The sequence below is a fragment of the Thauera chlorobenzoica genome, from assembly GCF_001922305.1.
GTDB classification, from domain to species: domain Bacteria; phylum Pseudomonadota; class Gammaproteobacteria; order Burkholderiales; family Rhodocyclaceae; genus Thauera; species Thauera chlorobenzoica.
Genome location: NZ_CP018839.1, coordinates 396,827 through 505,665 on the forward strand (window position 1 = coordinate 396,827; position 108,839 = coordinate 505,665).

Below are 108,839 nucleotides of genomic sequence, written 5' to 3' on the forward strand. Positions count from 1 at the left end.
CGCCTCGCCGTTGCCGTCGACGACCCGCCCGAGCAGCGCCTCGCCGACCGGAAAGCGGCGCGCATCGTGCGCGGCGCTGCCGTCTTCGAGCGGAAACACGCGGGAGCCGGGCATCAGGCCGACGGTGTCGGCGAGCGGCATCAGGAACAGGCGCTCGCCGGCAAAGCCCACCACTTCGGCGGCGGCGGCGCGCGGTTTGCCGTCGGCGCCGGGGGGCAGCTCGATGCGGCAGGCGTTGCCCAGGGCGATGCGCAGGCCGACGACTTCGATCACTAGCCCGGTGGCGCGCACCACGCGGCCGCTGCGGCGCACCTGCGGGCAGCGTTCGACGCGGGCGCGCACGCGGCGCAGGGTGTCGCGCCAGTGCGCGCCGTGGGCGGCGGCGGGCGAGGGCGGCGGCGTGGCGAGCGATTCAGTCATGGTCGTCGGGCTTGCTGTCGCTGTCGCCGCTGGCGGCGCGGCGGCGGCGCAGCTGCGCTTTCACCGCCTTCCAGCGCGTTTCCCAGGTGGCGTCGAGTTCGCCGCCGGGGCTGGCGAGGCGGCAGTCGCCGCGCTGCAGGGCGTCGTCGGGCTGCAGCGTCCACCCGGCGGCCTGCAGTTCGCTGCCGAGGTGGCGTTCGACCAGGCGGCAGTCCTGCGGATTGAGCCACAGGCGCGGCTGTCCCGCGGGCGCGGGCTCGCTGTGGAGCAGCAGGCGGACGATTTCGAGCACCTGCTGGGGACGGGTGCGCAGGGCGTCGAAGGCGAGCTGGCGGCCGGTGACGAGGGCGAGTTCGGCGAGCTCGTCGGCGACCAGGTGGTCGAGTTCGCCGAGCGCTTCGCCGAACGCGGTGGCGAGGGCGCGCAAGGGCTCGAGCTCCTCCCGGCAGCGCCGGTCGAATTCGGCCTCGGCCTCGGCGCGGGCCTGGGCACGGCCTTCAGCGAGGCCTTGCTCGAGCCCCCGGGCGCGGCCTTCGGCCAGGCCTTGTTCCAGCCCCGCTGCGCGCCCGGCCTCGAAGCCGGCGCGGCGCTCGGCTTCGGCGGCATCGCGCCGTACGCGCTCGCGCCGTGCCGCGAGCAAGGGGTCGTGGGCGGCGGCGGGGGGGCGGGCCGAAGCCGGCCCGTGCGGCGCGACGAACTCGTCGAGCTGCCAGCGGTGCCAGGCCGCCGAGCCGCTGCCGCGCTTGTCAGACATAGGCGTCGTCCCCGCCGCCGAGCACGATCTCGCCGCTCTCGGCGAGGCGGCGCACCACCTGCAGGATCGTCTTCTGCTCGGCCTCGACCTGCGACAGCCGCACCGGGCCGCGGGCGTCGATGTCCTCGCGCAGGAGGTCGGCGGCGCGCTGCGACATGTTGCGCATGAACTTGTCGAGCAGCTCGGTGGGCGAGCCCTTGAGCGCGACCGACAGCGCGTTCGGGTCGATGTCCTTGAGGATCAGCTGGATCGCGCGGTCGTCGAGTTCGAGCAGGTTCTCGAACAGGAACATCTCGTCGATGATCTTCTGCGCCAGGCCTTCGTTGTAGGCGCGCACGGTCTCGATCACCGATTCCTCGGTGGCCGAGCTCATCAGGTTCAGGATCTCGGCCGCGGTGCGCACCCCGCCCATCTTGCTGCGCTTGATGTTCTGGCCGTCGAGCAGGCCGGAGAGCACCTCGGTGAGCTCCTGCAGCGCGCTCGGCTGCACCCCGCTGAAGGTCGCCACGCGCAGCATCACGTCGTTGCGCTGCTTCTCCGGGAAGTGCTTCAGCACCTGCGCCGCCTGGCGGCGTTCGAGGTGGATCAGCACGGTGGCGATCACCTGCGGGTGCTCCTCGCGGATCAGGTCGGCGACCACCGAAGCTTCCATCAGGTTCAGCGCATCGATGCCCGAGGACGATTCGGACTGCTCGAAGATGTCCTCGATCAGGCTGGTGGCGCGCTCGCTGCCGAGCGCCTTCACCAGCACCGAGCGGATGCGGTCGCTGGAGTTCAGGTTGAGCGCGGTGAATTCCTCGGTCTCGGCGTGGAAGCTGGCCAGCACGGCGCGCATTTCTTCGTGCGAGACCTGCTCGAGCGCGGCCATTTCCTTGGTTACGCGCTGGATCTCGGTGGCGGACAGGAACTTGAAGACTTCGGCGGCGACGTCCTCGTCGAGCGCCAGCAGCAGGATCGCGCTGCGGCGCAGGCCGGGGATCGACAGGCTGGGCGACGGGTTACTCACTTGAATTCATCCAGTTGCGCACGATCATCGCGATCAGGCGGGGATCGTCCTGGGCCATTTCCTGCAGGCTGCTGAGGTGGGCCTCGTAGGCCGAAGTCCGGCGCTTGCGCTTGGACGGCTCGTAGACCACGTCCTCCTCTTCTTCCGCTTTCGCCGCTTCCGCGGCGGCCTCGCTTTCAGCGCCCGCTGCCGCGGCTACCTGCACCGGCGGGACGGGCGGGGCCATGCGCCGCAGCAGCGGGCGCAGGATCAGCAGGTAGAGCAGCAGGGCGGCGAGCGCCGCGAGGCCGTAGCGGACCAGCGGCAGGATCAGGCTGTCGAAGGACGGCGACTGCCACCAGGTGAGGGCGATGGTTTCATCCTCGGCGCGCATGAACGGGCTGTTGACCACTTCGACCTGGTCGCCGCGCGCCGCCGAAAAGCCGATCGCCTGGCGCACCAGGCGGTCGACCTGGGCCAGTTCCTCGGCGCTCAGCGCGACGCTGCGCAGGGCGCCGTTGTCGTCCGTCTCGCCGCGGTGATTGACCACCACCGCCGCCGAGATCCGGCGCAGCTGGCCGCGCGGGTACTGGACGTGGGCGACGGCGCGGTCGACTTCGAAATTGACTACCTCGTCGCGCCGCAGCCGTTCGGGGTCGCGGGCGAGCCCGGCTTCGGCGGCGGCCTCGGCCGGGGCGTCGATCGGCGACGGCGGGGTGGCGGGCGGAATGTTGCTGAGCGCGCCCGGCACCCCGCCGGTGAGGTCTTCGCGGGCGCCGTAATCGAGGGTGGACTGGCGGCTGCGCACCGCGGCATCGTTCGGCGCCTGGTTCGGGCCGTAGCGTTCGGAGGTTTCTTCGCGCCGCGAGAAATCGATCTCGGCGACGACCTGGGCGCGCACGTTGGCGGCACCGAACAGCGGCGCGAGGATGTTCTCGATGCGATGCTGGAAGGAGCGCTCGATCTCGGCGACGAAATCGAGCTGGGTGTTGTCCACGTCGCGCGCGCCCGCGGCCGGCGTGCTCAGCAGGCGGCCGTCGTCGCCGACCACGGTGACGTTCTCGGTCGCCAGCTCGGGCACGCTGCTCGACACCAGGTGCACGATCGCGCGCACCTGGCCGTCGCTGAGGCTGCGTCCGGCGTGCAGGCCGACCACCACCGAGGCTTTCGCCGGCTCGCGCTCGCGCACGAACACCGAGTTGCGCGCCAGCGCCAGGTGCACGCGGGCGCTGGCCACCGGGCTCATCGCCGCGATCGAGCGCGACAGCTCGCCTTCGAGGCCGCGCTGGAAACTGATCTGCTCGGCGAACTGGCTGGCGCCGAAGCGCTGCTGGTCCATCACCTCGAGGCCGACGTTGCCGCCGCGCGGCAGCCCCTGTTCGGCCAGCTGCAGGCGCAGCACGTGGACTTCGGCGGCCGGCACCAGCAGGGCCTGGCCGCCTTCGCTGAAGCGGTAGGGCACGCCGCGCTGGTCGAGCGCGGCGATGATGCGCCCGCCGTCGGCTTCGCCGAGGTTGCTGAACAGCACCCGGTATTCGGGGCGCCCGGCCCACATCAGCAATACCGCGACCACCGCCACCACCGCGGCAGCGGCGATGGCGAAGGTCAGCATGGGGTGGGCGCGCAGCGAGCCGAGCGCCTGTGCCACGCCTGCGCTGCGGGCGCTTGCGGCCGGGTCACTCATGAGCAGACCCGGACATGGTCGTGCGCTGGAGGCGGGGCGGGTTGATCGGATACCTTGTTTGCATGTTCGGGTGCCGGTCGCGGCGGGCGCAGGGCGGAATTCGGATGACCGCCCATTATCATCGCCGCTGCCCGGACGGAAGAGCGGAACAGCCCGGTTTTTCGGTGCCAATTGCGCTCATCGCCGGCGCCGCCGCGTTGCTAGACTCGCCCCATGTCCTCCCCGATCCAGTCTTCCCTGCAGACCCTGCAAACGCTCGCCGCCCAGGCCGCGGGCGGAACCAAAGCCGCCTCGGTGCACACCAGCGTCGGCGCGGGCGGCTTTGCCGACGAACTGGCGGCCTCGATCGATCGCATCAACCGCCTGCAGCAGCAGGCCGGGGCGAAAGGGCTCGCTTTCCAGTCCGGCGCCCCCGGGGTCGAGCTCGACGACCTGATGGTCGACATGCAAAAAGCCAGCCTCGCATTCCAGATGGGGGTGCAGGTGCGCAACCGCCTGGTCTCGGCCTACCGCGACATCATGAACATGCAGGTGTAGGCGGCAGCGCGCCTGCGGTCGATCCGCCGACGCATCCGGAAACGGGCGTCGGCGTTTTTCATCGGCCCGGGGGCCGGTGGGGGCTCAGGCGCTGGAGCGCAGGATCAGGCCCTGGCCCTGGTCGAGGCGACGGGCGATGGCGAGGACTTCTTCGGCGGGAATCTGGCGCAGCAGTTCGCCCGATTCGCGGTCGACGACGCGGGTGATCCAGCGCCCGGAGTCCTCGTCGAGGCTGAACTCCAGGCCGTAGCCGCGCATCACCTCGTTGATCCGCTTCAGCGGTTCGACCAGCTCGCCGCGGCTGGGTGCGGCGGCGCCGTCTTCGGACAGCACGCTGGTGGCCGGCGGCAGGCGCGACATCACCTGTTCCAGGCGCTGGCGCGGGGTGAGGTCGTAAAGGGCGGGCCCCGCGGGGGCGGCGCCGGCATCGATCAGCGGTGAAGTCATGGTCGTGGGTCCTGGCGGCGGATCATCGAATCACGGCGGTGGCGGGCCGGGCGGCCGGGCTCAGGCCGCGGCCCCGGAAAGCAGCAGCTTCTGCCCCGAGGGGTAGGTTTCGGTGCCCGCAGCGCCGGACCGGTGGGCGGTGATCTCGTCGGAAACCTTGAAGCGGTCGATCTCGTCGCTCATGTCGGCGACCTGATCGTCGAGCGACTGGCTGGCGGCGGCGGTCTCTTCGACCAGCGCGGCGTTCTGCTGGATCATCTGTTCGAGCTGCGACACCGCCTGGTTGATCTGGCCGATGCCGGCGGACTGTTCGTCGGCGGCGGTCGAGATTTCCGCGATCTGGGTCGCCATCTGCTTGACCCGGAGGGCGATCGCTTCGAGCGTCTCGCCGGTGGTGGCGACCAGCTTCTGCCCTTCGCCGATGCTGGCGACGTTGTCGGCGACGAGGTTGCGGATCTGCTCGGCTTCGTTGGCGCTGCGGCTGGAGAGCTTGCGCACTTCCGCGGCGACCACCGCGAAGCCGCGGCCGTGCTCGCCGGCGCGGGCGGCCTCGACCGAGGCGTTGAGCGCGAGCAGGTTGGTCTGGAAGGCGATGCTGTCGATCGCGGTGACGATCGAGGTCACGCGCTGGTTGGCCTCGTGGATGCGCTGCATCGCGGCGCGCGCCGCGGTCGATACCCGGGTGGCCTCGTCGGCCTGGGCGGCGACCTCGGACGACACCGTCTGCGCGCTGCGCGCATGGTCGGCGGTGTTGCGCACGGTGGCGGTGATCTGTTCCAGGCTGGAGGCGATCTCGACCAGGGCGGTGGATTGCTGCTCGGTGCGGTTGGCGAGGTCGTCGTTGCCCTGGGCGATCTCGCGGCTGGCGATGCCCACCGACTGGGCGGTGCGGCGGATGCTGGAGACGAGCTGCTCGGTGCTGGCGAGCGAGTCGTTGAAGCTGCGGTTGAGGCGCGAGAATTCGTCGCTGCCGGGCACGTCGAGGCGGCGGGTGAGGTTGTTCTGGTCGCTGCCGAGCACGCGCAGGGTGCGCGCGAGCGGACTCAGGATGCTGCGCGCGATCAGGATCGTGGCGATGCTGGCGAGCACGGCCGAGAGGAGGACCACCGCCAGGTAGCTGATCAGCGCCGCGCGCGCTTCGGCATATAGTCCGCCGGCGCGGGCGATGAGGGCGTTGGTCATTTCGTCCTCGATTTCCTTGACCAGGCCGATCTGGCGCGACTTGAGGTCGAACCACTCGAAGGGGTCGATCTTCTTCACGTCGCCGTGGAGGGTGACGGCGTCGCGGATCTCGCTGATCCGGCGCTGCAGCTCGCCGCTGGAATAGGCTTCGGCCAGCCGGTCGCGCACCGCGGGTTCGCCGACCAGCTCGACCATCTTGTAGTAGGTGCGCTCGTCGGCCGAGAGCGCCGCCAGGCGTTCGAAGACTTCGGCGTGGATGGTGTCGGCGTTGAGCGCGGCGGTGATCACCGCGCGTTCGATACCGGCGGTTTCCTTCAGGCGGAGCAGGACGTTATAGACCGCCGGCGTGCGCACGCCGGCGTCGCTGCTGCCGAAGCCGGTGGCGGCGTCGATCAGTTCGATCAGCTGGCTGATGAGTTCGGTATAGCGGCGGACGACGTCGTACGAGTTGATCTTGCGCTCGTTGATCTCGTTGCGCATCCCCACCGTTTCGGCGAAATGGGGCAGCAGCGCGCGTGCCTGCTCGAGCAGTGCGCTACCGATGAGGTTGGGGTCGGCCTGATTGACGAACACGGTGAACTGTTCGCGCTGCTTGTCCACCAGCACGCGCTGGGCGTCGAGCTTGGGGCGGATGCGGCCGTCCTGGGTGACGACGTGCCCCGAGGAGTAGCCGCGCTCGCGCTGCAGTTCGTGGAGCAGGGCGGTGGCCTGCTGGGCGAGCGCGGTGGTGGCCTGCGGGCCGGTGGCCGCGCGCATCGCGTCCATCCGCTCGAGGATGCCGGCGAGGCCGAAATACGCCGTCGCCAGCAAGGGCAGCACGAGGGCGAGGACAAACTTGTACACGAGGGGGAGGCGGTGCAGCAGCGTGTTCATGGCGATCGGGGTCTCCGTGGCAAAACGCGCCGCGTGCGGCCTGGGCCGGACGAGGCTGTTCGTGATCTATCGGAAACCGGGCGCCGAACTTTAGGGCGAAGGCGTCAAAAAACTGCAATGTCTGCAGGGGCTTCGGCCCGCGCGTCTCTGCCCTGTTCCTCAGGCGGGCGCGGTAGGGGCGACCCGCCGGGTCGCCCCTACGTCCCGGCGTGAAATAGGGGCTGGCCCTTTTCCGCTTGCGGGAGCTCAAGCCTGCATCCGCTGGCGCTGGCTGCGCTATTATCTATCCACATGGTCACCTGGAGCGATGTCATGCGTACCGTTGCGGTTGTCGAGGCCAAGAGCCAGTTTTCTGCGCTGTTGGCGGCAGTGGAGAGTGGCGAGGAGGTGGCGATCACCCGGCGTGGGCGAGTCGTCGCTCGTCTGGTGCCGGATACGCCGCGTTCGGCGGCGGATGTATTTCGGCCCTGCTGGCAGGATGGCGGGCTCGATCTGGCGGCGCCGGCCGATGCGCTGGCCGAGCCGGTCGCCGGGTGGGATTGAGTCCGCATGATCCACCTGCTCGATACCAACATCTTCATCGCCGCGCTGAAGGCCCACCCAACGGTTCGCGCGCGGCTCGAGTCCTTGCCGGCCTCCGCTGTCGCTCTTTCGCCCATCGTGCTGGGCGAACTCCAGACCGGTGTGGAGAAGAGCGAACAGGTCGAGCGTAACCGTGCACGGCTGGAGCAGGTGGTTGCGGGGCTTGCGGTGCCGGGGGTGGATGCCGCGACGAGCGCCCACTATGCACGGATCCGTGCCGCGCTCGAGCGGCAAGGTACGCCGATCGGTGGCAATGATCTCTGGATTGCGGCACAGGCACTTGCACTGGGTGCAGTGCTGGTCACCGATAACGTGAAGGAGTTCAGCCGCGTTCCGGGCCTGGTGGTGGAGAACTGGCTGGCTCAGTGAGGGGATGAGCTAGCACACGCCCACGCTTCACTACCGAGAGGAGACGCTTCAGCCGAGTTTGAGTATGGCCACGACGATGCCGACTGTTTGTCTGGCGACTGCCAATCTACCAAGCTCCGAACCGTCAACCACTCCTTCCCCCAATCGCGCGAAGAACTTTTTTGCGGCCTGTTCCTCGGGCGGGCGCGGTGGGGGCGACCCGGCGGGTCGCCCCCACGACACAGGTGAAACAGGGGTCCGATCCCTTTCCCCCTTCTCGGGCTTCGGTGATTCTGTTCGTGGCCCCTATGCAGCCTCCCACGGGTTGATAACGGTCACGCCGGCGGCCTGGAAGGGGCTTGTGTCGCGTGTGGCAACGATAAACCCGTTGGCCACGGCGACCGCCGCAATGCAGGCGTCGGCAGTCTCGATCCCGCTGCCCGAGTTGCGCACGGTCGCGAGCAATTCGGCATAGGCGTTCGTGCAAGCCAGGTCGAACGGCAGCACACGCCCGACGAACATGGGCAGCACGCGCTTCTCCAGGTACTCATGCAGGCTGTTCCGGCGCTTTCCCGCCGGCAGCAACGCCGCGCCGGCGCGCAGCTCGGCCACGGTCAGTGCGGACAGGTAAAGTGTTTCCAGCGGTTGCGCGTCGATCCATTCGATGACGCGGGCCTCGGGTACTGGTCGCAGCGGCTCCGAAACGACGTTGGTGTGTAACCGGTAACTGAGCGGCGTCCTTCTCGCGGCGTAGCGATCGTTGAATAATTCTCGCCATGTTCAACGACGACGGGATTGGCAGTGATGGCATCGACGGTGAGGAGCAAATGGCGGCGACGCGGCCACGAGGAATGGCGGGCGGTGTTCGATCGCTTTGCGGCAAGCGGTCTGAGCATCCGGCAGTTCTGCGACAGCGAGGGCTTGAGCAAGTCGAGTTTCGAGCGCTGGCGCGGCCTGCTGGCCGGTGAGGCGTCGAGCGTCGCCGATCGCGGCGATGCGTGCGCTCGTGCGGGCTTTGTCGATGCGGGCCTGGTCGACGTTGGCGGCGGTGCAGGCCGGCTCGAGCTCAAGCTCGATCTGGGTGGCGGTGTCGTGCTGCATCTGGTGCGCGGCTGATGTTCTTCCCCGAAGGGGCGGTGCGGGTGCATGTCTATGGCCGCCCGGTTGACATGCGCAAGTCCTTCGATGGGCTGTACGCGCTCACCCGCCACGCACTTGGGTGCGATCCGCTGTCGGGCGAGCTGTTCGTGTTCATCAACCGGCGCGGCACGCAGATGAAGGTGCTGTACTGGGATCGCAGCGGCTTTTGCGTGTGGGCCAAGCGCCTCGAGCAGGGACGGTTCGTGTCCGACTGGTCGCGGGTGCTCACTCGCCAGATGGACTGGACCGGGCTGAAGCTGTTGCTCGAAGGCATCGAGCCGGCGCGCTTCAAGCGCCGTTTCAAGCTCCCGGAAGTGGCCGCCAAGCCCGCATGAATGCTGGGTTTTACGGTAAAATTCCGGCCATGACGACGCCCGTTTCGCTGACCGTTCCGACGCCCGCCGAGGCCGCCCGCTGGGCGCCCGAGCAAATCGTCGCACTGGCCCAGGCGAACGCGGCCGCCGCCCGCCAACTCGATGCCCTGCAGCTCGAGTTCCAGGCGATGAAGCATCAGATCGAGTGGTTCCGGCGCCAGCTCTTCGGGGCGAAGAGCGAGAAGCGCATCGTCGATGCGAGCCCGCATCAGATGAACCTGGGCGAGTTGCCGGTGCCCGAATCCTCGCCGCCGCCCCCTGCCAAGGACATCGCCGCCCACACCCGCCGGGCCCGCACCACCGATTACGCGGCGGGCGACGCATCGGCGCTGTTCTTCGACGAAGCCCGCGTGCCGGTCGAGACCATCGCCGTGGCGAACCCGGAAATCGACGGGCTCACCGCCGACCAGTTCGAGGTGATCGGCGAGAAGGTCAGTCACCGCCTGGCACAGCGCCCGGGCAGCTACGTGATCCTCAAGTATGTGCGTCCGGTGATCAAGCGCCTCGACACCCAGGCGATTTCCTGCCCGGCGGCACCCGAGGGGGTGATTCGCGGCAGCCGCGCCGATGTGAGCTTCGTCGCCGGGCTCATCACCGACAAGTTCTGCTACCACCAGCCGCTGTACCGCCAGCACCAGCGGCTCGGGGACAACGGCATCAAGGTTTCGCGCCCGTGGCTCACGCAGCTCACTCACGGGGCGCTGTCGCTGCTCGAACCCATCTTTACGGCCCAACTCGACTCGATCCGCGCGAGCCGCATCAAGGCGATGGACGAGACCCCGATCAAGGCCGGCCGGGCCGGCCCGGGCAAGATGAAGGGCGGCTACTTCTGGCCGGTCTATGGCGAGCGTGACGAAATCTGCTTCGCCTATCACGAGGGGCGCAGTGGCAAGCACATTGCGCAGACCCTGGGCACCGACCCGCCGCCCGAGGGGGCGGTGCTGCTTACCGATGGCTATGCGGCCTACGAACGCTACGCGGAAAAATGCGGGCTCACGCACGCGCAATGCTGGGCGCACTCGAGGAGGAAGTTCTTCGATGCGCAGGCGCTCGAGCCCGAGCGTGCGGGCCAGGCGCTGGAGATGATCGGAAAACTGTACGCGGTGGAGAAGCACATCCGCGAGGCCAGGCTCGTCGGTGAGGCACGCCGCGCGCATCGGCTCGCGCAGGCCAAGCCCGTGCTCCAGCAGTTCTTCGCCTGGGTCGACGCCCAGTTCGAATCCCAGGGCCTGTTGCCCAGCTCACCGCTCACCACCGCCATGGCGTACGTGCGCGAGCGCCGGGCCGCCCTCGAGGTGTACCTCTCCGATCCCGAGGTGCCGATCGACACCAACCATCTGGAGCGGGCGCTACGCGTGGTGCCGATGGGCCGTCGCAACTGGCTCTTCTGCTGGACCGAGGTCGGGGCAAAGTACGTGGGCATCGCGCAGAGTCTGATCGCCACCTGCCGCCTGCACGACATCGACCCCTATACGTACCTGGTCGATGTGCTCCAGCGCATCGGCCAGCATCCGGCCGCCAACGTGGCGCAGCTCACCCCAAGGCTGTGGAAGCAACACTTCGCGGCCAATCCGCTGCGATCCGATCTCTTCGAAATCTCGAAGTAGGCAAGGACGCCGGGCAGTTACCGCTTACGTTGGTGTCGAGCAGGATCATTCGAAACTTGCCGCCCGGGCCGGGGTTTGGTCTCGCACGCTCTCGAAGATGGCGAACTCTTCTTCGGTCAGCTTCAGCTTGCGGCCGATCTCGGCCAGCATCGAACCGAGCTTGACCCGGCCTTGCGGCTTCACAGCGGATTCCAGAATGTCGCGCATCTCCGCTTCGATGCTGCGGCCGTGTTGGGCGGCCCGCACACGGATGGCGCGATGCACTTCATCGGGCACATTTCGGACGGTAACGGATCGCATCTTTCAAAATCTCTTCATGATGTAGGTGATTGCAATCTAGTGGATTGAAATCAATGACGCAATCGCCAGCATCCGCGCCCCTTTCCACCGTGCACCTAAACCGACCCGGGCGCGGTAGGGGCGACCCGGCGGGTCGCCCCTACGTCCCTGAAACAGGGGTCTGACCCCTTTCTCTCCTTACTCGTCGAAGCCTGCGTCGCGCAGTTTGCGCGTGAAGTCGAAGGTGTCGAAGGTGACGGTGCTCATGGAGCGAAGGTAGGCGGGGGTCAGGGGCGGGTCAAGCAGCCCTGCGCTCCAGCGGCTGGATCGCGGGTGCGGGCTGCTGCTCGGCCTGCCACAGGTCGAACTGCGTCTGCATCCCCAGCCATAGTTCGGGCGACGTGCCCAGCCATGCAGCCAGGCGTAGCGCCATGCTGGCGGTGACGCCGGCGCGTGCGTTCAGCACCTTGGAAAGCATCACGCGGGAGATTTGCAGCGCCTTGGCGGCCTGCGTCACGGTCATGTCCTCGGGCAGCCATTCCCGCAGCACTTCGCCGGGGTGGGGCGGGTTGTGCATCCTGCTCATCGTGCGCTCCTGGTGATCATCCTGGTAATCGACCAAAACGGCGTTTTCGCCCTCGAAGGTGAAGGTCATCCGCCAGTTGCCGTTCACCCAAACCGACCCGGGCGCGGTAGGGGCGACCCGCCGGGTCGCCCCTGCGTTCCCGCGCACGCCGCGCAAGATTTTGCGCCCCCCGCCCTCGTAGAGAAATAGGGGTCTGACCCCTTTTTTCCGTCATGCCAGCGCAAGGCGGTGGGCGACCCGGCGGGTCGCCCCTACGTCCGGGCGAATTGCCCCCAAGACCCAGGTGAAACAGGGGGCAGCCTCCTTTTCTGCTTCAGATCAATGCTGCTGCAGCCAGTCGCTGAATTCCGCTACCGTGAGGATCGGGATGTGAAACTGTGATCTCACCGCCTGAATGTCGCCATCGCCGCTGACCAAGGCATCGGCGCAGGCAGCGGCGGCGAGCGCCAGGAAGGCGATGTCGTCCGCATCATGCACGCAGGGCAGGCCTTGCGGTGCGGCGTCCACCTTCACGGTTTCGACGTAGGGGAGGAATTCGGCCAGAAGGCATTCCTGTTCTTCGCGGCGGAGCTTGAACTTCGGGTAGCTCAGCACCCGCAGCAGTTCGCTGACGGTGTCGCGGCTGGCCAGGGCGACGAAGCGCTTGGCCTGCCACGCCTCTCTCAACCAGGTGAAGCGGCCCCGCGAGAAGATCAGTGCGGAGACCAGGCAGTTGGTGTCGAGAACAACGCGCGGAACGCTCATGCGCGCTTTCTGGCCCAGGCGATGGCGTCACCCACATCGTCCTGGGTGATGCCCAGTTCTTCCAGCTTTGCCCGTACCGCATCGGCTTGCTGCAGACGCACCGGCGTCAGCACGATCTTGCCGTCCTCAACTGCGACGTCATAGTAGTCGGCCTCGCCAACGGTCTGGACGATGGCCTTGGGCAGGGTGATCTGGTTCTTGCTCGTGCGCTTGGCCAGCATGGCGATCTCGGAAAGTAATGAAGTAAGGAATTCAATTCTAGTCCGATTCTTGCAAATGGACGCCGATTTCAACTCAACTCACGCCATGGCAACTGCTGTGCCTGGCGTCGAGAAGGGCTCCCGGATCGACGGTCATGGCTGTAGGGGCGACCCGGCGGGTCGCCCTGACGAACCACCGGCTCGCCCCCACGACCCAGGTGAATAGGGGGGCAGAGGTGTGCATGCTCTGATTGTGGTGGAATCCCGTAGATCAACAGGCTGCAGGAAGTAGGGATCTGGCCTCTTTTTCCCTTCCGCGGGCGTCACGCCTATGGCTGCAGCGATATCAGCCTTTAGCCAGCTTCAGCGCTTTTTTGAAGCGCTTGAGGTCGGCCACGGCAAAGAGCTGACTGCGGCCAACCGTTACGCTGGGCTGAAGCTTTCCGCTTGCAACATGGCGACGGAAGGTCGACATCGAGACCTCCAGGTACTCGACCGCCTCCTCGGCGGTGAACTCGTCGCCAGAAAGATGGCCGAACAACTCCTCGTGGCTCAGATCTTCGCCACGGAAGGCATGGGTCGACAGGAGAACGAAGAACCTCTGCCGCTCGGCCGCAGGCATGCGTTTGAGGTCATGGAAGAGTTCTTCAGCTGTTGCTGTGAATGCCATCGTTCTATCCCTCCGCGCGCAAGTACCGCTTGAGCTCGTCGTAGAAATTCTCATGCGATCCTACTTGGTAAAAATCGATAATGAGAAGCGCAAGCGGTTGATCTCCAGCCTCTGCGCCGGGAGGGCGGTAGGCAACCAGGTATTCCTGCCGGTTGAACTTGAATTTGTAGATCCACACCCCGGCCAGATCCTCAACCTTGAGTTCGCCGATTTCGGGGGCCTCACAAATCGCCTCGACGGCGTCCTCAATCGCAAGCTGCAACGGCTTGTGCGCCTTCTTCACGAAGCGACTGAAAGGAGGTTTGTAGTTGGGCTTCATCGTTTGACTGATTTTGTGCCAAAACTGGCATTTTTTCAACTCAACTCACGCCATGGAAACTGCTGCGCCTGGCGTCGAGAAGGGCTCCCGGATCGACGGCCATGGCTGTAGGGGCGACCCGGCGAATTGCCCCTACGTCCCAGGTGAAATAGGGGGCCGTCCCCTTTCCCCCTTCTCGGGCTTCGGTGATTCTGTTCGTGGCCCCTATGCAGCCTCCCATGGGTTGATAACGGTCACGCCGGCGGTCTGGAAGGGGCTTGTGTCGCGCGGGCTAAACGGCGAACGTGCTTCATGGTCGCCCTTGGCACAGGGGGGAGCGCGGCCCGAATGGTCGGCAACTAAAGACGCTAGCACACGCCACGCTTCACTACCGAGAGGCGGTGTTTCAGCCCAGCTTGAGGATGGCCGCGACGATGCCGACGCCGGCGGCGATCAGGCCGCCGAGCTTGATGGTCAGGCGCAACTCCTGGGCCTGCATGTCCTTGCCGAGTACGTCCATGCGAAAGTCGAAGTGCTCGCGCGTGACCAGCTTTTCTTGCGACTCGGCGAGCACGCGCACGACGGTCTCCGCCTGCTTCTCGTCGAAGCCTGCGTCGCGCAGTTTGCGCGTGAATTCGAGGGTGTCGAAGGTGACGGTGCTCATGGGGCGAAGATAGGCTGGGATCGGGGGCGGGTCAAGCTGCCACCTCCTTGGGAGGAATAGGGGCCTGACCCCTTTTCCCTCCCGGAATGGGTAGCCGTCAGGTATGTAGCACTGACAGGGCGCCGGGATTGGCCTCGACGATCCTCAACAGAGCGCGGGCTGGCCCTGCCGGGCGAACCCGGTGCTGTTCCCTGTTCTGCAGGGTCTTGGGCTTGACCCCGATCAGGTAGGCGAAACGGGTCTGGCTCAGGCCGGTACGTTCCCGGATGGCCTTGACGTCGGGTTCCGGAAACTCGTGCACCTTCACTCCCGCGACCGTTTCGCCACGCATGTGGCGCCCTATGTCGCGAACGCTCTCCAGCAGCGCGTCGAATTGCTTATCGTCCATGGCTCACCTCCGCGTCGATTACATCGGCCAGCCGCCGTAGCTGGTCCTTGGTCAGGTCGGCCGCCACATTTTTGGCATAGGCGAGAGAAACAGGGGGCTTCGCCGCGGGGCGTCCAGACCATGACCACCATCCGGCCATCCAGCTTGCCGACGGTGATGTGGCGCGGCTCGCTGTAATCCTCGCGGGTGTCCTCGGCGGTGAAGTACCTTTCCGCCATCGCTGGCAAACAAGCAGCGTGCGGGCTTGGTCGCCCGGAAACGTCGGCGCACAGCCGCGCCTCTCTTCGCGGCTTTTTTGTGCGTGCTCGGTGTTGCTGTTATGGGCGGGCCGGGCGGGAGGGCGCAAGCCCTGCCGGTGCCGACTACCGGTCGACCAACCCGCTCGGCTCCGCCCACCCTCTTGGTCGGGGGCTGGCGGAAGTTCAAACCGCTAGTTGGCGTATCACCGCATGGCTGACACCGCCCTCACGACCCAGGTGAATAGGGGGGCGACCCCTTTCCCACTTCCCTTATTTGGTGTCGGGCGGGGCCTTCGATCTGCGGCCCAGGAATGCGACCCCCAGGGTGCCGATCGTGACAGTTGCGATCGTGCCGCCCAGCCAAGGCTGGCCGTTGAGCCCGGCATAAATGCCGCCGGCGATGCCGAGCGAGGCCACGACAATGGCCGAAAGCTGCCCGATCACGCGCTCGACAAAAATGAATCGGTTGACGATCACGTCCTGCCGCCTGCGGTGCTCGGCTTCGGTTCTGGTTTGCTCGATGACGAAATCAACCAGATCGGGGCGAAAGTGGTGAAGGCGCTCCAACTGTTCAACAGGCAGCAGCAGAGCATCAGACTCATGCGATTGCACCGTCAGTTGGTCACCGTTGCGATTTGTAGCCTTCGCCTGAACTGCCTTTGTTGCCATATGCTGCGGTGCTCGCCTTGATGTCGATGCTTATGCGTCGAACGTCGCCGCGCAAGCGCATTCTGTCGTCCTTGAAGCCTTTCCCCTTGCGGGGCCGAACGTAACGGCGGCCTGTAAAGAGGTAGCTTTCGATGACGCTGGCGAAGCCATCAATCCAGTTCATCAGGTGGTTCATGTTTACCTCCAGTCATGCAAAAGCCGCACTGGTGGCGGCTTTGAATCTGACGACACAACTGTAGCATCGTTCGGCGGCGAATGTCTTGTGCCGGCTTCCGTCCCGCACCCACTGCGGTACGAGCTTGCATCCACAGCCATGCCAGCGCAAGGCGGCAGGGGCGACCCGGCGGGTCGCCCCTACGACTCAGGGGTGAAACAGGGGTCTTGAAACAGGGGTCCGACCCCTTTCCTGCTTCTTCCGAACTTCCGGTTGATGAGGCCGACGGCTTACGCCGGGGAGTGCGTCTTGAGCCAGTCCTTCAGGGCGGCGTTCATGCGCGTCTGCCAGCCCTTGCCGGTGGCCCTGAAGGCTTCCACGACCTCGGCATCGTACCGGACCGTCAGGGCCAGCTTAGGGCTGCCAGCTTTCGGGCGGCCCCGGCGGACCCGCTTGTCGCCGACATACTCGTCTGCCTGCTCGAAGAACTCGTCGGTCAACTCCGGCGCATCGTCCGGGTCAATCCAGTCGGTGTGCGTAGCGCGCTTGTTCGCGTTCATTGGCTTTCCTCATGCTGATGATGCGGCGGGCTTCGCCGCGGGGCGTCCAGACCATGACCACCATCCGGCCATCCAGCTTGCCGACGGTGATGTGGCGCGGCTCGCTGTAATCCTCGCGGGTGTCCTCGGCGGTGAAGTGCCTGCCTGCGAACACCTCGCCGGCTCGGGCGAAATCCATGCCCCGCTCGGTCAGGGTTTTGTCGCGCTTGTCAGAGTCGAACTCGATTTCCATACGAATTATTGTAGTTACAACAAAAAAGAGGATCAAGTGATTTTTGTAACTACACCCTTGGCGCACAGCCGCGCCTCTCTTCGCGGCTTTTTTGTGCGTGCTCGGTGTTGCTCTTATGGGCGGGCCGGGCGGGAGGGCGCAAGCCCTGCCGGCGCCAACTACCGGTCGACCAACCCGCTTGGCTCCGCCCACCCTCTTGGTCGGGGGCTGGCGGAAGTTCAAACCGCTAGTTGGCGTATCACCGCATGGCTGACACCGCCCTCACGACCCAGGTGAATAAGGGGCGACCCCTTTCCCCCGCGGTAGGGGCGACCCGGCGGCTCGCCCTGCGTCCCCGCGCCCGCCGCGCAAGATTTTTCGCCCCCTGCCCTAAAGCTTTCCCGCCGCCGCCCGATACACCTAGCAACGGTGGTTACCGCCGTTGCGGCAGGGCGGGCAGATGCGGCGCAGCCGCGGCACGGCACCAGCCAACTTTGGACTTACCAACACAGGGGATTCATCATGTCCGTCATCAATACCAACATCACCTCGCTGATCGGCCAGGCCAACCTGAACAAGTCGCAGGGCGCACTGTCCACTTCGATGCAGCGCCTGTCTTCCGGCCTGCGCATCAACAGCGCCAAGGACGACGCCGCCGGCCAGGCCATCGCCAACCGGATGAGCAGCCAGATCAAGGGCCTCGCCCAGGCCCAGCGCAACGCCAACGACGGCATCTCGGTCGCCCAGACTGCCGAAGGCGCGCTCAACCAGATCAACGACAACCTGCAGCGCATCCGCGAGTTGAGCGTGCAGGCCCGAAACAGCACCAACTCTGCCGAAGACAAAGTCTCGATCCAGGCCGAAATCAAGCAGCGCCTGACCGAAATCGACCGCATCTCCGAACAGACCGACTTCAACGGCACCAAGGTACTGAGCAAAGACCAGAGCCTGAACATCCAGGTCGGTGCCAACGACGGCGAAGTCATCTCCATCGGCCTGAAGGAAATCACTTCCAAGACTTTGGGTCTGGACGACTTCAACGTTTCCGGTCCGCAAGGCAGCCTCAGCGTGGCTACCACCACCAACGCATTCAAGTCGGCTTACGGTGACACCACCAAGATCGTCGACTCTAAGGTGGCTGAGGCAGCCGCTGGCGACTTGGCTACCAATCTGGGTATTGCGACCACCAGTATTGTGCTCACCACCACCGATGCCTATGTTGACTCCGATGGCAACATGTTTGCCAAAGTAACCATCAACACTACTACTGCCTCGGAAATCAGCACGTTGGCCGCTAAAGGCATCACCGTCGAGTCCGGCGTTACCGCGACCTTCTACATTGCCCTGGACCCGCAGGAAGCCGACACCACTACTGCTGCCACCACCGCAGCCTTTACCATCGATACTGCCAACCTCAGCCCGGCCGACCTGGTAAGCGGCGCCACCGCCGATCCGCTGGCTCTGCTGGACGAGGCCCTGAGCGAAGTCGATACCCTGCGCTCCGACCTCGGTGCCATTCAGAACCGCTTCGATTCGGCGATCAACAACCTGAAGACGAACGAGACCAACCTGTCCGCAGCCCGCTCCCGCATCGAAGATGCCGACTATGCGGTGGAAGTGGCCAACATGACGCGGGCGCAGATCCTGCAGCAAGCGGGTACTTCGGTTCTGGCCCAGGCCAACCAGGTTCCGCAAGGCGTGCTCTCCCTGCTCGGCTAACAACCCGCCGCCGCATGACAGCCCCGGATTGGCCTCGGCCGATCCGGCACCAGAAAAGGGCGCTTCGGCGCCCTTTTCTCATTGACGTCGCCTTCAGATATGGTGAATAAACTCGCTTCAGCGCCGGGTTATCGGCGTATTGAGTCGACCGCCATTAGCCGACAATCCAAACATCCCGCAACTCACTCCAGGCTTTCCTATCATGAGCCGCCCCTCCAAAACAGTCGGCCGTCCCCAGGCGCAACGTCCCCCCCGAACCAAGGCCCAAACTCAGCAGGTGATAAACCGCGCGCCCAAGCGGGCCAGTGACTGGAAAGCGCTGGGGAACCGCCTGCTTCAGGAAAAACAGTACGCTGAAGCCCAGCACGCGCTCGAGCAGGCTCGCACTTTGGATCCACGCGACGCCGAAGCCCTGATATTGCTGGGCATGGTGGAGATCAAGCTCGGCGATATTCGGACTGCACAAGACCTGGCCAACAAATCGCTGGAAATCGACCCAAACAATCCCGACGGACTGTGCCTGTTAGGTCGCATCCTTTATGATTGCGGACTTTACGATCAGGCACTTGGGCATATCGAGCAGGCCTTGGCTCTCGTACCCGGCCGCGAAGATGCTTTGGAAAGGAAGGCCCTGATCCTCAGCAAGACGCACCGCTATGAGGAGGCGATTGCCCTGTTCGACGGACTGATCCGCCGCCGCCCAGATTACTTCGCCTTCTGGAACAACGCGGCAAACCTGCTCAAGGATATCGGCCAGCTGGACAAGGCAGAAGTCTACTATCTGAAGGCCATTGAGCTTTCCGGCAGTTCGCCGCTGGCCTACTCCAACCGATTGACCAGCCTGCATTACAATCCCACTGTTAACCGGGAAAGAATTTTCGGCGTATGCAAAGAGTGGGAAACGCGTTACGCGCCAAAAGACATCCCTCCCCGCCCGCAGCCCGAGGAGCGCTCACCACAACGGCGACTGCGCATCGGCATGATCTCCGATGGCTTCAGCAATCACCCTGTCGGTCGCATGATCACCCTTATGCTGGAGTCGCTGCCGCGCGATGAGTTCGAGTTGTTTGCTTATAGCACCAGCAACTTCGAAGACTCCTTGACCCGCCGCATCAAGCAATCTGTCGCTCATTGGACTGGCATTTCCCACTTGACCGATGAGCAGTTCGCCGAGCGCGTCCGCAGTGAAAAAATCGATATCCTCATCGATCTGGCCGGACACAACTCCGGCAACCGCATGCGCACCATGGCCCTGCAGCCTGCCCCGCTGCTGGTCAAATGGGTCGGTGGTCTGATCAACACGACCGGCTTAAGCGCCATCGACTACCTGTTGAGCGACAGCATCGAGTCACCGCCGGGAGAGGACGAGTTCTATACCGAAAAGCTCATCCGCCTTCCGGACGACTACATCTGCTTCACCCCCCCGGAATATGTGCCGGAAATTGGTAGGCTGCCGGCTCTGAACAACGGCTACATTACTCTCGGCTGCTTCAACAATCCGACCAAGGTCAACGAAGTCGTGCTGGGCGAATGGGCCAAGATCATGCACGCGCTTCCTGGCTCACGCCTGCTGCTCAAGGGCATGCAATACAACAGCGAAGACCTGTGCAGAAAAGTGCGCACAATCATGGCGGCACAGGGTATCGAGCCCGAGCGCCTGATGATCGAGGGCCCATCACCGCACCGGGAACTGCTACAAACCTACAACCGCGTCGACATTGCGCTTGATCCCTGGCCTTACTCCGGTGGCCTGACCACCTGCGAAGCCTTCCTGATGGGCGTCCCAGTGGTCTCCCTGCCTGGCCCGACCTTCGCCGGCCGCCACTCTGCCACCCATCTGGTCAACGCCGGCATGCCCGAACTGGTGGTCGACAGCTGGGATGAGTACCGTGAGCGAGTGCTTGAACTGGCCAGCGACCTCGGCAGTTTGAGCACCATCCGTCACCACCTACGCGAGGTCTTGCTGCAATCGCCCGTCTGCGACGGCCCCCGCTTCGCCAAAAACTTCACCATCGCCATGCGCGCAATCTGGCAGCGCTACTGCGAAGGCAAGCAACCAGCGGCCCTGACGCTGAACCATGAAGGCCAGGCCTGGTTCGAGGGCGACAGCGAGCCGATGCAGCTGCAACATCCCCTTCCAGTGGGGGGGGAAGAGCGGGGCGACTTCAATTTCACGTTCGAAGGCAAGATCATCACCCTGGATAACGGTGCGCTGCTGGTCGGCACCACAGGGTTCGGCAGCCTGCAGCGGCTGGGCGCCTTTGCCGCCATTGCCTTCGATCCCACCAGCAAGGTCACCAATGTCGCCCAACTGCAAGCTGCCGGCGAATTACACCACTATCCCCATGTAAGCCTGGGCAATGGCGGCGAAGGCACCCTGTACGCCTGCCTCGATCCGGCGATGAGCGGCACGCTGGAGCCGCTGCCTGCTGATCAGCAACTGCCGGGTAATCAAGAAGCCACACAGGTCATCGCCAAACTGCCGATCACCACCCTGCGCCTCGACGATATCGAAGGGTTGGACAACATCGACTGGCTGCTGCTCGACAACATGAACGACAGCTTGATGATTCTGGAAAACGGCGCAAAGGCACTGGCGGAAACGCTGCTGGTGCAGGTTCGAGTCAACTTTTCTCCGACCCATAAGAAGCAGCCCGAGCTGACACAGATCAGCCACTGGCTGGCGCGGCATGGGTTCAGTTTTTATCGGCTGAACAACCTGCAGCACTACAGCCATCTCCCCAATCGCGCTGACCTGCAGAAACAGCAGGCTACGCAGCTTACCCATGCGGATGGACTTTTCATTCCTAACGTCAAACGCATGGAGGCGCTGAGTAATAACCAGCGCCTGAAACTGGCCTTCCTGCTGAATACCGTCTACGGGATAAAGGATTTGACCAGCGCCTTGCTGGCCCAAGTCAGCCAGACGCTGGCCGACGCCTATCTGACCTCCGAGCACATCCTGCCAAGGATGCCGGAAAAGGCTGATGACTCGCCACTCCAGACGTCAGCTCCTTCCCCGGAGAATAATCTGGGCATCTCTCTGCCAGAGGCGCCATGTATGTCCACTGCAGAGCGGGTCCTGTTCGCCAAGGCTCTCAAGTCGGCCAAGAACTACTTCGAATTCGGATCGGGCGGCTCCACCGTGTGGGCAATAAATGCAGGACTCGTCGTGCACGGCGTGGAAAGCGATGAGAAGTGGGCCAGCGCACTCAATACGCGCCTTGGAGAACGCTGCAGGATCGAGGCGGTGAACATTGGCCCGACCGGTGAATGGGGCTACCCGCTAGCCAAGCATTACAGCACGAAGTTCCCAAGATATAGCAATGCGATACATCTTCACAATTTATCATTCGACCTAATTCTTGTGGATGGCCGATTCCGCGTTGCTTGCACTCTCTCGGCGATACAAAATATCGTCAAGAGGAACAATGCCGATGAAGCCAGAATTCTGATACACGATTTCTGGAATCGCCCCCAGTACCACTGCGTATTGAGCTTCCTAGAAGTCATCGAGCGTGCTGAAACGGCCGGACTTTTCAAGGTTAAAAAGAGAATAAATCATGCCAGTCTGGAGAAACTGCTGGCTGAGTATGTGAAGAATCCGGACTGAACAGAAGGGCCGCCTCCATGCGAGGTAGCCCTCGGGTCACTCGGCGATTTTTTGGAATACCTTGTCCTTGACGACTTCTACATAGCGAGAATCTCGTCTTACCAGTTCATCGACAATCATTTTGACCTGAAGAGAGTCTATCTGCTCATCCGTGTACTGCTCGCCTATCTCTGGAACGAATCGAGGGTCTAGCGAAGAGCCTCGCAGCGCCCAGTAGTAATCATCAAAATCCATATACCCGCCTACTTTTAGCAATCGGTCGCACAAGAAGAAATTCAGTGCATCGACTGCGACGGTATGCGCTCCGTCCAGGAAACAATAATCAAAGAACGGGATGCCATCCTGCTCAGAGATCAGTTTGATCAGAGACCAATTATAGGAATCATTGTATTTCTGGGTATTCCCATAGGAGAAAACCCGATTCGGCAAGCCTTCCGCCAGAATTCTCTGGTTTACAGCCTGGATATTTTCTTCGAAATCAAATAGATGTAGTGTGGCGTTAGGGAATTTCTTTGCAACATTTATAGCAGTCCCGCCCTTGTAGATACCAAATTCGGCATACTGCAGATGCTGCGCAGGAAGATAAACAGATTCCATGAAATCGTAAGTTCCTTTTGTTCCCTCCGGTGCAACACGCAAAGATCCAGGATACCAATTTTTATTCATACAACCTCCAAAAGTTAATCAACGTCCAATGGAACAGTAAACAATATCTCTTTTCTTGACCCGTTTGGGCTCGAACAGATTCCGCCCGTCGAAGATCACCGGCTGCTTGAGTTGCTGCTTGATGAAGTCGAAATCCGGCGCCTTGAAGGCCTGCCACTCGGTGACGATCACCAGGGCGTCGGCGCCTTTCAGTGCGGCTTCTTTGGTACCGCACAGGCTCAGCTCGTCGCGGTTGCCGTACAGACGCTGGGCCTCGTGCATGGCTTCGGGGTCGTAGGCCTGCACCCGGGCGCCTGCCGCCCAGAGCGCCTCCATCAGCGCGCGGCTGGGCGCTTCGCGCATGTCGTCGGTGTTGGGCTTGAAGCTCAGCCCCCAGAGGGCGAACGTGCGGCCCTGCAGGTCGCCCTCGAAATGCCGCTCGATCTTGCGGAACAGAACGGTCTTCTGCTCGTCGTTGCGGCTTTTCACCGCTTTCAGCAGATGGGCGTCGAAGTCGATGTTTTCGGCGGTGCGGATCAGCGCCTGCACGTCCTTGGGGAAGCAGGAGCCGCCGTAGCCGGCGCCGGCATAGATGAAGTGGTAGCCGATGCGCGGGTCCGAGCCGATGCCCTGGCGGACCATCTCGATATCGGCGCCAAGGCGTTCGGCCAGGTTGGCGATCTCGTTCATGAAGCTGATCTTGGTCGCGAGCATGCAGTTGGCGGCGTACTTGGTCAGCTCGGCGCTGCGCACGTCCATGACGATGATTTTTTCGTGGTTGCGGTTGAAGGGTGCGTAGAGCTCGCGCATCACTTCTTCGCTGTCGGCGCTCGCGGTGCCGATGACGATGCGGTCGGGACGCATGCAGTCGGCGACGGCCGAGCCTTCCTTGAGGAATTCGGGGTTGGACACGACGTCGATGCCCAGATCGCGGCGGCCACGTTCGGTAAGGACGCCGAGGATGCGCTCGCGCACCCTGTCGGCGGTGCCGACCGGGACGGTGGATTTGTCGACGACGATTTTTGCTTCGTCCATGTGACGGGCGACGCTTTCGGCCACGGCAAGGACGTACTGCAGGTCGGCGGAGCCGTCTTCGTCGGGTGGCGTGCCGACGGCGATGAACTGCAGAGACGCATGGCGCACGCCTTCGACGGCATCGGTGCTGAAGTGCAGGCGCCCGGCGGCGTGGTTGTCACGCACCAGGGCTTCGAGGCCGGGTTCGTAGATGGGGAGGATGCCCTGGCGCAGGCGCTCGATCTTGCCGGCGTCGACATCGACACAGACAACGTCGTGCCCGACCTCCGCGAGCACCGCAGCCTGGACCAGGCCGACGTAGCCGGTGCCGAAAACGGTGACCTTCATTGGGGATTCCTGACACGATGATTCAAGATCGTCATCGTGCCGGGAAGGCATCGCACCTATAGCGTGGAATAACCGCTGTTTTATTGACCAGTCTCTGGTGAAGGCCGGCATCTGGGCGCCGCATGGTATTCGACGCCTCGCCTTGTGCGGATTGTGGGTCGAAGTTCAGCGTCCGCGCCCAGCGCGCGTGCACCGGATTCGACGCCGTGCTCAGCCGCATTGCCGGGTCGATCACGCCGTTCCACAGGCTTATGCCGCTGCAAAAGAAACTCAACCTTCACGGCCTCGAACGGAAAGACGATCCGGCCGTCCGCCGTGCGCTCGAGCACACCCGCGTTCAGCCGCGCCGTGAAGTCGCCGTGAACCGCCTTCACGTCGCGGCCGACGCGGCGGGCCGCCTCTCGAATGGATACCGGACCGGCCTCGCATAATACCTTCAGCAGTTCCTAGCGTTTTTCGGTGAGCACCTTCCAAAGCAGCTCCGGCGTGGTGAAGGTGTAGGGGCTTTCAATCCGACCAGCATGCCGACGATCGCCTTTCCCAGCCTCGTTGTCGTAACGGAGAACGCATTCGCCACGAACTATGTAGTCTGGCCGAGGTGTTCGCCGAACCGCCGGGTCGCCCCGCCGGGTCGCCCCCACCGGCCAGCCATTGAAGGGGATCGGGATCGGGGTCAAACGCCGCCTTGCTGCTGGCGGGGTCGCCAACGCGGCGGTGCTGCACGCAGTGCGCCAGGCAGGTTGCGTCTCTCCGGGCTGCCGCTGTTATTCCAAAAACATAGCCGAATGGGATAGCATGGCCTGCCCCACGACCCCGGCCAGCCCCTCATGCCTGCGCGCGACCACGATTCTGGCTACAAGCTGCTGTTTTCCGACCCGCTGATGGTGCGCGACCTGGTGCGCGGCTTCGTCGATGATCCGTGGCTGCAGCGGCTCGACTTTTCCACGCTGGAGCCGGTCAAGGGCCACTACGTCAGCGAGGACATGCGCCAGCGCGCCGACGACGTGGTGTGGCGGGTGAAGAGCGGCGAGGGCTGGGTGTATCTGTACCTGCTGATCGAGTTCCAGCACGCCATTGACCGCTTCATGGCGCTGCGCATGCTGGTGTATGTGGGGCTGCTGTACCAGGACCTGATCCGCCAGAAGCAGCTCGCCCCGGGCGGACAGCTGCCGCCGGTGCTGCCGATCGTGCTCTACAACGGCGAGCGGCGCTGGCGCGCACCGACCACGCTGGCGGCGCTGCTGCCGCCGCTGCCGGCATTTCTGAAACCGTTGCAGCCGCAGATGCGCTACGTGCTGATCGACGAGGGCGCCTACCCGGACGAAACCCTGCGCGGCCTGCCGCAAAACCTCGCCGCCGCGATCTTCCAGGCCGAACGCCTGCAGACGCCCGCGGCGATCCAGGACTTCGTCGCCCGCCTGGAGGCCGAAACCCGCGCCCCGGCCTTCGCCCGCGTGCGCCGCATCGTCGCCATCTGGCTGCGTGCGGTCCTCAGGCATAATCGCACCTACGCCATCGATCTGCCCGAACTGGACGATCTGCAGGAGCTGAACACCATGCTGTCGCAACGCATCGAAAAATGGGCCAAGGACTACCTCGCCGCGGGTGAGCAGAAGGGGCGGATGGAAGGACGGGTGGAAGGGCTGCAGCAAGGCGTCCTCCGCGGAGAGACCCGCGTGCTGGCGCGCCTGCTGACCCGCCGTTTCGGCGAGCTGCCCGGCTGGGTGGAAGCGCGTCTCAACGCAGCAACCGAGGCGCAGCTCGAAGCCTGGTCCGACGCCGTGCTCGACGCCCGCAGCCTGGACGAGGTGTTCGCCGAACCGCAGGGTCGCCCCGCCGGGTCGCCCCCACCGGCCAGCCATTGAAGGGGATCGGAATCGGGGTCAAACGCCGCCTTGCTGAGAAGGCGGCGCTTTGTCGCGACTGTGGGGCTGGGGAGTTCTCGAAAACCGTTTTCGCTTGAACCTACGCAGAACGGCGAGTTTCGAGAAGGTCAGGCCGCTTGAAATACCCGCATTTCGACGTGCAAACCGGCCGCGGCAGCCATGTTCACCAAGGCATCGAGGCCGAACAGGTTGATCTTCCCGCGCATCAGGTCGGAGACGCGCGGCTGCGTGACACCGAACAGCTTGGCCGCCTGCGACTGGCTCATTTCGGTGCGGGTGATGTGATCCTTGAGCGCCATCATCAGTTCGGACCGCAGCTTCATGTTCTCCGCCTCGGCCGGCGTGTCCTCGATGGCGTCCCAAACGCTGGAGTATCGTTGCTCGCTCATTGCCCTGGCTCCTTCACCAAGTCGCGGTAACGCTTCGCGGCGAGATCCACGTCGGCCTTGCTGGTCTTCTCCGTCTTCTTCTGGAAGCAGTGAAGCACATACACGGCGTCGGTGAACTTCGCCACATAGATGATCCGGAACGCGCCGCTCGCGTCCCGAATCCGAATCTCCCGAACGCCCTGGCCTACGGTGCTCATCGGCTTCCAGTCGTCGGGCTCGCGACCCCTCTGCACCTGGTCGATCTGGTGGCCGGCCTCGCGTCGCACGGCCAGTGGAAAGGCGCGCAGGTCATCGAGGGAGCTTTCCAGGAACTTGACGGGCTTGGGATCAGGCATGCTGCGACTATACAAAATTTTGTATGTTCTGACAAGCGGGCAGGCCAGGCAACCGGCTTAGCGTACGATTTTTCCGTTTTCTGAGGCCTGCCGCAAAACCTCGCCGCCGCGATCTTCCAGGCCGAACGCCTGCAGACGCCCGCGGCCTGGACGAGGTGTTCGCCGACCCGCCGGGTCGCCTCCACCGGCCAGCCATTGAAGGGGATCGGGGCTGGCCTCGTTTTACTCGCGGGCTCGCGCGCAGCGATTTTTTACCGCGGCCCAAGGGGTAGATGACATCAGCGGGTAGTCGCCCTTCTTCGCAACGATCTGTTCCCAGTAGTTCAGACCATCTTGATGACCAGGCGCTTGCCGCAGGCATGTGCGTACTTGCGCAGCGTGGCGAACGAGGGCGAATGGTGTTCGCTGCGGATCGAGGCTTCCAGGCGCGACACAGCACTCTTGGTCGTTCCCATGCGGGCTGCGACTTCCTCTTGGGTCAGGCCCGCCTGCTTGCGGGCCTGCAGCAGTTCGTTGAGTGCAGCGTACTCTTCTTCCAGGCCGTCCCACGCGGCCTTGAATCCTGGCCGTTGCATGGCACGGGCAAGTTCCGCCTTGGTGTCCAGGCGAACCGGCTTGAATTGCTCACTATGCATGTTTGACCTCCTTCAGTCGCTTGCGGGCTGTCTTCAGTTCCCGATCGGGCGTTTCCTGCGTCTTCTTGATAAAGCTGTGCAGGATCACAATCTCGCGTCCGACCATCGTGCAGTAGAACGCACGGCCAATTCCTTCCGCGCCCTTGCAACGTAACTCGAAGAGTCCGTCGCCCATGGCACGTGAGTGCGGCAGGCGTAGGTCGGCACCGTGCTCTTCCATCAGTAAGAGCAGGCGAAGGTAGTCGGCGTAGATGCCAACCGGCCACTCGGTGATCTCGCGTTGCACGCGCTCGTTGAAGTAACTGACAGTCCAGTTCACGTCCTGGATGTTAGCGAATTTGCTAACTTTTGCAACTGGGTAGCCTCGGCAAGGGTGATGCCCGGCCGCTAACAGGATGTTGATTTAATAGGTTTTCCAGCATCCATGCGGGTTGTGAGGCTGATATAATTACATCTGCATTAAGAAACTGATTATTCTCATGCGCGGCATCGACCATAAACAGAACGCCCTGTTCAGCTACGTCAATATCGAAGACCGCATTGACCGGGATCATCCGTTGCGCCGGATCAAAACGCTGGCCGATATGGTTCTGCGCACGATGTCGCCGCAATTCGATGCGTTGTATGCCGATGGTGGCCGCCCGTCGATTGCACCGGAACGCTTGTTGCGGGCGTCGCTGTTGCAATGTCTGTTTTCGATTCGCTCGGAGCGTGCGCTGGTCGAGCATATCGATTTCAACATGATGTTCCGGTGGTTCGTCGGCATGACGCTGGACGAGCCGGTCTGGGATCACTCGACGTTCAGCGCCAATCGCGAGCGGCTCCTCAAGGAGAGCGTGATGCGCGAGTTCTTCGGTGGCGTGGTGGCGATCGCCGAATGGGCCGAGCTGGTGTCGGACGAGCATTTCAGTGTCGACGGCTCGCTGTTGCGGGCGTGGGCCTCGCACAAGAGCATGATGGCCCGGGACGGCTCCGACGAGCCGCCCGGACCGGATCAGGGACGCAACCCCGAGGTGGACTTTCGCGGCAAGAAGCGCTCGAACAAGACGCACGTCTCGCGCACCGACCCGCAGGCCCTGCTCGCCAGCAAGGGCGGCGGCGTGGCGTACCTGAGCTACACCACGCATGCGTTGGCCGAGAATCGTCACGGTCTGATCGTCGATGTCCACACTACGACCGCCACCGGAACCGCTGAGCGTGAGGCGGCGTTGGTGATGGCCAGGCGCAGCATCAAGCCCGGCAATTCGGCGCACAAGCCGACGCTGGCGGCCGACCGGGGGTACGACACCGCCGAGTTCATCGCCGCGCTCGAGCCGCTGGGCATTGCCCCGCATGTCGCGGCCAAGGTCAAGGGCAGCGCCGTGCCCAATGAGGTGAAGTCGTCCCCCGGTTACGCGGTCAGCCTGCGCCGACGCAAGATGATCGAAGAGGCCTTTGGCTGGGCGAAGGATATCGGCACGCTGCGCCATGCGATGGCGCGTGGGCTGGATCGAATCCGTGCGCATGCGTTGCTCAATTTCTCGGCTTATAACCTGACGAGATTGGGCAATCTGCTGGCGCCGTAATTCGCGGGCGCCCTGGCGCCCTGCGGATGGGAAACGTTGTAGTCGAAAAACCATGTCTTTGCGGCGACAGGAGCGCTGCTGATTTGCGGTAGCACAATCGACGGAAAAGTCAGCTTGAATCGGCATGATCACGGGGAAAGCGGGCGATTTTCAAAGTCGATTTTTCCCCGGGGACTGGAAACCGAAGGTGAACCCGAGATTTTCAACACCCTGCTAACCGCATGTCCATATCGACAAGGGGGCGGCGATCGCCAAGGTTTGGCTGCATGATGGTGCGATAGCACGCAGTCCGGGCTTTGCTGCATCGGAGTTGGGAAAGATTCAGCGTTTGGTGCGCCATGAACACGGCTTGCTGCGCTCCCAGCGTGCAACTACACTGCGTAATACCAGTCGGCAAATGGTATTACGTAGAATGAACAACCTTTCCATCAAGATTGATCCCGATCTCGAACGCGCCCTCGTACTGGCAAGCGAGCGCGAACACGTCAGCAAGTCCGAGCTGATGCGCCGCGCACTCGCGAGTTACCTGAACCAGCGCGCCGCAGTCACGTCGGCACCGTCCGCGCTCGATCTGGCCGGCGATCTTGCAGGCTGCTTCAGTGGCGGGCCTGCAGACCTGTCGTCCAATCCGCGCCACCTCGAGGATTTCGGCCGGCGATGAACCACCGGCTGATCCTCGACACCGGCCCCTGGGTCGCACTGCTTTGCCGGGATGACGGCTATCACGACTGGGCCAAGGCGCAGTTCGCACAATTTCCCGGCCCTTTCCTGACCTGTGAGGCAGTGGTTGCGGAAACGTGCTTTCTGCTCGCCCGCGCCGGCTTCGACCCCGCCCGGGCGCTCATGCTGCTCGAGCGCGGCGCAGTTCGGATTGCCATGCCGCTTGAAGAACAGATCGCACCGGTGCGCCGGCTGTTCGAACGCTACGACAACGTGCCCGCCTCGCTGGCCGACGCCTGCCTCGTGCGCATGTCCGAGCTGTTCGAACCCTGTAGCATCCTGACTCTCGACAGCGATTTCGGCATCTACCGGCGCCACGGCCGCAAGACGATTCCCGTTATATCGCCCCACGCGTAGCACGCCGCGGCCGATCGCAGGCTCGCCCGGCCCCGCGACTGCCGTCCTGCCCCGCCCCGTCCGGCCGTGGAAAGCTTAGAATGGCCGCCCGCCACGCGTTGGGAATAACGGGTGGTTTGTGCATGGGGCCGCGCTGCAGGGCGGGTGGAGACGAGGACGATGGGCGACGAGCAGGACAAGTACAACCGGGTGGACAACCCGATCGAAGTCGAACAGCTGCTGGGGGCGCTGAGCGACGCCGACGGCGCCTGGATTCGCCTCGAGCGCGACGATGCCGAGCCGCAGCCGGTGCTGGTGGCCGAGCAGCGTCCGGGCGAGGTGCTGGTGCTCGATATCGGCGCGGTGCGCGAGATCGCCGGCGAGCTGCGCCGCGGGCAGGCGTTCCGCGTGCTGGGGCGGGCCGGCGAACGCCTGCTGCGCACCGAACCGATGGTGGCCGAGGCGGTGCGTGAGGAAGGGGGGCGGGTGTATTGCGACTGCCCCTATCCGGTGGCGCTGGGGGTGCTGCAGCGGCGCGAGGCGTTTCGCGCCCGCCTGCGTCCGGGGATGGAGGTCGGGGTGGTGGTGCGCAGCGCCGATGCCGCCGGCAGCGTGCATGGCGACCTGCGTGACCTCTCGCTCGGTGGTTGCCAGGTGGCGCTGCCGCTGTCGTCGGGCACCCGCCTGCGCGATGCGTCGTCGCCGCTGGAAATGGAGCTGTGCTTTCCCAACGGCACGCGCTTCATCATCGCCGCGCAGACCACCCGCTTCAACACCGACATCCGCCGCCACGCGATGTTCGTCGGCTTTCGCTTCGAGGCCCCGAGCGCGGAGCAGGAGCGCCTGCTGTGGCAGTTCGTGCGCGAAATCGAGCGCGAAGTGGCGCGCCTGGACGGCACCCTGGCCGGCACCGTGCAGCCCTCGCCGCTGCTCACGCCGCCGCCCGGGGCCGAGCCGCCGGTGGGCTGGCGCGCGGCGCTGGTGCATCCGACGCCGATGGCGCGCCGTCTGGCACGGGTGGCGGGTTATCTCGACGCCCAGGCGCTGGAATTGCAGCACGGCGGCGACGTGGACCCGGCGCAGCTGTCGCGCCACGCCGACCTGCTGCTGACGCTGCTCGACGAAGACCGCGAGGCAGTGCTGTTCGCCACCCGCTGCATGCACCGCGAGCCGATGCCGGTGCGCCACGGCCTGGCGGTGGCGGCGCACCTGGTGGACCTGATGGGCGGGCCGCGGGTGACACCCGCGCTGCGCAAGGCGGTGGCGGCGGCGGCGATGGTGCACGACCTCGGCAAGGTGCTGCTGCCGGCCGAGCTGCTGGCTGCGACTACGCTCGATGCGCCAGCGCGCGCGCGCCTGGCCGAGCATGTCGGCCTGCTCGCCGAGCGCCTGGGGCGCTGCCGCTGGCTGGCGCCGAGCGTGGTGACTGCGGTCATCGGCCAGATCAACGAGCGCCTGGACGGTAGCGGCTACCCCGCTGGCGCGCGCGCCGATGCGCTCGGCGAGCTGGCGCGCGCGGCGGCGGTGGTGGATGCGGTGGAGGCGATGCGCCGTGCCCGCGCCGACCGCCCGGCGCTGTCGCTGGCGGAGATCTACCGTACCCTGCTGCGCCCCGATTCGCCTTTCGACCCGAACTGGGTGCGGCGCCATCTGCGCCATTTCGGCGCCTTGCCGGTGGGCGCGCTGGTGCGCTACGCGGGCGACCACCTGGCCTGGGTGCAGCGCCTGGACGATGCGCGCCGCCCGATCCAGGTGGAACTGACCGACCGCATCGTCGCGCCCGAAACCCTGACCGGCGAGATCCTGCGCGGCCCGGCGCTGGCGCGGCTGGGCGCGGTGGTGGAGGAATGCCCGGTCGACGCCTGAAGCGGCGTCTCAAGTCCGTGCTTCGGTCGCCGATAAACCGAACAGCAGCGTGCGCCGGCGGTTTCTCCGTCGAGTGCACGCCGCCGCGCCCTGTCACACTGACCGTTGGCGTGGCGGCTGAAGAAATCCACGATCGACGTTGACGGGAGGCAGGACATGGCCAGCATCAGCGCCCTGGGCATCGGCTCGGGGCTGGACCTGAACGGGTTGCTCGACCAGCTCAATTCGGCCGAGCGCGGCAAGCTCGCGCCGATCACGCAGCAGAAGAAAGTGGTGCAGGCGCGCATTTCGGCCTACGGCCGCATGCAGAGCGCGCTGGCGAGCTTTCGCGACGCCGCGACCAAGCTGGCCAATCCGGCGCATTTCCGCCAGGTGTCGAGCTCGGTGTCGGGCAGCGCGGTAAAGGCGACGTCGTCGACCGATGCGGTGGCCGGGCGCTACGACGTCGAGGTAACCCATCTGGCGCGCGCGCAGAGCCTGGCGACGGCCGGCTTCGCCGCCAGCGACACCGACCTCGGCGCCGGCACGCTGACGATCGAGGTGGGCGAAGGCGGGGGCGCGAAGACGCTGAGCATCGCACTGAGTGCGGACAAGAGCTCGCTGGCCGACATCCGCGACGCGATCAACGCCGAAAACGCCGGAGTGACCGCTTCGCTGGTCAACGATGGCAGCGCCGAGCCCTGGCGGCTGGTGCTGAGCACCACGGCGACCGGAACGGCGGCGGCGGTGAAGTCGGTGGCCTTCAGCCATGACGGCGGCGATGTCGAGCTGGAAACGAAGTTCGCCTTCGATGGCGCGACCTACGATCCGCTCAACCCGCCCGCCGGCGCCGCCAGCGAAACGGTGGCGGCGCGGGATGCGTCGTTCAAGGTCAATGGGGTGGCCATCTCCAGCGGCAGCAACACCGTCGAAAACGCGATCCAGGGGGTGAAGCTGAACCTGGCCGAAGCCGGCACGGCGACGGTGACGGTGAGCCGCAATGAAAGCGGGGTGAAGGACGGGGTCGATAATTTCGTCAAGGCCTACAACAGCCTGCATTCGGCCTTGCGCGACCTGAGCAGCTTCGACGCCGAAAGCGGCTCTGCCGGCATCCTGCTCGGCGACAGCACGCTGCGTTCGGTGCAGTCCCAGCTGCGCCGCGAGATTACCGCGATGGGCGGAGCGGGCGACGTGCGCATGCTCTCGGACCTGGGCATCCGCGTCCAGCTCGATGGCTCGCTGAAGGCCGAAGGCACCACGCTCGCCGACAAGATCGCCGCCGATCCCGCTGCGGTGGCGGCCTTTTTCGCCGGCACCGAAGCCGACGCGTCAACCGGGCTGGCCGCGCGCCTGGAGGCGCGGATCAAGCCGATGCTCGACAGCGGCGGCCTGTTCGACAACGCCACCAAGGCGCAAAAAGCCCAGGTGAAGTCCCTCGACCAGCGCTATGCGCGCATGGAAGAGGGCATCGAGGCCACGATCGCGCGCTACCGCGAACAGTTCCGCCAGCTCGACAGCATGGTCGCCAGCATGAACCAGACCAGCGGCTACCTGACCCAGCAGTTCGACAATTTGAATGCCATGCTCAAGGGTTCGAAGTAAGCCGGGACGCACAACAGAGAGATGACGCGACGACCGCCGCACCGCGTGCGGCGTGCGACAAGAAAAAAAGGAGTGATGCCGTGAATGTTCGTTACGGAGCCCGCGCCTATGCGCGCGTGGGAATCGAGAGCGGGGTGATGTCGGCCAATCCGCACAAGCTGATCGTGATGCTGTTCGACGGTGCGGCCGGTTTCATCCGCGCCGCCCGCCTGCACATGCAGGCCGGTCAGGTGGCGGCCAAGGGCGAGGCGATCTCGAAGGCGATCGATGTCGTCGGCGGCCTGTCGAGCGCACTCGACCATGAGCGCGGCGGCGAACTGGCAGGGCGGCTGGAGTCGCTGTACGACTACATTTCCGACCTGCTGCTGAAGGCGAACCTGGAAAACAGCGTGGCCCGGCTCGATGAAGCCGAGCGCCTGCTCGCGGACATCGCTTCGGCGTGGCGCGAGATCGGCGAGGCTGCCGCGGAGCCGGTCGATGGCTAGTGTGCACGCGGACGGTGCGCCGGTGCGCGACCTGCAGCCAGTGGTGCTGGCCGGCTACGCGGCGCTGCTGCGACACTGCGCGCAGATGCTGGCGGCGGCACGCGCCGACGACTGGGCGCGGCTGCTCGCCTACGAGTCGGCCTACGTCGATACCGTTGAGCGCCTCGGCCACATCGAGGCCGGGCTGAACCTGGACGCCGCGGGACAGCAGAGCAAGGCCGAGCTGCTCGAGCGCATCCTCGAGCACGATTTCGAGATCCGCGAACGCCTGCTTGCCCGCCGCGAAGAGCTCGGGCGCCTGATCTCGGCGGCCGAGCGCGGCCACGTCGCCGGGCGTGCCTACCGCAGCCAGCAGCCATTGGCGCTGCCCGAGGAGTACGCGGAGCCGCTGCCCGGGATGCCGTGAGCGGTATCAACCCCCTGCTCGACACCCTGCTTCACCACGTACTGGGGAAGCGGGTCGATACTGCACTGCCCGCCCCGCTCAATCAGGCCGTCGGCCCGCCCGGACCGATCGAGGCGCTGCGCGCGATCCATGGCGATGCCGGCGTCGATGGGCGCAAGGCCGACACCCTGGCGCGCCCCGGGCAGCGTGCCGAAGGCGCCGAAGCCGGCGCCGCCGCGCAGCGCGAAGGCGCCCGCGGCGCGGGGGCGGAGGCGGCGCCGGCGAACGCTTCTGCGCGGGTGCATTTCAGTCCCTCGGCGCGCGTGATCGCCGAGCTGCTGTCCCACTACCCCGCCGCGCCTTCGGCGCTGCGTCCGGCGGCTCCGCTGCTGGGCGCCGGTGAAGCCGACCCCGCCGTGCTCGCCGGCCGCTTCGAGCAGGGCGTGCGTGATAGCGGCCTGTTCTACGAAAGCCACCTCGCGCGCTGGTACCAGGGGCGCCTGCCGGTCGCCCAGTTGTTGAGCGAACCCCAGATGGCAGGGCGCCCGCCGCCGGTCCTGGCGCCATCCGCCGCGGCTGCGGGTGCCGGGGCTGCCGCGAGTGCCGCGAGTGCCGCGCCGGGCGCCGGTACGCCACCGGTTCCACTACCCCTGCCCATGCCGCCGTTCGCCCCAGGGGCGCCATCCACGCCGTTTTCGCCACCTTCCGGTGAAGGCCGCGGGGAAACCGCCGCCGCCGGCACCCCGCTTGCGCGGCCGAGCGCGGCCGAAGCGCAGCCGGCCGAGGCGGCTTTGACTTCCTCCAATAAAATTGATAAAAGTCGTAACGGTTTGCAAATTTATCAGCGACTATCGCCCCTGCCGCTTGCCTCGGCCGGAGACGCTGCACCGGAAGCGGCGCGGGCGGGGTCCGAGGTCGAACCCGCGCCGCCGCGGGTCGCCGTGGAAGAAGGCTTGCAGGCGCTGGTGCGGCATCAGCTCGAGCTCCTGGCGACGCCGGTGCTGCGCTGGGAAGGCGAGGCCTGGAGCGGGTTGTTCGTCGTCCTCGCGCTGGCGCTGCCGCAACTCGAAGACCGCTCCGGGGCGCGCGATGGCGCTGGTGGGCAGGAGGGCGGCGAGGAAGGCGGGCAGGAGTGGCACGCCGAAATCGGCCTCGATGTCGCCGGGCTGGGGGCGCTGGAGGTGTCGCTGAGCTTGCGCGAGCGTGCGCTCGCGTTGCGTCTGAGCGCAGCCGATGCCGGTGTGCGCAGCCGTCTTGAAGAAGGCCTCGGGGCATTGCGCAGCCGTCTCGAAGCGTTCGGTTTCGATGCGCTTGAGCTCGCCGTCGATGAAGGGGGCGAGGACATGGGCGAGGGCCGGGGAGTGGATGGCGATGGGCGCTGAGCAGGGCGCGCGCCGGCAGGCGGTGGCGTTGGCCTATCGTGAGGGCGACAGTGCGCCGCGGGTGGTGGCGCGCGGTTACGGCGAAATGGCCGAGCGCATCATCGCCGAGGCGCGCCGTTGCGGCATCCATGTCCACGACGCGCCCGAGCTGGTGGCGCTGCTGATGCAGATCGATGTGGACGAGACGATTCCGCCGGCCTTCTATCAGGTGGTGGCGGAACTTCTGGTTTGGGTGCGAGGGCTGGCAGCGGTGGAGGCGGACGGAGATCCGCAGTCGCTGCAGCCGTTGCGAAAATGATGCTCCAGGGCCGGCGTGCGGGCGGGTTCGGCGCCCTGGGACCCTGCCGAAAATGCATGGATACAACCGGAAGCAGTGCTGGTAAAGATGAAGAACGAACAGTTCGGAGAGGAAGTCGAGGAGCTTAATCTCCTGTACCTGCTGCTTGCCCAGCGCATGTTGATGCAAGACCGGGCAAGTGCGAAGTTCCGCTTGAAGATCGACGATGCCCTGGCCGATGCGCTGCTGGCGCTCAGGCCGCGCCAGGTGCGTCAGCTTGCGGCCTGCAATCAGCTCTTGTTCCGGCTGGTCTTCGACGACGCGGAGCGTTTCAAGGCGCTGGTCGAGAACCGTCGGCTGGAAGGGCTGACCGGGGTGCATGCGGCGATCGTGCTCGCTTCGGAAGGCGAGGACGACGCGCAATGAGCGAAAAGAGCCTGGTGGCCGAGCTGGCCGAGATCAACCTCGCGGTCGAGCTGATCGAGCTGGGGGCGCGGCTGCACGTACTCGAAGCGGAGACGGCGCTCAGCCGCACGCGGCTGATCCGCTTCTACAAGGAAATCCGCGGGGTGTCGCCGCCCAAGGGGATGCTGCCGTTTTCCACCGACTGGTTCGTCACCTGGCAGCCCAACATCCATTCGTCGCTGTTCTACAACACCTACCTGCGCCTGCGCGAAGACCCCGGCTGTGAGCGCATGGATGCGTTCGTGAAAGCGTTCCGCCTGTACCGCGAGTTCGTCGACCGCGACGGCGAGCAGGCCGTCCTGGGGCTGACGCGGGCGTGGACGCTGGTGCGCTTTTTCGAAAGCGGGATGCTGCAGCGGTCGCGCTGCACGCGCTGCGGCGGGAAGTTCGTCGCCCACGCCCATGCCCCGGCGCACGACTACGTCTGCGGTCTGTGCCAGCCGCCGTCGCGCGCCGGCAAGGGGGCGTCGTCGCACGCCGCGGGCCGGCGCTCGGAACTGCGCCTGGCCGCCGCATACGGCGGGCCGGCGACTGTCTGAGCGGCGGTGGGGCGCGCCCCGTCACGGCGCGGCGGGCGTCTGCGCCGCGCTCGGCAGGGCTAAAGTTTCGCCGCCCGCGGCCGATTAAATCCGCAATTCCTTTTCAGATCTTCATCCCCGGGGCCCTGCAGTGCTGATACCTCTCGGCTATATCGTCGTCATCGCCTCGGTTTTCGGCGGGTTCGTGCTCTCCGGCGGCAGCCTCGGGCCGCTGTTCCAGCCCACCGAAGTGCTGATGATCGTCGGCGCGGGCGTGGGCGCCTTCATCGCCGCCAACAACGGCAAGGCGATCCGCGCCACCTTCCGCAGCTTTTCCACGCTGCGCCGCAGCGCCGGGTACAACAAGGCCATGTACATGGAGCTGATGGCGCTCCTGTACCAGCTGCTGAGCAAGATCCGCCGCGAGGGCATGCTCGGCATCGAGCGCGACATCGACAATCCCGCGGAGAGCGCGCTCTTTTCGCAGTATCCGAAGGTGATCGAAGACCCGATGATCGTCGGTTTCCTGACCGACTACCTGCGCCTGATGGTGAGCGGCGGAATGAACCCGCACGAACTCGACGAGCTGATGCTGCACGAGATCGAGGGCTTCGAGCACGAGGCCCATGTTCCCGCCAATGCGCTCGCCCGGGTCGGCGACGCGATGCCGGCATTCGGCATCGTCGCCGCGGTGATGGGGGTGGTGAAAGCCCTGAGCACGGCCGATGCGCCGCCCGACCAGATGGGGCAGATGATCGCCCACGCCCTGGTCGGCACCTTCCTCGGCATCCTGATGGGCTACGGCTTCGTCAATCCGGTGGCGAACCGCATCGAGCGCCAGGTCGCCGAGGCGGTGAAGATGCTGCAGTGCATCCGGGTGACGCTGCTCGCCAGCCTCAATGGCTACGCGCCGCCGATCGCGGTCGAGTTCGGGCGCAAGACGCTCGATTCGAGCGAGCGTCCCGATTTCGCTGAACTCGAAGCCCACGTGCGGGGCCCGCGGGCCGAGTCGGGGAACGCATGAGCGCCCGTGGCGCGGGCGACCAGCGGCCGGTGATCATCGTCCGCCGCAAGAAGGTGGTGCATGGCCACCATGGCGGCAGCTGGAAGATCGCCCTGGCCGACTTCATGACGGCGCTGATGGCGCTGTTCCTGGTGATGTGGATCATCTCCAACGCCGGCCAGAAGGAGCGCGAGGCGGTGGCGGAATATTTCCGCACGCCCTTGCTGGTGTCGCTGACCGGCGGCGAACGCCAGGGCACGAGCGCGAACGTGATCCCGGGCGGCGGCCCCGATCCCGCGCACGCCGAAGGCGAGCGCCAGCGCATCGACCCGCTGAGCCAGACGCGGCCCACCGAGATCCAGCGGCGTGCGCTGCAGAACCTGCAGCAGCGCATCATCAATGCCGTCGAGGCCAGCCCGCAGCTGCGCGAGCTGCGCATCCAGATGCGCTTCGACGTGACCCGCGAAGGCTTGCGCGTCCAGCTCGTCGATACCGACGCGCGGCCGATGTTCGATCTGGCCAGCGACCGCGTCGCCCCCTACATGCGCGATCTGCTGCACCTGCTCGCCCCCCTGCTCAACGAGCTGCCCAACGACCTCAGCATCGGCGGCCATACCGACGGCCTGCAATACGTCGATGGGGTGCGCGGCGTCGGCAACTGGGAGCTGTCGGCCGGACGCGCCAACGCGACCCGGCGCGAGCTCGTCGCCGGCGGGCTGGATGCCGACAAGCTGCTGCGCGTGTCCGGTTTCGCCGACCGCGTGCCGCTGCCCTCGACCACCACGGTCGATCCGGCAAACCGGCGCATCGAGGTGGTGGTGCTGTTCGACGAAGTGGCCGAGCGCATCCGCCGTCCGGTGGACGCGGTCGATGGCTTCGGCCGCCCGCTCGAAGCACCGGCCGCTCCGGCAGGGGCTGAGGCCGGCGTGCAGGGCGCGCCCCAGGGGGCGAGCGGTGGGGTGCCAGGCGTGCCGGCGGACTGAGCGGGCGGCGCCGGGGTGACGAGGCATAGGGCATTGGACTACGCGATGGGGTACGGCCATGGACATCAGTGAATTTCTCGACTCCTTCTTCGAGGAGGCGGTGGAACTGCTCGCCGACATGGAGGGGCATCTGCTCGAGCTCGACTGCAGCGCGCCCGATCCCGAGCAGCTGAATGCGATCTTCCGCGCGGCGCATTCGATCAAGGGCGGCGCCGGCGCGTTCGGTTTTCAGCGCCTGCAGGAAACCACCCACATTTTCGAGAACCTGCTCGACCATGCCCGGCGCGGCGAGCTGACGCTGCGCAAGGACATCGTCGACCTCTTTCTGGAAACCAAGGACATGCTTCAAGATCAGCTGGAAGCCTATCGCAGCGGCGGAGAGCCCGACCAGGCCGCCTTCGAGCGCATCTGCCGCGTCTTGCAGCAGCTGGCACTGGAGGAAATCGGCAAGGGCGCCGGTGAGCCGGGCAGCGCACCGGCGCAGGCCGTCGAGGCGCCGCCACCCCCTCCGCCTCCACCGGTGGTGGCCGAACCCGTCGCGACCGAGCCGGCTATGGCGGGCGGAGCCGGTGGCCATGGCGAACGCCGCCTGCAGGTGAGCCTGCTCGGCGTGCCCGCCAAGGATCGGGCGCTGCTGCTCGAGGAGCTGGCCCACCTCGGCACGCTGTGCGCGCAGCAGGGGGGCGATGCGCGCTACGACATCGAGCTGCTGACTGCGGTCGATGCGGACGACATCGAGGCGGTGCTGTATTTCATCATCGAGGCCGAACAGCTCCAGATCACGCCGCTGGCCGCCGCGCCGGCGGCTTCGGGCGCAGCGCCGGCGCCCGCAGTGACGGCCGCGCCGGCGCCGGCTGCAGCGGTCGTGCCGGCCCCCGCGCCCGTCCCGCCGGCTGCGCCTGAGGCGGCGAAGCCGGCGGCCGGGAAGGCTGCGCCGGCCAAGGCCGCTGCTGCGGCGAAGGGCGGCAGCGAGTCGTCGTCGATCCGGGTGCCGGTGGAGAAGGTCGACCAGATCATCAACCTGGTGGGCGAGCTGATCATCACCCAGTCGATGCTCGAACAGACCGCGAGCGGGCTGGACGACGTCACCCATACCGCGCTGCTCAACGACATGGGGGTGTTGCAGCGCAACGCGCGCGACCTCCAGGAAGCGGTGATGTCGATCCGCATGGTGCCGATGGACTACGTGTTCAGCCGCTATCCGCGCTTGGTGCGCGATCTCGCGGGCAAGCTCGACAAGGACATCGAGCTGGTCACCGAGGGCGAGTCGACCGAGCTCGACCGCAGCCTGACCGAACGCATCATCGACCCCCTCACCCACCTGGTACGCAACAGCCTCGACCACGGCATCGAGCCGCCGGCGGTGCGCGAGGCCGCGGGCAAGCCGCGCTGTGGCCGGTTGACGCTGTCGGCGCAGCACCAGGGCGGCAACATCCTGATCGAAGTCAGCGACGACGGCGCCGGGCTGAACCGCGACAAGCTGCTGGCGAAGGCGCGCGAGAAGGGCCTGGCGGTGGCGGACACGATGAGCGACGACGAGGTCTGGCAGCTGATCTTCGCCCCCGGGTTTTCCACCGCGGAGCAGGTCAGCGACGTTTCCGGCCGCGGCGTGGGCATGGACGTGGTCAAGCGCAACATCCAGAGCATGGGCGGGCGGGTCGAGATCTTCTCGCGCCTGGGCGAAGGCACCACCACCCGCATCGTGCTGCCGCTGACGCTGGCGATCCTCGAGGGGATGTCGATCCGGGTCGGCGAGGAAGTCTTCGTGCTGCCGCTGTCGGCGGTGCTGGAGTCGCTCCAGCCGCGGGCCGAAGAGCTGCATTCGATGGGTGGGGACGACGTGGTGCTGAAGGTGCGCGGCGAGTACCTGTCGGTGATCCCGGTGCATGAGGCGCTGGCGGTGGACGGGGCATGCACCGACCCGGTCGGCTGCATCGCGGTGATCGTGCAGGCCGAAGGGCGGCGCCATGCCCTGCTCGTCGACGAACTGATCGGCCAGCAGCAGGTCGTGGTGAAGAACCTCGAGACCAATTACCGCAAGGTGCCGGGCGTCTCCGCGGCGACGATCCTGGGTGACGGCCGGGTGGCGCTGATCCTCGACATCGGCGGGCTGCACCGCCTGAGCCGGGCGGCGAAGACGTCCGCAGCCACCCCGGGCAGGGCGCAGGAAGTACGGAAAACTTCGACGAAGGAGGTAGAGACGCTATGAGTCATTACAACGCTGATCCGGCTGCCGGCGGCGCCGAGGGGCAGCACCGCGAGTTCCTCGTGTTTTCGCTCGGCGACGAGGAGTACGCCGTCGACATCCTCAAGGTGCAGGAAATCCGCGGCTACGAGAGCGTGACCCGGATCGCCAACGCGCCCGATTTCATCAAGGGGGTGACCAATCTGCGCGGGGTGATCGTGCCGATCGTCGATCTGCGGATCAAGTTCAGGCTCGAGCGTACCGAGTACGGGCCCGAGACCGTGGTGATCGTGGTCAATGTCGGTGGGCGGGTGGTCGGAATGGTGGTCGATGGGGTCACCGACGTGATGACGCTGACCCCGGAGCAGATCCGGCCGGCGCCCGAATTCGGCGTCACCCTGTCATCGGATTTCCTCAGCGGGCTGGGTAGCGTCGATGACCGCATGCTGGTGATCGTCGATATCGAGAAGCTGCTGACGAGCGGCGAGATGGCGCTGGTGGAGGAGGTGCGAGCCTGACGCCCGAGACAGCGGGAAACCGCGGCGGCAGCGCTTGATACAACGAAAAAAGTGCCGGCCTCAGGGCGGTCACGACAGGATTCGAGAGCGAGGAGGGAACGTTCGATGCGCAATAACCAGCCCGTCACCCAGAAAGAATACGAGTTGAAGGACGAGCAGATCCTCAACACGCGCACCGACTTGAACGGTGTCATCACCTATGCGAACCGGGCCTTCGTCGAAGTCAGCGGCTTCGCCCGTGAGGAGCTGATCGGCGCGCCGCACAACATCGTGCGCCATCCGGACATGCCGCCCGAGGCCTTCGCCAACATGTGGCAGACGCTGCAGGCGGGCGAGAGCTGGCAAGGCCTGGTCAAGAACCGGCGCAAGAACGGCGACCACTACTGGGTCGAAGCGAACGTCACGCCGGTGATGGAAGGCGGCAGCGTGGTCGGCTACGCCTCGGTGCGGCTGAAGGCCGAGCGCGCTGCGATCGAGCGTGCCGAAGCCGCTTACCAGCGCATCCGCGAGGGCAAGGGCGGGGTCGCGCTGGCGCGCGGCCAGATCAAGCGCAGCGGCCTGCTGGGCTGGCTCGGCGCCTTCAACCTGCGCACCATGCGCGCGCGCATGATCGCGATGATGACGATCGCCGCGGGCTTGCTGATCCTCACCGGCGGGCTCGGCCTGTATGCGATGGACAGCGCCGGTCAGCGCGTGCTCGAACTGCGCCGCGACGGCCTGGAAGACATCGCCCGCCTGCAGCAGATCGACCAGCTGATCACCCAGGGCTATCAGTCGGTGGCTGCGTCGAACCCGATGACGGTACTCGAGGGGCGCGAGGAGCGGGCAGGGACGGTGGGCCGCCTGAGCTCGAACATGCTCGGGTTGTGGGACGCCTACCGCGCCCGCGAAATCAACCACACCGGAATCGCCGGCGAGTTCGACCAGGTCTTCCAGGGCTATGCCGATGGCCTGCAGGGCATGGCCGAGCTGCTCTCCGGCGGGGAGCCGTTCGAGGTGTACCAGGCGGTGATGCAGCGCTCCCCCGAACTCCAGGCCACCGGCATCAAGCTGTCGGCGCTGCTGTCCTCGCTGGTGGGCGAGAAGCAGGTGCTGGCCGCGGCGCTGGCGACCGAGGCCGAGGAGATGCAGGCGAAGATGGCGATGGTGCTGTCGGTCGGCGCCGCCCTCGGTCTGGTGCTGCTGACCCTGGTCGGGGTGATGGTGATCCGCAGCCTGCTGCGCGCGGTGGCCGAGCTGCGCGCGTTCGCGCTGCAGATCGCCGCCGGCAACATCGGCATCGATGCGCCCGAGCGCCGTGACGACGAGCTCGGCAAGCTGATGGGTGCGTTCGACGTGATGCGCCGCAGCCTCGGCAACATCGTCACCGAGGTCAACACCGGCATCGCCGTGGTGACGCCGGCCAGCCGGGAGATCGCGGCGAGCAACAACGACCTGTCCTCGCATACCGACCAGCAGGCCGCGGCGCTGCAGCAGACCGCCTCGAGCATGGAAGAGATGACTGCCACCGTGCGCCAGAACACCGAAAACGCCCGCCAGGCGAGCGGGCTGACGTCGGACAACGCCAAGCGTGCGCGCACTGCGGGCGATCACATGCGTGGCGTGGTGGACTCGATGGGGCGCATCACCGCGAGCTCGCGCAAGATGGCCGACATCATCAACGTCATCGACTCGATCGCATTCCAGACCAACATCCTCGCCCTCAACGCTTCGGTCGAGGCCGCGCGCGCCGGCGAGCAGGGGCGCGGTTTCGCGGTGGTCGCCGGCGAGGTGCGCAACCTCGCCGGGCGCTCGGCGAATGCGGCCAAGGAGATCCGCGCCCTGATCGACACCTCGTCGGCCGAGATCGAGGGCGGCGCCACGCTCATCCATCAGGCCGAAGCGTCGATCGGCGAAGTCGTCAATGCGACGAGCCGGGTCAACGACATCATGGGCGAGATCACCGCGGCCTCCGAAGAGCAGACCAGCGGCATCGGGCAGATCAACCAGGCGGTGGTCGAGATGGACAAGGTGACGCAGGAAAACGCCTCGCGCGTGCAAAGCACGGCGCGCGCGGCGGCGGCACTGGAACACCAGGCCGAGCAGCTGACGATCGCGATCGCCGCCTTCCGCCTGCGCGGCGCCGGCGCCGAGCGCGCAGGGCTGCACCACGCCGCGGTTCCGGCCACGCGCGCTGGCGGCGCGGCGAAGCCCCGTCCCGCCCTGGCGGGGGGCGATGCCGAGCCCACCAGCCGACGCCGCGTGCGCGCTGGCGCTCCCGCCGTGGCGCTGGCGGCGCCGGTGGGGATGGCGGCATCCGCAGTCGACGATTGGGAGGAGTTTTGAGCGTCGGACCCGATCCCGGGAGCCGGACGGGCGCTTCGGCGTCCGGCCTCTCCTGCGCGCGCGACCTCGAGCTGACTGCGGGTGACTTCGAGCGCATCCGCACCCTCATTTACGAGCGTGCCGGCATCGTGCTGTCCGAGCACAAGAAGGAAATGGTCTACAGCCGCCTGGCGAGGCGCTTGCGCCACCATGGGCTGCAGCGTTTCAGCGACTACATCGCGCGCCTCGAGCGCCAGCCCCAGGCGCGCGAGTGGGAAGCCTTCACCAATGCGCTGACCACCAACCTGACCGCCTTCTTCCGCGAGGCCCATCACTTTCCCCTGCTCGCCAGCCACGTCAGCGAGCGCCGTGGGCCGGTGCGGGTGTGGTGCGCAGCGGCCTCCAGCGGCGAGGAACCGTATTCGATCGCGATGACCCTGGTCGAGGCGCTCGGGGCGCGGGCGAGCGAGGCCCAGGTGATCGCGACCGACATCAACACCGACACGCTCGACAGCGCGCGCGAAGGCGTCTACCCGCTGGAGCGGCTCGAGCGCATCGACGAGGAGCGCCTGCGGCGCTTCTTCCAGAAAGGCCGGGGCGCGCGCCAGGGGTTTGCCCGGGTGCGCCCCGAAATCGCGGCGATGATCCGTTTCGAGCCGCTCAACCTGCTTGCCGCGAAGTGGCAGATCGATGGTCCCTTCGATGCGATATTTTGCCGTAACGTCATGATTTATTTCGATACCGCGACCCAGGCCCGGATCCTCGAGCGCTTTGCGCCGCTGCTCAAGGCCGACGGCCTGCTGTTTGCCGGGCACTCCGAGAATTTTTCCTACATCACCCAGTCGTTCCGTCTACGCGGGCAGACGGTGTATGTCCGTGCCGCCGGCGCACCCGCGCCCGCCGGCCGCCGCCCCGAAGGCGGGTTCGGGCGCGTCGCCGAAGAAGGGTGGGCGTCATGAGCAAGCCGCGCATCAAGGTGCTGTGCGTCGACGATTCGGCGCTGATCCGCAATGTCCTGAGCCGCATCGTCAATGAGCACGACGACATGGAAGTGGTGGCGGTCGCGCCCGACCCGCTGGTGGCGCGCGACCTGATCAAGAAGCACAACCCCGATGTGCTGACCCTCGACGTCGAGATGCCGCGCATGGACGGGCTCGACTTCCTCGAGCGCCTGATGCGGCTGCGGCCGATGCCGGTGCTGATGGTGTCGTCGCTGACCCAGGCCGGCTCCGAAATCACCCTGCGCGCGCTCGAGCTGGGCGCGCTCGACTTCATCGCCAAGCCGAGCGCGGACCTGCGCGAAGGCATGCTCGAATACGGCGAGCTGATCGCCGACAAGATCCGCGCCGCCGCCCGTTCGCGGCCGCGCGGGGGGGCGTCCGGGGTGCGGCCGGCGCCGGCGCGGCTGAAGGCGCCGCTGATCTCGAGCGAGAAGCTGATCATCATCGGCGCCTCGACCGGCGGCACCGAGGCGATCCGCGCGGTGCTCGAGCGGCTGCCGCCGAACAGCCCCGCGGTGATGATCGCCCAGCACATGCCGGGGGGGTTCACGCGCTCGTTCGCCGAGCGCCTCGACCGCTTGTGCGAGATCACCGTCAGCGAGGCGAGCGACGGCGAGCGGGTGCTCCCCGGCCACGCCTACATCGCCCCCGGCACTGCCCACCTCGAACTCGCCCGCAGCGGCGCGAACTACATCGTCCGCCTCAGCGACGCCCCGCCGGTCAATCGCCACCGGCCGTCGGTCGATGTCCTGTTCCATTCGGCGGCGGTGCACGCCGGGCGCAACGCGGTCGGCGTGCTATTGACCGGGATGGGCAAGGACGGCGCCGCCGGCCTGCTGGAGATGCGCCAGGCGGGCGCGGCCACGGTGGCGCAGGACGAGGCCAGCTCGGTGGTGTTCGGGATGCCGCGCGAGGCGATTGCGCTCGGCGGAGCCTGCGAAGTGCTCGGCCTCGATGCGATCGCCCCCCGCCTGCTCGAGCTCGTCACCCAGGCGGGGCACGTGCAGCGGGTGTGAGCGCCGCTTGTTGTTTCACTCATTTGAATTGAAGGAAAGGGAAGGTAGATGGCTGACAAGAACATGAGGATTCTGGTGGTGGATGACTTCCCCACCATGCGCCGGATCGTGCGCAGCCTGCTCAAGGAGCTGGGCTACAACAACGTCGATGAGGCCGAGGACGGCCAGGATGCGCTCACCAAGCTGCGCGCCGGCGGTTTCCAGTTCGTGGTTTCGGACTGGAACATGCCCAATCTCGACGGCCTCGAGATGCTGCGCCAGATCCGCGCCGACGGCGCCCTGAAGGCCCTCCCGGTGCTGATGGTCACCGCCGAGGCGCGCAAGGAGAACATCATCGCCGCGGCCCAGGCCGGGGCCAACGGCTACGTGGTGAAGCCTTTCACCGCGGCGACGCTGGAAGAAAAGCTGAACAAGATCTTCGAAAAACTGGGTATGTAATTGATTACGGCGGATTCCGTCGGAAGGAGCGATCATGAGCGCTGAGGCGCATTCGACCTCGCCGGGCGGCCACGCCGCCGGCGAGGACCTGATCCTGCGGATCGGCCAGCTCACCCGCATGCTGCGCGACAGCATGCGCGAGCTGGGGCTGGACAAGGAAATCGCCCGCGCGGCCGAGGCCATTCCCGATGCCCGCGACCGCCTGAGCTACGTTGCGACGATGACCGAGCAGGCCGCCGAGCGCGCGCTCAACGCCATCGATCGGGCGCAGCCGATCCAGGACACCTTGAGCACGCGGGCGAAGGAGCTCGACGACCGGTGGTCGGCGTGGTTCCAGAACCCGGTCGAGCTCGAGCAGGCCCGCGAGCTGGTGCGGGACACCCGCGGCTACCTCGGCGAGGTGCCCGATCTGACCCAGGCCACCCACCGCGAGCTGCTGGAAATCATGATGGCGCAGGATTTCCAGGACCTCACCGGGCAGGTGATCAAGCGCATGATGGACGTCATCCGCGAGATCGAGCAGCAGCTGCTGCAGGTGCTGATCGACAACGCCCCCGCCGCCCAGCAGGCGAACTTCGCCCGTGCGCCGAAGGAAGGCGCCAATCCCCTGCTCAACGGCCCGCAGATCAAGACCGAGGGCAATCCCGACGTGGTCGCCAACCAGGACCAGGTCGACGACCTGCTCGAGCAACTCGGGTTTTGAGTCCGCCCCGGCACCTGCCGCGCGCGGCCGCGGCGGTGCGGCGCGGCGCAGCAGGCGCGCGGCGTGCCCCCGCCCCCGCGCTTTTCCGCAAGCCCGAACTGGCGCCGAATCCGTCCGCTGTTTGCCGCACCGGCGGGGACGAAATGTTCGGACAATGCCCGGTTGCAATTTCATTGTCCGGGCGTGTCGATGGCAGACGACGGCAGCGATCAGGAAAAAACCGAACAAGCCACTCCGCGGCGCCTGGACAAGGCGCGCGAGGAGGGCCAGGTCGCGCGCTCGCGCGAGCTGGCCACGTTCGCCCTGCTCGTCGGCGGCGTGGGCGGTCTGTGGGTGATGGGTGCGGCGTTGTACGAACAGCTCGGCTCGATCATGGAGCAGGCCTTCCTGTTCGAGCGCACTCACGCCTTCGAGCCGCGGCTGATGGTGCTGGCCGGGTTCGAGCTGCTGCGCCGGGCCTTGTTCGGGATGATGCCGCTGTTCGCCCTGCTCGCGCTGATCGCGCTGATCGCGCCGGCCCTGCTCGGCGGCTGGCTGGTGTCGGCCAAGGCGCTGGTGCCGCAGTTCTCCAAGCTCGACCCGGTGAAGGGGCTGAAGCGGGTCTTTTCCACCCAGGCGCTGGCCGAGCTGTTCAAGGCGCTGGCGAAGTCGTTTCTCGTCGGTGGAGTCGGCGTGACCTTCCTCGCCCTGCATATCGACGAATTCCGTGTTCTGACCCAGATGCCGGTGGCGCGGGCGCTGGCGCGGGCGCTCGAACTGGCGGCGCAGGCCTGCGCCCTGATGGTGCTGACCCTGGTGGTGGTGGTGCTGATCGACGTTCCCTACCAGTTGTGGAGCCATGGCAAGAAGCTGCGCATGACCAAGGACGAAGTCCGCCGCGAGCACAAGGAATCCGACGGTGACCCCCAGGTCAAGGGGCGGATCCGCATGGTGCAGCAGCAGATGGCGCGGCGGCGCATGATGAGCAAGGTGCCCGAGGCCGACGTGGTGGTGACCAATCCAACCCATTTCGCCGTCGCGCTGCGCTACGACGCCGCGCGCATGGCCGCGCCGCGGGTGGTGGCCAAGGGCGCCGATGCGGTGGCGGCGCGCATCCGCGCGCTCGCCGTCGACCATGGCGTGCCCCTGCTGGAAGCGCCGGTGCTGGCGCGCGCGCTGCACCGCCACGTCGATCTCGACGCCGAGGTGCCGGCCGCGCTGTACACCGCGGTGGCGGAGCTGCTGGCCTGGGCCTTCGGCCTGCGCCGCGCGCAGCGCGAGGGCGGGGTGCCGCCTGCGCCGCCGCTGCTGGTGGTGCCGCCCGAACTGGAAGTGGCCGCGGTGCGAGCGGCGGGAGGTGAGGGGTGAACGGGTTCGGCCAGCGCCTGGCGGCAATGGACTGGCGCGCGCTGATGCGGCTGAACCTGTTCGCCGGTCCGGTACTGATCATCTTGATCCTGTCGATGATGGTCCTGCCGCTGCCGCCGTTCGTCCTCGACCTGCTGTTCACCTTCAACATCGCGCTGTCGCTGATGGTGCTGCTGGTGAGCATGTTCGCGCTGAAGCCGCTCGACTTCGCCGCCTTTCCCTCGGTGCTGCTGTTTACCACCTTGCTGCGCCTGTCGCTGAACGTCGCCTCGACCCGGGTCGTGCTCCTTCAGGGCCACCAGGGTGGCGATGCGGCGGGCAAGGTGATCGAGGCCTTCGGCCATTTCCTCGTCGGCGGCAACTTCGCCGTCGGCCTGGTGGTGTTCCTGATCCTGGTGATCATCAACTTCATGGTGATCACCAAGGGCGCGGGGCGGATCGCCGAAGTCAGCGCGCGCTTCACCCTCGATGCGATGCCCGGCAAGCAGATGGCGATCGATGCCGACCTCAACGCCGGCCTGATCGGCGAGGACGAGGCCCGCCGCCGCCGCGCCGAAATCGCCCAGGAGGCGGATTTCTACGGCTCGATGGACGGTGCCAGCAAGTTCGTGCGCGGCGACGCGGTGGCGGGCCTGCTGATCACCGTGGTCAACATCGTCGGCGGGCTGCTGATCGGCGTCCTGCAGCACGACCTGAGCTTCGCCAACGCCGCGCACACCTATGTGCTGCTGGCGATCGGCGACGGCCTGGTGGCGCAGATCCCGGCGCTGGTGATCTCGACCGCAGCGGGCGTGACCGTGTCGCGCGCCAACACCGAGCAGGACGTCGGCCAGCAGATGATCAGCCAGCTGTTCGTGAACCCGCAGGTGCTGCTGCTGTCGGGTGCGGTGATGGCGCTCCTCGGCCTGGTGCCGGGGATGCCCAACCTGGTGTTCCTGCTGTTCGCCGCGCTGCTGGTGGGGCTGGGCTGGACCCAGCTGCGCCGGCGCGCGCTTGCGCAGGCGGCGCCGGCCGCAGCGGAAACCGTCGCCCCGGTGGCGAGCGAGGCCCCGGAGGCGAGCTGGGAAGACGTCCAGCTGGTCGACACCCTCGGCCTCGAAGTCGGCCACCGCCTGATTCCGCTGGTCGATCACCGCCAGCAGGGCGAACTGCTTGGGCGGATCAAGAGCGTACGCAAGAAGTTCGCCCAGGAGCTGGGCTTCCTGCCACCGGTGGTGCACATCCGCGACAATCTCGAGCTCGGCCCGCACACCTACACGATCAGCCTCAAGGGGGCCGAGATCGGCCGTGCCGAAGTATTCCCCGGGAAGTGGCTGGCGATCGACCCCGGCCAGGTGTCGGGCACGGTGGAGGGCACCGCGACCACCGACCCGGCGTTCGGCCTGCCGGCGGTGTGGATCGACGGCGGCCAGCGCGAGCACGCCCAGGTGTTCGGCTACACCGTGGTCGACGTCAGCACGGTGGTGGCCACCCACCTCAACCACCTGATGCACCTCCATGCCGCAGAGATGCTCGGCCGCGACGAGATGCGCAAGCTCCTCGACCGCCTCGGTGACGACTACAAGCCGCTGGTCGAAGAAGTGGTGCCCAAGCTGGTGCCGCTCACCGCGCTGCAGCGCATCTGCCAGAACCTGCTCGACGAGGAGGTCAGCATCCGCGACCTGGTCAGCATCCTCGATACCCTGGCGGCCGAAGCCGCCCAGCCGCAGGACGTCGAAGCGCTCACCGCGCAGGTGCGGATCGCGCTCGGGCGTGCGATCGTGCAGCCCTGGTTCCCGGGGCGGGGCGAGATGCGCGTGATCGGCCTCGACGCGCGCCTGGAGCAGGTACTGACCCAGGCGCTCGGCGGCAACGGTGCGCTCGAGCCTGGCCTGGCGGAGATCCTGCTCGAGCAGACACGCGAGGCGCTGACTCGCCAGGAAGCCGCCGGCGACCCGCCGGTGATGGTCGTCGCCCATGCGCTGCGCCCGCTGCTGGCGGGCTTCCTGCGCCGGCGCCTGCGGCAGCTGGTAGTGTTGTCGCAGGCCGAAATTCCCGATGACCGCATCTTGCGGGTGACTACCGTGGTCGGAGCACGAGGATGAGTGTGAAACGTTTTGTCGGCGCCAACAGCCGCGAGGCGATGCGCCAGGTGCGCGCCGCCCTCGGCGACGATGCGCTGATCCTGTCGAACCGGCAGATCGAGCAAGGGGTGGAGATCATCGCCATCGCCGACCATGCCGCCGCCGCCCTCGGTGCGCGTGCGGTCAATGTTCCGCCGCCGCCCGCAGCGCCTGCGGCTGCCGGCGCGGACGGCGTGCGTGCGGCGGCCGCGCCGAGTGCGCGCGATCCCGCGCCGCCCTTTGCCCGCCCTGCGGCGTCTGCCGCCCCCGCTGCCGCCGCCGAGCACGGGCTGCAGACGATGAGCGCGATGAGCGAACGCCTGCTGCGCGAAATGCAGGAGATGCGCAGCCTGCTCGCCAGCACCCGCGGCGACCGCCCGCTGCGTGCCCGCGCATCGACCCTGCCGCTGGTCGAGCTGCTGCGGGGCGCCGGTTTCAGTGCGGCCCTGGCCGAAGAACTCGCCCACGGCGAGCCCGAGGAGCTCGAAGCCGGCGCCGACGATGCCCGCCTCGAATGGATCGCGCGCAGCCTGCTCGCGCGCCTGCGCCGGCTCGAGGACGAAACCGCCTTCCCCGGCTCGAGCCGGGTCGTCGCCCTGGTCGGGCCGACCGGGGTCGGCAAGACCACCACCACGGCCAAGCTCGCCGCACGTCTGGTGATGCGCCACGGCCCCGCCGGCGTGGCCCTGGTCAGTACCGACAGCTTCCGGATCGGCGCCCACGAGCAGCTGCGCATCTACTCGCGGTTGCTCGATGTGCCGATCCACGCGCTCGATGCCGGCGCAGCGGTCACCGAGGTGCTGACCGGGCTGGTCGACCAGCGCCTGGTGCTGATCGACACCGTCGGCACCAGCCAGCGCGACCAGCGCGTCATCGAACAGAGCGCCCGCCTGCAGCAGGCCGGGATCGCGGTGCGCCTGGTGCTGCTGCTCAACGCCGCGGCCCAGCCGGAAACGCTGGAGGAGGTGATCGTGCGCTACCGCGAGGCGGCGCGTGCCGCCGGCGGCACGCTCGACGACTGCATCCTGACCAAGCTCGACGAAGCGGGGCGGATCGGGCCGGTGCTCGATGCGCTGATGCGCCACGGCCTGCGCCTGCTGTTCGTGTCCGCCGGGCAGCAGGTGCCGGAAGACCTGGCCCTGCCCGACGGCATCGCGCTGGTGCGCCAGGCGCTGGCGAGCAGCGCGGCGGCGGCGGCGCCCGGCGCCCCGATCTACGAGCCGCCGGCGCGCTGGGCGCACGGCCTTATCGGCCAGGGGCGGCGGGTGAGCGCCATTCTCGGCGCGCTGCGCGAACGCGTCGGCGGCTTCCGCGAGTTCGAAACGGCCTGCGACCTTGCCGGCCTGCCGGCGGCGGTGCGCGAAGCGCGCCTGCGCCCGCTGTGCGAACAGGCGCTCGAGCGGAGCGCGCCGGCCGGGATGCGCTGGATGGCGCGTGCGCCGCTGGCCGGCTGCGACTGGGCGATGCCCGATATCGGCGTGGACGGTGACGGCCACTGGATGGCCACCGCGCTGCTCCAGCACCACGCCCCGGCGGGCCAGCTCGAGCGCCTGCGCTGGGCTCGCGAGCGCCTGGGAACGAGCGTCCATCTGCTGCCCGCGCTTCCCGACGAGGCCGCCTGGGCCTGGCTCGAGGCCGCTGGGCACGAGTGGTCGAGCGTGGTCCGCGGCAGCCAGCGCGTCACCTGTGGGGGCGAGCGCCATCCGCTTGTGCAGCTGCGCGCGCTCGCTTCACCGGGTGGCGAATACCGCGTGCGGATGCGTTCGCGGCCGGCGCGGATGTGCCTCTCCCGGCTTGCCGTCAATGCCAATCCGGGGGGGCGCCGGACGGCGCCTGCCCGCCCCGCCTGCGCCTGGTTCGCCGAGCTGCGCGATGCCGACAGCGGCGCGGCGCTCGGGCAGCGCTACTGGATCACCCCCGACATCGCCGAGGCGGCAGCGTTGCCCCTGCTCGCCGGCCAGCTCGACGGCGAAAGCCTGCCGCGCCTGACCCGCCATGCCTGGCAGCGCCTGCCCCAGCTGTGGCAGGTCGATACCGGACGCGAGCTGCGCCTGCTGCTGGCCGCCGGGCTGGCGGCGGCGGCGGCCAGCCTGGACGCCGCCGAAGGGCAATGGGCGATGGACTTGCGCGCCGAACTGCTGGGGCTGGCCGGAGGGCGCCGGCGGCGCAGCGCGACCAACCTGCTCGAGGCCCTGCTTTACCTCGGCGCCGCCCGCGACAGCCTGCGCCAGGTCGCGATCGGCGCGCTCGACGGTGAACGCGGAGCCGGGGACTGACGATGCTGAGCGAAGCCTTGCCTTCGTCCGCCGAGGCGCCGCCGGCGGCGGCGAGCCCCGACCAGGCTGCCGGGCTGCGGCGCTGGATGGCGGCGATGGCGCTGGGCGCTGCGGGGGGCGCCGGCGATGGGGCGGGGGCGGACCAGTCCTCGTGCCCGCTGCCGGCGGAGCCCGCGCCCGGCCCCGCAGCGCGGCCTCCGCCGGCGGCGGTGGCGGCGCCTGCCCGCGCGCTCGATCCGGCGTCCGCCGCGCCGCGGGAGACGGCACCGTGCACGCTGATGGTGCTGGGCCTTGGCGAAAGCCGCAGTGGGCTCGCGGCCGAGGTGCTGGAGGCGTGGGCGCGGGCGGGCAAGCGCTGGGTCGGCGACCCGGCGCGCTGGCGCATCGTCGCGGTCGATGCCGCCAGCCCTCAGCTCGCGCCCCTGTGCGCGCAGCAGCCGCGCTGGGCGCTGTGGGTGGAGGGCGAAGGCGACGCGTTCCGCCGTGCCTATCGGGTGTTGCGGCAACTGGCGGCGGCGGGCGGGCCGCGGCGCTTGCTGGCGCTGCATCCGCCGGGCTGGCCACGGCGCGGCCTGCTCGCCAACCTGCAGCAGGTCGCGGCGTCCTGCCTGGGCATCGAGCTGGTGGTGCTGGCCCGATGAAGGGAAGGCTCGCGGGCGGACTGTCGGTGCTGTGCGCGGTGGGTGCCGCACTGGGTGCCACCGCCGCCGGCAGCTGGGTGGCGAATGCGCCGGGCGTGCCGGTTCCGGTTTCGGCGCGCGCGGTGCGTTCGGCAGAGCTGCTGCCGCCGCCGGGTGCGGCCGTCGATGGGCGGCGTGTCGCCTCTGTGCATTGGCAATATGCGTTGCCGCCCTCGGCCCGCGCGCACGCCTGGCTGTGCCAGGCCGAGCACTGCGTCGTGCTGGGCGGCGCGCGCGGCACGAGTACCGCCTTTGCCGGCGCGGCCGCCGGCAGCGGGTTCCATTTCCGCTTTGCGGCGGCTCCGGGTGCCCCCGGCGGGGCGCGCGCGAGCCGCATGCAGGTGATTGTCAACTACCAGTGACGCGGTGAGCGGTCCGCAAGGTCCGCCGCCCGACCCGATCCAGAATTCGATCCATGTATACCGCACAGGGCAAGATCAATCAGGACGCACTGCTGGAGGAATACCTGCCGCTGGTGCGGCGCCAGGCGCTTGCGCTGCAGGTGCGCCTGCCGCCCAGCGTGGAGCTGAACGACCTGATCCAGGCCGGGGTGGTCGGGCTGATCGAGGCCTTCGGGCGCTACGATCCGACCCAGGGCGCGGGTTTCGCCACCTTCGCCAGCCAGCGCATTCGCGGCGCGATGGTCGATGAGCTGCGCAGCCGCGACTGGCTGCCGCGCAGCGTGCGGCGCAGCGCCCGCGCGCTCGACGAGGCGGTGCGCGCACTGGAACAGCGCCTCGGGCGCCCGGCGACGGAGCTGGAAGTGGCGGCCGAGCTGGGGATGGAGCTGGAGACCTACCACCAGCTGCTGAGCGACACCAACAGCGGCCAGCTGCTGCCGCTCGAAGAGCTGCTGCAGGCCGGGATGGAGCCGGTCGACGAGCGCCTCGAGCCCGATGCGCCTTACGCTGCGCTGCTCGAGCGCGAGCAGCGCGGCCGGCTCGTCGAGGCGATCGAGGCCCTGCCCGAGCGCGAGAAGCTGCTGATGGCGCTGTACTACCAGGAAGAACTGAACCTGAAGGAGATCGGCGCCGTGCTCGGGGTCACCGAGTCGCGGGTGTGCCAGCTCCACAGCCAGGCGCTGGCCCGCCTGCGCGCGCGCTTGCGGTGAACGCGGGGCGCGGTGGCGGCGGAGCCGCAGCGCGGTCCTTGCGACCGTCGGCGCCGCCGCTTCCTGCGCCCTTGCCGCTTACTCCAGGCCCTGGCTGGCGAGATATTCCTCGTAGGTCCCGCGGTAGTCGATGATCTGGTGGTCGAGCTTGATCTCGATGATGCGGGTGGCCAGCGAGCTGACGAACTCGCGGTCGTGCGAGATGAACACCAGCGTGCCGTTGAACTTGTCGAGGCCGGTGTTGAGCGACTCGATCGACTCCATGTCGAGGTGGTTGGTCGGCTCGTCCATCAGCAGCACGTTGGGGCGCGACAGCATCAGCTTGCCGAACAGCATCCGGCCCTGCTCGCCGCCGGAGATGACCTTCACCGACTTCTTCACCTCGTCGCCCGAGAACAGCAGGCGGCCCAGGGTGCCGCGCAGCAGGGTCTCGTTGTCCTCGCCGGTGGCGGCGGCGGTGATCCGCGAGTAGGGCGCGATCCAGTCGGTGAGGCTGACGTCCGCGGCGAAGTCGCTCGAGTGGTCCTGCGCGTAGTAGCCCGGCTTGGCCTTCTCCGCCCACTTGATGGCGCCCTTCTGCGGCGCAAGCTCGCCGACCAACAGCTTCATCAGGGTGGTCTTGCCGACGCCGTTCTCGCCGATGATTGCGACTTTCTCGCCGGCCTCGATGGCGATCGAGAAGCGGTGGATCAGCGGCTTGTCCATGCCCTCGTAGGCGAAGGAGACGGTGTCCACCTCGCAGGCGAGGCGGTGCAGCTTGTCCTTGTCGTCGTAGTCGAAGCGGATCCACGGGTACTGGCGGCTGGACGGCTTGACGTCCTCGGGCTTGAGCTTGTCGATCAGCTTGAGGCGGCTGGTGGCCTGCTTGGCCTTGGACTTGTTGGCCGAGAAGCGGCGCACGAACGCCTGCAGCTCCTGGATCTTGTCCTTGGCGCGGGCGTTGGCCGAGGACTGGCGCTCGCGCGCCATCGTCGACGCTTCCATGTAGTCGTCGTAGTTGCCGGGGTAGATCGTGATCGTGCCGTAATCCAGGTCGGCCATGTGGGTACACACCTGGTTCAGGAAGTGGCGGTCGTGCGAGATGATCACCATCGTGCAGTCGCGGTTGTTGAGCACGTCCTCGAGCCAGCGGATGGTGTTGATGTCGAGGTTGTTGGTCGGCTCGTCGAGCAGCAGGATGTCGGGGTTGGCGAACAGCGCCTGCGTGAGCAGCACGCGCAGCTTCCAGCCCGGGGCGACCTCGCTCATCGGGCCGTTGTGGAGTTCGGTGGGGATGCCGACGCCGAGCAGCAGCTCGCCGGCGCGCGCTTCCGCGGTGTAGCCGTCGTATTCGCCGACCTTGCCCTCGAGCTCGGCGGCGTGCATGTAGTCGTCCTCGGTGGCGTCCGGGTTGGCGTAGATCGCGTCGCGTTCCTTGATCGCCGCCCACAGTTCCTCGTGGCCCATCATCACCACGTCGAGCACGCGCATGTCTTCATAGGCGAACTGGTCCTGGCGCAGGTAGGCCATGCGCTCGTGCGGGTCCTTGGAGACGTTGCCGGCGGAGGGGTCGAGCGCACCGCACAGGATCTTCATGAAGGTCGACTTGCCGGCGCCGTTGGCGCCGATCAGGCCGTAGCGGTTGCCGTCGCCGAACTTGACGGAGACGTTCTCGAACAGGGGCTTGGCCCCGAACTGCATGGTGATATTGGCGGCGACGAGCACGGAGAATCCTGATTTTCAGTTAAAACAAAGCCTTGCATTATAGCCAGCGCAGCGGGCTTTGTGCGGGGCGGATGCGTGCCGTGGTCGTGGGCCGGGCGGGAGGAGGGAGGGCGCTCAGTGCCGGTCCACGATGATCCGGTTGCGCCCGCTGCGCTTGGCCTCGTACAAGGCCTGGTCGGCGCGCTTGAGGTAATCCGATGCGTATTCGGCCGTACTCGGGATGCCGATCGCGACCCCGGCACTGATCGTGAAACCGATCCCCTGGCTGCCCGCCGGTGCGCGCAGGGTGGCGATCTCGGCGTGCACGGCCTCGATGCGGGCGAGGGTGGCGTCGGCATCGGAGAAGGGCAGGAAGAGCACGAACTCCTCGCCGCCGAGGCGGGCCAGGCGGTCGGTGTCGCGGCGGAAGTGGGTGCGCAGGCAGTCGGCCAGCAGGCGCAGGCACTCGTCGCCTGCCGGATGGCCCCAGGTGTCGTTGATGTGCTTGAAATGGTCGATGTCGATCATCACCACCGCGAAGCCGGTCCGGCTGCGCTGGCACCAGGCGAAGCCGGTGTCGAATTCGCGGTCGAAATACTTGCGGTTGCCCAGGCCGGTGAGGCCGTCGCTGAGGCTGTACTGTTCGAGTCGGGCGTTGGCTTCGGCGAGCTGGCGGTTGAGGGTGCCGAGCTTGCGGTTCCACAGCAGGAGCGCGACCAGTGCCAGCACGCCGATGCTCGCCCATTGCCAGAGCAGGCGGTAGTCCACTTTCTGTTCGACGGCGATGGCACGCCATTTCGATTCGATCCGGTGACGATCCTGGGTGCCGAGGGTGGCGATCAGTTTGCGGGCGATGGCGTGCAGTTCGGGGAGGTCGTTGCGGGTTGCGACCGACAGCGCGGCGTCGCCGGGAATGCGGCCGAGGACCTTGATGTCGGCCAGCCCCAGTTCGTGCAGATGGTAGCCGGCCGAGTTCAGGTTGCTGAGCAGGCCGTACAGGGTGCCGCGCTGGAGCCGGTGCAGGCCGTCGATTTCGCTGTCGACTTCGACGATATGGATCAGCGGGTAGCGTTCGCGCAGCCAGCGCAGGAGGGAATGGCCCCGCACCACGCCGACGTTGCGCCCGGCGAGCTGGTCCATGTCGTCGAGAAAGGGTGTTTCGATGCGCCCGAGCAGGATGTGGGGAACGGTGTAATAGGGATCGGTGAAGTTCAGGTAGGTGAGCCGCTCGGGGGTTTGCACCGCCAGCGTCAGCAGGTCGCAGCGGCGCTCGCGGATCGCCCCGAGCGCGTCGTTCCAGCTGGGAAGGAGGACGGTCTCGAAGCGCACCCCGGAGCGGGAGGCGAACAGGCCGAGGAAGTCTGCGGCCATGCCGCTGTGGCGGCCCCGGGCGTCGACGCCTTCGAACGGCATCCAGTTCGGTGAGGTGCACACCTTCAGCGTGTTCTGGCGCTCCTGCAAGAAGCTGCGCTCGCGGTCGTCGAAGGCGACGGGGGTGCCGTCCCCGCCTGCCGTGGCGGCCGGCAGCGCTGCGCCCAGCCAGCGATTGGCGATCGTGTGGCGCTCGGTCGGCGACAGGCTGGCGAGCGCGGCGTCGATGATCGCCGCCAGCGGCTCGAGCGCGGGGCGCACGCCGAAGCGCAAATCCTCGCCGGAATGGCCTTCGAGCTCGAGTTCGCCGGCTACGTGGAGGGAGCTCAGGCCGAGGGTGCGGATCCAGTGCTGGCCGTTGTGCAGGGGGGACAGGACGGCATCGACGCTGCCTTCCGCGAGCGCGGTGAACATCGCCTGCTGGGACGAGAAGGCGAGCACGCTGTCGCCGAGGTGCGCGCGCAGAGGCTGCTCGTAGAACACGCCCGCAGTCACCGCGACCCGCATCCCGTGCAACTGCCCGGCCGAGGTCAGGCGGCGGGTGTGCTCGGTGCGTGTGAACACAACGTTCGGGATCCGGTGGTAGGGTGCGGTGAAGCGGGTGAAGCGGCGGCGTTCCGGGGTCTCCGAGATGTTGGCGATGAGGTCGATCTCGCCGCGCTGGAAGAGTTCGAGGAGGACCGGCCAGGTATCGGCGACGATGATCGTCTGCAGGCCGGTGAGATCCTGGACGCGGAGCAGCACATCCACCGCCAGCCCCTGCGTCCGGCCGTCGTCGGCGAAGCTGAAGGGCGGATAGTCGCGCGTGATCCCGACCCGCAGCGGCCCCAGGCCGCGCACATAGAGGGCCTGCTGCTCGCTGAGGCGGAAGTCGCCGCCGGTTTCCGCCGGGCGGCCGCCGAGTTCCTGCCAGCGGTGCTCGAGTTCGGCCAGCCGGCCCGGTGCGATGGCGGCGACCGCGGCCGCCAGGCGGGCGTGCAGATCCGGGGCCTGAGGGGGAACGCCGATGCGGAAATCCTCGATCTCCAGTCCGCCCATCGGGATGCGCGCGGCGACGCCGATCTGGTTGAAACCGGCCTTGCGGGCGAGAAAGCCGAGCGCCAGCTCGGGACCGACGATGGCGTCGACCCAGCCGAAGGCGATCGCGCGCACCAGGTTGGGCAGGCCGTCGTATTCGACGAGCTCGATGCCGTGGTCGACGAGCGCGCTCTTGAAGTAGATGTCGCGCACGATACCGACGCGAAACCGTTTGAGCCCGGCCAGATCGGCGACCGGCGGCAGCGGCCGGCGGGTGTCGTGCATGACGACGGTGTGGCGCAGGTGATAGGGCGCGGTGAAGCGGACCTGTGAGCTGCGCTCCTCGCGGTAGGAGATGCCGTCGATGGCGTCGATCTCGCCACGCAGGAACGCGGGGTAGAGCTCGGGCCAGCTGCCGGCGCGGTATTCGAAGCGCAGGCCCGCCTGGCGGGCGATTTCGTCGAGGACGTCGATCGAAAAGCCGACGACCCGGCCGTTCTCGACCCAGGTATAGGGCTCGTGGTCGGCGACGACGCCGATCGTCACCGTGGGCAGCGGTTCCGCGCGCGGCTCTGCGGCGATGGAGGGGCGGCCCGCCATGCACAGCATGAACAGGCACAGCGCCAGGAAGCGCAGGGCGGTCGGGATCAAGGCAGGCATGCGTTACGCACGGGGGCGTGGTCGAAGATCAGGGCCGTCCCGGCGCGGCCCTGCGGGGAATTCATGTGGGGGTGGGGCGCAGGATGCGGCTTTGCCGCCTGTGCGCGGAACACGCGATCCGACCGTACGCCATCGCCATCAGGGTTTACTCTGATGGCGCTACTTTAACACCTTTGAAAGGCGGGCCGCCGCCGTAATGGCTTTCAGCCTGCCGGTGCCTGGGTGGCGGCGAAGCTGGCGCGCGCGAACAGGCGCTCGGCGAGCGGCTGCAGGCCGGGGTGGCGGCTGCGCCAGTCGAAGTCGGGGAAGCGCAGGTCGAGGTAGCCCAGGGTGACGGCGACGGCGATGTCGCCGAGCTGCATGGCATCGCCGTTGAACCACGGGCGGTGGCCGAGGCGGCGCTCCAGTTCGGCCAGGCCGCGCTCGACCTTGTCGAACTGGTGGGCGATCTCGCGTTCGCTGCGCTCGCCGTCGGGGCGGCGGGATTCGAGCAGGGCGGCGACCGCGGCGTCGGCGACGCCGTCGGCGAGCGCCTCGGTCTGGCGTACGCGCACGGTTTCGAGCGCGCCGGCGGGCAGCAGCGCCGGGGCCGCGCCGAGGGTTTCGAGGTAGCCGGCGATCACCGGCGAGTCGAAGAAGGCTTCGCCTTCGGCGGTGAGCAGTACCGGCACCTTGCCCAGCGGGTTGAGGCTGGGGATACGGGTGTTGGCCTCCCAGGGGGAGTCGATGACGAGTTCGAAGGGGAGCGCCTTTTCTGCAAGGATGATGCGGATCTTGCGGGCGTAGGGGCTGGTGAGCGAGGCGAGCAGTTTCATGGGGCGGGAGTCTCCGTGACGTGACCGGGCGGTGGCGGCGGGGCTGAAAGGCTCAGGCACCGGCGCGAGGCAGGCTGCGCGCGATGAGGTCGCGGATCACGTGCAGTTTGCCGTGGAAGAAGTGATCGGCGCCGGGCACGACGGTGACCGGTCGCTCCTGCGGGCGCGCCCAGTCGAGCACGTTGGCAAGCGGCACGGTGTCGTCGTTTTCGCCGTGGATCAGCAGCGCGGGCAGTTGCGCCGGCAGCGCCGGGGGGGCGTAGTGACGCGCGCCGTCGGCGGCGGCGCCGGTGGCCATGCCCACCAGCACGAGCTGGCGGGGCGGGGCGATGTCGGTGGCGAGGCGGGCGGCGACCCGGGCCTGGACGAAGCCGCCGAAGGAAAACCCCCCCAGCACCAGCGGCAGGCTGCCCCAGCGCGACTGCGCCCAGCTGATCACCGACAGCATGTCTTCGGTTTCGCCTGTACCGTGATCGTGCTCGCCGGTGCTTTTGCCGACGCCGCGGAAGTTCGGGCGGATCACCGCGTAGCCGAGGTCGCGGAAGGCGCGCGCCAGGGTGTGCGCCACCTTGTTGGTGTTGGCGCCGCCGTACAGCGGATGGGGATGGCACACCAGGGCGAGGCCTCCGACCGTCGCCGGGGCGTCGATCAGCACTTCGATGTCGCCGGCCGGGCCGCGCAGCAGGGCCGGTTCGGTGGGCAGCGGGCGGCTCATGCCGTGCCCTCGGGCAGGCGCAGGCGGTCGACGATGTGGCCGCCCACGAGGTGGCGGTCGATGATCTCGTCGATGTCGTCCTTGTCGATGTAGGTGTACCAGACGTTGTCCGGGTACACCACCAGCACCGGGCCGTCGTCGCAGCGGCCGAGGCAGCCGGCCTTGTTGATGCGCACGCCGCCCCCGCCGCCCTTGCCCTTGAGGCCGAGCGCGGCGATGCGCTCCTTGGCGTAGGTCTGCAGCGCGCTGGCCTGGTAGTCGTTGCAGCAGCGCTCGCCGGCCGGGCGCTGGTTGCAGCAGAAGAAGACGTGATGTTTGAAGTAGCTCATGGCGTTTCTCTGGAGGACGGGGCGCGCGCAGGCGCCACGGGCATTCGATTATAGGCGGCGGCCGCTCCGCGGGGAGGGGCTGCCGAGGTGCTCCCCGCGCCACAGCCCGAGCGCCGACAGGTAGGCCAGCGCGGCGAAGGGCCACAGGCTCGAGCTGAGCCGGGTCAGGCCGTGGAAGTTGAGGAAGTTGCTGAACCCGGTGAGCTGGCGGTCGTAGGGCAGGTAGGGGTTTTCCGGGATCAGGTTCGCCAGCGCAGTGGCGGCCAGCAGGCTGGTGCCGGCCAGCGCATGCTGGGCGAGGCGCGGCAGCAGCAGGCAGGGCAGCAGCAGGGCGAGCCCGATCACGAGGCCGTGGCGGGCCCCCGGGGTGAGCCAGGCGAGCGGCGCGCCGGGCTCGAAGAAGGTCGCGGTGGCGAGCGTCTTCGCGGCCACGCCGAGGATCAGCACCAGCAGCACCGGGAGCGGATTGGCGCCGCGCGTCAGGCAGCGGGCGAACAGCCCCACGGCCAGCAGTGCGCTGGCGGTGAGGGCGGTGTCGAAGGCGATGAAGCGCTCGGCACGGAAGGGTAGCGGTGCGGGAATGCCGAGCAGGCTGCGCAGGTCGCCGCTGGAGAACAGCAAGCTGGTGGCGGTGAGCTGGCCCAGCAGCCACAGCCCGATCAGCACCAGCCCGAGTTCGCCGGTACGCCCGCCGATCACGGCGTGCGCGCGCCAGCGCTGCAGCCGGCCCTGGGGGCCGAACAGGATCGCGCCCCAGCGCGCCCCGGCGAGGGCGCCGAGGAAGGCGCCGGCGACGTTGCCGCCGAGGTCGAGGTTGCTGGCGATGCGGCTGGGGAGGAAGTTTTGCAGCGTTTCCAGCCCCAGGCTGAGCAGGCCGGCGAGCACGGTGGCCGTTGCCGCCGCGCGTGCCGCGCTCCATCGTGCGGGCAGGGCCGCGGCGAGGAGGAAGCCCAGCGGCAGGTAGCCGAGGATGTTGAAAACGAAATCCTCGGCGATGAAATACTGCGGCCACGGCGCCCACAGGTAGTCGAGCGCCGGCAGCCCACTGTCGCGCCAGCCGGTCAGCGGGTGCAGGCAGGCGTAGGCCACCAGCAGCGCATAGGCCGGTGCGAGCGTGCGGGCGAAAGAAGCGGAGGATCGTGCGCTCATGGCAGGCCGCCGGCGATGCCGGCGGAGACGGGGAATGCTCCGGTCGGTGGGCCGGCCATTGTGCCAGCTCGCCGGGCGGGGATCATGCTGCGCCGCCGCGGCGTGACGGAAGAAAATGCTTGCGCCGACGCATGTTGCAGTGCAGCATGCGTCCATGCCGACCCCTCCCGGGTCTCGCTCACCACCAGGACTACCTATGAACACTTCGCCCGAGAAGCTTCTCGCCGCCACCCGATCCGCCGCCGAAGCACAGGTCGTCGCACTCTCCTCCGCCAGCGACAGCCTGCTGTCGGCCGTTGAACACCTTGCCGCCCTCAACCTCAACACCACCCGTGCAGTGCTCGACGACGCCATCGTGCTGGGCCGTGCTGCTGCCGCCGTGCGCGAGCCGAAGGCATGGTTCGAACTGCAGCTCGGGATGATCGTTCCCGCGCTGCAAAAAAGCTTCGCCTACGCCAGGGCAGTCGGCGGCATCGCCACCCAGGCCCGCTCCGAGCTGCTCGGGCTCGCCGAATCCGGCGTGTCGCAGTCCCTCCAGGGGGTCATCGCCACGCTCGAGAATCTCGACCGCAATGCGCCGGCGGGCTCTGCGACGGGCTCCAGATTCGCCGCCGAAGCGTTGAAAAGCGCCGTTGCCAACGCGTCGTCCGCCTACGATGGCGCGAGCCAGGCGGTGAAGCAGGTCTCCGCTGCGGCCGAGGCCAGTGCCGACCATGCCGCCACCGCCACCGTCGATGCCATCGACCAGGCGACCAAGGCGACTGTAACGATGCTGAAGACCGCGGCCTGAGTCCATTCCCGGCGCCGCCGCAGGGCGCCGCGACGCGGCAGGCATATGCAGAAAGGCCAGCTTCAGGAGTGATGCTGGCCTTTCGCGCCGATGTCGCCGGGCCCCGCCGGCCGGCCTTTGCGGTACCGCGGAACAAACCCTGCGAGGCTGCGCTGGCGCATCCGGTGCCCGCGGCCGGATAATCGCGCATGACCGAACCGATCCCGCCGCGCTCCGCGCCCGCAGTGCCCGCTGCCCCTGCCGCTCCTTCTTTCGACGCATTGCCGCTGCCGCCTGCACTGCAGGCCGTGCTGAAGCAGCTCGACTATCGGGCAATGACGCCCATTCAGGCGGCGAGCCTGCCGCTCGCACTCGCCGGGCACGACCTCATCGCCCAGGCCAGGACGGGCAGCGGCAAGACGGCGGCGTTCGCGCTGACCCTGCTTGCCCGGCTCGACCTGCGCCGCTTCGCGGTGCAGGCCCTGGTACTGTGCCCGACCCGTGAGCTGGCCGAACAGGTGGGCCAGGAAATTCGCCGCCTGGCGCGCTTCGAAGGCAACATCAAGGTCCTGACGCTGTGTGGCGGCAGCACGATGCGGCCGCAGCTGGCGAGCCTCGGGCATGGCGCGCATGTCGTCGTCGGCACGCCCGGGCGGATCATGGACCACCTGCAGCGCGGCAGCCTCGTGCTCGACGCACTCGAGACCCTGGTCCTCGACGAAGCTGACCGCATGCTCGACATGGGCTTTCACGACGACATCGCATTCGTCGCCGGCAAGTGTCCGGCACGGCGCCAGACCCTGCTGTTCTCCGCGACCTATCCTGACGGCATCGACGTGCTGGCGCATCGGTTCCTGCGCGAACCGCAGCAGGTGAGGCTGACCGAGCCCCACGCGGGGGGTACGATCCGCCAGCGCTTCTACCGGGTCGAGCCGCAGGCGCGGCTGCAGGCGGTGGCTCGCCTGCTCAGGCATTACCGCCCGCTCAGTGCGCTGGCGTTCTGCAACACCAGGCAGCAGTGCCGCGACCTGGTCGACGTGCTGCGCGCGCAGGGTTTTCATGCCCTGACCCTCAACGGCGAGCTGGAGCAGCGCGAGCGTGACCAGGTCCTGGTCCGGTTTGCCAACCGCAGCTGCTCGGTGCTGGTGGCGACCGATGTCGCCGCGCGCGGTCTCGACATCTCGCAGCTCGAGGCGGTGATCAACGTCGACATGACGCCCGACCCCGACCTCCATCTCCACCGCATCGGCCGTACCGGCCGTGCCGAGCAGGACGGCTGGGCGTTGTCGCTGTGCACTCCGGCCGACCAGCGCCGCGTTGCGGCACTGGCCGAGGCGATGGGCCGGGAGCCGGAATGGCATGAGCTTGATGCCCTCCAGGACGAAGAGGCTCCGCCGCCGCCGCCGCCGATGGTGACCTTGCAGATCCTCGGCGGGCGCAAGGACAAGATCCGCCCCGGCGACGTGCTCGGCGCCCTCACTGGCGAAGCCGGCTGCAGCCGCGAGCAGGTCGGCAAGATCACCGTGACCGATCAGACCACCTACGTCGCGGTGGCGCGCGACATCGCCCCCGAGCTGCTGCGCCGGCTGGCCGCCGGCAGGCTGAAGGGCAAACCGGTGAAGGTGCGCGCGCTGGAGGAGTGAGCCTCGACGCGGCCGCTCCCGGCCCCGGCCCCGGCGCCTGCAGGACCCCCGCGCGCAACTGCTATCCCACGGCATCAGCGGAGTGCAGGCCGCGCACCACGACCGGCACGCCTGCACCGACGAAAAGCGCGCCGCGCTGGTGACCTGGGAGGCAAGGCTAGAGGCCATCCGCCAATCCGAGCGCACACCCTCGAACGTGGTTCGCCTGGGGCAGCGCGCCGCCTGAGCAACGGCATGCAGTAGGCCGAACTGTTCCATTGGATTACACTCCAACCATGCAAACCATCGCAGAACTGCCTGAGTACATCCGCGCCGCCGACAAGCTCATGAGCGCGGACGAACGACAGGACATCATCCGCTATCTCGCCGCGCACCCGAAAGTCGGTGACGTGATGGAGGGCACCGGTGGTGTGCGCAAATTACGATGGCGGCGTGGTGGACAAGGCAAGAGCGGAGGCGTTCGGGTCATCTACTACTTCCATAGCGAGGACATGCCGCTGTACCTGCTGACGCTTTTTGCCAAGGGCGACCGCGCCAACCTGACCAAGGCCGAACGAAACGAACTTGCCGACCTGACCGACCTACTTGTCAGGGCATGGAGGAACAGACGGACATGAGTACAGCATTCGAGAGCATCAAGCGTGGCCTGCAAGAGGCCATCGAGCACGCCGAAGGGCATTCCCCACCGGGCACCCGCATTCATCGCCCGCGCCCGGTGGACGTGAAGGCTCTGCGTGCCAAGGTGGGCATGACGCAAGAGCAGTTCGCCGCGCGCTTCGGGTTCTCGACGGCGACCCTTCGCCACTGGGAGCGAGGCGACCGCACGCCGCACGGCCCCGCGCTCGTACTGCTCAACGTCATCGAGCGCAACCCCACCGCCGTCATCGAAGCCCTGAGCGCCTGACCCGGCATGCCGCCCCTACCTCGACAGAGGGAAGAGCCGGACACCATTGCCGGCCCGTGATGCACGCTTCGCGCGCGCGTGGTGGCCTGATTTCCTTCTGGCGCTTATAAAAGGCTTACATGGACCTGAAAAGCAAAAAGGCCAGTCCGCGAGAACTGGCCTAAGTGCTTGAATTCGTTGGTGGGGGCACTAGGACTCGAACCTAGGACCAATTGATTAAGAGTCAACTGCTCTACCAACTGAGCTATACCCCCGGTGCCTTGCGGCGGATCGGGGTGGTGCCCGATCAGGAAGGCGCGAATCATACCCGCGCGGGCCTTGCGGCGCAACCGTTTTGTCCGCTGCCGCGTTCAGCCCAGGAGGCGTCCTGCGCGGCGGCGGGTGCCCGTGTGCGCGCCCAGACCATGCGCGCCATGGGCATGGCAGATCGCGCAGGCGAGGGCATCGGCGGCGTCGGGGCCGGGGCTGGCGTCGAGTGCGAGCAGGCGCTGCACCATGTGCTGGACCTGCTCCTTGGCCGCCTTGCCGTAGCCGACCACCGACTGCTTGACCTGCAGCGCGGTGTATTCGGCCACCGCCAGCTCGCACGATACTGCGCCGCAGATCACCGCGCCGCGCGCCTGGCCCAGCAGCAGGGTGGATTGCGGATTGACGTTGACGAACACCTTTTCCACCGCGACGACGTCGGGCTGCCAGGTGGCGATCACTTCGCGCACGCCGTCGAGCAGCGTCTTCAGGCGGCCGGGAAGTTCGCCGTCGGCGGTCCTGATGCAGCCGCTGGCGACGTAGCGCAGCTGGCTGCCGAGCTGGTCGACGAGACCGAAGCCGGTGATCCGCAATCCGGGGTCGAGGCCGAGGATGCGGGTGGCGACGGTGGCGGTGGCGGCGCTGCCCACGTCCGCTTCAGACCTGTACCGCGGTGCCGCTGACGCACACCATCAGCATGCCGTTGTCGGCGCCGAGAACTTCGTAATCGACGTCGATGCCGAGGATGGCGTTGGCGCCGAGACGCACCGCTTCGGCCTGCATTTCCTCGATGGCGATGCGGCGGGCGTCGGCGAGGGTGCGTTCGTAGGCGCCGGCGCGGCCGCCGACAACGTTGCGGATCGAGGCGAACAGGTCCTTGAAGAGGTTGGCGCCGATGATCGCTTCGCCATTGACCACGCCGAGGTACTGGCGCACGGGCTTGCCGTCGAGGCTGGAGGTGGTGGACATCAGCATGGCGTTCTCCGGGAAATCAAGATCCGATTCTAGCCCTTGCGCGCCAGCCACACGCCCGACACGGCGATCGCCATGCCGGCGAGGGCGATGCCGTGCAGGGTCTCGCCGAACATCGCCCAGGCGATCAGCGCGGTGGTGGGTGGGGTGAGGTAGAACAGGCTGGCGACGTTGACCGCGCTGCCGCTGCGGATCAGCAGGTTGAGCAGGCTGATCGCGCCCAGCGATAGCACCAGCACCAGCCAGGCGAGGGCGAAGATGAAGTCGCTGCTCCAGTCGATGTGCAGGGTCTCGCTGCGGCTGGCGACGAGGGCGGTGACGAGCAGGCTGGGCAGGAACTGCACCACCGAGCCGGTGCGCAGGTCGAAGCGCGGGCAGAAGCGCTTCTGGTACAGGGTGCCGGCGGTGATGCCGAACAGCGCGGCGAAGGCCGGTTCGAGCATGTGCATCAGCTGCTCGGGCGCCACGCCGTCCACCGAGGCCTTGCTGCCGACGACCAGGGTGACGCCGACAAAGCCGAGCGCCAGCCCGGTCCACTGCCGCGCCGACACCCGCTCGCCGAGCAACAGGCCGGCGCCGGCGGCGGTGAGCAGGGGCTGCATGCCGACCACCAGCGCCGACACCCCGGCGGGCAGGCCGCGGTGGATCGACATGAACACGCCGCCGAGGTACACCGCATGCACGAGCAGGCCGGTGATGCCGATGTGCATCGCCTCGCGCGGGCTGGCCGGCCACGGCGCGCGCATCGCCAGCGCCAGCATCGTCATCAGCGCGATCACCAGTGCGTAGCGGGTGGCGAGGAAGGTCAGCGGCTCGGCATAGGGCAGGCCGTACTTGGCGCCGATGAAGCCGGTGCTCCACAGCAGCACGAACAGGAGCGGCATGAAGCGTTGGGTCAGGGGCGAAGTCGTGATGGGCATCGGAGAGGCGCTGCCAGTGGGCTGCGGGCGGGCCGCGATCGATCGATTACCGCGGGGGAAGCCGCGATGCGTGGCGCACAAGCAAAAAGCGGCGCTGGGCGCCGCTTTTTCGTCAGGCGTGCAGGCCGAAGCTTAGTCGATGATCTCGGCCGAGGTATAGACCTCCTGCACGTCGTCGAGTCCTTCGAGGGCATCGAGCAGTTTCTGCATGCGCGCGGCCTCGTCGCCGGCAAGCTCGATGACGTTGTCCGGTTTCATCGTCACTTCGCCGAATTCGGCGCTGAATCCGGCCTTCTCCAGCGCTTCCTTGATCGCGGTGAATTCCCACGGCCCGGTGATCACCTCGATCGAGCCGTCGTCGTTGCTGGCGACGTCTTCGGCGCCGGCCTCGAGCGCGGCTTCCATCAGCGCGTCCTCGTCGGTGCCGGGGGCGAACAGCAGCTGGCCGCAGTGCTTGAACTGGTACGCCACGCAGCCGTCGGTGCCCATGTTGCCGCCGTACTTGGAGAAGGCATGGCGCACGTCGGCGACGGTGCGGGTCTTGTTGTCGGTGAGGCAGTCGACCATCACCGCCGAGCCGCCGATGCCGTAGCCTTCATAGCGGACTTCCTCGTAGGTCACGCCTTCGAGTTCGCCGGTGCCTTTCTTGATCGCGTTGTCGATCTTGTCCTTGGGCATGTTGACGCCCTTGGCCTTGTCCACCGCCAGGCGCAGGCGCGGGTTGAAGCCCGGGTCGCCCCCGCCCATCTTGGCGGCGACGGTGATTTCCTTCGCCAGCTTGGAGAATGCCGCACCGCGCTTTTCGTCCTGACGACCCTTGCGGTGCTGGATGTTGGCCCACTTCGAATGACCCGCCATAAGAACCTCTGTGCTGCCCGAGCGATTGAACAAACACGCATTATAGCGGGGCGGTCGCACCCCGCGTAACCGGGCCGTCGGTACCGGCTACGCGCTTCGGTCCGGATCGAGCGCAGCGGGAAACACCACGCCGCGTGCGGCGTCGACCACCGCGCGAACCGCGGAATGCCGGATGCGGCGTTCGGTGCTGATCAGCCAGAAGCTCTGGCGCACCTCTTCGATCCGGCCGACTTCGCGCACGCCATAGCGGGCGGCGATTTCACCTGCGAGGATGGCGGGCGCGGGGAAGTAGCCTTCACCAGTCTGGGCGAACGCTTTCATCAGGGCGCTGTCGTCGAATTCCCCCACCACCTGCGGAGACAGCCGCGCCTGCCCCAGCCAGCGCTCGATTTCGCCGCGTACCGCTGCGTTCGGGCCGGGAAGCAGCAGCGGTGCGCCGTTCAGGCAGCCGGGAAAGGCCCCCCCCTGGTCCGCCAGGGCCGGCGCGGCGAGGAAGGCGATCGCGCTGTCGCCGAGCTTGTGGCTGTGACCGCGCACCGAAAGCGCCGTCGGCATCGGGCGGTCGGCCAGCACCATGTCGAGCCGGTGCAGGGCGAGTTCGCCGAGCAACCAGTCGATCGGCGCCTCGCGGCAGACAAGGCGGACGCGCTCGGGGAGGCGCTTGAGCGACGCCAGCAGGCGAAGGGTCAGCGACTTCGGTACCACCTCGGAGATCCCCACGCGCAGGGTCGGCATCGCGGGGCCGGCGTGGGTGCGCAACGAGGAGAGCATCTCGTCGCCGAGCGCGAACATCTCATCGGCGTAGGACAGTGCCACCCGCCCGGCCTCGGTGAGCGCCAGGCCGCGTCCCGCCGGGCGCAGCAGCGGGGTGCCGACTTCTTCTTCGAACAGGTTGATCTGCGCGCTGATGGTCTGCGGCGTCAGGTGAAGCTGCTTCGCCGCGCCGGCAATACTGCCCGAATGGGCGACCGCCCAGAAGTAGCGCAAGTGTTTGAGGTTCAAGGTGGACGATTCGAGAAAAATTGGGATTCATTCAATATTAATCGACTTTATTTGATTCATGGAGGCCTTCAGAATCCGCCCGGTTTTGCTCGGGAGCGCGATGGCGCCCACGGCGTCCGCATCTGCGCCGATGAGTCCGGGCCAGAAGAGGGGATCGGTCCATGAAAACCGTCATCAAGGAGGCCTCGACGTGCTGATGGAAGGCAGAAGCGTCTTTGCGCTCGTGCGCAGCCCGGCCGATCTGGAGCGCGCGTGCCAGGAGCTGGGCGGTTTCCTGTCGGCGGTGCGCCAACGCACCGCGCCTGCCGCCACGCCGGCGTGCCTGCTCGGTCTATGGGTCGATGCGCGCGGCACGGTGGAACTGCCCGCAGCCCTGGAACTGGGCGGTTCGGCGGATGCCCCCCGCCATGCCCGTATCGCCGAGGCCACCGGCATGAGCGCGATCTGGATGATGTATGCCCTGGAAACTTCGCCGCGTGCGCCATCACGCGCCGAGGTGCTCGGGGGCTTGATACGGGCTCGCGCCGATGATGGCGGTGGGCCGGTGCCCGGCCATTTCATCCCGGTATTCGCCCGTGACACCCGGGCGGGCGCGGTGAAGACCGAGATGGAAGAGCTGGAATGCCGCCACCTTGGCCGGCTGCTGGCACCGTGCTATCACGATCCACGCACCGGGGTGCTCGACTGGCCGCGCGTGCCGGCGGAGCCGCTCTCCTGCCGGCAGGCGGCATCGCACTGAGCAGCGCCATGGACCCGGTCATCCTGTTCTTCCTGCTCGGCCTCGCGGCCGGTTTGCTGCGTTCCGAGCTGCGCCTTCCCGGCGCGGTATACGACCTCGTGAGCATGCTCCTGCTGCTTGCGATCGGCATGAAGGGCGGGGTCGAGCTTGCCCGCCAGTCGCTCGCCGAGCTGCTCCCGCAGACTCTCGCCGTGATGACGATGGGCCTGCTGCTGCCCGCCATCGCCTACCCCGTGCTGCGCTATGCCGGGCGTTTCAAGCGCGCCGATGCGGCTTCCATCGCCGCCCACTACGGGTCGGTGAGTGTCGCTACCTACGCCGTGGCGGCGGCCTGGTTCGCCAGCCGCGACATCGCCTTCGAAGCGCACATGCCCTTGCTGCTGGCGGTGCTGGAGATTCCGGCAATCCTGGTCGGGATCGTCCTCGCCCGCGGTCTCTCGCGGGATATCCGGCTCGATGCCGTGGTGCACGAGGTTTTTCTCGGCAAGGGCATCGTCCTGCTGATCGGCGGCCTGCTGATCGGCTGGGCCTCGGGTCCGGAAGGCATCATGCCGCTGGCGCCCCTGTTCTTCGACCTGTTCAAAGGAATCCTGGCCCTGTTCCTGCTGGAAATGGGGCTGATTACCGCAGCCCACTTCGGCAGCCTGCGACGGCACGGCGCATTCCTCGTCCTTTTCGGCGTCGGTATGCCGCTGTTTGCGTCGCTGGTGGGGACGGTGTTCGGCGTTGTCCTCGGGTTTTCGGTCGGTGGAACGGCGATGCTCGCCACCCTCGCGGCGAGTGCCTCCTACATTGCAGTGCCTGCAGCGATGCGCATATCGGTGCCGGAGGCCAACCCGACGCTGTCCCTGGCGGCGGCCCTTGGGGTAACCTTTCCGTTCAACGTGCTGGCCGGCATTCCGCTTTATCATGCGCTTGCGACAAAGGTCCACGTGTTCGCCGGGGGTTGAGGAGATGAACAGTCACACGCGCAAGTTGCTCACCATCGTGACCGAGGCGGTTCTCGAAAGCGTGCTGATCCGAGATATCGAACTTCTGGGCGCTCATGGCTATACGGTCAGCGATGTGCGGGGCAAAGGCAGTCGGGGCGTGCGCAGTTCCTCCTGGGACAGCAGCAGCAATATCCGGGTCGAAGTCCTGTGTGACGAGAAAACGGCTGCCGCCATTGCGGCACATCTGCAGGCGCACTACTACGCCGACTACGCGATGATCTTGTTCATCAACGACGTCGCGGTACTGCGGCCGGAAAAGTTCTGATCCTGCCTGGATCGCCTCCTTCGCCTCCTTCGCCCCCTGCCGCAAAAGGGTGCGGCTTGCGCCCTTTCCGCCCCTTCCGCGGAAGAGCGGGCGCGCTCGGCAAAGGCCGCGGCCATTGGCTGCTAAACTCGCCGCCATCCAGACCCCATTCCCGAGGAGCATGAGATGGCCGAGCCGATGCTGATCGCGCGTGCACCCGACAACGACCTGTTCAAGGACCTCCACCTGCTGCCGCGCCTGGCCAACCGCCACGGCCTGATCACCGGCGCCACCGGTACCGGCAAGACGGTGACCCTGCAAAAGCTCGCCGAGTCCTTCGCCGCGATCGGCGTGCCGGTGTTCATGGCCGACGTCAAGGGCGACCTCTCCGGCATCGCCGCCGCCGGCACCGCCTCGCCCAAGCTGCTGCAGCGCCTGGTGGCGATCGGCATCGACGACTACGTGCCGCGCGCCAACACCACCGTGTTCTGGGACGTATTCGGCACCCAGGGCCATCCGGTGCGCGCCACCATCTCCGACATGGGGCCGCTGCTGCTCGCGCGCCTGCTCAACCTCAACGACACCCAGGCCGGCGTGCTCACCCTGGTGTTCAGGATCGCCGACGACAACGGCCTGCTGCTGCTCGACCTCAAGGACCTGCGGGCGATGGTGCAGTACGTCGGCGACAATGCAAAAAACTTCACCACCGCGTACGGCAACGTTTCCGCGGCCTCGGTCGGCGCCATCCAGCGCAACCTGCTGGCGCTGGAGGAGCAGGGCGGCGACGTCTTCTTCGGCGAGCCGATGCTCGACATCAACGACCTGATGCAGACCGACGCCGAGGGCCGCGGCGTCATCAACGTGCTCGCGGCGGACAAGCTCTACCACGCGCCCAAGCTCTACTCCACCTTCCTGCTGTGGCTGCTCGCCGAGCTGTTCGAGCAGCTGCCCGAAGTCGGCGACCCCGACCAGCCGAAGTTGGTGTTCTTCTTCGACGAGGCCCACCTGCTGTTCGACGACGCGCCCAAGGCGCTGGTCGACAAGATCGAGCAGGTCGTGCGCCTGATCCGTTCCAAGGGGGTGGGCGTCTATTTCGTCACCCAGAACCCGCTTGACATTCCCGAGACCGTCCTCGGCCAGCTCGGCAACCGCGTCCAGCATGCGCTGCGCGCATTCACGCCGCGCGACCAGAAGGCGGTGAAGACCGCCGCCGACACCATGCGGCCGAACCCGGCGTTCGATGCCGCCCAGGCGATCACCGAACTGGGGGTGGGCGAGGCGCTGATCTCCTTCCTCGACGACAAGGGCCGGCCGCAGCTCACCGAGCGCTGCTTCGTGATCGCGCCCGACTCCCGTCTCGGGCCGCTGACCGAGGCCGAGCGCGGCGCCGCGATCACCGGTTCGGTGCTGCATGGCCACTACGAGCGGGCGGTGGACCGCGAGTCCGCCTACGAGCGGCTGCGCGCCCAGGCCGAGGCCTCCGCCGCCGCCGCGCAGCAAACGGCGGCGGGCCGCGAGGGCGGCGGCGGGCTCAACGACATCCTGTTCGGCTCGACCGGGCCGCGTGGCGGGCAGCGCGACGGCCTCGTGCAGATCGCGGCGAAGACGGTGACGCGCACCATCGGCAGCAGCATCGGCCGCCAGATCGTGCGCGGCCTGCTCGGCTCCTTGTTCGGCGGCGGCAGCCGGCGCTGAGCAACGGCGCCGGCCCGCTGCGGAAACCCGGTCCGGAGGCGGTGGTTCAGGCGGCGAGGCCGAGGCGGCGGCAGATCTCGGTCGTGGGGCCGGCCATGTTCATGCTGTAGAAGTGGAGGCCGGGTGCGCCTTCGGCGATCAGGCGTTCGCACAGCCGGGTCACCACGTCGAGACCAAACGCGCGCACCGATTCGGCATCGTCGCCGTAGCTCTCGAAGGTCTTGCGCATCCAGCGCGGGATCTCGGCGCCGCAGGCGTCGGAGAAGCGGGCGAGCTTGCTGAAGCTGCCGACCGGCATGATCCCGGGCACGATCGGGATGTCGATGCCCATCTTGCGCGCCGCATCGACGAAGTGCAGGTAGGCGTCGAGGTTGTAGAAGTACTGCGTGATCGCTGCGTCGGCGCCGGCCGCGACCTTGCGCTTGAAGGCGAGCAGATCGTCTTTTGGGCTTTTCGCCTGCGGATGCCACTCGGGGTAGGCGGCGACTTCGATGCGGAAGCGGCCGCCGGTTTCGGCGCGGATGAATTCGACCAGTTCGTTGGCGTAGCGGAATTCGCCCGGGTCCTGTACGCCCGAGGGCAGGTCGCCGCGCAGCGCGACGATGCGGCCGATGCCGGCATCGGCATAGTCCTGCAGGATGGCGCGGATGCTGTCGCGGCTGGAGCCGATGCACGACAGGTGGGGGGCGGCTTCGAAGCCGGCAGCGGTGATGTCGCGGACGGTGGCGAAGCTGCGCTCGCGGGTGGAGCCGCCGGCACCGTAGGTGACCGAAAAGAATGCGGGCTTCAGTGCCGCCAGGCGGGCGCAGGTGGTGCGCAACTTGTCGGCGCCTTCGGCGGTGGTGGGGGGGAAGAACTCGATCGAGATTTCGGTGCTCATGGGGTGTCCGGATCGGTGTCGCCAGCCGGTGTGCGGATGGCATGGAAGAAAAATTCGCGGTTGCCGTCGCCGCCGCTGATCGGTGAATCGAACCAGTCGAGGATGATCAGCCCGGCGGCGTGGGCGGCGGCGCGCAGCTTTGCCTCGACCTCGGCGTACAGTGCCGCATCGCGCACGATGCCGCCCTTGGCGAGGCCCTGCGGGCCGACTTCGAATTGCGGTTTCACCAGCGCCAGCACGTGGCCGCCGGGCGCGAGCAGCGCTGGCCACTGCGGCAGCAGCAGGGCGAGCGAGATGAAGCTGGCGTCGCACACCAGCAGGTCGAAGCCTTGCGGCGGGAAATCCGCGCCGAGGTCGGCGGCGGTGAGCTGGCGGGCGTTGAGGCCTTCGCGCGTGACGCAGCGGCCGTCCTTGCGCAGGCGCGGGTGGAGCTGGCCGTGGCCCACCTCCACCCCGATCACCTTTGCCGCCCCCGCCTGCAGCAGGCAGTCGGTGAAACCGCCGGTGGATTGGCCGATGTCGAGGCAGGTGATGCCGTGGACATCGAGCAGGCTGCGCTTCAAGGCGCCTTCGAGCTTCAGCGCACCGCGCGAGACGAAGCGGTCGCTGTCGTCGGGGGTGACCGCGAGGCGGGCATCGGGCGGCAGTTCGAGCGCAGCCTTGACGACCGCCTGGCCGTCATGGCTGACCCGGCCGGCGTCGATCAGCGCCCGCGCCGCGGTGCGCGAGGGCGCCAGGCCCTGTGCCACCAGCAGCTGGTCGACGCGCAGCAGGCCGTGGCGATCGGCCGGGCCTTTGGCCGGTGCTGCAGGCCGTGGCCGCCCCTGGCGGGCGTGGAAGGAGTTCATGCTCATCGCAGGTCGGGATCGGCCCGGGGCGCCCGCCGCGGGGCGCGCCGGGGGGTCAGTAGCGATAGTGCTCGGTCTTGTACGGGCCTTCCTTGGGAACGCCGATGTACGCTGCCTGGGCATCGGTGAGTTCGCTGAGCTGGGCGTTGAGCTTTTTCAGCTGCAGCCGGGCGACTTTCTCGTCGAGGTGCTTGGGCAGGGTGTAGACGCCGACCGGGTAGTCGGCCGTGCGGGTGAACAGCTCGATCTGGGCGATCGTCTGGTTGGCGAAGGACGAACTCATGACGTAGCTCGGGTGGCCGGTGGCGCAGCCGAGGTTCACCAGCCGGCCCTTGGCGAGCAGGATGATGCGGTGGCCGTCGGGGAAGATCACGTGATCGACCTGGGGCTTGATCTCTTCCCACGCGTAGCCTTCGATCGAGGCGACGTCGATCTCGTTGTCGAAGTGGCCGATGTTGCACACGATCGCCTGGTCCTTCATTCGTGCCATGTGCGCGTGGGTGATGACGTGGTAGTTGCCGGTGCAGGTGACGAAGATGTCGGCATGTTCGGCGGCGTAGTCCATGGTGACGACGCGGTAGCCTTCCATCGCCGCCTGCAGCGCGCAGATCGGGTCGATCTCGGTGACCCACACCTGGGCGGAGAGCGCGCGCAGCGCCTGCGCCGAGCCCTTGCCGACGTCGCCGTAGCCGGCGACCACCGCGACCTTGCCGGCGATCATCACGTCGGTGGCGCGCTTGATGCCGTCGACGAGCGATTCGCGGCAGCCGTAGAGGTTGTCGAACTTGCTCTTGGTGACCGAATCGTTGACGTTGATCGCGGGGAACTTGAGCTCGCCCCTCGCGTGCATCTGGTACAGGCGGTGCACGCCGGTGGTGGTCTCTTCGGTGACGCCCTTGATCTGCGCCAGGCGGGTCGAGTACCAGCTCGGGTCCTGCGCCAGCTTGGCCTTGATCGCGGCGAAGAGGATGGTTTCCTCTTCGGAGCCGGGCGTGGCCAGCACCGAAATGTCCTGCTCCGCGCGCGCGCCGAGGTGCAGCAGCAGGGTGGCGTCGCCGCCGTCGTCGAGGATCATGTTGCTGTAGCCGCCATCCGACCACTCGAAGATGCGGTGGGTGTAGTCCCAGTAGTCGGTGAGCGACTCGCCCTTCACCGCGAACACCGGGATGCCCTCGGCGGCGATCGCGGCAGCGGCGTGGTCCTGGGTCGAGAAGATGTTGCACGACGCCCAGCGCACCTCGGCGCCGAGCGCGGTGAGGGTCTCGATCAGCACCGCGGTCTGGATCGTCATGTGCAGCGAGCCGGTGATGCGCGCGCCCTTCAGCGGCTGCGCCGCGGCGAATTCGTCGCGGATCGCGATCAGGCCGGGCATCTCGGTTTCGGCGATGCGGATTTCCTTGCGCCCCCACGCGGCGAGCGCGAGGTCGGCGATGACGAAGTCGGTGAATCCGGAAGCGGTTGCGGGTGTGTCAGCCACAGCGTTCATGTGAAGCTCCTTGCCATGGCCGGGCGGGGACGGGGTGCAGCGCGGGCGCAGTGCGTGCGCCGCTTCGTGCTCACCCGGCATCCCGAACCCGGCGGGGGTTGAGAATGATCAGCAGGGTGAGCGCCGTTGTGCCGCTACCCGCCGGGGCGGCGGGGTCCGAGCCTGGGGGCCGGGCCTGCGGTGGTGGCCGGCGCCTCGCAGCGCTCCTCGGAAAGCGCGGATTATAGCGAATCCGCGCCCGCTGTTGGCAGCGCTTCCGCGCCCGCTTCCCGCCCTGTCCCGGTGGGGGGCGGCCCGGGGCGGGCGATATAATGGCGGCTTTTCGACGAAGGTGGGTCTTGCCGTGTACGAACGCTTATTCGTAGCCTTGCAGCATGTCCTGCCCAAGAAGCTGCTGACCCGGGGGGCTGGCAGGCTTGCAGGCCTGCACGGTGGGCGAGTGACCACCGCCTTCATCCGCTGGTTCGTGCGCCGCTATGGGGTCGCCATGGACGAGGCGGCCAATCCCGATCCCGCCGGCTACGCCAGCTTCAATGACTTCTTCACCCGTTCGCTGCGCCCGGGCGTGCGCCCGTTCGCCGATGCCGATTTCCTGTGCCCGGTCGATGGCGCGATCAGCCAGTTCGGCCCGATCGAGCGCGACCAGATCTTCCAGGCCAAGGGCCATGCCTATTCCGTCGCCGCCCTTGTCGGCGGCGATCGCCGGCTGGCGGCGCGCTTCGAGGACGGCGAGTTCGCCACCCTGTATCTCAGCCCGAAGGACTACCACCGCATCCACATGCCGTGCGCGGGCGAGCTGCTGCAGATGATCTACGTGCCGGGCGCGCTGTTCTCGGTCAATCCGGCGACCGCGCGCGGCGTGCCCGGGCTGTTCGCGCGCAACGAGCGCGTGGTGTGCGTGTTCGAGGGCGGGTTCGGCCCCTTCGCCATGGTGCTGGTAGGCGCGACCATCGTCGGCAGCATGGCCACGGCGTGGCACGGCGTGGTGAACCCGCCGCGGCGCCCGGACATCGAGAAGCGCAGCTATGCCGATGGCGAGGTGGTGCTGGCGCGGGGCGAGGAAATGGGGCGCTTCCTGCTCGGGTCGACGGTGGTGATGCTGTTTCCGAAGGGGGTGCTGCGCTTCAATTCCGAATGGGCGCCGGCGCGCGCGGTGCGCATCGGTGGGGCGATGGCGCAGCTGCGCCGCACGGGGTAGGCTCGCGCGCTTGCGCTGGAAGCGCAGGGGGCGAGGGCGGGGGAGCGGGCGCGGTTGCCGCGAACATGCGATTCGATTGGCCGGTGCCGGAAAAGGGTCGTTACAATGCGCTTACATTTTTGCGCGTTTGCGTCGCCGCTGCCGCCGTACTCGCCCCCGGGGCGCCGAGCTGTTCTGGTGCCCGCGGAACTCCCGCCACGCTTTTCTTCCGGCTCCGCTCCATGAAACCCACGACAAATTCCTCCAGAATCAAGATTTGGGTGCAGCTGCTGCTGACCATCGGCATCGCACTGTTCGTCGTATGGACCGCGGTGATCGTCTGGCAGAGCCACGTTTACCGCCAGGCTGCGTTGAACCAGGCCGAGGAGTTTTCCCGCAGCATGCACGAGGCCACGATGGCCGGCCTGACCGGCATGATGGTCACCGGCACCATCGGCCAGCGCGACGTCCTGCTCGACCAGATGAACCAGCTCGGCTCGATCCGCGACGTGCGCGTGGTGCGGGGGGCGACGGTGATCGAGACCTTCGGCGAAGGCACCGCCCACGATGCGAAGCCCGATCGCAGCGAGCAGTGGGTGCTGGACAACGGCCGCGCCCTGAGCGTGGTCGAGTCCGACGGCAAGGGCGAATACCTGCGCGTGGTCCGTCCGGCGCTGGCGCAGCAGGATTACCTTGGCAAGAACTGCCTGAGCTGTCACCAGGTCGCCGAAAACAGCGTCCTCGGCGCGGTGAGCATGAAGGTCTCGCTCGACAAGGTGAATGCCGACCTCGCCGCCCAGCGCTGGAAGTCGATCCTGATGGCCGTCGTCACCAGCATCCCGGTGCTGCTGCTGATCTATCCGTTCATCTGCAAGGTGGTCACGGTGCCGCTGCGCTCCGGCGTGCAGGTGGCGCGTGGCATCGCCGCCGGCGACCTGTCGCAGGATATCGCGGTGACCTCCAACAACGAGATCGGCGGTCTGCAGCAGGCGCTCAAGGAGATGAGCGCGAGCCTGCGCCGCATCGTCGGCGAGGTGCGCGGCGGCACTGATGCGATCTTCGCCGCGTCGCGCGACATCGCCAACGGCAGTGCCGACCTGTCCGAGCGCACCGAGCGCCAGGCCGACACCATCCGCCAGATCGCCACGTCGATGCAGGCGCTGACCACTGCGGTCAACCACAACGCCGGCGGCGCGCGCCAGGCCAGCGAGCTGGCCGTTTCCGCCTCGGATGTGGCGCAGCGCGGCGGGGCCGTGGTGGCGCAGGTGGTGCAGACCATGGACGCGATCGAGGCTTCGTCGCAGAAAGTGGCCGACATCATCCAGGTGATCGACAACATCGCCTTCCAGACCAACATCCTGGCGCTCAATGCCGCGGTCGAGGCGGCGCGTGCGGGCGAACAGGGGCGCGGCTTTGCCGTGGTGGCCTCGGAGGTACGCAGTCTGGCGCAGCGTTCGGCGGGCGCCGCGCGCGAAATCAAGACCTTGATCGACGATTCGGTGAAGCGGGTGGCCGCAGGCGGGGCGCTGGCGCACCAGGCCGGCACGACGATGGGCGAAGTCGTGCAGTCGATCCAGCAGGTGACCGACATCGTCGGCGGCATCGCCGTGGCGAGTGCCGAACAGACCCAGGGGATCGAGCGCGTGACCGCCTCGATCGCCGAAATCAGCGGCGTGACCCAGCAGAATGCGGCGCAGGTGGAACAGGCCGCCGCCGCCGCTCAGTCGCTGGAGGAGCAGGCCGCCCAGCTCGAAGCCGTGGTCGATGTCTTCAGGCTCGACGGCCACGGGCATGCTTCCCCGCGGCCCGCGCTGGAACGGCTGGACGCTCCGCTGCAGCTGCAGCGCGCCTGAGGCAGGGCGGTTCCGGCGCGGGCGCTCCGGCAGAGGCCGCGCCGGTCCGGCGGCCTCGCCTCGTCCGGAGCGGCGCGGCGCCCGGACCGGCGGCCTCGCTTAATTCTTTCCCGGCTTGGCGGAAAACAGCGCGGCGCGCTGTTGCGGGCGGTTGCCGCCGGCTTCGCCGCGGCGCGGCGTGGAGAGGCGGTTGCCGTCGACGTCCGGGCGGCGGTTGCCGTGTTCGGCGCGATTGCCGTTCACCTCGGTGCGTGCGGGGGGCGGGCGATTGCCGTCGATTTCCCGGCCGTCGGCCTGACGCGGGGCGCGGTTGCCATTCGCTTCGCCGCGCGGCGCCTGCGGGCGGCCACCGGGCTTGCCTGGCGCACCGGCGCGTGCGCCGGCCGGACGTTCGCCACTGCGCGCGGCGCTGCCGGCAGCGGCCTGGCGTGCCGGCGCCTGGCTGCGAGCGCGCTCCGGACGGTTGCCGCCGCGGCGCGGCAGCGGGTCGCGCTGGTGATCGGCATCGTGGGCCGCCTCGGCGCCGGCGCTGGGCACGAAATCTTCGGCGGTGGCGCGCTCGATGCGGCGCTTGATCAGACGCTCGATCGCGGTCAGCAGCTTGATCTCCTCGCCGTCGACGAGCGAAATCGCGTTGCCCGCGGCACCGGCACGGCCGGTGCGGCCGATGCGGTGCACGTAGTCTTCGGGCACGTTCGGCAGCTCGAAGTTCACCACCTGCGGCAGCTGGTCGATGTCCAGCCCGCGCGCGGCGATGTCGGTGGCGACCAGCACCGGCAGCGAGCCGTCCTTGAATTGCGCCAGCGCGCGGGTGCGCGCGGCCTGGCTCTTGTTGCCGTGGATCGCGGCGGCGGGGATGTCGTGCTTGCTGAGGTATTCGGCAAGCTTGTTGGCGCCGTGCTTGGTACGAGTGAATACCAGCGCCTGGAACCACTGCTTTTCCTTGATCAGGTGAGCGAGCAGCTCGCGCTTGTGCTTCTGACCGATTTGGTAGACTGCCTGATCGACGCGTTCGGCGGTGGTGTTGCGCGGCGCCACTTCCACCGTGCCGGGGTTGTGCAGCAGGCCGCTGGCGAGGTGGCGGATCTCGTCGGAGAAGGTCGCCGAGAACAGCAGGTTCTGGCGCTTCTTCGGCAGCAGCGCGAGAATCTTGCGGATGTCGCGGATGAAGCCCATGTCGAGCATGCGGTCGGCTTCGTCGAGGACGAGGATTTCGACCCCCGAGAGGTCGAGCGTCTTCTGGCCGACGTGGTCGAGCAGCCGCCCCGGGGTGGCGACGAGGATGTCGACGCGCTTTTTCAACGCCGCGATCTGCGGGTTGATGTTGACCCCGCCGAACATCACCAGCGAGCTGAGCGGCAGATGCTTGCCGTAGGTCTTGACCGATTCCTCGACCTGGGCGGCGAGTTCGCGGGTCGGGGTCAGGATCAGGCAGCGCGGGCGTCCGGGCGGATGGGGGTGGGCATGGGTCGCAGCCAGCATGTGCAGCAGCGGCAGGGTGAAGCCGGCGGTCTTGCCGGTGCCGGTCTGGGCGGCGGCGAGCAGGTCGCCGCCGGCAAGCACCTGGGGAATCGCCTGGGCCTGGATCGGCGTGGGCGTGGAATAGCCGGCGTCGCCGATGGCGCGCAGCAAGGGGGCGGCCAGCCCGAGGCTGGCGAAAGTCACTTCGGAATTCATCGATGTTTCCAGCGGCAGCCCGTCGCGTGGGTGACGCGACACCAATCCGGACTGGCGGGAGGGATCCGGGCCGGTTTCGGGCCGCAGGGATCGTTGCAGGGGCGCCGCGATCGATTGGTGCATTCGCGGCGAGCCGGCACTATAAGGGCTTCGGCGCGGATAAGCGAGCCATTTCGGTCGCGGCGGGTGCGCAAGGGCGGACCCGGCCGCTTCGGGGTATTTCCATAATGCATAAAATGGGCGATAGTGGGAGTGTTGCCGGGCGGTGCCCGGATCGACCTCTGTCCTTTTGAGCGCGATGAATCACTTTCAGGTTCGGAAGAGCGTCACATCCCTGCGCGCCCGGCTCGCACGCCGGCTCGCGTGGGCGGCGGCGGGCGGGCTGGCGCTGGTCGCGACCCTGTCCGCGCTGCTCATCCATGGCAGCAGCCAGGCCTTTGCCCGGATGTGGACGGCGGTCGGACTGGGTCAGCCGTTCGATACCCTGCTCGCGGCGCTGGCCGGGCTGGGCGGGCTGCTTGGGGCGGGCACGCTTGTCCGCGTGCTCCTCAGCCCGCCGCCGCAGGTCGAGGGGATCTGCCTGCCCCGCCCGGCGGCGACGGAATTTTTCGGCCTGCTCGACGAACTGACCGAGCGCTTCGGGGTGCCGGCGGTGCACCGCGTCCGGATCACCGCCGAGATCAATGCCACCGTGGTGCAGCGGCCGAGCCTGGGGGTGGTGGGGTGCTTGCGGACCGAGCTGCTCGTTGGGCTGCCGCTGGTGCATAGCCTGTCGCCTGCGCAGCTTGCGGCCGTGCTCGCTCATGAATTCGGCCATCTCGCCGCACAGCGCTGCGGCTGGTGCGCGCAGGGCGCCCATCTGCGTGCGTGGTGGCTGCGGGTGCTCGACGAGGCGTCGGCATGCCTGCCGCTGCTCGGGGGAGGGATCGACCGCCTTTCTGCGGGCTTCTGCGCCGACATGCTGCGCCTGTCGCGCCTCGAGGAATTCGAGGCCGATGCGCTCGCCGCACGCCTGGTGGGGGCGCAGGCGGTGGGCGATGCACTGGCCGAGCTGAGCCGGCGGGCGGAGTTCCTCGAGCACGATTACTGGCCGCGGGTGCTGGCTTGGCATGAGGCCGATGCCGCCTCGCCGGTCCGGCCGTTTCGTGAAATGGGCGCCGGTATGGATGCGGGTTTTTCCGCTTCGGCGATGGCCGCTGCGGCGTGGACGGCGGCAGACGAGGCCGGACAGGCATTTCATCCGCCCTTGCGCCGCCGGCTGTGCGCGTTGCGGGTTTCGGCGGCGTGGCGACCGACGGCGGCGCCGTCCGCGGCGCGTCACTTCTTCCCCGAGCTGCTGCCGACCCTGGCCTGGGTCTTCGATCGTGCCTGGTGGGAGTTCGCCCGCGTCAGGCGCCACCCGATGGTGCTGCCGGACTGATCGCGCCGCGCCGCGCGCGCGCCTGCTCGAGCTGCTCGCAAAGCAGCTGTGCGCCGTCGAGGATGCGCGGCGTGTGGCGCTGGATGCGCTCGGGCGGGATGAAGAACAGGTTGTCGCGGCGCGTCGCTTCGAGCTGCGGCCAGCGTTTCCACTGGTCGAGCCATTCCGGGCGCCCCTCGCCCATGCCGCTGGCAACGATGGCTTCGGGGTCGGCCGCCAGCACCGCTTCGACGCCGATCGTGGGCGCCAGCTGCGACAGCTGACCGAAGACGTTGCGCCCGCCGCACAGGCGGATCACGTCGGCGATCAGGTGCTCGTCGTTGACGGTCATCAGCGGCCGGTCCCAGATCTGGTAGAAGGTGCGCACCGCCGGGCGCTCGCGGTAGCGGGCGGCGAGCGCGGCGCGGCGTTCGCGGAACGCGGTGGCGGCGGCTTGCGCCGGCGCTTCGCTGCCCGCCAGGCGGCCGAACTGCTCGAGGCTGTGGGCGACCGCATCGAGGCTGCGCGGCTCGTTCAGGTAGACCGGAATGCCCAGCGCCCGGAGGTGCTCGAGCGGCGCGCTGCGGTTGCCGCTCGGCCAGCCGATCACCAGGTCGGGGCGCAAGGCGGCGATCGCTTCGAGGTCGATCTGGGTGTAGCCGCCGACCTGCGGCAGCTTTCTCGCCGCTTCCGGGTAATCGCTGTAGGCGACCACCCCCACCACCTTGTCGCCGGCTCCGGCGGCGAACAGGATCTCGGTGACGTGGGGGGCGAGGCTGACGATGCGCTGCGCCGGCCCTTTCAGCACCAGCCGGTGGCCGCTGTCGTCGGTGATGTCGACCTGCGCGGCAGCGGGGAGGCCGAGGCCGCAGAGCAGGGCAAGGGCGGCGCGGTGCTGCAGGCGGGGAAAGGTCTCAGCAACCATGTGTTGGGATCCGGGGCGATGGGGGGCTGCCGGCGGGCGTGCTCCCGGAACGGTGGAGCGCTTCGCCGCAGGTCTGCAGCGCGGCTTCCAGGCGCTGCCAGCCGTGCTCGTCGGGCGGCAGGCCGAAGCGCACGGCCGGGGGGGCGTCGAACAGGCGGCTCAGGATGCCGTGGCGTGCCAGGTGCGTATGGAGCGCGGCGGCGTGCGGGGTCGGCACCCACTTGAACAGGGCCGGGCCGTGGGTGGGGGCGAAACCGGTGGCGGTGAGCAGGTCCTGCAGGCGTTCGCCTTCGGCCTGCAGCCGGGCGCGGGTGCGGGCCTGCCAGGCGTGATCGGCCAGCGCATGGCGGGCGACGAGCCGGGCCGGGCCGTTCAGGGTCCAGGGGCCGAGCATGTCCGCCAGCACCCGGCGCAGCGGTGCCGGGGCCAGGACGAAGCCCACGCGCGCGCCGGCGAGACCGAAGAACTTGCCCAGCGAGCGCAGCACCACCAGTCCGTCCGCTCCGGCGAGCGGAGCCAGGCTGGCCTCCGGGACGGTGTCGATGAAGGCCTCGTCCACCACCAGCCAGCCGCCCCGGCGGGCGAGCCGCGCATGCCAGTCGAGCAGGCGCGCGCGCTCGAACAGCGCCCCGGTCGGGTTGTTCGGCTGGACCAGGACGACGATGTCGCTATGGTCGACGGCTGCGGCGAGGTTTTCGGCGCTGACCAGGGCGGGCGCGCTGCCGCGCCAGGCGTGGGCATGCTCGGCGTAGCTCGGTGCCAGCAGGGCGACCCGCGGCGGTGTCGCGGCGCCGTGCGCGGCCCTGCCCGCGGTCCAGGCCGGCACCAGGGCCGCGGGCAGGGCCTGGATCGCCGGTTGCGAGCCGGCCACCGGGAGCAGCGCGGCACTGCCGTAATAGCCCGCAGCGGCGGTTTCCAGCCCGTCGTCGTCTTCCGGCAGGCGCTGCCATGCTGCGGCCGGGACCGGCGGTGCCGGATAGGCGTGCGGATTGACCCCGGTCGACAGGTCGAGCCAGGCGGCGAGCGGGATGCCGTGTTCGCGGGCGGCGCGCCGCAGCCGGCCGCCGTGCTCAAGCATGGGGCGCTCCGGCCAGCGTCGACAGCCCGGCCTCGATCAGCACCGCGAGGGCCGCCAGCCCCAGCCACCACAGTGCGCCCCGGCGCACCAGCGCGACCGCCTCGGCGATGCTCGCCGTATCGGCCGGGCGGCCCTCGCCGAGCACCGGGCGGTCCTCGATCCGGCCGTGATAGACCGCCGCGCCGCCCAGGCGCACGCCCAGCGCGCCGGCACCGGCGGCCATCACCGGGCCCGCGTTCGGGCTGTCCCAGGTGCGCGCCTGCCGCCGCCAGCAGGCCAGTGCGCGCCGGGTGTGGCCGAGCAGCGCATAGGTGAGCGCGGTCAGGCGTGCCGGGAGGGCATTGAACAGATCGTCGAGGCGTGCCGCCGCCCAGCCGAAGTGCAGGTAGCGCGGGCTGCGGTAGCCCCACATCGCGTCGAGGGTGTTCGCCAGGCGGAACGTCAGCGCGCCCGCGCCGCCGGCCACGATGAACCAGAACAGGGCGCCGAACACCGCATCATTGCCATTTTCGAGCACCGATTCGGTGGCCGCCCGCGCCACCCCTTCGGCGTCGAGCGCAGCGGTTTCGCGGCTGACGATCCATCCCACCCGCTCGCGCGCCAGGCTCAGCTCGCCGGCCGCCAGGGGGGTGGCGATGGCCCGTGCATGCTCGGCCAGGCTGCGTCCGCCGAGGGCGAAATAGAGCAGTGCCACATCCACCGGCCAGTGCGCCAGCGGGTGCAGCCCGCGCAGCCACAGCGCCAGCGCCACCCACGGCAGCACCGCCAGTGCCCAGGCCACGAGGCCGGCGCGGCGGCTGGTGCCGAGAACCCGCCGGCACCCTGCTTCGATGCGCGCCGCCCAGCGCCCGAAGCCGACCAGTGGATGAAACCGGCGCAGCTCGCCGAACAGCCGGTCGGCGAGCAGTCCGGCGCCCAGCTTGAGCGCGATTGCAGTGGTGGAAAGCAGCATCGGAGCGGAAGTGGAGGACGGGAACAGGCGCCTGTCCGGGACAGGCGCGACGCGGTCGGTTGCTCGGGTGCGTCGGCGCAGAGCCGTGCCGGGGCCTTCCGGCGCCGGCGCGGTGGAGGTTCCGCCCGGTTGCGAATCGGCGATAATCGGACCCTTCGTCAACGCAGGTCGATTCTACGCGATGTCTTCCCCGATCACGCTGATGGTGCAGGGCACCACCTCGGACGCCGGCAAGAGCACCCTGGTCGCCGGGCTGGCCCGCGTGCTCTATCGGCGCGGCCTGCGGGTGGCGCCGTTCAAGCCGCAGAACATGGCGCTCAATTCCGCGGTCACCGCCGACGGCGGCGAGATCGGCCGTGCCCAGGCGCTGCAGGCGCTCGCCGCCGGCGTCGCCCCGCACAGCGACTTCAACCCGGTGCTGCTCAAGCCGGCGACCGACATCGGCGCTCAGGTCATCGTCCACGGCCGCGTCGTCGCGAGCCTGTCGGCACGCGACTACCATGCCTACAAGCCGACGGCGATGGCGGCGGTGATGCAGAGCTGGGACCGCCTGTGCTCGGCCTACCAGGCGGTGCTCGTCGAGGGCGCCGGCAGTCCGGCGGAGATCAACCTGCGCGATCGCGACATCGCCAACATGGGCTTCGCCGAGGCCGCCGACGTGCCGGTGGTGCTGGTCGCCGACATCGACCGCGGCGGCGTCTTCGCCCACCTCGTCGGCACCCTCGAACTACTCTCGCCGTCCGAACAGGCGCGGGTCAAGGGCTTCGTCATCAACCGCTTCCGCGGCGACCTCGGTCTGCTGCAGCCGGGGCTGGACTGGCTGGAGGCGCGTACCGGGCGCAAGGTGTTCGGCGTGCTGCCTTACCTGCACGGGCTGTTCCTCGATGCCGAGGACGCGCTCGCCGACGGTGCTGCCGACGTGCACGCAGGGGAAGGTGCGTTGCGCGTGATCGCGCCGGCCTGGCCGCGGATCTCCAACCACACTGATTTCGACGCCCTGCGCCTGCATCCGCAGGTCGATTTCCGCTGGGTCGGTCCCGGCCAGGCGATTCCGCCCGCCGACCTGATCGTGCTGCCCGGCTCCAAGGCGGTGCATGCCGATCTCGCCTGGCTGCGTGCGCAGGGCTGGGAGGTGGCGATCGCCCGCCACCTGCGCTACGGCGGCAAGCTGATCGGCATCTGTGGCGGCTTCCAGATGCTCGGCCGCAGCCTCGCCGATCCGCTCGGCCTGGAAGGTCCGCCCGCCACGGTCGCCGGCCTCGGCCTGCTCGACATGGAAACCGTGCTCGAACGCGACAAGCGGCTGGAGAATGTGCACGGCCGCCTGTCCGTGGCCTTGAGCGCTGCGGCCGGTGGCGGCGAGGGCGGGGCCGAACTCCGGGGCTACGAAATCCACCTGGGCGTGTCGCGCGGCCCGGCGCTGGCGCGGCCTGCCGCCTGGCTGCGCAGCGCCGGCGGCGAAGAGCGTGCCGACGGCGCGCTGGCGGCGGACGGGCAGATCCTGGGCAGCTACGTTCACGGCCTGTTCGATGCGCCCGGTGCGCTCGCGGCGCTGCTTGCCTGGGCCGGGCTGCGCGCCGATGGCGGGGACGGTGGCCTCACCCTGGTCGATTTGGCGGCGCGCCGCGAGGCCGATCTCGAGCGCCTCGCCGACGCGCTCGAAGCGCATCTCGATCTGGCCGCGCTGTTCGCTCCGCTGCGGCTTCCGCCGCGTCCGGGCGTGCCCGCATGAGCCGGCCCCGTAGCCCCCGCCACGGCGCCGAAACCTCGCTCCTCGGGCAAGCGGTCGCCTACCGCGACACCTATGCGCCCGAGCTGCTGTTTCCGATCGAGCGTCAGTTGAAGCGCGATGAGCTCGGTCTGCGTCCCGCGGCGCTGCCGTTCGTCGGCGAAGACCTGTGGAACGCTTACGAACTGTCCTGGCTCGATGCGCGCGGCAAGCCGGTGGTGGCGCTGGGCGAATTCCGCGTGCCGGCGGCTTCGCCGCGGCTGGTGGAATCGAAGTCGCTGAAGCTCTACCTGAATTCGTTCAACCAGCAGCGCTTCGCCGCGACCGAGGATGTGCGCACGCGGATCGTGCGCGACCTGTCCGCGGCCGCCGGCGCCGAGGTCGGCGTTGCCGTGACGCCGCTGGCGCTGCGCCCGCAGCGCGCGTCCGGCTACCCGCAGGGTGTCTGCCTCGATGGGCTGGAAATCGACATCGATACTTACCAGCCCGAGCCCGGTTTCCTGCGTGCCGCTGGCGCCGAGCGGAGCGAGACGCTGTATTCGCACCTGCTGAAGTCGAACTGCCTGGTCACCGGCCAGCCCGACTGGGGCATGGTGGTGGTGCGCTACACCGGGGCCGCGATCGATCGCGAGGGCCTGCTGCGCTACATCGTGTCTTTCCGCGCCCACAACGAGTTCCACGAGCAGTGCGTGGAGCGCATGTTCTGTGACCTGCTGGCGCGCTGCCGGCCGCGCGAGCTGGCGGTGTGGGCGCGCTACACCCGGCGCGGCGGGGTGGACATCAATCCGTTCCGCGCCAGCCACGCCGGGCTGAGGCCGGACGAGGCGATGGAGGTGCGGCAATGAGGCGGCGGCGTGGCGGGGTTGCGCCGGAAGGGGGGCAGGATTGTAAAGCGCAACAGGGGATTTCGCCATGGCACGCCGCATAGGCAAGCTTCCGAGGCTGGTTTAAGATCGGTTATCGACAAGACTGCCGGCTGTCGCACTCCCGGCGGTAGCGTTTTCATCGGTCTTGTCGTCCAGGTGAAGCGATGGCAGCCGTGCCTTGCTCCTGATGACGACGATCGCACCAGGTCGTCATGTCGATGATCGCAATCAACACCAACACCATGAGGAAATGAAGATGAAGCTTTTCGTTGCTGCAGCCGTTGCCGCCGGCCTCCTGACCACCGCTCCGGCATTCGCCTCGGCCGACCTGGCGAAAGCCAAGAACTGTATGGCCTGCCACGCGGTTGACAAGAAGCTGGTCGGCCCGGCCTACAAGGATGTCGCCGCCAAGTACGCCGGCCAGGCCGATGCGGCCGCCATGCTGGCGACCAAGGTGCAGAAGGGCGGCGTCGGCGCCTGGGGCCAGATCCCGATGCCGCCCAACCCGCAGGTGAACGACGCCGATGCGAAGGCGCTCGTGGCGTGGATCCTGTCGCAGAAGTAAGCTGCGCACCCGGGAGGCCGCAAGCACTCCCCGGGGGATGAAAAAGGCCGGCGCAAGCCGGCCTTTTTCATCCATGCCGCGCGTCCGCCCGCGGTGGGCGCTGCGGCTTATGCCTGCAGGCTGTCGGCGAAGTCCACGCCGATGAGCTGGGCGCGGTTGATGCTTTCGAGGCTGAGGCCAAGTTCGCCGACGAGTGCGGCCAGCGCGCTGCCGTCGAGGCTTTCGCAGGCTTTGGCAAGGCGCAGGTAGGGGGCGAACTCACCGCAATCGTGAAGCAGTGCATCGCTGACGCTGGCGGGCAGGTGCAGCTTGTCGAGCAGGGCCTGCATGGAGGTACCGAGGAGGACGTGGAGGAGCGAGAACGCGCCGGTGATGAACAGGTTGTCGCGCTCGCTGGCGTCGACGTAGGCGGCGGCCGCCTCTTCCATGAAGCGCCCGCGCGTGATCGCCGTCTGCATCAGCGCCGGGGCGCGCGGATCGCGGCTGTCGGTCACCAGCAGCAGGGACAGCCATTTGTTGAGGGCGTCGTAGCCGAGGATGTTGACGGCGTGGCGGAACGACTGGATTTCGTACATCAGGCCGAAACCTGCGGAGTTGATGTAGCGCAGCAGCTTGTACGACAGGGCCAGGTCCTGCTTGAGCACCGCCTCGATGTCGCGGATGTCGCCGTTCCTGCGCACCAGGTTGAGCAGGCGGACGATCTGCGCGTGCCCCGGCTTGAGGGTCCGGGCCGGCGGGTTGGCGTGCTGGAAGAACCAGCCCGAGGCGCCGTCGAAGCCCGCGTCCACCGCCTGGCGGAACGCATTGACGTCGGCCAGCCCCCAGGCCAGGGTCAAGCCCGGCGAGCCGGCGGGCAGCGGCTGGCTGCGCGCGTCCATCAGCACGAAGCGCCAGTCGAAATGGGCGGGCAGGGAGGTGTCCGGGGTGAACCAGCTCAGGCACATCGCGATGCCGTCGTCGCGCAGCCGGCTCATCAGCGCCCGGGTGTGCGGGTTGGACAGGGTTTGCGCGGGAATTTCGATGGTGACGTTTTCAGGCATCGACCAGGCCATCAGCTCGGAAGTGGGAACGAGCTCGCCGAGGCTGAGGAAAACGGGGTGATGGCGGGGCCAGACTTCGGTCTGCGCGGCCAGGGCGTCAACCACCGATGCAACGCTGGGACCGTGGGCGATGAGGCGGTTCGCGGTGATCGCGTGATTCTTGTTGACGACCGGTTCGCGGGTCAGCAGGGTGGTGTGGGACATCGGGCGCTCCGGCTCCGGTTCAGTGTGTCTGCGGGGCGAAAGTGAAGGCGTCGGCGAAGAAGGCGTCTTCGTCCAGGTTGCGGGTGGTGCAAAAGCTGGAGCGCGCCGCCTCGATCATCGCCGCCGCCCCGCAAGCATAGACCTCGTGGCCGCCGAGGTCGGTGAAATCGTCGAGCACGGCCTGGTGCACGAGGCCGCGGCGGCCGTCCCAGCCGTCGCTGGCGGGGGCGTCGGAGAGCACCGGGACATAGCGCAGGCCGGGCAGGGCGGTGTGCCAGCTGCGGGCGAGGGCGTCCAGGTAGAGCCCGCTGCGGGTGCGGGCGCCCCAGTACAGGCTGATCGGGCGGCGGATGCCGATGTGGATCGCATGGTCGACGATGCTCTTGATCGGGGCGAAGCCGGTGCCGCCGGCGAGCAGCACGATCGGGCGCGCGGAATCCTCGCGCAGCCAGAAATCGCCGAGCGGGCCTTCGAGGCGCAGGATGTCCTTTTCCTTCATCGTCTCGAAGACGTGAGCGGTGAACCGGCCGCCGTCGATGCGGCGCACGTGCAGTTCGAGGTGGCCGGCGTCGTGCGGGGCGTTGGCGATCGAGAAGCTGCGCCGCTGACCGTCGGCGAGCATGATGTCGATGTACTGGCCGGCGCGGAAATCGAAGATTTCGCTGCCCGGAAGCTTGAGCTCGATCAGCATCACGTCGTCGGCCAGGCGCTGCATGCGGTGCACGCGGCAGGGCAGGCGCTTGACCGGGATGGCGCCCGGGCGGTCGATCGCGCGCGCTTCCACGACGAGGTCGGAGCGCGGCCGGGCACAGCAGAACAGCGCCAGGCCGGCGGCGCGCTCGGCGGCGCTGAGCGCGCCTGCGGCAGGGTGGCCGTGGTCCACTTCGCCCGCCAGCACCTTGCCCTTGCACGCGCCGCAGACGCCGTCGCGGCAGCTGTGCGGCAGCCGCAGCCCGGCGGCGAGCGCGGCTTCGAGCACGGTCTGGCCGTCGGCAGCATCGAAGTGGTGGTCGCCCGGCTGAAGTGAAATCCGATGTTTCATGGTGCGTGAGATAATTGAAAAATGAAAAGGATCCTGATCGTCGGCAGTGGTGACGTCGCGTTGCGTGCCCTGCCCTGGCTGGTGCGACGTTTTCGCGTGTTCACACTCGTGCGCCGCGGCGAAAGCGGGGCGGCGGTGCGTGCGGCCGGTGCGGTGCCGCTGCGGGCCGATCTCGACGACCGTCGCAGCCTGGGGCGGCTGGCGGGGCTGGCCGAGGCCGTGCTGCACTTCGCGCCGCCGCCCCCGAGCGGGGAGGGCGATCCCCGCACGAAGCGCCTGGTGGCGGCGCTGGCGGCGGGGCGGAGTCTACCACAGGGGGTGGTATACATAAGCACGACAGGGGTTTACGGCGACTGCGCGGGCGCCCGGGTGGATGAAACCCGGCCCTGCCGGGCGCGTACCGCGCGTGCGCGGCGGCGGGTCGATGCCGAGTCCCGCCTGCGCGCCTTCGGCCGGCGTTGCCGGGTGCGGGTGGCGGTCCTGCGCGCCCCCGGCATCTACGCCGCCGAGCGCCTGCCGCTCGAGCGCCTGCGCCGTGGCGACCCGGTGCTCGCGGCCGCGGACGACGTCCATACCAACCACATCCACGCCGACGATCTCGCCCGCATCGCCTGCCTGGCGCTGTTTCGCGCGCGCTCCGGGCGGGTGTACAACGCCAGCGACGATTCCGGGCTGAAGATGGGCGAGTATTTCGATGCCGTCGCCGATGCCTGCGGCCTGCCGCATCCGCCGCGGCTGGGGCGGGCGGTGATCGCCGAGCACCTGTCGGCGCTGGCGCTGTCCTTCATGAGCGAGTCGCGCCGCCTCGACAACCGCCGGCTGAAGCGGGAGCTGCGCCTGCGCCTGCGCTACCCGACGGTCGCCGCCGGCCTCGCCGCGCGGCCGGCACCCTTTTCCGATCCCGTTGCGGAGCACAATCCCACATGCTGACCCTGAAGGCACTGCACATCATCTTCGTCGTGAGCTGGTTCGCCGGCCTGTTCTACCTGCCGCGGCTGTTCGTCAACCACGCCATGGCCGACGATGCAACCACCCGCGCGCGCCTGGCACTGATGGAGCACAAGCTGTACCGCTTCATGACCCCGCTCGGCATCCTCGCCGTCGCCCTCGGCCTGTGGCTGTGGTTCGGCTACGATTTCACCGGCGGCTGGCTGCACCTGAAGACCGCGCTGGTCGTCGGCCTCATCGGCTACCACCTGTACTGCGGCCGGCTGCTGCGCGACTTCGCCGCCGGGCGCAACATCAGGAGCCACGTCTGGTACCGGGTGTTCAACGAGATTCCGGTGCTGGTACTGTTCGTGGTCGTGTTCCTGGTGGTATTGAAGCCGTTCTAGCGCCGGCGGCTGCGGGACGAGGAGGCGGTGCGGGCGGGGGAGGCCCCGCCGGCAGGAGGAACAACGGCAGACAGAGGAGGGCGGATGCTGCACGAGACAGCAGGGACGGCCGACAAGCCGGTCGATCTGGCGGATTACAACTGGCAGGCCTATTCGGTGCTGGTGGTCGATGACGAGGAGGGCATGCGCAACTTCCTCGAGCGCACCCTGGCGCGCCGCTGCGCCATGGTGCAGGCGGTCGCCGACGCCGAGCATGCCGCGGCGCTGATGGCGCGGCTGCACTTCGATCTGCTGATCCTCGACATCGCGCTGCCCGGCAAATCCGGCATCGAGTGGCTGCACGAGCTGCGCGAGCACGGTTACGGTGGCGAGGTGATCCTGGTGACCGCGTTCGCCGACATGGAAACCGCGATCGATGCCCTGCGCGGCGGTGCCTCGGACTTCATCCTGAAACCGTTTCGCGTCGACCAGATCCTGAATTCGATCAAGCGCTGCTTCGAGCGCGCCCGCCTGAGCCGGGAGAATTTCGTCTTGCGCCGCGAGCTGGCCGGGCTGGCGGTCGACCCCATCGGCCTGGTTGGGCACTCGGTAGCGATCGAGCAGCTGCGCGGCCTGATCCGCCGCGTCGGGCAGATGCCCAGCACGGTCCTGCTGCAGGGCGAATCGGGCTCGGGCAAGGAGGTGGCGGCGCGCGCGCTGCACCAGACCAGCCCGCGCGCGCAGCGCCCCTTCGTGCCGCTGAACTGTGCGGCGATCGCCTCCGAGCTGATCGAGAGCGAGCTTTTCGGCCATGTCAAGGGGGCGTTCACCGGCGCCAGCGAGAGCCGCAACGGGCTGTTCTACTACGCCCACGGCGGCACCTTGTTCCTCGACGAGATCAGCGAACTGGCGCTGCCGATGCAGACCCGGCTGCTGCGCGTGCTCGAAGAGCGCAAGCTGCGCCCGGTCGGTTCCGAGCGCGAGGTTTCGGTCGATGTCCGGATCATCGCCGCGGCCAACCGCGACCTCGCCGCCGAGGTCCGGGCCGGACGCTTCCGCGAGGACCTCTACTACCGCCTCGCCGTCGTCGATATCCGCATCCCGCCGCTGCGCGAGCGCGCCGAGGACATCCCCGAGCTGATCCGCCACTTCATGCCGCAGCTGGCGGTTCAGCTCGGCGTCGCGCCGCTGCCGCTGTCGCATGAAGTCGTCACCCGGCTGGCGGCCTACCCGTGGCCGGGCAACGTGCGCGAGCTGCGCAACTACGTCGAGCGCTCGATGATCCTGGGCTGTTTCCCGGATGCCCCGTCGGGGGCCGCGACCGCGCCGCAGCCGCTGCCTGCGGGGGAGCTCGAGCTGAGCCTGGCCGAGCTCGAGCGCCGTCATATCGAGCGCGTCACCGCGGCCTGCCACGGCAACAAGACCGAGGCCGCGCGCCGTCTCGGTGTGTCGCGCAAGACGCTGGAGCGCAAGTTCGCCGAGTGGGGGGCGGCGGCGGGCGCCGGTGCTCCCGCGCTCGCGCGGCGCGCCTGAGCCGCGCACCCGGGGAGCGACGATTGGCACGACTGGCGCATGCGGCATTTCCTTCGCGCTCGATGAGCCGCCGCCGTGGCTGCGGGCGGCCTCGTGCACGCGGCGCGGGGCGTGCGCGGTGACTGCGCTGCCGCTCCGCCCTGCCGCGCCGGGCCGCGCGTGGGGGCGCGCGCGTGACGCGGTGCGGCGCTCGGTGCGCGCCAAGCTGCTGTGTCTGGTGCTCGCGCCGCTGCTGCTCGGCTTCCCGATCATCATGGGGCTGCTGTGGTACTCGGGGGAGCTCTACTACCATCGCCTGATGGCGTCGCGGGTCAACAGCGACCTGTCTGCCGCGCACGGCTATTTCGCGCGCGTGATCGACGGCGTGGGCGGCGGCGTGGAGGGGCTGGCGGCCTCGCACGAGCTGGCACTGGCGCTGGCCGAGGGCCGCCTGCCGGCGCTGCTCGCAGCCGGTCAGGGACGGCTGGCGCTCGACTTCCTGAACTTGCTCGATGCCGAGGGCCGGGTGCTGCACTCCTCGGCCGCGCTCGAACCCGGTGCCGAACGCGGCACCTGGCCAGTGGTGGCGCAGGCCGTGCGCGCTGCGGCGGCGAGCGCGATCGAGCGCGCCGGGCCCGAGGCCTTGGCGGCGATCGACCCGGCGCTGCGCGCACGCGCGCGCCTGCCGCTGGTGGCCACCGCGCGTGCGCGGCCGGACCCGCGCCGCGAGGAGGAGCGCGGGTTGCTGATCCATGCCGCGGCGCCGGTCTACGATGATGGCGGACGGCAGATCGCGGTGCTCGAGGGCGGAGTGCTGCTCAACGGCAATCTCGACTTCATCGACACCATCAACGCCATCGTGTACCGCGCCGGCACCCTGCCGACAGGCAGCGAAGGCACGGCGACCCTGTTCGTCGACGATGTCCGTATCGCCACCAACGTGCGCCTGTTCGAGGGCGTGCGTGCCCTCGGCACCCGGGTCTCGGCCGAGGTGCGCGGACAGGTGCTGGAGCGGGGGGAAACCTGGCTGGAGACCGCCTTCGTGGTCAACGACTGGTACGTATCCGCCTACGAACCGGTGGTCGACAGCCGCGGTGAGCGCGTCGGCATGCTCTACGTCGGCTTCCTGGAGGCGCCGTTTCGCGCCGCCAAGCGTACCGCGCTGCTCGTCGCTGGGGCGGTCTCCTTGCTGATCAGCCTCGCCGGCGCGGTGCTGACGCTGCGCTGGGCGCGCAGCATCTTCCGCCCGATCGAGCGCATGCATGCCACCATCGAGCGCGTCGGCGCCGGCGAGGAGGCGGCGCGGGTGCGCCACATCGGCAGTGGCGACGAACTCGACCGCCTCGCCGCCGGCTTCGATCGCCTGCTCGACACCCTGGCCGACAAGCGCGCCGAGCTGCGGGCGCTCAACGCCTCGCTCGACCGCAGGGTGGCCGAGCGCACCGCGGATCTCGCCGCGGCCAACGAGGCCTTGCGCACCGCCCAGCGCCAGCTGGTGATGAGTGAGAAGCTGGCGGCGATCGGCGAGCTGACCGCCGGCGTCGCCCACGAGATCAGCAACCCGACCGCGGTGATCCAGGGCAACCTCGATCTGCTGCGCGAGGAGCTCGGCGCCGCCGCGCAGCCGGTCGCCAACGAGATCCGCCTGATCCACGAGCAGGTGCATCGCATCCGCCTGATCGTCACCAAGCTGCTGCAGTTCGCCCGCCCGGGCGAGTTTGCCGGCTATGTCGCGGCGGTCGATGTCAATGCCGCGCTTGCCGACTGCCTGGTGCTGACCCGTCCGCACCTGTCGCGTCACGACGTGCGGGTGGAGCAGGTGCTGAGTGCGCGCACGCGCGTCCAGATCAACCTCCAGGAGTTGCAGCAGGTGCTGATCAACCTGATCGTGAATGCCGTCCAGGCGATGCCCGACGGTGGCAGCCTGCGCCTGGAGACGGCCGACGTCGATCCGACGGATGATCTGCCCGGGGTGCGCATCACCGTGCGCGACAGCGGTATCGGCATCCGCGCCGAAGACCTCGACCGCATCTTCGACCCCTTCTTCACCACCAGGAAGCGGCAGGGCACCGGACTGGGCCTGTCGATCAGCCATACCCTGATCGGGCGCTACGGCGGGCGGATCACCGTCGCCAGCACGCCCGGTGCGGGCAGCGCGTTTACCGTGCACCTGCTCGCCGAACCGCAGTACCGCAACGAAGTGGCTGCGCCTTGCGCGCGCGGCTGAAACCGGAACATAAGGACAGACTGGACAACATGAACGTGATTGGATTCGCCGGCTGGTCCGGCAGCGGCAAGACCACGCTGGTCGAGCAGGTGGTTGGTGTATTGAGCGCACGTGGGCTGGCGGTGTCGCTGGTGAAGCACGCCCATCACCGCTTCGACATCGACCACGAGGGCAAGGACTCGTGGCGTCACCGTCAGGCCGGCTGTCGCGAGGTGCTGGTCAGCTCGGATCAGCGCTGGTCGCTGACGCGCGAGCTGCGCGGCGCGCCCGAGGCCAGCCTCGACGAGCTCCTCGGCAAGCTCGGCGACTGCGACCTGGTGCTGGTCGAAGGCTTCAAGCGCGCGCCGATCCCGAAGATCGAAGTGCGCCGCGCCGTGGTCGGCGAGCCGCTGCTGTTTCCCGGCGACCCGCACATCGTCGCTGTCGCCACCGATGCGCCGCTCGCCACCGCGCTGCCCCAGCTCGACATCAACGATCCGGCGCAGGTCGCCGATTTCATCATCGCCTATCTCGGCCGCTGATCCCGGTGCCGGCGGGCGTTCAGTCCAGCCCGGCGACTTCGCCCAGCGGTGACAGCTCGTAGCCGCCCAGGCGCCGGGCCAGCGCCCGGGATGCGGTGCTGCCGCAGGCGCGCAGCAGGTTCTGGAACAGGCGGCGGAAGAGGACCTGGCGCGGCAGCGCGAGATCGAGTGCGACCCAGCCCAGGGACAGGAAGCCGAGGCCGAACTCGGTCGCGGCGGCGCGGCTGCCAGGGGCGCAGTCGGCTTCGGCGCGCACCAGGAGGGCGGCGGCTTGGCGCTCGCTGGGCACGGTGGTGCTCACCGAGCAGTCGGCCAGGGTGAGGCCGGTGCCCGGCAGCGCCGACTCGAGGAAGTGCTGCGTGCCGGCGCCGGGCGGACGCATCGCCCAGCGGTAGTCGAAGCCGGCCAGGGTGCCGAGGCCGTCGGCCTTCAGCCCGGGGCGCAGCAGCACGCCCTGCTCGCGCAGCGCCAGGCGGACCCGCGCCCACTGACGGTGGGGGCCGAAGCGGTGGAGCAAGGTGAGGTGCTGGCGGGCGCTGTGCTCGACCGCGCCCCAGTTCAGCACGGCAGCGTCGGCGCGGCGGCGGGCGAGCCGCTCCAGCCCGGGCAGGGTGCCGGTCGGGCTGTAGGCGATCCAGCTGTCGGCACCCTGGTCCGCGCCCAGTGCAGCGATGGCAGCCGTCAGCAGGGGGTCGTCGCTGCCGGTGACCAGCAGGCGGTCGGTGAGCGCACCGCCGTGGGCCTGCTCGAGCACCCATTCTTCCAGCAGGGCGCGTGGAAACAGCCACTTGCCGCCGACGCGCGCCGCCGGCAGTTCGCGCTGGTTGGCGAGTTCGTAGAGCTTTTTCTCGTTGAGGTGGAGGTAGGCAGCGGCTTCGCGCGCGGTGAAGCAGGCCGCATGTGGCGGGGTGGTGGCGTCGTGCGTGTCCGGCGGCGATGCGGCCCCCCCGGGCTTGCCGGGTACGGACGCGGAGTCAGTCATCGGTGGCGGGCAGGTCCTTCGCCGCGTCGGCCAGCTCGGCGCGGGTGTTGATGTTGCGGAACGCCGCTTCCTGGTCGTCGAACGCGACCTCGACCACCTTCAGGCTGCCGTACCAGCGGTCGATCTTGCGTCCGCCGGCAGCGAGGAAAGCGCCCAGATGGGCGGCCAGCTCGCGCCGGCACAGGCAGAACACCGGGTGGGCCTGGTCGAAGGTCTTCGCCACCGCGAGCTCGGCGCCGGCTGCGTCGAGCGCGGCGGCGAGCCGGGCGACAAGGTCGGCGGGCAGGAATGGCGAGTCGCAGGGGGCGGTCGCCACCAGCGGGTGGCGGGCGCGGACCAGCGCCGCGTGGAGGCCGGCGAGGGGGCCGGCGAAGCCGCCGACGTCGTCGCCGAACACCGGGTAGCCGAACGCCTCCCAGGTGTCGAGGTTCTGGTTGGCGTTGATCAGCAGCTCGTCGACCTGGGGGGCGAGGCGTTCGAGCGCGTGGGCGGCCATCGGCCGGCCGGCGAGCTCGACCAGGCCCTTGTCGACGCCGCCCATGCGGCTGCCCTGGCCACCGGCGAGGAGCACGCCGGTGATTCTGCGCGCGGCGGGGCGGGGCGTGGGGTTCTGTGGCGAAGTGTGGTCCTGGGTCTGCATGGTCGTGTTCATCGAGGAGATCGATCGGAGCGGCGAAATGGAAGCGGTCGTGGGGTCCGCTGTGGGAGCGGCTGCACAGGGAGGCTAATCGCGCCGGAAATGCTCGGCGCCGGTGAACAGCAGGTAGTGCCTGCCCTGGGCGCGGCCGATCATGGTGAGGCCGATCTTCTGTGCGATCTGCCAGCCCATGTGGGTCAGGCCGGAGCGCGACACCAGGACCGGAATGCCCATCTGCGCGGTCTTGATCACCATTTCCGAAGTCAGCCGGCCGGTGGTGTAGAAGATCTTGCCGGCGCCGTCCACGCCGTCGAGCCACATCTGGCCGGCGATCGCATCGACCGCATTGTGGCGGCCGACGTCCTCGAAGAACATCAGGATCTCGCAACCGCCGGGGGTGGCCCGGGCCAGCGCGCAGCCGTGGACCGCGCCGGCCTGCTTGTAGATCGACTCGTGGTGGCGCACCGCCTCCATCAGCGCGTACAGGGTCGATTGCCCGAAGCTGCGGTCGCCGGGCAGGCGGAGCTGGTCGATCTCGTCCATCAGCCCGCCGAACACCGTGCCCTGGCCGCAGCCGGTGGTCACGGTGCGGCTACCGAGCTTTTCGTCGGCGTCGTGCAGGCCGCCGCGGGTGGTGACCGCGACCGCGTCCACCTCCCAGTCGACCTGCACCGCGGCGATCTCGTCGAGGCTCTGCACCAGGCGCTGGTTGCGCAGCCAGCCGATGGCGAGCGCCTCGGGGGCGGCGCCGAGCGTCATCAGGGTGACGATCTCGCGCTTGTCGACATAGAGCGTGAGCGGGTGTTCACCGGCGATCGGGGTCGGCACGGTCGTGCCGTGCTCATCCACGGCAGGAATCTCGACGGTGAGCGGGCGACTGGCCCGGCTCAGCACGGGGCGAAGGGGAAGATGGGCGTTCATCGGTGCCGTCCTCGGTGGGGCTGAGCACCGATTGTAGCGGGATGGCGGCGCGCGGACACCCGCTGCCGGGAGTCGGTGCCGGGTGTTGGCGGAATCCCGCATCGCGGAAGGGGCGCTCCCGGCCTATGCTGTACGGAACAGAGCGGGCCGGTGCCGTTCGATGCGCACCTTGTGTGCGCTCCTTTTTCGGGTGGAGTGCGATGAAGCAGTTTCCGATCGCGGTGGTCATGGAGCGCCGCCGCCTGAACAACCCCTGGGTCGACGAGGCCTGGGAAGCGGTTGGCGTGGTGCCGGCCTTCGAGGAGGCCGATCCGGCTCCGCGCCGGATCCTGGCCGAGAGCGGGCGGGGGCAATGGCGCGTGGGCGGTTTCGCCCTCGAGCTGTTCCGTGACGAGGCGGAGAACTACTTCAGCAACCTCAGTGCACCGGTCCCCAAAGTGTTCGTGATGTGGCGCCGGGAGGGCGAACTGGCGCTGCCGGTGGCGGTGTCGGTGAGCTACGGCGAGGCGGCACGCTGGCTGGATTCGGGCGAGCAGGTCGATGGCGTGCCGATGTCGCGCGAAGTCGCCGACTGGGTGGGCGAGTTCGTCAACACCCACTACCGGCCGGAACCGCGCAGGAAGCTCAGGCGCAACGACCCGCTGGCTCAGGACCGGGCGAGGCCCGGAGGGCAGGCATGAGCGCGGGCGGCTTCCTGTCGCGCTGGTCGCGGCGCAAGCTTGCCGCGGTCGCGGCAGGCGCCAGTTCCGATGCGCCCCCGGGGGCGGCCGCCGCCGCACCGCCCGCTGCGGCGGCCGAGTGCGCTGCCGATGCCGGAGCGTGCGTTGCCGATTGCGCCGGGGGGGCACCGGCAGACGAGCGCGCCGACAATCCGTTGCCGCCGCTCGAGGAGCTGTCCCTGGCCTCCGACTTCAGCGCCTTCCTGAAGGAGGAAGTGGGTGAGGCCTTGCGCCGCCAGGCCCTGCGCAAGCTTTTTTCCGACCCCCATTTCAACCGCATGGACGGGCTCGACATCTACATTGGCGACTACTCGCAGCCCGATCCGATCGCCCCGGAGGCGATGGCCAAGCTCAGGCATGCGCGCGAGTGGCTGCGCGCCAATGAAGCGCCCGCGATCGCGCTGCAGGGCGCCTCGCCTGCCCGGGCGCAGCCGGTGCTGCCTGGTGACGAGCACGCCGCCGCGGCGCTCGCCAGTCCGGGTGCGGAGCGGGAGGCGGGTGCGGCAGCGGACGCTGCTGCGCCGCAGCCGGACGGCGAGGGTGAGGGCTCCACCGCACCGCCGTTCCCTGCGGGCGATGCATTTCGGGCGGGACAAAACGGACCTTGAACGACAAATTGTCGCGCCCGCGGGGATAGGGCGCTGAAAAAGCGGATTGCAGCAGACTTTTCCGGTATCCAGTTTTTTAAATTCCGGCTTGCGTAATGCTTGAATCAGGAAAGCTCATGGAATCGCCAATGCACAACCTTCCTTTCGCTCCCGACCCAGCGTCCGCACTGAGCCCGCATGTCAGCGCCGCTGCCGGCTCCGCTGCGGTGGTCCGCCTGTGCGACTGCAACCGCAGCTGCGCCTTCGATGCCGGGCGCCTGGCCGCGGCGGGCGCGCCGGTCGCGTGCCACCACGCTCTGTGCGGCGCCGAGCTGGGGGTCGTGGAAAGTGATCTCGCCGCCGGTCGCGAGGTCTTCGTTTCCTGTACCCAGCAGAGCGCACTGTTCGGCGCGCTCGCCGACGCCCACGACGCGGGCGGACAGATCCATTTCTTCAACCTGCGCGAGCACGCCGGATGGTCGGCCGAGTCGGCGCAGGCCACGCCCAAGCTTGCCGCGCTGATCGCCGCCGCGACCACCCTGCCCGAACCCGAGCCGGTGTCCGGGGTGCAGCTGCGCGCCGGGCGCCGCCTGCTGATCGTCGGCGAGGCGGGCGCGGCGCTGGGCTGGGCCGAGCGGCTGAAGGGCAGTTTCGAGCCTGCGCTGCTGATCACCGGGCGGGCGGGGGACGTCGAACTGCCGGCGGTGAATGCGTATCCGCTGTGGTCGGGCCGGCCGCTGGCGCTGTCCGGCCATCTGGGCGCCTTCGAGCTGAGCTGGGAGCAGCGCAACCCGATCGACCTCGCCCTGTGCGTGCGCTGCAACGCCTGCGTCAGGGCCTGTCCGGAAGGGGCGATCGGCTTCGATCTGCAGGTCGAACTCGACCGCTGCCGGGACCACCGCGCCTGTGTGGCGGCCTGCGGCGAGATCGGTGCGATCGACTTCGCCCGTCAGGAAGTGACGCGCAGCGAGCGCTTCGACCTGGTGCTCGATCTCTGCGCCGAACCGCTGCTCAAGCGCGTCGAGCTCCCCGATGGTTATGCCGCACCGGGACGCGACCCCTTCGCCCAGGCGCTCGCGGTGCAGGCCCTGGGCGAGTTGGTGGGCGAATTCGACAAGCCGCGCTACGTCGCTTTCGAGGCCGCCTTGTGTGCCCACAGCCGCTCGCGCAAGACCGGGTGCACGAACTGCATCGACGTGTGCGCGACCGCGGCGATCCGCGCCGACGGCGATGTGATCGCGGTCGATCCCTATCTGTGCAAGGGCTGCGGCACCTGCACCACGGCCTGCCCTTCGGGGGCGCTCGGCTTCCAGTACCCGCCGGTGGCCGAACTCGGCCTGCGGGTGAAGACCCTGCTCGCGGCATACGCGCGCGCCGGTGGCGAGGCGGCCTGCCTGCTGTTCTACGCGGCGCAGGCGGGCGGCGCGGTGATCGAGCGCCTCGCCCGCCGCGGGCGCGGCCTGCCGGCGCGGGTGATTCCGGTCGAGGTGTGGAGCGCGGACGCGGTCGGCCTCGACCTGATGCTCGGCAGCCTGGCGCTGGGTGCCTGTCAGGTGGCGGTGCTCGCCGCCGGCAGCCACGATTGCACGCCGCTGAAGGGGCAGGCCGGGCACGGCCAGGCCATCCTCACCGCCCTCGGCTACGCCGGCGAGCACCTGCGCATCATCGACGCGGACGACGCCGACGACTGGCCGGCGCTCGAGTCCGCGCTGTGGGCATGGGCGCCGGCGACGGGCGTCGCCGCGCCGGCGCGTTTTCGCCTGCTGGCGAAAAAGCGCGAGACGCTCGATCTGGTCCTGCACCATCTGGTCGCCGGGGCGCCTGCCGCGGATGCCGAAGGCGGACTGCCGGCGGCGATCGCGCTCGAGGCCGGCGCGCCCTTCGGCCAGGTGCGTGCGACCGACGCCTGTACCTTGTGCATGGCCTGTACCGGCGCCTGTCCGGCAGGCGCGCTGCGCGCCGCGAGCGACGGCTTCCGCCTCGAGTTCGTCGAGAGGCACTGCCTGCAGTGCGGGCTGTGCGTTGCGTCCTGTCCGGAGTCCGCGCTCGGCCTCGAGGCGCGCCTGCTGCTCGGCGACGAGGCCCGGCGTGCGCGCACCCTGCGCGCGGCGGAGACGTTCCACTGCACGCGCTGCGGCAAGGCGATGGGGGCGGCGCCGCTGATCGAATCGATGCTCGCCCGCCTGTCCGCCCACGCCATGTTCGCGACCGAGGCCGAACGCGCCCGCCTGCGCATGTGCGGCGACTGCCGGGTGATCGACATGATGAGCACCGAGCCTGCCGTCAACGCCTGGGATCTCACCGAATGAACGCCGCGATCGAGCTTCAGCCTCCGCCCGCCCTCTCTGACGAGGACCGCGCCCGCGCCGAGCACTACGCCGTGCTCGCCCGCGTTTTCCACGCCGCGCCCGATGCGGTGCTGCTCGCCGCCCTGGCGCGGGCCGGGGGCGTGCTCGGCGGTGCCCAAGGTGCGCTGCCGTCGGCCTGGTCGGCACTTGGCAGCGCCGCGCAGACGACGTCGTTGCAGGCCGTGCGCGACGAGTTCGACACGCTCTTCGTCAGCGTCGGCAAGCCGCGGGTGATCGCCAACGGCTCCTGGTACCTGAGCGGCTTCCTGCAGGAAGCGCCGCTCGCCGAGTTGCGCGCCGATCTGGCCGAACTGGGCCTGGGGCGGCGCCAGGGCGTGGCCGAGACCGAGGACCACGTCGCCGCGCTCGCCGAAGTCATGCGTCACCTGATCGTCACCGGGCCCGACGCCGCCGGGCTCGCGCGCCAGCGGCAGTTTTTCGGCCGTCATCTCGCGCCCTGGTATGCGCGTCTGGCGCAGACCCTGGCGCAGGAGCCGGAAGCGGATTTTTATTCACGGGCCGGCGCCCTGCTGCAGGCCTTCCTCGATATCGAGCGCGCCGCGTTCGAGATGCTGGAGGCGCCTGCCTGATGAGCGGCGTATTTTCGGGTAGCGCGCCCGGCGGGTGCGCTGCGGTGTTGACGGAGTTCGGAATGGCTTCGGCCATGCCTGTTTGTCGATGGGGAGAGCGAGGATGAAAGACGACAAGACGAAGTTGTCCCGGCGGAATTTCCTGATCGCGGCCGGTGCCGGAGGTGCTGCCGGGGCCGCGGCGCTGGCCGCTGCGGCGAGCCAGGCCGTGCCCGGGGGCGTGGTTGCCGCCGACGCAGCGGCTGCGGCGGGCAATGCCGCCGTACCGGGTGACAGCGCGCACCGGCGCAATTACTACCGCACGGCGCGGCTCTGAGGAGGACGCCAGCATGTTGACGAAGAAGACTGCGAGTGCGGCGCCGGGCGCCGCCCGTCGGCTGGGCGGCGGCGCCGTCCGCCACCTCGGCCGGACCCTGGACCGCCGCGCGTTCCTGAAGCGCTCCGGCCTGGGCGTTGGCGCTGGGGCGCTGGCCGCCCAGCTGCCGTACACCCTGATCGGTGCGGCCGAAGCCGCAGCGCCTGCCGCGGCACGTGGCAGCGGCGAGGCCGAGGTGAAACGCACGGTGTGCACCCACTGTTCGGTCGGCTGTGCGATCGATGCGGTGGTCGAGAACGGCGTCTGGGTCCGCCAGGAGCCGGTGTTCGACTCGCCGATCAACCTCGGCGCGCACTGTGCAAAAGGCGCGGCGATCCGCGAGCACGGCCACGGCGAGCACCGTCTGAAATACCCGATGAAGCTGGTCGACGGCAAGTACCAGAAGATCAGCTGGGAGCAGGCGATCACCGAAGTGGGCGACCGCCTGCTGAAGATCCGCGAGGAATCCGGCCCCGACGCGGTGTACTGGATCGGATCGAGCAAGCACAACAACGAGCAGTCCTACCTGCTGCGCAAGTTCGTGTCCTTCTGGGGCACCAACAACTGCGACCACCAGGCGCGCATCTGCCACTCCACCACGGTGGCGGGGGTGGCCAACACCTGGGGCTACGGGGCGATGACGAACTCGTACAACGACATGCAGAACGCGAAGGCGATGCTGTTCATCGGCTCCAACGCCGCCGAGGCCCACCCGGTGTCGATGATGCACATCCTGCACGCCAAGGAAAACGGCGCCAAGATGATCGTCGTCGACCCGCGCTTCACCCGCACCGCGGCCAAGGCCCACCAGTACATCCGCATCCGCTCCGGCACCGACGTGCCCTTCCTGTTCGGCCTGCTCTACCACATCTTCCAGAACGGCTGGGAAGACCGGAAATACATCGACGATCGCGTCTTCGGCATGGACAAGGTGCGCGAGGAGGTGCTGGCGAAATGGACCCCGGACAAGGTCGAGGAAGCCTGCGGCGTACCCGAGGACCAGATGCTGCTGGCCGCGCGCACGATGGCCGAGAACCGCCCGTCCACCATCGTCTGGTGCATGGGCCAGACCCAGCACTCGATCGGCAACGCGATGGTGCGCGCCTCCTGCATCGTCCAGCTCGCACTCGGCAACATCGGCACTTCGGGCGGCGGGGCGAACATCTTCCGCGGCCACGACAACGTCCAGGGGGCGACCGACATCGGCCCCAACCCGGATTCGCTGCCGGGCTACTATGGGCTGGCGACCGGTTCGTGGAAGCACTGGTGCAGCGTGTGGGGCGTGGACTACGAGTGGGTCAAGAGCCGCTACGTCTCGCAGGAGCTGATGGAGAAGTCCGGCATCACCGTGTCGCGCTGGATCGACGGCGTGCTCGAGAACAAGGAGCTGATCGACCAGCCCGCCGGCAACCTGCGTGCGGTGGTGTACTGGGGCCATGCGCCGAACTCGCAGAGCCGTGGCGCGGAGATGGTCGAGGCGATGAAGGCGCTCGACACCCTGGTGGTGATCGACCCCTATCCGTCGGCCACCGCCGGCATGGCAGCGATGGTGAGGAAGGACGGCGTCTACCTGCTGCCGGCCTGTACCCAGTTCGAGACCGAGGGCTCGGCGACGGCGTCGAACCGTTCGCTGCAGTGGCGCGAGAAGGTCATCGAGCCGCTGTTCGAGTCCAGGCCCGACCAGACCATCATGTACGCGCTGGCGAAGAAGTTCGGCTGGGCCGACGAATTCGTCAAGAACATCAAGCTGGTCAAGGATGCCCAGGGCTGGGACGAGCCGGACATGGCCGACACCTTGCGCGAGATCAACCGCGGCACGTGGACGATCGGCTACACCGGGCAGTCGCCCGAACGCCTGAAGCTGCACATGAAGAACATGCACACCTTCGACGTGAAGACCTTGCGCGCGGTCGGCGGCCCCTGCGATGGGGAGTATTTCGGCCTGCCCTGGCCGTGCTACGGCACCCCGGAGATGAAGCACCCGGGCACCCCCAACCTGTATGACACCTCCAAGCACGTGATGGAAGGTGGCGGCAACTTCCGCGCCAACTTCGGTGTGGAAAAGGACGGCGTGTCCCTGCTCGCCGGCGAAGGTTCGGCATCGAAGGGTGCCGAGATCCAGATGGGCTACCCCGAGTTCGATCACGTGCTGCTGAAGAAGCTGGGCTGGTGGGACGAGCTCACCGATGCCGAGAAGGCCGCGGCCGAAGGCAAGAACTGGAAGACCGACGCCTCGGGCGGGATCATCCGCGTCGCGATGAAGAACCACGGCATGCATCCGTTCGGCAACGCGAAGGCGCGCGCGGTGGTGTGGAACTTCCCCGACCCGATTCCGCAGCACCGCGAGCCGATCTACTCGCCGCGCCCCGACCTGGTGGCGAAGTACCCGACCCACGACGACAAGATGAAGTTCTGGCGCCTGCCGACGCTGTACAAGTCGATGCAGGAGAAGCTCGCCGGCATTTCCCGTGAATACCCGCTTATCATGACCTCGGGGCGTCTCGTCGAGTACGAGGGCGGCGGTGAGGAGACGCGCTCCAACCCCTGGCTCGCCGAGCTGCAGCAGGAGATGTTCGCCGAAGTGAACCCGAAGGACGCCAATGATGCGGGTTTCCGCAATGGCGAGTACATCTGGGTCGAGTCGCCGACCAAGGCGAAGCTCAAGGTGCGCGCCCAGGTCACCCAGCGCGTGGCGCCGGGCACGGTGTTCCTGCCCTTCCACTTCTCCGGCTGGTGGCAGGGCAAGGACATGCTCGAGCACTACCCCGAGGGCGCGGCGCCGATCGTGCGCGGTGAGGCGGTCAACACCGCCACCACCTACGGCTACGACTCGGTGACGATGATGCAGGAAACCAAGACCACCCTGTGCCGCGTGAGCAAGGCTTGAGGACGAGGAGAATAAGAAATGGGACGGATGAAATTCCTCTGTGACGCCGAGCGCTGCATCGAGTGCAACGGCTGCGTCACCGCGTGCAAGAACGAGCACGAGGTGCCGTGGGGTGTGAACCGGCGCCGGGTGGTGACGATGAACGACGGCGTGCCGGGCGAGCGCTCGATCTCGGTCGCCTGCATGCACTGCACCGATGCACCGTGCATGGCGGTGTGCCCGACCGACGTGTTCTACCGCACCGAAGAGGGCGTGGTGCTCCACGACAAGGACGGCTGCATCGGCTGCGGCTACTGCTTCTACGCCTGTCCGTTCGGTGCGCCGCAGTTCCCCAACGGTCCGGCGGCGTTCGGCGCGCGCGGCAAGATGGACAAGTGCACCTTCTGTGCCGGCGGTCCCGAGCAGACCGGCTCCCAGGCCGAGTACGAGAAGTACGGCTCGAACCGGCTGGCCGAAGGCAAGCTGCCGCTGTGCGCCGAGATGTGCTCGACCAAGGCGCTGCTCGCCGGCGACGCCGCGGTGGTGGCCGACATCTTCCGCGAGCGCGTGCTGCGCCGCGGCGGCGGCGCCGAGGTGTGGGGCTGGGATGCCGCCTATGGCGGCGGCGAGCAAAAGCGCGAGCGCAAGCGGGAGGGCCAGTCATGAGGACGAGAACGATGAGGCGGCTGAAGATCGCCGCACTGGCGGCGGGGGTCGCGCTGGGCTTGTCGGCCTGCGGCGAGCAGGCGCAGGTCACCGTGTACGAGCAGGGCCGCTACCAGGGCAAGGCCGATACCCGGCCATGGGAAGGGCCGCTCTTCAACGGCGACCGCGAGGCCTGGGAAAAGGCGCTGATGAGCCGCAGCCGCAACCAGTCCGAGTACAACCGCATCCAGTAAGGAGAGCACCATGAGGAACCTCTTCATGCGGGGCCTGGGGGGCGGCGTGTTCGCCGCGCTGCTGCTCATGCTGTCGTGGGCGGCAGCCCTGCCGTTGCAGGCGGCCGAGCCACCGCCCGGCAGCTCGGCGGCCGAGCAGGCCGTGCGCCAGGTGGAGCGCCCGCTCAACAATGCGCCGGTGTGGCGGGCGGTGCGCTCGGGGGAGGCGCACTTGACCACGGTGCGCGGCCCCGAGACCGCGGTCCTGATCCAGAGCGAAGGCAACACCTGGCGTCAGCTGCGCAACGGCCCGGTGACCCGCTACGGCGGCTGGCTGCTGATCCTGGTGCCGGCAGCGATCCTGCTGTTCTGGCTGGTGAAGGGCGCGATGAAGCTGCATGGAGCGCCGAGCGGGCGGACCTTGAAGCGTTTTTCCGGCTTCGAGCGCTTCGTGCACTGGGGCACGGCGATCAGCTTCGTGCTGCTGGCGCTGACCGGGGTGGCGATCCTGTTCGGCAAGCACGTGCTGTTGCCGCTCCTCGGCCATGGTGCGCTGGGCGGGCTGCTCGCCGCGGGCAAGCTGGTGCATAACTACGTCGGCCCGCTGTTCGGCGTGTTCATCGTGCTGATGATCCTCACCTTCGTGCGCGACAACTTCTGGCAGGCAGTCGATGGGGTGTGGATCCGCCGCGCCGGCGGCCTGTTCGGCGGCGAGCACGTGCCTTCGGGGCGGTTCAACTTCGGCGAGAAGACCTGGTTCTGGATCGGCGTCACCCTTCTCGGGCTGATCGTGGTGGTTTCCGGGTTGGTGATGGACTTTCCGAACTACGGCTGGGGGCGCAGCGACATGCAGACCGCGAACATCGTCCATGCCGTTGCGGCGATCGTCCTGCTGGCGCTGTCCTTCGGTCACATCTACATGGGCACGCTCGGTGTGGAAGGTGCCTACCAGGCGATGCGCACCGGCGTCGTCGACGAAACCTGGGCGAAGGAACATCACGCGCTCTGGTACCAGGAGGCCAAGACCGGCAAGCCGGGCGGTTCCTGAGCGCGCGCCGGGCGCCTTGCTCCACCCCGGTCGCTCTTTTCCCTCCCTCGGCCCGGGTGATTCGGCCCTGCGCGGACCCGCTCGGTGCAGGGCCGCGTTTTTTGTGCGGCGCGGAAGCGATGCTCGCAGCCGGCGGTACAATGCCGGTTCTTTTCTGGGGCGGAGCCGTCGATGGCCGAAACGTTTTTTTCTCCCTGTCCGCGCGGGCTCGAAACCCTGCTTGCGGAAGAGCTGGGCCGCTTCGGCGCGCGCACGGTGCAGCCGCTGCACGGCGGGGTGAGCTGGGAGGGGGACTGGGCGGCCTGTCAGCGCGCGAACCTGGAAAGCCGGCTCGCCACCCGGGTGATGTGGCGGGTGGCGCAGGGGCGTTACCGCGCCGAGGTCGATATCTACAAGCTCGCCTACAGCGTGACCTGGGCGAAGTGGTTCACCGCCGACGACACCATCCGCATCTACGTCACCGCG

At 68.2% G+C, this 108,839-nt stretch carries 112 protein-coding genes, 1 tRNA gene and 2 pseudogenes (2 of these 115 running past the window's edge); 65 read left to right on the forward strand and 50 right to left on the reverse strand.

All coding sequences use genetic code 11. The features are described 5' to 3' along the window. The 4 genes in view from fliI to fliF are tightly spaced (each overlapping or abutting the next) and all read right to left on the reverse strand, a layout consistent with a single transcriptional unit that may run on beyond the window. Nucleotides 1–420: the start of a flagellar protein export ATPase FliI gene (gene fliI / locus Tchl_RS01870; protein WP_075146893.1), read on the reverse strand. Its footprint begins 996 nt before the window's first position; the window shows 420 of its 1,416 coding nt (coding positions 1–420); the start codon lies at nt 418–420; its stop codon lies off the left edge, out of view. Beyond that, entirely contained in the window at nt 413–1,174 is a 762-nt protein-coding gene (gene fliH / locus Tchl_RS01875; RefSeq protein ID WP_075146894.1) for a flagellar assembly protein FliH, read from the reverse strand. The genes fliI and fliH overlap by 8 nt, the downstream gene beginning before the upstream one ends. After that, complete coding sequence (fliG, locus tag Tchl_RS01880; protein WP_075146895.1) at nt 1,167–2,180, reverse strand: flagellar motor switch protein FliG; 1,014 nt, start codon at nt 2,178–2,180, stop codon at nt 1,167–1,169. The genes fliH and fliG overlap by 8 nt, the downstream gene beginning before the upstream one ends. After that, on the reverse strand, nt 2,173–3,843 hold the full coding sequence (gene fliF / locus Tchl_RS01885; protein WP_075146896.1) for a flagellar basal-body MS-ring/collar protein FliF: 1,671 nt from the start codon (nt 3,841–3,843) through the stop codon (nt 2,173–2,175). Before fliF ends, fliG begins: the two co-directional genes overlap by 8 nt. Before the next feature lie 213 nt (nt 3,844–4,056). On the opposite strand from fliF, the gene fliE reads away from it, so the two are divergent. Beyond that, a complete protein-coding gene (gene fliE, locus Tchl_RS01890; RefSeq protein ID WP_075146897.1) occupies nt 4,057–4,380 on the forward strand; it encodes a flagellar hook-basal body complex protein FliE in 324 nt (107 codons plus the stop codon). An 84-nt stretch (nt 4,381–4,464) separates the two neighbouring features. Here fliE and Tchl_RS01895 read toward each other — a convergent pair whose 3' ends face one another. Further along, complete coding sequence (locus tag Tchl_RS01895; protein ID WP_075146898.1) at nt 4,465–4,827, reverse strand: flagellar protein FlaG; 363 nt, start codon at nt 4,825–4,827, stop codon at nt 4,465–4,467. 60 nt (nt 4,828–4,887) lie between these two features. Beyond that, nucleotides 4,888–6,882 (reverse strand): methyl-accepting chemotaxis protein, encoded by a 1,995-nt coding sequence (locus tag Tchl_RS01900; protein WP_075146899.1) that lies wholly within the window; start codon nt 6,880–6,882, stop codon nt 4,888–4,890. Nucleotides 6,883–7,194: 312 nt separating this feature from the next. Between Tchl_RS01900 and Tchl_RS01905 the strand changes: the two genes are divergently transcribed. Both Tchl_RS01905 and Tchl_RS01910 read left to right on the forward strand, forming a co-directional pair. After that, nucleotides 7,195–7,425 (forward strand): type II toxin-antitoxin system Phd/YefM family antitoxin, encoded by a 231-nt coding sequence (locus tag Tchl_RS01905; protein WP_075146900.1) that lies wholly within the window; start codon nt 7,195–7,197, stop codon nt 7,423–7,425. 6 nt (nt 7,426–7,431) lie between these two features. Then, nucleotides 7,432–7,833, forward strand: a complete 402-nt coding sequence (locus tag Tchl_RS01910) for a PIN domain-containing protein (protein WP_075146901.1) — start codon at nt 7,432–7,434, stop codon at nt 7,831–7,833. 285 nt (nt 7,834–8,118) lie between these two features. Here the strand turns inward: Tchl_RS01910 and Tchl_RS01915 are convergent. After that, a pseudogene (locus Tchl_RS01915) lies at nt 8,119–8,514 on the reverse strand (PIN domain-containing protein); the annotation flags it as partial. Nucleotides 8,515–8,616: 102 nt separating this feature from the next. Here Tchl_RS01915 and tnpA point away from each other — a divergent pair. The 3 genes from tnpA to tnpC are packed head-to-tail and all read left to right on the forward strand — an operon-like array spanning nt 8,617 to nt 10,933. Next, entirely contained in the window at nt 8,617–8,928 is a 312-nt protein-coding gene (tnpA, locus tag Tchl_RS01920) for an IS66 family insertion sequence element accessory protein TnpA (RefSeq protein ID WP_075146703.1), read from the forward strand. Then, entirely contained in the window at nt 8,928–9,287 is a 360-nt protein-coding gene (gene tnpB, locus Tchl_RS01925; RefSeq protein ID WP_083945075.1) for an IS66 family insertion sequence element accessory protein TnpB, read from the forward strand. Before tnpA ends, tnpB begins: the two co-directional genes overlap by 1 nt. Before the next feature lie 29 nt (nt 9,288–9,316). After that, nucleotides 9,317–10,933 (forward strand): IS66 family transposase, encoded by a 1,617-nt coding sequence (tnpC, locus tag Tchl_RS01930; RefSeq protein ID WP_075146702.1) that lies wholly within the window; start codon nt 9,317–9,319, stop codon nt 10,931–10,933. 45 nt (nt 10,934–10,978) lie between these two features. Here tnpC and Tchl_RS01935 read toward each other — a convergent pair whose 3' ends face one another. The 12 genes from Tchl_RS01935 to Tchl_RS01995 form a co-directional block, all read right to left on the reverse strand. Next, nucleotides 10,979–11,233 carry a FitA-like ribbon-helix-helix domain-containing protein gene (locus Tchl_RS01935; protein ID WP_198158978.1) on the reverse strand — a complete coding sequence of 85 codons (255 nt, stop codon included), beginning with the start codon at nt 11,231–11,233 and terminating at the stop codon, nt 10,979–10,981. 277 nt (nt 11,234–11,510) lie between these two features. Further along, on the reverse strand, nt 11,511–11,867 hold the full coding sequence (locus Tchl_RS01940; protein ID WP_146060819.1) for a HigA family addiction module antitoxin: 357 nt from the start codon (nt 11,865–11,867) through the stop codon (nt 11,511–11,513). Between the two features lie 249 nt (nt 11,868–12,116). Next, nucleotides 12,117–12,542, reverse strand: coding sequence for a putative toxin-antitoxin system toxin component, PIN family (locus Tchl_RS01950; RefSeq protein WP_198158979.1), 426 nt, complete (start codon nt 12,540–12,542; stop codon nt 12,117–12,119). Further along, nucleotides 12,539–12,763 (reverse strand): AbrB/MazE/SpoVT family DNA-binding domain-containing protein, encoded by a 225-nt coding sequence (locus tag Tchl_RS01955; protein WP_075146905.1) that lies wholly within the window; start codon nt 12,761–12,763, stop codon nt 12,539–12,541. Before Tchl_RS01955 ends, Tchl_RS01950 begins: the two co-directional genes overlap by 4 nt. A 325-nt stretch (nt 12,764–13,088) precedes the next feature. Further along, complete coding sequence (locus Tchl_RS01960) at nt 13,089–13,412, reverse strand: helix-turn-helix domain-containing protein (protein WP_075146906.1); 324 nt, start codon at nt 13,410–13,412, stop codon at nt 13,089–13,091. 4 nt (nt 13,413–13,416) lie between these two features. Then, nucleotides 13,417–13,731: a type II toxin-antitoxin system RelE/ParE family toxin gene (locus Tchl_RS01965; protein ID WP_075146907.1), complete on the reverse strand. Its 315-nt coding sequence runs from the start codon at nt 13,729–13,731 to the stop codon at nt 13,417–13,419. Nucleotides 13,732–14,116: 385 nt separating this feature from the next. Continuing rightward, complete coding sequence (locus Tchl_RS01970; RefSeq protein WP_075146908.1) at nt 14,117–14,374, reverse strand: CCDC90 family protein; 258 nt, start codon at nt 14,372–14,374, stop codon at nt 14,117–14,119. A 97-nt stretch (nt 14,375–14,471) separates the two neighbouring features. Next, on the reverse strand, nt 14,472–14,762 hold the full coding sequence (locus tag Tchl_RS01975) for a helix-turn-helix domain-containing protein (protein ID WP_075146909.1): 291 nt from the start codon (nt 14,760–14,762) through the stop codon (nt 14,472–14,474). Between the two features lie 509 nt (nt 14,763–15,271). Beyond that, a complete protein-coding gene (locus Tchl_RS01985; RefSeq protein WP_075146910.1) occupies nt 15,272–15,670 on the reverse strand; it encodes a hypothetical protein in 399 nt (132 codons plus the stop codon). Beyond that, nucleotides 15,624–15,845: a hypothetical protein gene (locus Tchl_RS17545; RefSeq protein ID WP_083945106.1), complete on the reverse strand. Its 222-nt coding sequence runs from the start codon at nt 15,843–15,845 to the stop codon at nt 15,624–15,626. The genes Tchl_RS01985 and Tchl_RS17545 overlap by 47 nt, the downstream gene beginning before the upstream one ends. 269 nt (nt 15,846–16,114) lie before the next feature. Further along, complete coding sequence (locus Tchl_RS01990) at nt 16,115–16,384, reverse strand: BrnA antitoxin family protein (RefSeq protein ID WP_075146911.1); 270 nt, start codon at nt 16,382–16,384, stop codon at nt 16,115–16,117. Next, nucleotides 16,344–16,616, reverse strand: a complete 273-nt coding sequence (locus Tchl_RS01995; protein WP_075146912.1) for a BrnT family toxin — start codon at nt 16,614–16,616, stop codon at nt 16,344–16,346. Before Tchl_RS01995 ends, Tchl_RS01990 begins: the two co-directional genes overlap by 41 nt. Nucleotides 16,617–17,117: 501 nt before the next feature. On the opposite strand from Tchl_RS01995, the gene Tchl_RS02000 reads away from it, so the two are divergent. Continuing rightward, on the forward strand, nt 17,118–18,314 hold the full coding sequence (locus Tchl_RS02000; RefSeq protein ID WP_075146913.1) for a FliC/FljB family flagellin: 1,197 nt from the start codon (nt 17,118–17,120) through the stop codon (nt 18,312–18,314). Between the two features lie 202 nt (nt 18,315–18,516). Then, a complete protein-coding gene (locus tag Tchl_RS02005; RefSeq protein WP_083945107.1) occupies nt 18,517–21,927 on the forward strand; it encodes an O-linked N-acetylglucosamine transferase, SPINDLY family protein in 3,411 nt (1,136 codons plus the stop codon). A 36-nt stretch (nt 21,928–21,963) separates the two neighbouring features. Here Tchl_RS02005 and Tchl_RS02010 read toward each other — a convergent pair whose 3' ends face one another. From Tchl_RS02010 to Tchl_RS18430, 3 genes are all read right to left on the reverse strand, one after another. After that, nucleotides 21,964–22,593: a class I SAM-dependent methyltransferase gene (locus tag Tchl_RS02010; protein ID WP_146060811.1), complete on the reverse strand. Its 630-nt coding sequence runs from the start codon at nt 22,591–22,593 to the stop codon at nt 21,964–21,966. Between the two features lie 18 nt (nt 22,594–22,611). Next, nucleotides 22,612–23,934, reverse strand: a complete 1,323-nt coding sequence (locus Tchl_RS02015) for a UDP-glucose dehydrogenase family protein (RefSeq protein WP_075146916.1) — start codon at nt 23,932–23,934, stop codon at nt 22,612–22,614. An 80-nt stretch (nt 23,935–24,014) separates the two neighbouring features. After that, the gene (locus tag Tchl_RS18430; protein WP_456300377.1) at nt 24,015–24,377 is read right to left on the reverse strand and encodes an HVO_A0114 family putative DNA-binding protein; all 363 of its coding nucleotides are present in this window, start codon (nt 24,375–24,377) and stop codon (nt 24,015–24,017) included. A 384-nt stretch (nt 24,378–24,761) separates the two neighbouring features. On the opposite strand from Tchl_RS18430, the gene Tchl_RS02030 reads away from it, so the two are divergent. Continuing rightward, the gene (locus tag Tchl_RS02030) at nt 24,762–25,799 is read left to right on the forward strand and encodes an Rpn family recombination-promoting nuclease/putative transposase (RefSeq protein ID WP_075146919.1); all 1,038 of its coding nucleotides are present in this window, start codon (nt 24,762–24,764) and stop codon (nt 25,797–25,799) included. Nucleotides 25,800–25,927: 128 nt separating this feature from the next. On the opposite strand, the gene Tchl_RS02035 is transcribed toward Tchl_RS02030, so the two are convergent. The 4 genes from Tchl_RS02035 to Tchl_RS02050 all read right to left on the reverse strand — a co-directional run bounded on the left by Tchl_RS02035 (nt 25,928) and on the right by Tchl_RS02050 (nt 27,498). After that, on the reverse strand, nt 25,928–26,209 hold the full coding sequence (locus Tchl_RS02035; RefSeq protein WP_075146920.1) for a helix-turn-helix domain-containing protein: 282 nt from the start codon (nt 26,207–26,209) through the stop codon (nt 25,928–25,930). After that, nucleotides 26,206–26,544, reverse strand: coding sequence for a type II toxin-antitoxin system RelE/ParE family toxin (locus Tchl_RS02040; RefSeq protein ID WP_075146921.1), 339 nt, complete (start codon nt 26,542–26,544; stop codon nt 26,206–26,208). Before Tchl_RS02040 ends, Tchl_RS02035 begins: the two co-directional genes overlap by 4 nt. A 323-nt stretch (nt 26,545–26,867) precedes the next feature. Further along, complete coding sequence (locus Tchl_RS02045) at nt 26,868–27,179, reverse strand: helix-turn-helix domain-containing protein (RefSeq protein WP_075146922.1); 312 nt, start codon at nt 27,177–27,179, stop codon at nt 26,868–26,870. Beyond that, nucleotides 27,172–27,498 carry a type II toxin-antitoxin system RelE/ParE family toxin gene (locus Tchl_RS02050; protein WP_075146923.1) on the reverse strand — a complete coding sequence of 109 codons (327 nt, stop codon included), beginning with the start codon at nt 27,496–27,498 and terminating at the stop codon, nt 27,172–27,174. The genes Tchl_RS02045 and Tchl_RS02050 overlap by 8 nt, the downstream gene beginning before the upstream one ends. 160 nt (nt 27,499–27,658) lie before the next feature. Between Tchl_RS02050 and Tchl_RS02055 the strand changes: the two genes are divergently transcribed. The 27 genes and pseudogenes from Tchl_RS02055 to Tchl_RS02185 all read left to right on the forward strand — a co-directional run bounded on the left by Tchl_RS02055 (nt 27,659) and on the right by Tchl_RS02185 (nt 54,426). After that, nucleotides 27,659–28,744: an IS5 family transposase gene (locus Tchl_RS02055; RefSeq protein WP_075146924.1), complete on the forward strand. Its 1,086-nt coding sequence runs from the start codon at nt 27,659–27,661 to the stop codon at nt 28,742–28,744. A gap of 229 nt (nt 28,745–28,973) precedes the next feature. Then, nucleotides 28,974–29,072 (forward strand): annotated as a pseudogene (locus tag Tchl_RS18360) (hypothetical protein); the annotation flags it as partial. 84 nt (nt 29,073–29,156) lie between these two features. Beyond that, nucleotides 29,157–29,405: a ribbon-helix-helix protein, CopG family gene (locus tag Tchl_RS17550; RefSeq protein WP_160113134.1), complete on the forward strand. Its 249-nt coding sequence runs from the start codon at nt 29,157–29,159 to the stop codon at nt 29,403–29,405. Beyond that, entirely contained in the window at nt 29,402–29,821 is a 420-nt protein-coding gene (locus tag Tchl_RS02070; RefSeq protein ID WP_075146925.1) for a type II toxin-antitoxin system VapC family toxin, read from the forward strand. Before Tchl_RS17550 ends, Tchl_RS02070 begins: the two co-directional genes overlap by 4 nt. Nucleotides 29,822–29,980: 159 nt before the next feature. After that, nucleotides 29,981–31,666: an HD domain-containing phosphohydrolase gene (locus Tchl_RS02075; protein ID WP_075146926.1), complete on the forward strand. Its 1,686-nt coding sequence runs from the start codon at nt 29,981–29,983 to the stop codon at nt 31,664–31,666. Between the two features lie 156 nt (nt 31,667–31,822). Next, complete coding sequence (fliD, locus tag Tchl_RS02080) at nt 31,823–33,247, forward strand: flagellar filament capping protein FliD (RefSeq protein WP_075146927.1); 1,425 nt, start codon at nt 31,823–31,825, stop codon at nt 33,245–33,247. Nucleotides 33,248–33,327: 80 nt separating this feature from the next. Next, nucleotides 33,328–33,732, forward strand: coding sequence for a flagellar export chaperone FliS (gene fliS, locus Tchl_RS02085; RefSeq protein WP_075146928.1), 405 nt, complete (start codon nt 33,328–33,330; stop codon nt 33,730–33,732). Further along, the gene (locus Tchl_RS02090) at nt 33,725–34,138 is read left to right on the forward strand and encodes a flagellar protein FliT (protein WP_075146929.1); all 414 of its coding nucleotides are present in this window, start codon (nt 33,725–33,727) and stop codon (nt 34,136–34,138) included. The genes fliS and Tchl_RS02090 overlap by 8 nt, the downstream gene beginning before the upstream one ends. Next, entirely contained in the window at nt 34,135–35,499 is a 1,365-nt protein-coding gene (gene fliK / locus Tchl_RS02095; protein ID WP_075146930.1) for a flagellar hook-length control protein FliK, read from the forward strand. Before Tchl_RS02090 ends, fliK begins: the two co-directional genes overlap by 4 nt. Continuing rightward, nucleotides 35,489–35,797 carry an EscU/YscU/HrcU family type III secretion system export apparatus switch protein gene (locus Tchl_RS02100; RefSeq protein ID WP_075149529.1) on the forward strand — a complete coding sequence of 103 codons (309 nt, stop codon included), beginning with the start codon at nt 35,489–35,491 and terminating at the stop codon, nt 35,795–35,797. The genes fliK and Tchl_RS02100 overlap by 11 nt, the downstream gene beginning before the upstream one ends. An 87-nt stretch (nt 35,798–35,884) precedes the next feature. Continuing rightward, nucleotides 35,885–36,202 (forward strand): flagellar transcriptional regulator FlhD, encoded by a 318-nt coding sequence (locus Tchl_RS02105; protein ID WP_075146931.1) that lies wholly within the window; start codon nt 35,885–35,887, stop codon nt 36,200–36,202. Then, nucleotides 36,199–36,780 (forward strand): flagellar transcriptional regulator FlhC, encoded by a 582-nt coding sequence (flhC, locus tag Tchl_RS02110; protein ID WP_075146932.1) that lies wholly within the window; start codon nt 36,199–36,201, stop codon nt 36,778–36,780. The genes Tchl_RS02105 and flhC overlap by 4 nt, the downstream gene beginning before the upstream one ends. A 130-nt stretch (nt 36,781–36,910) precedes the next feature. After that, nucleotides 36,911–37,783: a flagellar motor stator protein MotA gene (gene motA, locus Tchl_RS02115; protein WP_075146933.1), complete on the forward strand. Its 873-nt coding sequence runs from the start codon at nt 36,911–36,913 to the stop codon at nt 37,781–37,783. Next, nucleotides 37,780–38,745 carry a flagellar motor protein MotB gene (gene motB / locus Tchl_RS02120; RefSeq protein ID WP_075146934.1) on the forward strand — a complete coding sequence of 322 codons (966 nt, stop codon included), beginning with the start codon at nt 37,780–37,782 and terminating at the stop codon, nt 38,743–38,745. The genes motA and motB overlap by 4 nt, the downstream gene beginning before the upstream one ends. A gap of 58 nt (nt 38,746–38,803) precedes the next feature. After that, entirely contained in the window at nt 38,804–40,954 is a 2,151-nt protein-coding gene (cheA, locus tag Tchl_RS02125) for a chemotaxis protein CheA (RefSeq protein WP_075146935.1), read from the forward strand. Further along, nucleotides 40,951–41,448, forward strand: coding sequence for a chemotaxis protein CheW (locus Tchl_RS02130; RefSeq protein WP_075146936.1), 498 nt, complete (start codon nt 40,951–40,953; stop codon nt 41,446–41,448). Before cheA ends, Tchl_RS02130 begins: the two co-directional genes overlap by 4 nt. Before the next feature lie 105 nt (nt 41,449–41,553). Beyond that, a complete protein-coding gene (locus Tchl_RS18240) occupies nt 41,554–43,773 on the forward strand; it encodes a methyl-accepting chemotaxis protein (RefSeq protein WP_075146937.1) in 2,220 nt (739 codons plus the stop codon). After that, complete coding sequence (locus Tchl_RS02140; protein ID WP_075146938.1) at nt 43,770–44,711, forward strand: CheR family methyltransferase; 942 nt, start codon at nt 43,770–43,772, stop codon at nt 44,709–44,711. The genes Tchl_RS18240 and Tchl_RS02140 overlap by 4 nt, the downstream gene beginning before the upstream one ends. Beyond that, nucleotides 44,708–45,769 (forward strand): protein-glutamate methylesterase/protein-glutamine glutaminase, encoded by a 1,062-nt coding sequence (locus Tchl_RS02145; protein ID WP_075146939.1) that lies wholly within the window; start codon nt 44,708–44,710, stop codon nt 45,767–45,769. The genes Tchl_RS02140 and Tchl_RS02145 overlap by 4 nt, the downstream gene beginning before the upstream one ends. A 48-nt stretch (nt 45,770–45,817) precedes the next feature. After that, on the forward strand, nt 45,818–46,207 hold the full coding sequence (gene cheY / locus Tchl_RS02150) for a chemotaxis response regulator CheY (protein ID WP_075146940.1): 390 nt from the start codon (nt 45,818–45,820) through the stop codon (nt 46,205–46,207). Between the two features lie 34 nt (nt 46,208–46,241). Continuing rightward, on the forward strand, nt 46,242–46,910 hold the full coding sequence (gene cheZ, locus Tchl_RS02155; RefSeq protein WP_075146941.1) for a protein phosphatase CheZ: 669 nt from the start codon (nt 46,242–46,244) through the stop codon (nt 46,908–46,910). Between the two features lie 189 nt (nt 46,911–47,099). Then, the gene (gene flhB, locus Tchl_RS02160) at nt 47,100–48,257 is read left to right on the forward strand and encodes a flagellar biosynthesis protein FlhB (protein WP_075146942.1); all 1,158 of its coding nucleotides are present in this window, start codon (nt 47,100–47,102) and stop codon (nt 48,255–48,257) included. A 26-nt stretch (nt 48,258–48,283) separates the two neighbouring features. Then, on the forward strand, nt 48,284–50,341 hold the full coding sequence (gene flhA, locus Tchl_RS02165; protein WP_103893847.1) for a flagellar biosynthesis protein FlhA: 2,058 nt from the start codon (nt 48,284–48,286) through the stop codon (nt 50,339–50,341). Continuing rightward, on the forward strand, nt 50,338–52,635 hold the full coding sequence (gene flhF / locus Tchl_RS02170) for a flagellar biosynthesis protein FlhF (RefSeq protein ID WP_075146944.1): 2,298 nt from the start codon (nt 50,338–50,340) through the stop codon (nt 52,633–52,635). Before flhA ends, flhF begins: the two co-directional genes overlap by 4 nt. 2 nt (nt 52,636–52,637) lie before the next feature. Then, nucleotides 52,638–53,276 (forward strand): hypothetical protein, encoded by a 639-nt coding sequence (locus Tchl_RS02175; protein ID WP_075146945.1) that lies wholly within the window; start codon nt 52,638–52,640, stop codon nt 53,274–53,276. Continuing rightward, a complete protein-coding gene (locus Tchl_RS02180) occupies nt 53,273–53,677 on the forward strand; it encodes a flagellar protein FlhE (protein WP_075146946.1) in 405 nt (134 codons plus the stop codon). The genes Tchl_RS02175 and Tchl_RS02180 overlap by 4 nt, the downstream gene beginning before the upstream one ends. A gap of 53 nt (nt 53,678–53,730) precedes the next feature. Then, nucleotides 53,731–54,426: an RNA polymerase sigma factor FliA gene (locus Tchl_RS02185; RefSeq protein WP_075146947.1), complete on the forward strand. Its 696-nt coding sequence runs from the start codon at nt 53,731–53,733 to the stop codon at nt 54,424–54,426. Nucleotides 54,427–54,504: 78 nt separating this feature from the next. On the opposite strand, the gene Tchl_RS02190 is transcribed toward Tchl_RS02185, so the two are convergent. The 6 genes from Tchl_RS02190 to Tchl_RS02215 all read right to left on the reverse strand — a co-directional run bounded on the left by Tchl_RS02190 (nt 54,505) and on the right by Tchl_RS02215 (nt 62,165). Continuing rightward, nucleotides 54,505–56,130 carry an ABC-F family ATPase gene (locus Tchl_RS02190; protein ID WP_075146948.1) on the reverse strand — a complete coding sequence of 542 codons (1,626 nt, stop codon included), beginning with the start codon at nt 56,128–56,130 and terminating at the stop codon, nt 54,505–54,507. A gap of 114 nt (nt 56,131–56,244) precedes the next feature. Continuing rightward, complete coding sequence (locus tag Tchl_RS02195; protein ID WP_083945113.1) at nt 56,245–59,157, reverse strand: transporter substrate-binding domain-containing diguanylate cyclase; 2,913 nt, start codon at nt 59,155–59,157, stop codon at nt 56,245–56,247. A 203-nt stretch (nt 59,158–59,360) separates the two neighbouring features. Then, nucleotides 59,361–59,972: a glutathione S-transferase gene (locus tag Tchl_RS02200; protein WP_075146949.1), complete on the reverse strand. Its 612-nt coding sequence runs from the start codon at nt 59,970–59,972 to the stop codon at nt 59,361–59,363. 52 nt (nt 59,973–60,024) lie between these two features. Next, nucleotides 60,025–60,687, reverse strand: a complete 663-nt coding sequence (locus Tchl_RS02205; RefSeq protein ID WP_075146950.1) for an alpha/beta hydrolase — start codon at nt 60,685–60,687, stop codon at nt 60,025–60,027. Further along, a complete protein-coding gene (locus tag Tchl_RS02210) occupies nt 60,684–61,016 on the reverse strand; it encodes a (2Fe-2S) ferredoxin domain-containing protein (RefSeq protein ID WP_075146951.1) in 333 nt (110 codons plus the stop codon). The genes Tchl_RS02205 and Tchl_RS02210 overlap by 4 nt, the downstream gene beginning before the upstream one ends. 48 nt (nt 61,017–61,064) lie before the next feature. Next, a complete protein-coding gene (locus tag Tchl_RS02215; protein ID WP_075146952.1) occupies nt 61,065–62,165 on the reverse strand; it encodes a VanZ family protein in 1,101 nt (366 codons plus the stop codon). A gap of 196 nt (nt 62,166–62,361) precedes the next feature. Here Tchl_RS02215 and Tchl_RS02220 point away from each other — a divergent pair, with 196 nt between their 5' ends. The 4 genes from Tchl_RS02220 to Tchl_RS02240 all read left to right on the forward strand — a co-directional run bounded on the left by Tchl_RS02220 (nt 62,362) and on the right by Tchl_RS02240 (nt 65,481). Continuing rightward, nucleotides 62,362–62,955, forward strand: a complete 594-nt coding sequence (locus Tchl_RS02220; RefSeq protein WP_075146953.1) for a phasin family protein — start codon at nt 62,362–62,364, stop codon at nt 62,953–62,955. 188 nt (nt 62,956–63,143) lie between these two features. Further along, nucleotides 63,144–64,577 (forward strand): ATP-dependent RNA helicase DbpA, encoded by a 1,434-nt coding sequence (gene dbpA / locus Tchl_RS02225; protein WP_075146954.1) that lies wholly within the window; start codon nt 63,144–63,146, stop codon nt 64,575–64,577. A 275-nt stretch (nt 64,578–64,852) separates the two neighbouring features. Then, nucleotides 64,853–65,194 carry a type II toxin-antitoxin system RelE/ParE family toxin gene (locus tag Tchl_RS02235; RefSeq protein ID WP_075146955.1) on the forward strand — a complete coding sequence of 114 codons (342 nt, stop codon included), beginning with the start codon at nt 64,853–64,855 and terminating at the stop codon, nt 65,192–65,194. Further along, nucleotides 65,191–65,481, forward strand: coding sequence for a helix-turn-helix domain-containing protein (locus Tchl_RS02240; protein WP_075146956.1), 291 nt, complete (start codon nt 65,191–65,193; stop codon nt 65,479–65,481). Before Tchl_RS02235 ends, Tchl_RS02240 begins: the two co-directional genes overlap by 4 nt. Nucleotides 65,482–65,659: 178 nt before the next feature. Here the strand turns inward: Tchl_RS02240 and Tchl_RS02245 are convergent. The 6 genes from Tchl_RS02245 to nhaR all read right to left on the reverse strand — a co-directional run bounded on the left by Tchl_RS02245 (nt 65,660) and on the right by nhaR (nt 69,479). Beyond that, a tRNA-Lys gene (locus Tchl_RS02245) sits at nt 65,660–65,735 on the reverse strand. 96 nt (nt 65,736–65,831) lie between these two features. After that, entirely contained in the window at nt 65,832–66,377 is a 546-nt protein-coding gene (ruvC, locus tag Tchl_RS02250; RefSeq protein ID WP_075146957.1) for a crossover junction endodeoxyribonuclease RuvC, read from the reverse strand. Between the two features lie 7 nt (nt 66,378–66,384). Next, entirely contained in the window at nt 66,385–66,702 is a 318-nt protein-coding gene (locus Tchl_RS02255) for a heavy metal-binding domain-containing protein (protein WP_075146958.1), read from the reverse strand. A 29-nt stretch (nt 66,703–66,731) separates the two neighbouring features. Further along, on the reverse strand, nt 66,732–67,619 hold the full coding sequence (locus Tchl_RS02260; RefSeq protein WP_103893844.1) for a DMT family transporter: 888 nt from the start codon (nt 67,617–67,619) through the stop codon (nt 66,732–66,734). Between the two features lie 132 nt (nt 67,620–67,751). Continuing rightward, on the reverse strand, nt 67,752–68,477 hold the full coding sequence (locus Tchl_RS02265) for a YebC/PmpR family DNA-binding transcriptional regulator (protein ID WP_075146959.1): 726 nt from the start codon (nt 68,475–68,477) through the stop codon (nt 67,752–67,754). 87 nt (nt 68,478–68,564) lie between these two features. After that, entirely contained in the window at nt 68,565–69,479 is a 915-nt protein-coding gene (gene nhaR, locus Tchl_RS02270; protein ID WP_075146960.1) for a transcriptional activator NhaR, read from the reverse strand. A 196-nt stretch (nt 69,480–69,675) separates the two neighbouring features. On the opposite strand from nhaR, the gene Tchl_RS02275 reads away from it, so the two are divergent. The 4 genes from Tchl_RS02275 to Tchl_RS02290 all read left to right on the forward strand — a co-directional run bounded on the left by Tchl_RS02275 (nt 69,676) and on the right by Tchl_RS02290 (nt 73,149). Beyond that, nucleotides 69,676–70,218 carry a hypothetical protein gene (locus Tchl_RS02275; RefSeq protein WP_146060768.1) on the forward strand — a complete coding sequence of 181 codons (543 nt, stop codon included), beginning with the start codon at nt 69,676–69,678 and terminating at the stop codon, nt 70,216–70,218. Nucleotides 70,219–70,226: 8 nt separating this feature from the next. Then, a complete protein-coding gene (locus Tchl_RS02280; protein WP_075146962.1) occupies nt 70,227–71,168 on the forward strand; it encodes a sodium-dependent bicarbonate transport family permease in 942 nt (313 codons plus the stop codon). Nucleotides 71,169–71,172: 4 nt separating this feature from the next. Continuing rightward, a complete protein-coding gene (locus Tchl_RS02285) occupies nt 71,173–71,475 on the forward strand; it encodes a P-II family nitrogen regulator (protein ID WP_075146963.1) in 303 nt (100 codons plus the stop codon). Between the two features lie 165 nt (nt 71,476–71,640). After that, the gene (locus Tchl_RS02290; RefSeq protein ID WP_075146964.1) at nt 71,641–73,149 is read left to right on the forward strand and encodes a helicase HerA-like domain-containing protein; all 1,509 of its coding nucleotides are present in this window, start codon (nt 71,641–71,643) and stop codon (nt 73,147–73,149) included. A 46-nt stretch (nt 73,150–73,195) separates the two neighbouring features. Here the strand turns inward: Tchl_RS02290 and metF are convergent, their stop codons facing one another. Genes metF through ahcY form a run of 3 tightly spaced genes read right to left on the reverse strand, consistent with a single transcriptional unit; the run spans nt 73,196 to nt 76,363 of the window. After that, nucleotides 73,196–74,029: a methylenetetrahydrofolate reductase [NAD(P)H] gene (metF, locus tag Tchl_RS02295; protein ID WP_075146965.1), complete on the reverse strand. Its 834-nt coding sequence runs from the start codon at nt 74,027–74,029 to the stop codon at nt 73,196–73,198. Further along, the gene (locus Tchl_RS02300) at nt 74,026–74,883 is read right to left on the reverse strand and encodes a TlyA family RNA methyltransferase (RefSeq protein WP_075146966.1); all 858 of its coding nucleotides are present in this window, start codon (nt 74,881–74,883) and stop codon (nt 74,026–74,028) included. The genes metF and Tchl_RS02300 overlap by 4 nt, the downstream gene beginning before the upstream one ends. A gap of 49 nt (nt 74,884–74,932) precedes the next feature. Beyond that, the gene (ahcY, locus tag Tchl_RS02305; protein ID WP_075146967.1) at nt 74,933–76,363 is read right to left on the reverse strand and encodes an adenosylhomocysteinase; all 1,431 of its coding nucleotides are present in this window, start codon (nt 76,361–76,363) and stop codon (nt 74,933–74,935) included. A 343-nt stretch (nt 76,364–76,706) separates the two neighbouring features. Here ahcY and asd point away from each other — a divergent pair, with 343 nt between their 5' ends. Continuing rightward, a complete protein-coding gene (gene asd, locus Tchl_RS02310) occupies nt 76,707–77,561 on the forward strand; it encodes an archaetidylserine decarboxylase (RefSeq protein ID WP_075146968.1) in 855 nt (284 codons plus the stop codon). Nucleotides 77,562–77,782: 221 nt separating this feature from the next. Then, a complete protein-coding gene (locus tag Tchl_RS18245) occupies nt 77,783–79,393 on the forward strand; it encodes a methyl-accepting chemotaxis protein (RefSeq protein ID WP_083945115.1) in 1,611 nt (536 codons plus the stop codon). A 99-nt stretch (nt 79,394–79,492) separates the two neighbouring features. Here Tchl_RS18245 and Tchl_RS02320 read toward each other — a convergent pair whose 3' ends face one another. Then, nucleotides 79,493–81,070 (reverse strand): DEAD/DEAH box helicase, encoded by a 1,578-nt coding sequence (locus Tchl_RS02320; protein ID WP_075146970.1) that lies wholly within the window; start codon nt 81,068–81,070, stop codon nt 79,493–79,495. 298 nt (nt 81,071–81,368) lie between these two features. Here Tchl_RS02320 and Tchl_RS02325 point away from each other — a divergent pair, with 298 nt between their 5' ends. After that, a complete protein-coding gene (locus Tchl_RS02325) occupies nt 81,369–82,490 on the forward strand; it encodes a M48 family metallopeptidase (protein WP_075146971.1) in 1,122 nt (373 codons plus the stop codon). Here Tchl_RS02325 and Tchl_RS02330 read toward each other — a convergent pair. From Tchl_RS02330 to cbiB, 3 genes are read right to left on the reverse strand one after another with little or no spacing between them, the layout of a single operon-like run. Then, the gene (locus tag Tchl_RS02330; protein WP_083945116.1) at nt 82,459–83,394 is read right to left on the reverse strand and encodes a cobalamin-binding protein; all 936 of its coding nucleotides are present in this window, start codon (nt 83,392–83,394) and stop codon (nt 82,459–82,461) included. The genes Tchl_RS02325 and Tchl_RS02330 overlap by 32 nt on opposite strands. Continuing rightward, entirely contained in the window at nt 83,384–84,472 is a 1,089-nt protein-coding gene (gene cobD / locus Tchl_RS02335; RefSeq protein ID WP_075146972.1) for a threonine-phosphate decarboxylase CobD, read from the reverse strand. Before cobD ends, Tchl_RS02330 begins: the two co-directional genes overlap by 11 nt. Beyond that, on the reverse strand, nt 84,465–85,424 hold the full coding sequence (gene cbiB / locus Tchl_RS02340; RefSeq protein ID WP_075146973.1) for an adenosylcobinamide-phosphate synthase CbiB: 960 nt from the start codon (nt 85,422–85,424) through the stop codon (nt 84,465–84,467). The genes cobD and cbiB overlap by 8 nt, the downstream gene beginning before the upstream one ends. Before the next feature lie 181 nt (nt 85,425–85,605). Between cbiB and Tchl_RS02345 the strand changes: the two genes are divergently transcribed. From Tchl_RS02345 to Tchl_RS02355, 3 genes are all read left to right on the forward strand, one after another. Continuing rightward, nucleotides 85,606–87,156 (forward strand): cobyric acid synthase, encoded by a 1,551-nt coding sequence (locus Tchl_RS02345; RefSeq protein ID WP_075146974.1) that lies wholly within the window; start codon nt 85,606–85,608, stop codon nt 87,154–87,156. Continuing rightward, nucleotides 87,153–87,998 (forward strand): NADPH-dependent 7-cyano-7-deazaguanine reductase QueF, encoded by an 846-nt coding sequence (gene queF / locus Tchl_RS02350; protein ID WP_075146975.1) that lies wholly within the window; start codon nt 87,153–87,155, stop codon nt 87,996–87,998. The genes Tchl_RS02345 and queF overlap by 4 nt, the downstream gene beginning before the upstream one ends. 277 nt (nt 87,999–88,275) lie before the next feature. Next, nucleotides 88,276–88,584: a c-type cytochrome gene (locus Tchl_RS02355; protein WP_075149533.1), complete on the forward strand. Its 309-nt coding sequence runs from the start codon at nt 88,276–88,278 to the stop codon at nt 88,582–88,584. Nucleotides 88,585–88,691: 107 nt separating this feature from the next. Here Tchl_RS02355 and Tchl_RS02360 read toward each other — a convergent pair whose 3' ends face one another. Both Tchl_RS02360 and Tchl_RS02365 read right to left on the reverse strand, forming a co-directional pair. Then, nucleotides 88,692–89,828 carry an EAL and HDOD domain-containing protein gene (locus Tchl_RS02360; protein WP_075146976.1) on the reverse strand — a complete coding sequence of 379 codons (1,137 nt, stop codon included), beginning with the start codon at nt 89,826–89,828 and terminating at the stop codon, nt 88,692–88,694. Between the two features lie 19 nt (nt 89,829–89,847). After that, nucleotides 89,848–90,870 (reverse strand): CDP-6-deoxy-delta-3,4-glucoseen reductase, encoded by a 1,023-nt coding sequence (locus Tchl_RS02365; RefSeq protein WP_075146977.1) that lies wholly within the window; start codon nt 90,868–90,870, stop codon nt 89,848–89,850. 21 nt (nt 90,871–90,891) lie between these two features. Here Tchl_RS02365 and Tchl_RS02370 point away from each other — a divergent pair, with 21 nt between their 5' ends. The 5 genes from Tchl_RS02370 to mobB all read left to right on the forward strand — a co-directional run bounded on the left by Tchl_RS02370 (nt 90,892) and on the right by mobB (nt 96,443). After that, nucleotides 90,892–91,800 (forward strand): NAD-dependent epimerase/dehydratase family protein, encoded by a 909-nt coding sequence (locus Tchl_RS02370; protein WP_075146978.1) that lies wholly within the window; start codon nt 90,892–90,894, stop codon nt 91,798–91,800. Then, complete coding sequence (locus tag Tchl_RS02375; protein ID WP_075146979.1) at nt 91,794–92,204, forward strand: CopD family protein; 411 nt, start codon at nt 91,794–91,796, stop codon at nt 92,202–92,204. The genes Tchl_RS02370 and Tchl_RS02375 overlap by 7 nt, the downstream gene beginning before the upstream one ends. A gap of 84 nt (nt 92,205–92,288) precedes the next feature. Beyond that, complete coding sequence (locus tag Tchl_RS02380; RefSeq protein WP_075146980.1) at nt 92,289–93,716, forward strand: sigma-54-dependent transcriptional regulator; 1,428 nt, start codon at nt 92,289–92,291, stop codon at nt 93,714–93,716. Nucleotides 93,717–93,843: 127 nt separating this feature from the next. Next, on the forward strand, nt 93,844–95,922 hold the full coding sequence (locus Tchl_RS02385) for a sensor histidine kinase (RefSeq protein ID WP_075149534.1): 2,079 nt from the start codon (nt 93,844–93,846) through the stop codon (nt 95,920–95,922). Between the two features lie 29 nt (nt 95,923–95,951). After that, a complete protein-coding gene (mobB, locus tag Tchl_RS02390) occupies nt 95,952–96,443 on the forward strand; it encodes a molybdopterin-guanine dinucleotide biosynthesis protein B (protein WP_075149535.1) in 492 nt (163 codons plus the stop codon). 19 nt (nt 96,444–96,462) lie between these two features. Here mobB and Tchl_RS02395 read toward each other — a convergent pair whose 3' ends face one another. The 3 genes from Tchl_RS02395 to Tchl_RS02405 all read right to left on the reverse strand — a co-directional run bounded on the left by Tchl_RS02395 (nt 96,463) and on the right by Tchl_RS02405 (nt 98,983). Continuing rightward, nucleotides 96,463–97,425, reverse strand: a complete 963-nt coding sequence (locus Tchl_RS02395; protein WP_083945118.1) for a helix-turn-helix transcriptional regulator — start codon at nt 97,423–97,425, stop codon at nt 96,463–96,465. Then, on the reverse strand, nt 97,418–98,065 hold the full coding sequence (mobA, locus tag Tchl_RS02400) for a molybdenum cofactor guanylyltransferase MobA (RefSeq protein ID WP_075149536.1): 648 nt from the start codon (nt 98,063–98,065) through the stop codon (nt 97,418–97,420). The genes Tchl_RS02395 and mobA overlap by 8 nt, the downstream gene beginning before the upstream one ends. 84 nt (nt 98,066–98,149) lie before the next feature. Then, nucleotides 98,150–98,983, reverse strand: a complete 834-nt coding sequence (locus Tchl_RS02405; protein WP_075146981.1) for a formate dehydrogenase accessory sulfurtransferase FdhD — start codon at nt 98,981–98,983, stop codon at nt 98,150–98,152. 200 nt (nt 98,984–99,183) lie between these two features. On the opposite strand from Tchl_RS02405, the gene Tchl_RS02410 reads away from it, so the two are divergent. The 10 genes from Tchl_RS02410 to Tchl_RS02455 form a co-directional block, all read left to right on the forward strand. Next, nucleotides 99,184–99,663 carry a DUF3305 domain-containing protein gene (locus tag Tchl_RS02410; protein ID WP_075146982.1) on the forward strand — a complete coding sequence of 160 codons (480 nt, stop codon included), beginning with the start codon at nt 99,184–99,186 and terminating at the stop codon, nt 99,661–99,663. Further along, nucleotides 99,660–100,310 (forward strand): DUF3306 domain-containing protein, encoded by a 651-nt coding sequence (locus Tchl_RS02415; protein ID WP_075146983.1) that lies wholly within the window; start codon nt 99,660–99,662, stop codon nt 100,308–100,310. Before Tchl_RS02410 ends, Tchl_RS02415 begins: the two co-directional genes overlap by 4 nt. Before the next feature lie 128 nt (nt 100,311–100,438). Further along, entirely contained in the window at nt 100,439–102,598 is a 2,160-nt protein-coding gene (locus Tchl_RS02420) for a 4Fe-4S binding protein (RefSeq protein WP_083945120.1), read from the forward strand. Then, on the forward strand, nt 102,595–103,227 hold the full coding sequence (locus Tchl_RS02425; RefSeq protein ID WP_075146984.1) for a TorD/DmsD family molecular chaperone: 633 nt from the start codon (nt 102,595–102,597) through the stop codon (nt 103,225–103,227). Before Tchl_RS02420 ends, Tchl_RS02425 begins: the two co-directional genes overlap by 4 nt. Before the next feature lie 103 nt (nt 103,228–103,330). Next, complete coding sequence (locus Tchl_RS02430) at nt 103,331–103,543, forward strand: hypothetical protein (protein ID WP_075146985.1); 213 nt, start codon at nt 103,331–103,333, stop codon at nt 103,541–103,543. Between the two features lie 13 nt (nt 103,544–103,556). Beyond that, nucleotides 103,557–106,469, forward strand: a complete 2,913-nt coding sequence (locus tag Tchl_RS02435; protein ID WP_075146986.1) for a formate dehydrogenase subunit alpha — start codon at nt 103,557–103,559, stop codon at nt 106,467–106,469. Between the two features lie 18 nt (nt 106,470–106,487). Further along, complete coding sequence (gene fdh3B, locus Tchl_RS02440; RefSeq protein ID WP_075146987.1) at nt 106,488–107,114, forward strand: formate dehydrogenase FDH3 subunit beta; 627 nt, start codon at nt 106,488–106,490, stop codon at nt 107,112–107,114. An 11-nt stretch (nt 107,115–107,125) separates the two neighbouring features. Beyond that, complete coding sequence (locus Tchl_RS02445) at nt 107,126–107,347, forward strand: hypothetical protein (RefSeq protein ID WP_232311640.1); 222 nt, start codon at nt 107,126–107,128, stop codon at nt 107,345–107,347. Between the two features lie 10 nt (nt 107,348–107,357). Further along, nucleotides 107,358–108,374: a formate dehydrogenase subunit gamma gene (locus Tchl_RS02450; RefSeq protein ID WP_075146989.1), complete on the forward strand. Its 1,017-nt coding sequence runs from the start codon at nt 107,358–107,360 to the stop codon at nt 108,372–108,374. Between the two features lie 171 nt (nt 108,375–108,545). Then, nucleotides 108,546–108,839: the beginning of a THUMP domain-containing class I SAM-dependent RNA methyltransferase gene (locus Tchl_RS02455; RefSeq protein WP_075146990.1), read on the forward strand. 873 nt of this gene lie beyond the right edge of the window; only the first 294 of its 1,167 coding nucleotides appear in the window; the start codon lies at nt 108,546–108,548; its stop codon lies off the right edge, out of view.

Bases quoted from the DNA above. Each gene is read 5' to 3' on its own strand.
- fliH (WP_075146894.1), bottom strand. From the start codon at position 1,174: ATGTCTGACAAGCGCGGCAGCGGCTCGGCGGCCTGGCACCGCTGGCAG.
- fliF (WP_075146896.1), bottom strand. From the start codon at position 3,843: ATGAGTGACCCGGCCGCAAGCGCCCGCAGCGCAGGCGTGGCACAGGCG.
- fliE (WP_075146897.1), top strand. From the start codon at position 4,057: ATGTCCTCCCCGATCCAGTCTTCCCTGCAGACCCTGCAAACGCTCGCC.
- Tchl_RS01895 (WP_075146898.1), bottom strand. From the start codon at position 4,827: ATGACTTCACCGCTGATCGATGCCGGCGCCGCCCCCGCGGGGCCCGCC.
- Tchl_RS01900 (WP_075146899.1), bottom strand. From the start codon at position 6,882: ATGAACACGCTGCTGCACCGCCTCCCCCTCGTGTACAAGTTTGTCCTC.
- Tchl_RS01905 (WP_075146900.1), top strand. From the start codon at position 7,195: ATGCGTACCGTTGCGGTTGTCGAGGCCAAGAGCCAGTTTTCTGCGCTG.
- Tchl_RS01910 (WP_075146901.1), top strand. From the start codon at position 7,432: ATGATCCACCTGCTCGATACCAACATCTTCATCGCCGCGCTGAAGGCC.
- tnpA (WP_075146703.1), top strand. From the start codon at position 8,617: ATGGCATCGACGGTGAGGAGCAAATGGCGGCGACGCGGCCACGAGGAA.
- tnpB (WP_083945075.1), top strand. From the start codon at position 8,928: ATGTTCTTCCCCGAAGGGGCGGTGCGGGTGCATGTCTATGGCCGCCCG.
- tnpC (WP_075146702.1), top strand. From the start codon at position 9,317: ATGACGACGCCCGTTTCGCTGACCGTTCCGACGCCCGCCGAGGCCGCC.
- Tchl_RS01935 (WP_198158978.1), bottom strand. From the start codon at position 11,233: ATGCGATCCGTTACCGTCCGAAATGTGCCCGATGAAGTGCATCGCGCC.
- Tchl_RS01940 (WP_146060819.1), bottom strand. From the start codon at position 11,867: ATGACCTTCACCTTCGAGGGCGAAAACGCCGTTTTGGTCGATTACCAG.
- Tchl_RS01950 (WP_198158979.1), bottom strand. From the start codon at position 12,542: ATGAGCGTTCCGCGCGTTGTTCTCGACACCAACTGCCTGGTCTCCGCA.
- Tchl_RS01955 (WP_075146905.1), bottom strand. From the start codon at position 12,763: ATGCTGGCCAAGCGCACGAGCAAGAACCAGATCACCCTGCCCAAGGCC.
- Tchl_RS01960 (WP_075146906.1), bottom strand. From the start codon at position 13,412: ATGGCATTCACAGCAACAGCTGAAGAACTCTTCCATGACCTCAAACGC.
- Tchl_RS01965 (WP_075146907.1), bottom strand. From the start codon at position 13,731: ATGAAGCCCAACTACAAACCTCCTTTCAGTCGCTTCGTGAAGAAGGCG.
- Tchl_RS01970 (WP_075146908.1), bottom strand. From the start codon at position 14,374: ATGAGCACCGTCACCTTCGACACCCTCGAATTCACGCGCAAACTGCGC.
- Tchl_RS01975 (WP_075146909.1), bottom strand. From the start codon at position 14,762: ATGGACGATAAGCAATTCGACGCGCTGCTGGAGAGCGTTCGCGACATA.
- Tchl_RS01985 (WP_075146910.1), bottom strand. From the start codon at position 15,670: ATGGCAACAAAGGCAGTTCAGGCGAAGGCTACAAATCGCAACGGTGAC.
- Tchl_RS17545 (WP_083945106.1), bottom strand. From the start codon at position 15,845: ATGAACCACCTGATGAACTGGATTGATGGCTTCGCCAGCGTCATCGAA.
- Tchl_RS01990 (WP_075146911.1), bottom strand. From the start codon at position 16,384: ATGAACGCGAACAAGCGCGCTACGCACACCGACTGGATTGACCCGGAC.
- Tchl_RS01995 (WP_075146912.1), bottom strand. From the start codon at position 16,616: ATGGAAATCGAGTTCGACTCTGACAAGCGCGACAAAACCCTGACCGAG.
- Tchl_RS02000 (WP_075146913.1), top strand. From the start codon at position 17,118: ATGTCCGTCATCAATACCAACATCACCTCGCTGATCGGCCAGGCCAAC.
- Tchl_RS02005 (WP_083945107.1), top strand. From the start codon at position 18,517: ATGAGCCGCCCCTCCAAAACAGTCGGCCGTCCCCAGGCGCAACGTCCC.
- Tchl_RS02010 (WP_146060811.1), bottom strand. From the start codon at position 22,593: ATGAATAAAAATTGGTATCCTGGATCTTTGCGTGTTGCACCGGAGGGA.
- Tchl_RS02015 (WP_075146916.1), bottom strand. From the start codon at position 23,934: ATGAAGGTCACCGTTTTCGGCACCGGCTACGTCGGCCTGGTCCAGGCT.
- Tchl_RS02030 (WP_075146919.1), top strand. From the start codon at position 24,762: ATGCCTGCGCGCGACCACGATTCTGGCTACAAGCTGCTGTTTTCCGAC.
- Tchl_RS02035 (WP_075146920.1), bottom strand. From the start codon at position 26,209: ATGAGCGAGCAACGATACTCCAGCGTTTGGGACGCCATCGAGGACACG.
- Tchl_RS02040 (WP_075146921.1), bottom strand. From the start codon at position 26,544: ATGCCTGATCCCAAGCCCGTCAAGTTCCTGGAAAGCTCCCTCGATGAC.
- Tchl_RS02045 (WP_075146922.1), bottom strand. From the start codon at position 27,179: ATGCATAGTGAGCAATTCAAGCCGGTTCGCCTGGACACCAAGGCGGAA.
- Tchl_RS02055 (WP_075146924.1), top strand. From the start codon at position 27,659: ATGCGCGGCATCGACCATAAACAGAACGCCCTGTTCAGCTACGTCAAT.
- Tchl_RS17550 (WP_160113134.1), top strand. From the start codon at position 29,157: ATGAACAACCTTTCCATCAAGATTGATCCCGATCTCGAACGCGCCCTC.
- Tchl_RS02070 (WP_075146925.1), top strand. From the start codon at position 29,402: ATGAACCACCGGCTGATCCTCGACACCGGCCCCTGGGTCGCACTGCTT.
- Tchl_RS02075 (WP_075146926.1), top strand. From the start codon at position 29,981: ATGGGCGACGAGCAGGACAAGTACAACCGGGTGGACAACCCGATCGAA.
- fliD (WP_075146927.1), top strand. From the start codon at position 31,823: ATGGCCAGCATCAGCGCCCTGGGCATCGGCTCGGGGCTGGACCTGAAC.
- Tchl_RS02090 (WP_075146929.1), top strand. From the start codon at position 33,725: ATGGCTAGTGTGCACGCGGACGGTGCGCCGGTGCGCGACCTGCAGCCA.
- Tchl_RS02100 (WP_075149529.1), top strand. From the start codon at position 35,489: ATGGGCGCTGAGCAGGGCGCGCGCCGGCAGGCGGTGGCGTTGGCCTAT.
- Tchl_RS02105 (WP_075146931.1), top strand. From the start codon at position 35,885: ATGAAGAACGAACAGTTCGGAGAGGAAGTCGAGGAGCTTAATCTCCTG.
- flhC (WP_075146932.1), top strand. From the start codon at position 36,199: ATGAGCGAAAAGAGCCTGGTGGCCGAGCTGGCCGAGATCAACCTCGCG.
- motB (WP_075146934.1), top strand. From the start codon at position 37,780: ATGAGCGCCCGTGGCGCGGGCGACCAGCGGCCGGTGATCATCGTCCGC.
- cheA (WP_075146935.1), top strand. From the start codon at position 38,804: ATGGACATCAGTGAATTTCTCGACTCCTTCTTCGAGGAGGCGGTGGAA.
- Tchl_RS02130 (WP_075146936.1), top strand. From the start codon at position 40,951: ATGAGTCATTACAACGCTGATCCGGCTGCCGGCGGCGCCGAGGGGCAG.
- Tchl_RS18240 (WP_075146937.1), top strand. From the start codon at position 41,554: ATGCGCAATAACCAGCCCGTCACCCAGAAAGAATACGAGTTGAAGGAC.
- Tchl_RS02145 (WP_075146939.1), top strand. From the start codon at position 44,708: ATGAGCAAGCCGCGCATCAAGGTGCTGTGCGTCGACGATTCGGCGCTG.
- cheY (WP_075146940.1), top strand. From the start codon at position 45,818: ATGGCTGACAAGAACATGAGGATTCTGGTGGTGGATGACTTCCCCACC.
- cheZ (WP_075146941.1), top strand. From the start codon at position 46,242: ATGAGCGCTGAGGCGCATTCGACCTCGCCGGGCGGCCACGCCGCCGGC.
- flhB (WP_075146942.1), top strand. From the start codon at position 47,100: ATGGCAGACGACGGCAGCGATCAGGAAAAAACCGAACAAGCCACTCCG.
- flhA (WP_103893847.1), top strand. From the start codon at position 48,284: ATGGACTGGCGCGCGCTGATGCGGCTGAACCTGTTCGCCGGTCCGGTA.
- flhF (WP_075146944.1), top strand. From the start codon at position 50,338: ATGAGTGTGAAACGTTTTGTCGGCGCCAACAGCCGCGAGGCGATGCGC.
- Tchl_RS02175 (WP_075146945.1), top strand. From the start codon at position 52,638: ATGCTGAGCGAAGCCTTGCCTTCGTCCGCCGAGGCGCCGCCGGCGGCG.
- Tchl_RS02180 (WP_075146946.1), top strand. From the start codon at position 53,273: ATGAAGGGAAGGCTCGCGGGCGGACTGTCGGTGCTGTGCGCGGTGGGT.
- Tchl_RS02185 (WP_075146947.1), top strand. From the start codon at position 53,731: ATGTATACCGCACAGGGCAAGATCAATCAGGACGCACTGCTGGAGGAA.
- Tchl_RS02195 (WP_083945113.1), bottom strand. From the start codon at position 59,157: ATGCCTGCCTTGATCCCGACCGCCCTGCGCTTCCTGGCGCTGTGCCTG.
- Tchl_RS02200 (WP_075146949.1), bottom strand. From the start codon at position 59,972: ATGAAACTGCTCGCCTCGCTCACCAGCCCCTACGCCCGCAAGATCCGC.
- Tchl_RS02205 (WP_075146950.1), bottom strand. From the start codon at position 60,687: ATGAGCCGCCCGCTGCCCACCGAACCGGCCCTGCTGCGCGGCCCGGCC.
- Tchl_RS02210 (WP_075146951.1), bottom strand. From the start codon at position 61,016: ATGAGCTACTTCAAACATCACGTCTTCTTCTGCTGCAACCAGCGCCCG.
- Tchl_RS02215 (WP_075146952.1), bottom strand. From the start codon at position 62,165: ATGAGCGCACGATCCTCCGCTTCTTTCGCCCGCACGCTCGCACCGGCC.
- Tchl_RS02220 (WP_075146953.1), top strand. From the start codon at position 62,362: ATGAACACTTCGCCCGAGAAGCTTCTCGCCGCCACCCGATCCGCCGCC.
- dbpA (WP_075146954.1), top strand. From the start codon at position 63,144: ATGACCGAACCGATCCCGCCGCGCTCCGCGCCCGCAGTGCCCGCTGCC.
- Tchl_RS02235 (WP_075146955.1), top strand. From the start codon at position 64,853: ATGCAAACCATCGCAGAACTGCCTGAGTACATCCGCGCCGCCGACAAG.
- Tchl_RS02240 (WP_075146956.1), top strand. From the start codon at position 65,191: ATGAGTACAGCATTCGAGAGCATCAAGCGTGGCCTGCAAGAGGCCATC.
- Tchl_RS02255 (WP_075146958.1), bottom strand. From the start codon at position 66,702: ATGCTGATGTCCACCACCTCCAGCCTCGACGGCAAGCCCGTGCGCCAG.
- Tchl_RS02260 (WP_103893844.1), bottom strand. From the start codon at position 67,619: ATGCCCATCACGACTTCGCCCCTGACCCAACGCTTCATGCCGCTCCTG.
- Tchl_RS02265 (WP_075146959.1), bottom strand. From the start codon at position 68,477: ATGGCGGGTCATTCGAAGTGGGCCAACATCCAGCACCGCAAGGGTCGT.
- Tchl_RS02275 (WP_146060768.1), top strand. From the start codon at position 69,676: ATGGAAGGCAGAAGCGTCTTTGCGCTCGTGCGCAGCCCGGCCGATCTG.
- Tchl_RS02280 (WP_075146962.1), top strand. From the start codon at position 70,227: ATGGACCCGGTCATCCTGTTCTTCCTGCTCGGCCTCGCGGCCGGTTTG.
- Tchl_RS02285 (WP_075146963.1), top strand. From the start codon at position 71,173: ATGAACAGTCACACGCGCAAGTTGCTCACCATCGTGACCGAGGCGGTT.
- Tchl_RS02290 (WP_075146964.1), top strand. From the start codon at position 71,641: ATGGCCGAGCCGATGCTGATCGCGCGTGCACCCGACAACGACCTGTTC.
- metF (WP_075146965.1), bottom strand. From the start codon at position 74,029: ATGAGCACCGAAATCTCGATCGAGTTCTTCCCCCCCACCACCGCCGAA.
- Tchl_RS02300 (WP_075146966.1), bottom strand. From the start codon at position 74,883: ATGAGCATGAACTCCTTCCACGCCCGCCAGGGGCGGCCACGGCCTGCA.
- ahcY (WP_075146967.1), bottom strand. From the start codon at position 76,363: ATGAACGCTGTGGCTGACACACCCGCAACCGCTTCCGGATTCACCGAC.
- Tchl_RS18245 (WP_083945115.1), top strand. From the start codon at position 77,783: ATGAAACCCACGACAAATTCCTCCAGAATCAAGATTTGGGTGCAGCTG.
- Tchl_RS02320 (WP_075146970.1), bottom strand. From the start codon at position 81,070: ATGAATTCCGAAGTGACTTTCGCCAGCCTCGGGCTGGCCGCCCCCTTG.
- Tchl_RS02325 (WP_075146971.1), top strand. From the start codon at position 81,369: ATGAATCACTTTCAGGTTCGGAAGAGCGTCACATCCCTGCGCGCCCGG.
- Tchl_RS02330 (WP_083945116.1), bottom strand. From the start codon at position 83,394: ATGGTTGCTGAGACCTTTCCCCGCCTGCAGCACCGCGCCGCCCTTGCC.
- cobD (WP_075146972.1), bottom strand. From the start codon at position 84,472: ATGCTTGAGCACGGCGGCCGGCTGCGGCGCGCCGCCCGCGAACACGGC.
- cbiB (WP_075146973.1), bottom strand. From the start codon at position 85,424: ATGCTGCTTTCCACCACTGCAATCGCGCTCAAGCTGGGCGCCGGACTG.
- Tchl_RS02345 (WP_075146974.1), top strand. From the start codon at position 85,606: ATGTCTTCCCCGATCACGCTGATGGTGCAGGGCACCACCTCGGACGCC.
- queF (WP_075146975.1), top strand. From the start codon at position 87,153: ATGAGCCGGCCCCGTAGCCCCCGCCACGGCGCCGAAACCTCGCTCCTC.
- Tchl_RS02355 (WP_075149533.1), top strand. From the start codon at position 88,276: ATGAAGCTTTTCGTTGCTGCAGCCGTTGCCGCCGGCCTCCTGACCACC.
- Tchl_RS02360 (WP_075146976.1), bottom strand. From the start codon at position 89,828: ATGTCCCACACCACCCTGCTGACCCGCGAACCGGTCGTCAACAAGAAT.
- Tchl_RS02365 (WP_075146977.1), bottom strand. From the start codon at position 90,870: ATGAAACATCGGATTTCACTTCAGCCGGGCGACCACCACTTCGATGCT.
- Tchl_RS02370 (WP_075146978.1), top strand. From the start codon at position 90,892: ATGAAAAGGATCCTGATCGTCGGCAGTGGTGACGTCGCGTTGCGTGCC.
- Tchl_RS02375 (WP_075146979.1), top strand. From the start codon at position 91,794: ATGCTGACCCTGAAGGCACTGCACATCATCTTCGTCGTGAGCTGGTTC.
- Tchl_RS02380 (WP_075146980.1), top strand. From the start codon at position 92,289: ATGCTGCACGAGACAGCAGGGACGGCCGACAAGCCGGTCGATCTGGCG.
- mobB (WP_075149535.1), top strand. From the start codon at position 95,952: ATGAACGTGATTGGATTCGCCGGCTGGTCCGGCAGCGGCAAGACCACG.
- Tchl_RS02395 (WP_083945118.1), bottom strand. From the start codon at position 97,425: ATGACTGACTCCGCGTCCGTACCCGGCAAGCCCGGGGGGGCCGCATCG.
- mobA (WP_075149536.1), bottom strand. From the start codon at position 98,065: ATGCAGACCCAGGACCACACTTCGCCACAGAACCCCACGCCCCGCCCC.
- Tchl_RS02405 (WP_075146981.1), bottom strand. From the start codon at position 98,983: ATGAACGCCCATCTTCCCCTTCGCCCCGTGCTGAGCCGGGCCAGTCGC.
- Tchl_RS02410 (WP_075146982.1), top strand. From the start codon at position 99,184: ATGAAGCAGTTTCCGATCGCGGTGGTCATGGAGCGCCGCCGCCTGAAC.
- Tchl_RS02415 (WP_075146983.1), top strand. From the start codon at position 99,660: ATGAGCGCGGGCGGCTTCCTGTCGCGCTGGTCGCGGCGCAAGCTTGCC.
- Tchl_RS02420 (WP_083945120.1), top strand. From the start codon at position 100,439: ATGCACAACCTTCCTTTCGCTCCCGACCCAGCGTCCGCACTGAGCCCG.
- Tchl_RS02425 (WP_075146984.1), top strand. From the start codon at position 102,595: ATGAACGCCGCGATCGAGCTTCAGCCTCCGCCCGCCCTCTCTGACGAG.
- Tchl_RS02430 (WP_075146985.1), top strand. From the start codon at position 103,331: ATGAAAGACGACAAGACGAAGTTGTCCCGGCGGAATTTCCTGATCGCG.
- Tchl_RS02435 (WP_075146986.1), top strand. From the start codon at position 103,557: ATGTTGACGAAGAAGACTGCGAGTGCGGCGCCGGGCGCCGCCCGTCGG.
- fdh3B (WP_075146987.1), top strand. From the start codon at position 106,488: ATGGGACGGATGAAATTCCTCTGTGACGCCGAGCGCTGCATCGAGTGC.
- Tchl_RS02445 (WP_232311640.1), top strand. From the start codon at position 107,126: ATGAGGCGGCTGAAGATCGCCGCACTGGCGGCGGGGGTCGCGCTGGGC.
- Tchl_RS02450 (WP_075146989.1), top strand. From the start codon at position 107,358: ATGAGGAACCTCTTCATGCGGGGCCTGGGGGGCGGCGTGTTCGCCGCG.